Origin of the sequence: Ligaoa zhengdingensis (assembly GCF_014384885.1) — a bacterium.
Lineage (GTDB): Bacteria > Bacillota > Clostridia > Oscillospirales > Ruminococcaceae > Ligaoa > Ligaoa zhengdingensis.
In genome coordinates this window covers 113828-229170 of sequence record NZ_JACRST010000001.1, presented here as the reverse complement: position 1 = coordinate 229170, position 115343 = coordinate 113828, and the positions used below count along the sequence as shown (strand labels likewise).

Sequence of the window (115343 nt, the reverse complement as noted above, 5' to 3'; positions counted from 1 at the left end):
ATTGGGTATGGCTGAGCCTCGCATTTGAGAAGGCAAACGGCGTCACCGACGAGATTCTGCGGCGCGGCGCCGATCCCGAACAGCTTTACAACGAACGCGGCGCGGCCTGGCTTGCCGCAGGGGACAACCGGCGGCTGCGCCGTCCCGGGCTGATGGATCAAGCCAGGAGGATTGTGGAACGGATGGCGCGCGAAAAGGTCGATGTTTTGTCGCCCGAGAACCCGCGATATCCCGACCGCTTGCGGCATATTTACGCATCTCCATGCGTACTGTATGTCGAGGGCAGCCTGGATGGGATCGACGATCAGCTCGCCATCGCGATGGTGGGTGCGCGGCGGTGCTCCGATTACGGCAGCCGCGCGGCGGTTCAACTTGGTTCCGACCTGGCGCGGGCGGGTGCGGTGATCGTCAGCGGCCTGGCCGAGGGCATCGATTCCTTCTCCCACAGTGCGGCGGTGCGCAACGATGGGCGCACCATCGCGGTGCTGGGAAATGGTATAGATAAAACCTACCCGGCACAGAATAAAGCCTTGAGGGAGCAAATTGTGGAAAACGGCGCGGTTATCACTGAGTTCGCGCCCGGCACGCAGCCCTATCCGGGCAATTTCCCGTTGCGCAACCGCATCATCTCCGGGCTTGCACTGGGCGTCGTGGTGGTGGAAGCGGGGGAGCACAGCGGTTCGCTGATCACCGCGCATCTGGCGCTCGAACAGGGGAAGGACATTTTTGCCGTGCCCGGCAGCATCTTCAGCCCTTCCTCCAAGGGGACGTTTCGTCTGCTTCAACAGGGGGCGGCGCCCGCGAGCTGCGCTGAAGATATTTTGGAGGGCTATCTCGACCGCTTTGGGGGGATTGTGCGGTTGGAGGAACGGACGGAAGAAGACGTGCCGGAACAGGGACCGGCAGAGGGGATTTCAGCGGTGGAACAGGAGCCGGCGGGCCTCTCCGAGAGCGCCCTCGCCGTCTATCGGATGCTGGCCGGACAGCCAGTGACGATGGAAGAAATGACGCTCCATCTGCAAAAACCGGTCAACGAGGTCTTGACAGCGCTGACAGAACTTGAAATAATGGGCTTGGTCTCTGCGCTTTCGGGCGGCAGATACCGGCGGACTCCGATTCGATAGGGAGCGACCTGACGGGGTGGTTGTTATTTCTGTGCGTATTCTTTCGGTGCTCGCCCGGAGTACCTACAGGAATGACAATCCGCAAACGTTTGAAAATTAGGAAAGGCTTAAAGCAAGGTGAACAGAATGGCGACAAAAAAGACCGCACAGGCGACCGAGGCCCCAGAGCTTGCGGCGCCTGTTGAGATAGAGGCGGAGCCCGCGGCAAAGAAGAAGCCGGCCGCCAAAAAGGCGGCGGCCAAGACAAAGACGACCGCCAAAAAGACGGCGGCACAATCCAAGGCCACAAAAAAGACGGCCTCTAAAACGACCAAGGCTGCGGCGGGCAAGACGAAGGCTGCCAAGACCTCGACCCGGAGCAAAAAGGCCAAGGAAGAGGACGATCTGCCCAAGGGCGGCAACCTGGTGATCGTGGAATCGCCGGCCAAAGCAAAAACCATTATGAAATATTTGGGCCCCGGTTACGATGTTGTCGCGTCGATGGGGCACATTCGCGACCTGCCCAAAAGCAAGCTGGGCGTGGACGTGGAGCACGACTTCGAGCCGCAGTATATCCCGATCAAGGGCAAAGAGGAATTGATCCGCACCCTGAAGAAAAAGGCCAAAGCCAGCGATGCCGTTTACCTCGCGACCGACCCGGACCGCGAAGGGGAAGCGATCTCCTGGCATCTGGCTCATCTGCTCGATCTCGATCTGGCGGCACCCGACCGCGTGACCTTCAATGAGATCACCAAGAGCGGCGTGCGCTTCGGGATGGACCATCCCCGCACCATCGACCTCGATCTGGTGAACGCCCAGCAGGCGCGCCGCATCCTGGACCGCATCGTGGGCTATCAGATCAGCCCGTTTTTGTGGCGAAAGATCAAGCGCGGCCTCTCCGCAGGCAGGGTACAGAGCGTCGCGGTGCGGCTGATCGTCGATCGGGAGAATGAGATCCGCGCCTTCAAAAGCGAGGAGTATTGGTCGATCGACGCCAAGCTGCTGGGCAACGAGAGTAAAAAGCTGATCCTTGCGAAACTCTACGGCAAGGATAAAAAGATTGAAATCAAGACCGGCGAAGAGGCCGCCGCCATCGTCAAGGAGCTGGAGAACGTCCGCTACCTGGTGGAGAATGTCAAAAAGAGCGTGCGCAAAAAATCCCCCGCGCCGCCGTTCACCACCTCCACCATGCAGCAGGAGGCTTCGCGCAAGCTGGGCTTCCAGGCGCGCCGCACCATGAAGGCAGCACAGGAGCTCTACGAGGGCGTGGATGTCAGCGACCTCGGCGCGGTGGGTCTCATCACCTACATGAGAACCGACTCGCTGCGCATCTCCGAGGAGGCGCAGCAGATGGCGGAGGATTTCATCCTGGGCCGCTATGGCAAGGAATACCTGCCGCAGACCCGCCGCCAGTATAAATCCAAAAATAACGCGCAGGACGCGCATGAGGCGGTGCGTCCCACCATGCCGTCGCTCACACCCGACCAGGTGAAGGACAGCCTCACGAGCGACCAGTATAAGCTGTACCGGCTGATCTGGGAGCGCTTTATCGCCAGCCAGATGGCGACCGCGCTGTTGGACACCGTGGCGGTGGACATCCGCGCCGGGGAATACCTGTTTAAGGCGTCGGGCTACTCGGTCAAATTCGACGGCTTTACGGTGTTGTACGAAGAGGGCAAGGATGAGGAGACCGAAGAGGGCGGCGCGCTGCCGCCGGTGGAAAAGGGCGATGAACTGACCCTCAAGGAGCTTGCGCCCAACCAGCACTTCACCCAGCCTCCGGCGCGCTTCACCGAGGCGTCGCTCATCAAATCGCTGGAAGAAAACGGCATCGGCCGCCCCTCCACTTATGCGCCCACCATCACCACCATCCTGACGCGCGGCTATGTGGAGCGCGACGCCAAGGTTCTCAAACCCACGCCGCTGGGCGAGGTGACCACCCAGTTGATGGAGGAGCAGTTTAAAGATATCGTGGACGTCACCTTCACCGCGAACATGGAGCACGACCTCGACTCCGTGGAGACGGGCGACACCGATTGGGTCAAGACGCTGCACAAATTTTACGAAGGTTTTTCCGCCACACTGGAGACCGCGGAAAAGAATATGGACGGCACGCGCCTGAAGGTTCCCGACGAGGAGACCGACGTGGTGTGCGAGCTGTGCGGCCGCAAGATGGTGATTAAGTCGGGGCGGTACGGCAAGTTTTTGGCCTGTCCGGGCTTCCCCGAGTGCAAAAACACCAAGAAGATCGTGCAGGAAACCGGCGGCCTCTGCCCCAAATGCGGCAGCAAGGTGCTGGCCAAGAAGTCCAAGACGGGCAAGACCTACTTCGGCTGTGAGAATAACCCTAAGTGCGACTTTATGACCTGGGACACGCCGCTGGCGGAAAATTGCCCCGACTGCGGCGCCACCCTGTTTAAGAAGGGCGGCAAGATGGGCAGAATCTATTGTGCCAAGGAGGGCTGCGGCTACGAAAGGGGTCTGAAGGATTGATGTCGGTATCGGTTATCGGAGCGGGGCTGGCTGGCTGCGAGGCCGCTTGGCAGCTCGCGAACCGCGGCATCCCGGTGCGCCTCTATGAAATGAAGCCGCAGAAATATTCCCCCGCCCACCATTACAGCGGATTTGCAGAGCTGGTCTGTTCCAATTCACTCAAAGCGATGCGCATCGAATCCGCCGCTGGGATGCTCAAGGAGGAGATGCGCCGCCTTGGTTCGCTCATCACCGAATGCGCCGCTGAGACAGCGGTTTCGGCGGGCGGCGCGCTCGCGGTGGACCGCGAGAAGTTTTCCGACCAGGTTACCGCCCGCATCACTGCGCACCCTATGATCGAGGTCGTCCCCGGCGAGGTGACTGAGATCCCGGACGGCGAGGTGATCGTCGCCACCGGGCCGCTCACCTCGGACGGCCTGTCCGCAGCGATCAAGCGCCTGATCGGCGGCGATTACCTGAGCTTTTACGACGCCGCCGCTCCGATCGTGAGCTTTGAAAGCATCGATCAAAGCCGGGTGTTTTTCGCCGCGCGCTACGACCGGGGCGAGGCGGACTACATCAACTGCCCGATGAACCGCGAGGAGTACGAGGCGTTTCACGCCGCGCTCGTCTCAGCAGAGGCGGTGGAGCTCAAGCAGTTCGAGCAGATGTCGGTCTACGAGGGCTGTATGCCGGTGGAGGTGCTCGCCAAGCGCGGCGCCGACGCAATCCGCTACGGGCCGCTCAAGCCGGTTGGCCTGCGCGACCCGAATACCGGGCGCCGGCCCTGGGCGGTGGTGCAGCTGCGGCGGGAGAACGCAGAGGGCAGCCTTTACAACCTGGTCGGCTTTCAAACCAACCTGAAATTCCCCGAGCAAAAGCGGGTGTTCTCGATGATCCCGGGCTTGGAGAACGCGGAGTTTGTGCGCTACGGCGTGATGCACCGCAACACCTTCATCGACAGCCCGCGCCTCTTGGATGCGGCCTATCGCTTGAAGCGGGAACCGCGCATCCGCTTTGCCGGCCAGATCACCGGCGTGGAGGGGTACATCGAGTCGGCCGCCTCCGGCATTCTGGCGGGGTACAACCTGGCCAATCAGCTCCAGGGCCGCGCACCCCTGATACTGCCGCGCGAGACGATGCTCGGCGCGCTCACCGCGTACATCAGCGACCCGACGGTGACACAGTTCCAGCCGATGGGCTGCAACATGGGAATTTTGCCTCCGCTCGAGGCGCGCATCCGCGACAAGGCTGCGCGTTACCGGGCGCTGGCGGAGCGCGGGCTGGATGCCTTGGACGCGCTGCTGCGGGAACAAAGCCAATGCAATGGGATAGGAATAACGTGATACAGGAAAGAACAGGTGATCCTTTGAAAATTATTCTGGATGCGTTCGGCGGGGACAACGCCCCCGTTGAAACGATAAAAGGCGCCGCCATGGCGGTGGCGGAGTATGGAGTCAAGATGATCCTCACAGGCGATGAGCAGGAGATCCGCTGCGTCGCCGGGGAGCAGGGGGTGCCGCTCGACGGCATCGAGTTGGTACATGCGCCTCAGGTGATACCGGTTTGCGCCGAGCCCACCTCAATTATGAAAGAATATGCCGACAGCTCTCTTGCGGTCGGCCTGCGTCTGTTGGCTGAGGGGGAAGGCGACGCCTTCGTCACGGCCGGCAGCAGCGGCGCGTTGGTGGTGGGGGCCTCCCTGATGGTCAAGCGCATCAAAGGGATTAAGCGCGCGGCATTCGCGCCCACCATCCCGTGCGTCGGCGGAAGCGGCAATTATATGCTGATGGACTCGGGCGCGAACGTCGAATGCCGTCCGGAGATGCTCATGCAGTTCGGCGTGATGGGGTCCGCTTATATGAACAAGATCATGGGGATCGAGCGCCCGCGTGTGGGGCTCATCAACGTGGGCGTGGAGGAGAGCAAGGGCGGCGAGCTTCAGTTGGCCGCCTACAAACTGCTGCAGAAGGCGCCGGTCAACTTTGTCGGCAATGTCGAGCCGCGTGAACTGCCGTTTGGCGCGTGCGATGTGGCGGTGTGCGACGGCTTTTCGGGCAATATCGTCCTCAAGCTCACCGAAGGTGTGGCGTCCGCATTCACCAAACAGATCAAGGGCGTCTTTATGAAAAACCTCGGCACCAAGCTGGCCGCAGCAGCGGTTAAGGGCGGCATGAGCGAGTTTAAAAAACAGATGGATTACACCGAGCACGGGGGAGCCGCCCTGTTGGGCACGGCGCGCCCCACCATCAAGGCGCACGGCAGCTCCAATGCCAAAGCGTTTAAAAATGCGATCCGGCAGGCGAAGCTGTTCGCAGAACAGGATGTGATCGGTGAAATTGAGCTTGGGCTCGCGGAGCTCAAACAACGCGGACAGGAGCTGGAAGTATGAAAAATCTTGAACAGAAGCTACAATATACCTTCCGCAATCGCAAATATCTGGAGATTGCGCTCACCCATTCCTCCTACGCAAACGAGACCAAGCGGGGCCTAGAGTGCAACGAGCGGCAGGAGTTTTTGGGCGACGCGGTTCTTTCCATCGTCGTATCCGACTACCTGTTCCACCACTATGCCCATCTGCCCGAGGGGGAGCTCACCAAGCTGCGCGCCTCGTTGGTGTGTGAGAAATCCCTCTGCCAGTTTGCCAAGGAGATCGACCTGGGCGCCTATCTGCAATTGGGGAAGGGGGAGGAGATCACCGGCGGTCGGGAGCGTCCGTCCATCCTGGCGGATGCGTTCGAGTCGGTGATCGCCGCCATCTATTTGGACGGCGGGATGCCCGCAGCGACGGAGTTTGTGCTGCGGTTTGTGGCCAATGTGGTGGAAAACCACCGCAGCCCTTCCTTTAAGGACTATAAAACCATTTTGCAGGAGATCATTCAACAGAACCCCGAGGAGAAGATCACCTACGTGTTGGTGGACGAATCGGGGCCCGACCACAACAAGGAATTTGTGGTGGAGGTGCACCTCAACAGCAACGTGATCGGCACCGGGCGCGGCCGCTCCAAAAAGACCGCCGAGCAGATGGCGGCAAAGGAAGCGCTGGAGCTGATGGGGGAGTGAAGCACGCCAATATCGCCATCTTTGTGCCGCATGTGGGCTGCCCCAATCGGTGCAGCTTCTGCGATCAGCGGCGGATTACCGGCGTACAAGCCCCGCCGGACGGCGGCGCGGTGCGCGCGGCCTGCGAACAAGCGCTCCAACAGATGGGCGAGGAACGGGCGCGGAACGCCGAGGTCGCGTTTTTCGGCGGCAGCTTCACCGCAATCCCCAGGGAGTATATGATCGAGCTGTTGGAGGCGGCGCGCCCCTTTGTATGGGAACATGCATTTCATGGCATCCGCATTTCCACCCGGCCGGATGCGATCGACCCCGAGGTTTTGGGGCTGCTGCGCGTTTACGGCGTCACTGCCATCGAGCTGGGGGCACAGAGCATGGACGATGAGGTCCTGCGGCTCAATCGTAGGGGCCACACTGCCCGCGATGTGGAAAACGCCTCCCGCATGATCCGTGCAGGCGGTTTTTCGCTCGGGCATCAGATGATGTTTGGGCTCTATGGCGATACCGCAGAAAAGACGATTGCGACGGCGCGCCGTCTGGCCGCGCTCAAGCCGGACACCATGCGCGTCTATCCGACGGTGGTGCTTAAAAATACGATGCTTGCAGAGCTTTATGAACAAGGGCGGTATCGGCCGCTCACGGTCCCTGAAGCTGTGCGAATGTCGGCGTGGCTGCTGAATTATTTTGAGACCCACGGGGTTTCTGTCATCCGGCTGGGGCTGCACGCCTCGCGCGAATTGGAAGAGAATATGATCGCGGGCGGATATCATGCCGCGTTGGGCGAGCTCTGTGCGAACGAGCTGTTTCGGCAGAGAATTTTGCGGGAGCTGGAACAGTGCAATCCGCCGCTGGGCAAGCTGGTGGTGGAGGTTGCGCCGGGTAGGGTCTCCCAGGCGGTGGGGCAGCGCCGCTCGAACGCACTGATGCTGGAACAGCGCGGTTATCAACCCAAATTCTGCCCGAATCGATCGCTGACCGGCTACCAATGCCGGTTCAGATGGCCATTAAGCAAACAAAGGAAGTGAAACCTTGTACCTCAAAGCACTTGAAATCTACGGGTTCAAATCGTTCCCCGACCGCACGCGGCTGAACTTCAAGGGGGGGCTCACGGCGGTAGTCGGGCCGAACGGCAGCGGAAAGAGCAACATCAGCGACGCCCTGCGTTGGGTGTTGGGCGAACAGTCCACCAAAACCCTGCGCGGCGCGAGAATGGAGGATGTGATCTTCGGCGGAACCCAGCTGCGCAAGGCGATGGGGTTCGCGCAGGTCACCCTCTACATAGACAACCTCGATCGAAGCATGCCGATGGACCTGGATGAGGTTTCGATCACCCGCAAGCTCTACCGCTCTGGGGAGAGCGAATACAAGATCAACGACCAGAATGTCCGCCTCAAGGACATTGTGGAGCTGTTTATGGATACCGGCCTGGGCCGCGACGGCTATTCGATGATCGGCCAGGGCAAGATCGCTGAGATCGTCAGCGCCAAGAGCGCCAACCGGCGTGAAATCTTTGAGGAAGCGGCGGGCATCAGCAAATTCCGCTACCGCAAGAACGAGGCGGAGCGCAAGCTGGTGGCGGCGCAGGAGAACCTGCTGCGGCTCAAGGACATCCTGGTGGAGCTGGAGGGCCGTGTGGAGCCGCTGCGCGTCCAGGCGGAGAAAGCGGCCAGGTTTGTGCAGTATGCGGCCGAGCGCAGGACGCTCGAGCTGTCCATTTGGACAGCGCAGCTTGAGCAGACCCGCGGGCTGCTGCGCGTACAGGAGGACAAGGTCGCCGCTGCGCAGGCGAATCATGCCGAGGTCGAGGAGGAGCTCGCCGAGGTGGAGTGCGCGGCCGAAGAGGCCTTCGCGCAGATTTCCCAATGCACGGTCGAGATCGATGGGCTGCGTTCGGCAATCCGTGCCCTGGAGGAACAAGCGGCTGAATCGCAGTCGCAGATCGCGGTGTATGAAAACGACATTTTCCACAACAACGGATTGATGGACCGCATTTCCCAGGAAATTTCCGAGCAGGATTCCACCGGGAAAGGCATCGAGCAGCAGATCGCACAAAAACAGGAGGAATTGACCGGTCTGGAAGCGGAGATGGAGCAGACCCGCGAGGAGCTTGACAAGCTGGCAGGGCAGCACAGCGAGCTGTCCGATCGGGAGAGGCAGGCCGCGCAGGAAACAGAGAATCGCCGCTTGACTCTCGCTGCGGTGACCATGTCGCTGTCCGAGGCGAAGGTGGCCGCAGTCACCTCCCAATCAGCCCGCAACGAGACGCAAAACCGCATCGAGCTGCTGCGCCAGTCGCAGGCGGAAAAGGAACAGAAGCGCAAGGACCTCACGGTGGAGCTGAGCGACTGCCGGGAGCTGATTGAGAGCATCCAGGAAAACCTGCAAGGGCTGGAAAACACAGCCGGCGGCCTGCGCATCAAGCGGTCGGGCCGCGAGACCAAGCGCCAGGAGCTGGAGCGGGAGCTGCGCGCCGTCGAACAGAAGGCGGGCGAGAAGCAACAGAAGGCGAGGCTGCTCGAAAGCCTGGAACAGAACATGGAGGGCTTTGCGGGCAGCGTCAAATATATCATTGGGCAGCAGAAGCGCGGCGCGATTCAGGGGGTTCACTCGGCGGTTTCCAAGCTGATCGAGGTGGACGCGGCCTATACCACAGCGGTGGAGACCGCGCTGGGCGGTGCGCTGCAAAATATCGTGGTGGACAACGACGAGGTGGCCAAGCGCGCCATCGGGATGCTCAAGGAGTCGCGCAGCGGCCGGGCAACCTTTTTGCCGATTTCCACCATCCGCGGCAACCGCCTGAACGAGAACGGGCTGCAGCAGCAGCGCGGCTTTGTCGCCATTGCGTCCGACCTGGTGCGGTGCAAGCGGGAATACCGTGCGATTGTGGAAAATCTGCTCGGCCGCATTGTGGTGGCGGAGGATCTGAACGATGCGGTCGCCATCGCGCGCACATTTCACAACCGTTTCCGCGTCGTCACGCTGGACGGCCAGTTGGTGAACGTGGGCGGCTCGATGACGGGCGGATCGGTGGCCAAGAGTGCGGGCCTGCTCAGCCGCCAGCCGGAGATCGACCGCCTGCGCGCGGATGCACAGGCGATTTTACAGTCGGGTGAAGCGATGCGCGGAAAGCTCAAGTCGCTCGTCGAGGAGTCCTCGGCGCTGGAGGCACAGCTACTCGCTGTGGAAAGCGAGATCAAGGCGGCCAATGAGGACAGCATCCGCTACCAATCCGAACAAAAACGGATCGAATTGGCGCTGAGAGATCTCGATCAGAACCAGGAGGACGCACAGACCCAGCTGACCCAGTTGGAACGCCGCCTTGCCGCATTGGAACAGGAAATCGGCGGTGCGGCGGAACGGGTGGAAAGTTTGCAGGCGGAGCAGCAGGCTGCGGAAGCGGCGATCCGCGAGCAGGCGGCGCGTCAGGAACAGGTGCAGGCCGAGCGTGCGACGCTGGCGACCCAGCGCTCCGGTTTGGAGATGGAACTGGTCGCACAGACCAAGGATATCGAGGCGGCGCGCGCTTCCATCGGGGAGATGGACGCCCGCAGGGAGGGCCAGAGCCAGCGTATCAGCCAGTATCAGGCGCAGATCGCGGAGCTCCAGGCTCAAAATACGCAGATCACCGAACAGATCGAAGCCCTGCGCCGGGCGAATGGAGCCTTTGCGGAACAGGCCGCGCAGGCGCAGCAGCAGATTGCGGAGCTCCAACAGAAGCGGCAGGGCTGCGAGCAGCATTCCACCGAGGTGCGCGCGCGGGAACGCGAGATCATGGCGCGCCGGGAACAGCTTGCGCGCGACCTTGCGCGCGTGGAGGAGAAAAAGTTCAGCCTTCAGGCGGATTACGACGCGATCATCGCGCGCATGTGGGATGAATACGAGCTCACCCGCAGCGAGGCGCAGGCCGAAGCGCAGCCGGTGGAGGACATGCCCAAGGCACAGCGCGAGCTGTCCGAGGTCAAGGGCCGCATCAAGGCGTTGGGCTCGGTCAACCTCGAGGCGATCGACGAATACGAGCAGGTATCGCAGCGCTATAAATTCTTGAAAGCGCAGATCGAGGATGTCGAGAACAGCCGGGAACAGTTGGGCCAAATCATCCACGACCTCACCGCGCAGATGCGCGAGATGTTCACCAGCAGTTTCCAACAGATCAACCGCCACTTCGGCCAGATTTTTACCGAGCTGTTCGGCGGCGGCAAGGGGGAGCTCAGCCTCACCGACGAGGGCGATGTGCTGGAATCGGGCATCGAAATCCATGTGCAGCCGCCGGGCAAGCTGATCAAAAACCTCGCGTCCCTATCGGGCGGCGAGCAGGCGTTTGTGGCGATCGCGATCTATTTCGCCATCCTCAAGGTGCGCCCCGCGCCGTTCTGCCTGCTCGATGAGATTGAGGCGGCGTTGGATGATGTGAACGTCACAAAATACGCGCAGTACCTGCGCCGGCTGAGCAACAGGACCCAGTTTGTCATCATTACCCACCGCCGCGGCACCATGGAGGAAGCGGACATGCTGTACGGCGTGACCATGCAGGAGGAGGGCGTGTCCAAGCTGTTGGAGCTCTCGGTGTCCGAGCTGGAAAGCAAGCTCGGCATGACTGGGGGCAAGCAGGACGGCGGACAGTGACCGCATCTGCCGGTGAAAGCGATAGATTGATTGCATAGAGGAGCGATTGCATGGGATTTTTTCAAAAGATCAAAGAAGGGCTGACCAAGACCCGCAATTCGATGGTAAAGAGCTTTGAGGGGATGCTCAACTCCTTTACCAAGATCGACGAAGAGCTGTTTGAAGAGCTGGAAGAGATTTTAATTATGAGCGACGTCGGGGTGCACACCGCAGGAAAGATCTGTGAGCGGCTGCGTGTCAGGGTCAAGGAGACAGGAACCACCGATCCTTCCGAAGTAAAGGGCCTGCTGAAAGAAATCATCACCGAGATGATGGAGGGCGGCGAAGAGCTCGACCTCTCGACGAAGCCCTCGATCATCCTGGTGATCGGCGTCAACGGCGTGGGCAAGACGACCACGATCGGCAAGATGGCGGCGGAGCTGCGCCGCCGGGGCAAAAAGGTTCTGCTCGGCGCGGCCGACACCTTCCGCGCGGCCGCAATCGATCAGCTCGGTATCTGGGCTGAACGCGCGGGGTGCGAAATGGTGCACCACGCCGAAGGGTCCGACCCGGCGGCCGTGGTGTTCGACAGCATCACGGCGGGCAAGGCACGCGGCGCGGATGTGGTGATCTGCGACACGGCCGGGCGTCTGCACAATAAAAAGCACTTGATGGACGAGCTCGCAAAGATTTCCCGCGTCATCGAACGCGAGGCGCCCGGCTCGGCCAAGGAGGTGCTGCTGGTGCTCGACGCCACCACCGGGCAGAATGCGCTCAACCAGGCCAAGCAGTTCAAGGAGGCGGCCGGGCTTACGGGCATCGTGCTCACCAAGCTGGACGGCACCGCGCGCGGCGGCGTGGTGATTGCGGTCAAAGAGGAGCTCGGCGTGCCGATCAAATACATCGGCGTGGGGGAAAAGATCGACGATTTGCAGCCGTTTGTCGCCCGAGATTTTGTCGAAGCGCTGTTCGACGGCAACGAGCCGCTGCGCGACGAAACGGAGGCGGAGGAATGAAACTCATCATTGCAACCCAAAATAACGGCAAGATGCGCGAGTTTAAGCGCATTTTGGAACCGCTGGGGGTCACTGTGCTCTCGGCCGGGGAGGCCGGTATCCACACCGATGTGGAGGAGACGGGTGAGACGTTTGCAGAAAACGCGCGCATCAAGGCGCGTGCGGTCATGGAGCTGTCCGGCCTGCCAGCCATTGCGGACGATTCCGGTCTGTGTGTGGACGCACTGGGCGGCGCGCCCGGGGTCTACTCCGCACGTTACGCCGGGGAGAACGCCACCGACGACGACCGCATTGCAAAGCTGCTGAGCGAGTTGCAGGATGTGCCCGAGGGCCGGCGCGGCGCGCATTTTGTCAGCGCGATCTGCTGCGCGTTTCCAGACGGCTCGGAGCTCTGCGCCGAGGGAGTCTGCAACGGGGTCATCGGGCATGAGAAGCGGGGCGAAAACGGCTTCGGTTACGACCCTGTCTTTTACACCGAGCAGGGCAGCTTCTCCGAATTGACAGCGGAGCAGAAGGATGCGATCAGCCACCGTGGCAGGGCGCTGCGCGATTTTTACGAGCAGTTTAAAAACCGCTTTGCCGGTTTGACAAGCGGCGGAACACCACGATAACAGAAAAGGGGATGCAATTTTGCTGACAAGTAAACAGAGGGCGAATCTTCGCTCACAGGCGAACCAGATGGAGACCATATTACAGGTGGGCAAGGGCGGCATCGCCGATGCGCTTATCAAGCAGGTGGACGATGCGCTCACCGCGCGCGAGATGATTAAGCTGCGGGTGCTGGAGACCGCACCCGACACCGCGCGAGATACAGCCGAACAGATGGCTGGGCAGGTCGGCGCGGAGGTGGTGCAGGTGATCGGCACGCGGTTCATCCTCTACCGGCGCAACCCGAAAAAACCGATCTACGACCCGGATAAATAGGACTCAATTTAGAAAAACTGATCGGGGAGGGAGCGCTTATGCGCCGGATGCTGATTTTTGGCGGTACTTTCAATCCCATCCACCGGGGACATCTCCACCTTTACCGCCATTTTGCAGACGCGCTCGCGGTGGATCGCGTGCTCATTATCCCGACCAAGCAGCCGCCCCACAAGCAGCCGCATGAGTTGGCCAGCGGGGCCGACCGCCTGGAGATGTGCCGTTTGGCGGCGCAGGACGACCCGCGCGCCGAAGTCAGCGACCTGGAGCTGCGGCGGGCGGGGCCGAGCTATACGGTGGATACCCTGGAGGAACTTCACGCCCGGTATCCCGGTGCGGAGCTGTACCTCGCGGTTGGCTCGGACATGCTTTTGACCCTGGACAAATGGTGGCGCCGCGAACGGATCGTCCAACTGGCCGTCATCTGCGCGCTGGCGCGGCGGCCAGGCGAATACGAGCTGATGCAGCACAAAAAGGAGGAGCTCGAGCGGCGTTTCGGCGGGACATACCGGGTTGACCAAGCGGACATCCTGGAAATTTCCTCCACCGAGCTGCGGCGTAAGATCAAAGAACACACGGATTTGACCCCGTGGCTGCCGCCCGCGGTCATCGATTACATCAAAAGGAATGGGTTATATCAATGCCGATGAATGATAATCTGAAAGCGATCAAACAGTTGCTCAGCGAGCGCCTGTGCGAAAAGCGCTATCGCCACAGCCTGAATGTGGCGGATGAGGCGCGCCGCTTGGCTGAAATTTTTGGTGAGGACCCGGAAAAGGCCTATTTTGCGGGCTTGGTGCATGATATCTGTAAGGACGAGCCCAAGGAGGAACAGTTGCAAAGAATCCGCAACTCTGCTATAATTTGGGACGATAAGGCGCTGGGACAGCCATCGCTCTGGCACGCCATGGCGGGGAGCATTTTCATCCGCGAGGAATTAAACGTGCAGGATGAGGATATTATAAATGCAGTACGTTACCATACCACCGCCCGCGCCGGTATGAGCCGGTTGGAAAAGATTGTCTATCTGGCCGACCTCACTTCGGCGGATCGGGAATACAGCGATGTGGAAACCGTGCGCGCGCTGGCGCGGGCTTCGCTTGAAAAGGCGATGCTCTACGGCCTGCAATACATTATCAGCGACCTTGTTGCGCATAAATCACCCATTGTAGACGACACCGTGGAAGCGTATAATGAGTACGTCGCCTAGGAGGAATTTCTGGTGTCACGTCTTTCCCCAACCTCCAAGCGTTGGATTTTGGCCGGAGGCATCGCCGCGTTGGCGGTGGTTCCGCTGTTGGCTTGGGGGATTGCCGTAGGGCTCCGCGACCGCGAGCCGCCGCCGTCTGAGGACAGTTCTCCCTCGTCCTCGGATGTCTCCAGGGAGGAGTCACAGATCGAGCTCGAGCCGGTTTCGGACGACGCGCTCAATATCCTGGTGTGCGGCTTGGACGACGCAGCGGGGCTCACCGACGTCATCGTGGTGGTGAACTTCGACGTGCGGGCGGGGAAGATCAACGCCCTCCAGATTCCGCGCGACACCTACATCGGGGACGACTACAAGACTGGAAAGATCAATCAGGTCTACTTTACCCATCGGAATGACGACGAGCCGATCCGCGGCCTGATCGGGGTGGTCGAGGAGCAGTTGCGCCTGCCGATCGATCACTATGTCACCATCACGCTGCAGGGCTTTCGCGACATGGTGGACGCGCTGGGCGGGGTGGAGATCGACGTGCCCCAGCGCATCGAATTTTTGCCGGGCAAAGTCATCGAACCGGGAAAACAACATCTGAACGGCGAGCAGGCCGAATGGTTTGTCCGCTACCGCGCGGGCTATCCAACCGGCGATATCGGCCGCATCAACGCGCAAAAGCTGATGATCGACGCGCTGGTGCAGGCGGTGCGGGACAAGGGCCGCACCAAGATGCTGTTGCTTGCCACCCAGAATTTTGATAAAATCACGACCGACCTGCCGCTGACGCGGGCGCTTTCGCTCGCCAACGAGGCGTTCTCGGTCGAAAATCAGAATATCCAGATATTCACCGTCGAGGGAAGCGGGAAGATGCACAACGGTTTTGCTGTCTACGAGGCCAACCGTGCGCAGCTAACCGAGCTGCTCAACACCTATTTTCGCCCCTATGGACAGGCGGTGGATTACCTCCCCATCCCGAGTGTGCCCGCCCCGCCGCCTTATCAAGAGGAGACGGAGACGCCGCCCAACCCGGACGGCCTCGTGGAGGAACCGGAGAGCAGCGGGGAAGGGGGATTGGAGGAATTTCCGATTGACTAATTCCTGAGAGCGAGGAGGGATACTGTTAATGACATCACTTGAAATGACAAAAAAGATCGCGTCGGTGCTGGACGCCAAAAAGGCGCAGGATATCAAGGCCATCCGCATCGCGGATGTGACTTCGATCGCGGATTATTTCCTGATCGCTTCGGCGAACAACACCACGCTGGTCAAAGCGCTCGCGGACGAGGTGGAGGACCAGATGACCAAGCTGGGCTATGAGCCGAAGTGCGTGGAGGGCTATGTCTCCGCTTCGTGGATTGTCCTGGATTACTACGACGTGATCGTGCACATTTTTTGCGGTGAAACGAGAAGTTTCTATTCGCTGGAGCGCCTATGGTCGGACGGCCAGCCGGTCGATCTGGCGGATGTGCTGACGGCGGATTGAGAGCTTGCGGCTCTAAGATAGAATCCCGCCTCACGCGGGCGGGCAGGAGGAAGAGACAATGAAGTATAATTTTGCAGAGGTTGAAAAGAAGTGGCAGGATATCTGGGATGATAAGCAGGTTTTTGCCGCCACCAACGACTATTCCAAACCCAAGTATTACGCGCTGGTGGAGTTTCCCTATCCGTCTGGGCAGGGGCTGCACGTGGGCCATCCGCGCTCCTACACCGCGCTCGATATCGTCTCGCGCAAACGCCGCCTCGAGGGCTACAACGTGCTCTATCCCATGGGCTGGGACGCGTTCGGCCTGCCGACTGAAAACTTCGCCATCAAGAACCACATCCACCCCGAAATTGTCACCAAAAATAATGTCGCCCACTTCAAACAGCAGCTTAAATCGCTGGGCCTGAGCTTCGATTGGAGCCGTGAGATCAATACCACCGACCCCAACTACTACAAATGGACCCAGTGGATCTTCCTGCAGCTCTTCAAAAAGGGACTCGCCTACAAAAAGGAGATGGCGGTCAACTGGTGCACCAGCTGCAAGGTGGTGCTTGCAAACGAGGAGGTCGTCAATGGCGTCTGTGAGCGCTGCGGCGGTGAAGTGGTGCGCAAGGTGAAAAGCCAGTGGATGCTGGGAATCACCCAATATGCGCAGCGGCTGATCGACGATCTCGACCTGGTGAACTACATAGACAGGGTCAAGGTTTCGCAGGTCAACTGGATCGGCCGCTCCACCGGCGCAAACGTGCGGTTCGGTACCACTGCCGGGGATGAGCTGGAGGTCTACACCACCCGCCCGGATACCCTGTTTGGCGCGACCTACATGGTCATCTCGCCCGAACACCCATACATCGAAAAATGGGCGGATCGGATCACAAACATCGATGCGATCCGCACCTACCAGCAAGAGGCGGCGCGCAAATCCGAGTTTGAACGCACCGAGCTGGTCAAAGAAAAAACCGGCGTGGAGCTACAGGGGGTGCGTGGCGTCAATCCGGTCAACGGCAGAGAGATCCCCATCTTTGTAGCGGATTATGTCCTCACCACCTACGGCACCGGCGCGATTATGGCGGTGCCTGCCCACGATACCCGCGACTGGGAATTTGCGAAAAAGTTCGGCCTGCCGATCATCGAGGTGGTCAAAGGCGGAGACGTGGAGCAGGAGGCGTTCACCGACTGCGCCACCGGTGTGATGGTCAACTCCGATTTTCTCACCGGCCTCTCGGTGGAAGACGCCAAGGCCAAGATTATCGATTGGCTGACCGAGCACGGCAAGGGTGAGAAGAAGGTCAACTTCAAGCTGCGCGACTGGGTGTTCTCCCGCCAGCGCTATTGGGGCGAGCCGATTCCCATCGTCGTCTGCCCCAAGTGCGGCTATGTCCCGCTGCCTGAGGATCAGCTCCCACTGACCTTGCCGCATGTGGACAGCTACGAGCAGACCGAGACGGGTGAATCTCCGCTCGCCAAGATCGACAGCTGGGTGAACACCACCTGCCCGCATTGCGGCGGTCCTGCCAAGCGCGAGACCGACACCATGCCCCAGTGGGCGGGCTCGTCCTGGTATTTCATGCGCTACTGCGACCCGCACAATAACGAGGCGCTCGCCTCCAAGGAGGCCCTCGACTACTGGCTGCCGGTGGATTGGTACAACGGCGGTATGGAGCACACCACCCTGCACCTGCTCTATTCCCGCTTCTGGCACAAGTTCCTTTATGACATCGGCGTGGTGAGCACCCCCGAGCCGTATGCGAAGCGCACCAGTCACGGCATGATCCTGGGTGAGAACCACGAAAAGATGAGCAAGTCGCGCGGCAACGTGGTCAACCCCGACGACATCGTCAAGGAGTACGGCGCGGACACCATGCGCCTCTACGAGATGTTCATCGGCGACTTCGAGAAGAGCGCGCCGTGGAATTCCGATTCCATCAAGGGCTGCAAGCGCTTTTTGGACCGCATTTGGAATCTCCAGGATATCCTGATTGCAGGGGCCGAATACCGCCCCGAGCTGGAAACTGCGATGCACAAGACCATTCAGAAGGTCACGCGCGATATCGAGGAGCTCAAGTTCAATACCGCCATCGCGGCGATGATGGCGCTGCTCAACGACATCACCGACACCGGCGCGATCAACCACGCCGAGCTCAAGGCGCTGCTCATCCTGCTCAATCCGTTTGCGCCGCACATCACCGAGGAGATGTGGCAGGTGCTCGGCTTCGGCGGTATGCTCAACGAGCAGAAGTGGGTGTCCTACGATGAGGCCAAGTGTAAGGAGGCCACCATCGAGGTCGTGGCGCAGGTTAACGGCAAAATCAAGGCTCGTTTGCAGGTCGCGGCGGACATCACCGCTGAGGACGCCATCGCCGCAGCCAAGCAGGCCGATGCGGTAAAAGCGATGATCGAGGGCAAAACGGTCGTCAAGGAGCTCTATGTGCCCGGCAAACTCATTAACATTGTCGTGCGCTAAATTCAACTTCTGGTATCTCAGCCGAAACCACTTGACAAAAGTATACATTTTATTGTATAATCAGTTTTGTTATATTTTACGAGTTGGTTTACAGACGTAAAATAGCTAACGTAATCTCCTGGTGTGGGGAGGGAATTAGTAATGGCAGAAATTCATATCAAAGATAATGAATCTCTTGATAGCGCTCTTAGAAGATTTAAGAGATCCTGCGCAAGATCTGGTGTTCTCGCCGAGGTTCGGAAGAGAGAGCATTATGAGAAGCCGTCTGTTAGACGTAAGAAGAAGTCTGAGGCTGCTCGCAAGCGCAAATTCAAGTAATTCTTATCGTTAACAAAGTGATGAAAGCGAGCATGCAAATGCTCGCTTTTTCATTGCTGCGATAGAAACAGGTAAATATGAGGAGAAGAGAATGTCCATATTTTTCCCCACGGTAAGCGTCCACCGCGCCTATGAGATCACCCCGCGGCTGCTCGATGAGCTGGAGGTAAAGGCGCTGATTCTGGATGTCGATAACACGCTGACGACGCACGGCAACCCTGAGCCGGACGAAAAGATTTTGGTCTGGCTGGAGCAGATGAAGCGCGATGGTATTGCGCTGATGATTTTGTCCAATAATAACGGGGAGCGGGTGCGCCCGTTTGCACAGCGCCTGGGTCTGGATTTTGAATCCTCGGGCGCGAAGCCGCTGCCGCGGGGCTTTCGGCGATGCTGTGAGCGTCTGGGCTTGGCGCGGGATCAGGTTGCGGTGGTGGGCGATCAGATCTTCACCGACGTGGCCGGCGCTAACTGGTCGGGGATCAAAAGTATCCTGGTCGATCCGATCGAACCGGAGCGAGGGGTGTTGTTTGGCCTGAAGCGCCTGCTGGAGCGCCCCTTTTTGAGGGCCTACCGGAAAAAATGCGCCCGAAAAGGAGAGAACCCATGAGCATCCACTTCGGCCCGGCGGGCAACAGCCTGAGCTTTGCCGCGCAGGGCTTCAAAAAGAACACGCAGGTTCCGCAGTATTTAGAACAGTTCGGCCTCAACGCCTTTGAATACCAGTGTGGCCGCGGGGTCAAGATATCCGAGGCGTCAGCGGCGGCGTTCGGCGCAGCGGCGGCTGAAAAAGGGATTCAGCTCTCGCTGCACGCCCCTTATTTTATCTCCCTCTCCAGTGTCGAGGAGGAGAAGCGGCGCGGCAGCGTCAACTATATTTTGCAAAGCGCCCGGGCGGTGCATGCCATGGGCGGGGAGCGCATTGTGGTCCATTCCGGTTCCTGCTCCAAGATGAGCCGGGAGGAGGCGCTCGCGCTCGCGATGGATACCATGCGCGAGGCGGTGGCTGCTCTGGATGCGGAGGGCCTCGATCGGGTGCGCATCTGCCCGGAAACGATGGGCAAGGTCAACCAGCTCGGCACCCTGGAAGAGGTGCTGGAGCTGTGCACCATCGACGAGCGGATGCTCCCCTGCATCGATTTCGGACATCTCAACGCGCGCACCTTCGGCGGCCTCACAACTTTTGCCGACTTTGAACGGATTTTTGACGCAGTGGAAAACCGGCTGGGCTATTCCCGGCTGCGGGAGTTCCACGCCCATTTTTCCAAAATTGAATACACCACTCCGGGTGGGGAAAAGCGCCACCTCACCTTTGAGGATACCGAGTATGGCCCGGATTTTGAGCCGGTGGCGGAACTGATTGCGCGCAAAAACTGCGAACCCACCATCATTTGTGAATCGGCCGGAACCCAGGCCGAAGACGCAGCCAGGATGCGGGCGCTTTATCAGGCCGTATGCGAATCCGGCTGGAAGGTGGACAGCGAAAGAGAAGGAGAATGACAAGATGAAAAAACGTCTGTTGGTGATCCATGGCCCCAATATCAACCTCACAGGCCTGCGCGAAACAGGCATCTACGGCAAGGAAACCCTCGAGGACATCAACGCCGAGATCCTCAGCCATGCAGCGGCCGCAGGCTTTGAATGCGAAATCTACCAGTCCAACCACGAGGGGGACATCATCGACCGGCTGCACGCGGCGCGCACCGAGTTCGACGGCGTGGTGCTCAATGCGGGAGCCTATACCCACTACAGCTATGCGATTCGGGATGCGATCACCACCATCCTCATCCCGGTGATCGAGGTGCATTTTTCCAATATCCATGCGCGCGACGAATTCCGCCACACCTCGGTGTTAGCTCCTGTCTGCGCGGGGCAGATCTGCGGCTTCGGAAAATACAGCTATCTGCTTGCGATCGACGGGATGAAAAATCTGGTTTGAGGCGAGGGACAGAGGATGAATCGAATCGAACGGTTGATGCAGAGTCTCCCCGATGGGCTGGATGCGGCGCTGATCCTGTCGAAGGAGAACCGCCGCTATTACACCGGTTTTCCCTCCAGCGCGGGGATTCTTTTTGTGACGCGCGATCAGGCGTATTTTCTCATCGATTTTCGTTATATCGAGGCGGCGCAAAAGGCGATCCGCGGCTGCGAGGTGCTGCTGTTGGAGAATACCCGCCGCGCGCTGCACGCCCTCTGCCAAAAGCATGCGGTCAGGGCGGTGGGCGCCGAATTGAGTTATTTGACGGTAGCTGACTTTCAGCGGTACCGCGCCCTCTTGGAGCCCGCTGTATTGGAGGAGGGCGACCAGCTCGACCGGTTGATCCTGTCGCAACGGCGCATCAAAACGCCGGATGAGGTGGAACAGATTCGCCGCGCGCAGGCGTTGACCGACGAAACCTTCCGCAATATACTGAACGCCATTCAGCCCGGCCGGACCGAGCGGGAGATCGCGCTGGAGATGGAGTTTGATATGCGGCGCCGGGGGGCGGAGGCGGTCTCCTTCGACTTCATCGTGGTGGCGGGGAAAAACAGCGCGCTGCCTCACGGGGTACCCGGCGACGGGGTCATCAAGCGCGGCGATTTTGTCACGATGGATTTCGGCGCTGTGGTCGGCGGCTACCATTCCGACATGACCCGCACGGTCGCGGTCGGGGAGCCCAGTGAACGCCAGCGCCTGGTGTATGACACGGTGCTCAAGGCGCAGCTCGCAGCGCTTGAGAGCATCGCGGCGGGCAGGAGCTGCCGCGAGATCGACGCGGTTGCGCGTTCGATCATCGACGGCGCGGGTTTTGCGGGCTGCTTTGGGCATGGTTTGGGACATGCGGTCGGCATCGAAATCCACGAGGAACCGCGTTTTTCCCCGGCCTGCGACGACACGGTGGAGCCGGGCCTTGTGATGACGGTGGAGCCCGGGATCTATTTGCAGGGGGAATTCGGCTGCCGCATCGAGGATATGGTCTATGTGACTGAAGCGGGGATCGAAAACTTGACAGAGAGCCCCAAAGATTTGATCGTGTTGTAGTTTGTGCCGGGAGAATCGTTGAATTTTGGCATTTTGATGCGGAAAATCACAAATATTCGCAAAAATCACTTGCCAAATGAACGGTTTTAATATAGAATTATAACGTTAAGAGCAGTTCAGAATCTTACTATATTTTTGGAGGTAAAATACATGGTATCAGCAGGCGATTTTCGGAATGGTATTACATTTGAGATGGACGGCAACGTGGTTCAGATCGTCGAGTTTCAGCATGTAAAACCCGGCAAAGGCGCTGCTTTTGTTCGCACTAAAATCAAAAATGTGATTACCGGTTCCGTGACTGAAAAAACCTTCAGCCCCACCGAGAAGTTCCCCACCGCTTACATCGAGCGCAAAGAGATGGAGTACCTCTATGAGGACGGCGGCCTGTATTATTTCATGGATAACGAAACCTATGAGAACCTGCCCATCAACGGCGAGGTTTTGGGCGACAACTTCAAATTTGTCAAAGAGAACACCACGGTGAAGGTTCTGTCCTACAAGGGCAACGTGTTCGGTGTGGAGCCCCCGTATTTCATCGAGCTCCAGGTCACTGAAACCGATCCCGGCTTTAAGGGCAACACCGCCACCAACGCGACCAAGCCCGCGAAGCTGGAAACCGGCGCGGAGATCAGCGTGCCGCTGTTCATCAACGAGGGCGATATGATCCGCGTTGACACCCGTACCGGCGAATATATGGAGCGCGCTTGATCCCGTTGTGCAAATTTTGCATGGGTAAGCGCATAGGCGCTGGAAAAAACAGTATACTATTTTTAGGAAATGGCATCCAAATCAATGACTGGTAAGGGAGGATATTACGATGACAGTGACGGAAAGAGTTGCGTACCTGAGAGGCCTGACCGAGGGCCTGGGCATTGACGATAGCAGCAAAGAGGGCCGCGTGATCAAAGAGATGCTGGAGGTTCTGGACGATATCGCCCTGACTGTGACCGATCTCGAGGACAACATGGCGGAGCTCTCCGAGCAGGTCGATGCGATCGACGAGGATCTGGAGGGTCTGGAGGAGATCGTCTACGACGAGGACGACGATGATGAATGCGACTGCTGCTGCGACGACGATGAATTCGACGACGGCGACCTCTATGAGGTGACCTGCCCGAAGTGCGGCGACGAGGTGTATGTCACAGAGGATATCCTCGATGATGGATCGATTGAGTGCCCTAACTGCGGTGAGCTGTTGGAGTTCGATTTTGAAACCGAGGATGGTTGTGACTGCGGTTGCGGACACGACAGCGGCTGCGACTGCGACAAATAAGCCGCAGATCCGGTTGGCGTCATAATTTTGTGGATACAACAGTGCGGTGACGTTTTTGAGACGTCACCGCACTATTTGTAAGCGGAAAATTTTGTGAACAGTTTCACAACATCCATAATTCTGTTTTGAAGATCGCTGCGGAAACCATTCGCAGCGGCGCGAGGGCTTATGAGTGCAAAAATCAGAACAATTGCACAGATGGGGATGCTGTTCGCGCTGGCGATGGCGCTCTCCTTCCTGGAGGGCCTGCTGCCGGTGCTGCCTGGTCTGCCGCCCGGCTTCAAGCTGGGGCTGTCCAACATCGTCACCATGTACTGCCTGTTCTTTTGGGGGCGGCGGAAAGCGCTGCTGATGGCGGTACTCAAGAGCAGCTTTGTGTTATTGACGCGGGGCGTCACGGCGGGCCTGCTGAGCCTCACGGGCGGGCTCGTCTCAGTGGCGGTGATGGCGCTGCTTCTGCTCCCCAAAAGGTCTTCGCTATCTTATTTCACCATCAGCGTGGCAGGCGCGGTGGCGCATAACCTGGGGCAGCTAGCGGCGGCTGCTTTTTTGTTGCAAACAGCTCTGTCGCTTTACTATATGCCGGTGATTCTGGTCGCCGGCATCGGCATGGGTGCGGTGACCGGGACAGTGCTGAAAATGGTGCTGCCCTATCTCAAGCGTCTCAGTCCCGAAAAGCCCCGCCCCAAGGCGGAACCCTGACTGCTGTGCAGCTTTTTTAGAATAGAGAGGGCCGGAAAGGTTTCTTCCCGGTCTGGAATAGGAGGTAAAGAAGTTGTTAAGAAAACACTTGAACGGCATCCATGTGCCGCATCACAAGAACACCAGTGATTGCGCCACAGTGACTATGCCCGTTCCCGACAGCGTTGCAATTTCCTTGTTGCAGCACATGGGGGCGCCCGACAAGCCGCTGGTGAAGGCCGGCGACGAGGTGAAGGTCGGACAGCTCATCGCGGACAGCGACGCGTTTCTCAGCGCGCCGATCCATTCCAGCGTGTCCGGCGTGGTCAAGGGGTTTGAAGATTATATCACCCCGACCGGCCAACGCACCCAATCGATCATCATCGAGGCAGATAAGCTGCAGACGGTGAGCGAAACGGTGGCTCCGCCCCATGTGACCAACCGCCAGGAGTTTATCAGCGCGATCCAGCGCTCAGGCCTGGTGGGACTCGGTGGCGCGGGTTTCCCAGCGCACATCAAGCTCAATCCCAAAAATCTCGACGAGGTGGATACGCTGGTCGTCAATGGCGCGGAGTGTGAGCCCTACATAACAGCGGATAACCGGGAACTGCTGGAAAACGGCGAAGGGGTGCTCGAGGGCATCGACCAGGTCTGCAAATACCTCGATATCAAAGCGGTGCGCATCGGCATCGAGGACAACAAGCCCGAGGCGATCGCACACATGAAACAGTTGATCGCAGGCCGCCCCGGCTACGAAGTGAAGGCTCTGCGCGCGCGCTACCCGCAGGGCGCGGAGAAGGTCATCATCTACGAGTGCACCGGCCGTGTGGTGCCCGAGGGCAAGCTGCCTGCGGACGCGGGCGTCCTGGTGATGAACGTCTCTTCGGTGGCATTTGTGGCGCAGTACCTCAAAACCGGTATGCCGCTCATCAACAAGCGGTTGACGGTTGACGGTTCTGCGGTAAAGGAGCCCAAAAACGTGCTGGTTCCCATCGGGACCCGTATGATCGACGTGATCAATTTCTGCGGCGGGTATAAGAGCGAACCGCGCCTGCTGCTCATGGGCGGCCCGATGATGGGTACCGCAATCTATGACGACACCTACTCGGTGATCAAAAACAATAACGCGATCCTGGCCTTTGATAAAAAGGACGCGCCGGATATCCAGGAGACCGCCTGCATCCGCTGCGGCCGCTGCGTGAACGCCTGCCCCATCAACCTGATGCCGGCGGCGATCGAGCGCGCATACAAGCTCAAGGACGTAGAATCGCTGAAAGATTTGAAGGTCAATTTGTGCATGGAATGCGGGTGCTGCGCGTTTGTTTGCCCCGCAAAACGAAACCTGGTGCAGACCAACAAACTGAGTAAAAAATTGCTGCGGGAAAGCAGTAAAAAATAGAGGTGTAGAAGTTTGAGTAACAACTTGAAGATTGTCCCGTCTCCCCATTTGCGGGGCAGGGCGACCACGAGAACCATCATGCTGGACGTCATCATCGCGTTGATTCCCGCATTGATCGCGGCTACTTACATATTTGGCTTCGATGCGTTGCTGCTGTGCGTCGTCTGCGTGGTGTCCTGTGTGGTCTTTGAATATCTGTTCCGCAAGATTTTGAAGCGCTCCAATACCATCGGCGACCTTTCCGCCGTGGTCACCGGCCTGCTTTTGGCTTTCAACCTGCCCGCCACCCTGCCGCCCTGGATGGCGGTGATCGGTTCGTTTGTCGCCATTGTGATCGTCAAACAGCTGTTCGGCGGCATCGGGCAGAACTTTGCCAACCCTGCAATCGTGGGGCGCATTGTGCTGTTCATCTCCTTCTCCTCTGCGATGACCAACTGGGTCAAACCGCTCTCCTACCAGTATCACACCGCAAATGTCATGACCACCGCCACCCCGCTGGCGCTGATGCGCAGTGGGCGCTGGACCGAGTATGCCGACCTGTTGCTCGGGAACATCGGCGGCTGCTTGGGTGAGACCTGCGCGATAGCGCTGATCATCGGCGGCCTGTATCTGATTATCCGTGGGGTCATCAGTCCAGTGATTCCAGTGGTGTACCTCGCTACCGTGGCTGTGGGCGCGGCGCTGGGGGGGCAGGATGTCCTGTTCCACCTGTTGAGTGGAGGCCTATTGCTGGGTGCGATCTTTATGGCGACCGATTATGCCACTTCGCCCACCACCACTCTGGGTAAGGTGATCTTTGCCTTCGGGTGCGGCGCCATCACGATCACCATCCGCTTGTTCGGCGCTTATGCGGAGGGCGTCTCGTTTGCCATCCTGCTGATGAACATTGTCACGCCGCTCATCGACCGCTATACCAAATCCAAGCCGTTGGGAGGTGCCGCAAAATGAAAGATATCATCATGCCCATCGCGGTGCTGACCGCGATCTGCCTCATCTGCTCCGCCGCATTGGCAGCCACCTATCAGACCACCAAGCCGGTCATTGAGGCCGCCGCCGCCGCAGAGGCAACCGCGGCGCGGGCCATCGTTTATGAAGGCGCCGCCGATCTGCAGGAGTACACCGGGGAGTTGCCCGGCTCCGCCACCGAGATCTATGTGGTCAACGGGGGAGAGGGATATGTCATCACTGCCGTCACCAAGGGCTTCGGCGGCCCGATTGAGGTGATGACCGGCGTCAAGGCCGACGGCACCATCACTGGCGTCAAGATCCTTTCGATGTCCGAGACCTCCGGCCTCGGTACCCAAATCGACAACGACGACTATAAGGCGAAATACATCGGCCAAAACAATGTGGACAACGTCGATACCATCGCGGGCTCGACCATCTCCTCCTCGGCGTTCAAAACGCTGATGCAGGAGATGACGCAGATGCCGCAGCAGCTTTCGGGAGGTGCGAACTAATGGCTGAGAAAAAGATGAGCAACCTTCAGGTCCTGCTCAACGGCCTGATCCGGGAAAACCCCATCCTTGTTCTGGTGCTGGGCACCTGTCCGTTCCTGGCAACCACCACTACGGCCAGCAACGCTTTTGGTATGGGCCTTTCGGTCACTGCGGTGCTGCTCGGTTCCAACGTGGTGATCTCCCTGCTCAAAAAGGTGATTCCCAACACGGTGCGCATCCCCTGCTACATCGTCATCATCGCAAGTTTTGTCACTGTTGTCAGCTTTGTGCTGGAGGCGTATCAGCGCGACATCTTCCAGTCGCTCGGTATCTTCCTGCCGCTTATCACTGTCAACTGCATTATTTTGGGCCGTGCGGAGATGTTCGCCAACAAGAACACCGTGGCCGCGTCCGCCTGCGATGCGATCGGCATGGGGCTCGGTTTTACCGGTGCGCTGCTTGTGATGAGCTCTATTCGTGAGATCATCGGCAATGGCACCTGGATGGGCATCAACCTCACGGCTGACCTGATTGAGCCGATGGCGATTCTCAAGATGGCCCCCGGCGGCTTCTTTGTGTTCGGCTTGCTGATTGCAATTGTCAATAAATTCAGCAGCAAAAAGCCCGCCAAGAAGGTCGGCTGCGCCGGCTGCCCGATGGCGAGCGCCTGCGGACATGAGGGCGAGAAAAAGGAAGGGGAGTGCAAATAAATGGAGCTTGCAAAGAATATGCTGACCATTTTGCTCAGCGCCATTTTGGTGGATAACTTTGTCCTGTCCAAATTCCTCGGCATCTGTCCGTTCCTCGGCGTTTCCAAAAAACTGGATTCCGCCCTGGCGATGAGCGCGGCGGTCATCTTTGTCATGGTGATGGCTACGGCCGCAACCTGGCCGATCTACCATTACCTACTGCTGCCCAACTACGGCTATATGCAGACAGTGGCGTTCATTCTGATCATCGCGGCTCTGGTTCAGTTGGTCGAGGTGGTTATGAAGCGGTTTGTCCCCGCGCTGCACCGCGCGCTGGGCGTCTATCTGCCGCTCATCACCACCAACTGTGCCGTGTTGGGCGTCACTGTGCTGAACATCGATGAGGCCTACGGTTTCGGTGAGTCGCTGGTCAATGCGCTGGGCGCGGGGCTCGGCTTTATGCTGGCCATGGTGCTGTTCGCGGGCGTCCGCAGCCGCCTGGAGGCAGCCGATGTCCCTGAAAGTTATCAGGGCTTGCCGATTACCCTCACCGCCGCGGCCATCGTATCCCTGTCGTTTATGGGATTTTCCGGCATTGTGGAAGGCATTTTCAAATAATAGAGTTAGGAGATAGACGCTTATGTTTGAAGCATATGCACTGCCGGTCATCATCATCGCTCTGGCCGGATTTGTGTGCGCGGTGATCCTTGCCATCGCCGCAAAATATATGTCCGTCCCCGAGGTGGAGGGCTTTGAGGAGATCCGCGCTGAGCTGCCCGGCGCCAACTGCGGCGGCTGCGGTTTTGCGGGTTGCGACGACTACGCCAAAAAACTGGCCAGCGATCATACCACCCCGACCACCCTGTGTCCGGTGGGCGGCCCCGAATGCGCCCGCAAGATCAGCGCGATTTTGGGCGTAGAGGCTGGCGAGATGATCGAACGCGCGGCTGTGGTGGCGTGCAGCGGTTCCTCTGAATGCACCAGCTACATTATGGACTATGAAGGCATCCCCACCTGCGAGGCTTGCAATATCTTTTACCAGGGCAGAAGGGCGTGCAGCCATGCCTGCCTGGGTTTTGGCGACTGTGTGGACGCCTGCCAGTTCGGCGCGCTGCACATCTGCAACGGCGTTGCAGTGGTGGATCGCGACCTGTGCACTGCATGCGGAAAATGTGTTGCGAAGTGTCCGAACCATTTGATCAAGCTGGAGCCCAAGGCGGCGACCGTATTTGTCGCCTGCTCCAGCCACGACAAGGGCGCGCACACCCGCAAGGTCTGTTCGGCCGGATGTATCGGCTGCAAAAAATGTGAAAAGGCCTGCCCGGTTCAGGCGGTTACTGTCACTGACAACCTGGCCGAAATTGATCAGAGTAAATGTACCGGCTGCGGTGCCTGTGCTGAGGCCTGCCCGGTCCACATCATCCACCAGCTGCAACCCGCCACCGTCTGTACTTGATTGGACAAAGGGCGCAAAAACGGGCCGTCCCGAATAGGGACGGCCCGTTTTGACGTTTCATCTTTAGAAAAGGGAGAACAGCCCATAGGAAAGGATGCCCATGATGATACCACTGGCGGCGACGCCAGCCGCGATTGTGGCGACTGACGGCCAGAATTTGAGGCTCAAGGTGGCGGCGATCAGGGAGCCGGTCCAAGCGCCGGTGCCCGGCAACGGAACCGCGACAAAACAGAACAGACCCAATAGTTCCACATTGCCGATTTTGGCTGCTTTCTCTTCTCCTTTGTCCAAAATCTTCTGGAAAAAGGGGCCGATCTTGCGAAATTTCGTCAACCATCTCAAAATTTTGGTGGCAAACAAAATCAAAAAAGGGACTGGAAGGATGTTGCCAGCCACCGCAATGGCGTAGTTTGTCCAAAACGGAAGATCGAATCCAGCCCCGATGGGAATGGCGCCGCGCAGTTCTACAATGGGAAGCATGGCAACCACAAAAAGCGTCAGATATTGTCCCCAATTCAATAGGAAAGCCACCCTTCAGTCATACAAATTATTTTATTATTATACCGGATTTGTAAAATTCATACAAGTTTTTGTCTGTAAAAAAGATGTAAAAAATGCTATGGAAAAGGATCTCAATTGCAACAAAAAAGGAAAGGCCCTGCTGAAGTTTCGATCTCCAGAAGGCCTTTCCCAAGGGAATATGAAAATTGTGAGTTAAGCAGCCTGTTTTTTCTTCTGGCGGACATCGAGGAGCTTCACCAGAAGGACCACTGCAACGGCGGTGATGATGATTTCCGGAATCATGTAGCTGCCGTTGTAGGTGAGGGAGTACAGCCAGACAGGCATATCTTCCGGAGCATAACCGCCCCAGATAAGGATGCCCGAGAGGAAGCTGCACAGATAACGGATCAGGCCTACGACGACCGAACCCACGCCGATGCCGACCAGCTTATTTTTGAAGGGCTTCTCAACTGCCGCAGCCAGGCCGAGTGCGGTGAAAGCGATGACATAGTCGAGCAGAATGCAGCCGACCATGGCCGGGAAGGTTGTGCAGTAAAGCACATTTTTAAATCCCAGCAGCATCTGGATCAGGCTGTGTACAAAGCCTGTGAACAGGCCCCATTTGAGGCCGTTGCGGTGTGCCGCCAGGATGATCGGCGCCATGCTGCACAGGGTGATGGAACCGCCCTGCGGCATTTCAAAGATCGGAATGTAGCCCAGCACAGTCGCCAGGGCGATCATCAGGGCGCATTCCACCATGATTTGGGTTTTGGTTCTGTTGGTTTGCATTGTCTTCTGTCCTCCTGTGTTTTTAGTGAGATCCGCGCCGCAGGTTGTGCGGCCGCGCAAAAAGAACACAAGAAAAACACCATCCGGCGAATGCCAAATGGTGTTTAGCAATTAATACTATAATTACTACCTACGCCAGCATTACCTGGATCAGGTTCTACACCGCTTTTGGCGGTATAAGGGACCGAAACGTCAACCCGTTTCCATCTCAGCCGAGAGTACTCAGCGCCCCCGTATTCTTTTCGTCCATAAGTATACAGATAATGGCGGATTTTGTCAAGCGTTATTTTGACAGGCGTAATCGCAAAGGTCCTTGACGCAGCATTGGTCGCACTGCGGGCGGCGCGCCACACACACAGCGCGGCCATGGTGCACCAACCGGTGGCAGAAGTCGTTCGCCTCCTCCATTGGCAGGATATCGCGCAGCTGCATCTCCACCTTGTAGGGGTCCTTCCCGACGGTGAGACCCATCAGGTTGGTCAGGCGGATGCAGTGGGTGTCGCAGACTACGGCGGGCTGTCCGAATACGTCGCCCAACACCAGGTTGGCGGTTTTGCGCCCGATGCCCGGCAGCTTCAGCAGGTCGTCCATATTGTCGGGTACCTTTCCGTCGTACTGCTCCACCAGCATTTTGCCCAGGGCCACCAGGTCGCGGGCCTTGGTCTTGTAAAGGCCGCAGGATTTGATGATCTCTTCCACTTCGGTGACATCCGCATCCGCAAAGGCCTGAGCGTCGGGAAACCGCTGGAACAGGGTGGGGGTGACCATGTTGACACGCGCGTCGGTGCATTGGGCGGCCAGACGCACCGAAATGAGCAGCTGCAGCGGGTCGATGTAATCGAGAGAGCAGACCGCGTCGGGGTATTCTTGCTTGAGGCGCTCCACAATCATGCGGGCGCGGTTTTGTAACGGGGTCATGGCGGGTTCCTCCTTTGTGAAACAAATTTAGATCAGAAGATCCCGCAGGCAGCATAGCGCGATGCCTGCTCCTGCGGAGATCAAAATTAATAAAATGGGGTGCGGCTTTTTCTTCAGAGTAAAGATCAGCAGCGGGACAAACACGAGCAGCCCGATACGATTGATCGAGTTGGGCAGATCCGCGGGGCCTGCCACGTGCTCCAGCGAAATCAGATTGGAGCAGGCGATGGAGAATGCCGCCGCTGCAATGAGTCCCACCACTGCGGGCCGCAGACCGGTCAGCGCCCCGCGCACCAGACGGTTGTCCCCAAAGGCGGTGAACCACTTGGCAATCAGCAGGATGATGAGGAAGGACGGCAGCACCACGCCGACTGTGGCGCAGAGCGCCCCAAAAAAGCCGCCGGTGACCGAACCGATGTAGGTGGCGATGTTGACGGCGAACGGGCCGGGGGTACTCTCCCCAACGGCGATGAAGTCCACCAGCTCGCCCATGGTGAGCCAGCCGTTTTTTACAACCTCGTCCTGAATCATCGGGATCATGGCGTAACCGCCGCCGATGGTGAACAGGCCGATCTGGAAGAAGGTGACAAACAGGTGCAGATAGATCATTGGCCGGAATCACCGCCTTTGAAGGCCGCCAATTGGTACACGATGCCGACGGCGGCCGCGCACAGGATGATCAGGATAACGTCCACCTTGAGGAAAGCTGCCAGTAGAAAGGCGACCGCGGTTATTGTATACGAGAATACGTTTTGGGGGCATTGCTTGGAGAGCTTGATAACCGCACTGATGATCAGCACGATCACGCCAGAACGAATGCCTACAAACGCGTATTCCACCAGCTTGAGCGCCTTGAACTGCGCTAAAAACATCGAGAGAACCAGGATGACGAGAAACGACGGGAGGACAACCCCCACTGTAGCGCACAGCGCGCCCCAAAAACCGGCCACGCGGTAGCCCACAAAGGTCGCGCTGTTCACTGCGATGACGCCGGGTGTACTTTCCGCGATGGCCAACATGTCCAGGATGTCCTGATCGGTCATCCAGTGGTGGGTCTCCACCGTCTCGCGTTGGATGAGCGGGATCATGGCATAGCCTCCGCCGAAGGTGAATGCGCCGATCTTTAAAAAAGTCAGAAACAGGGTGCGGCAACGCTGCCATAGGCCGTCCGTCTCCATGCAAATCCCTCGCTTTCCCCTCATAATGGGTCGAACCAGCCTTAAAATTGTACCGCAAATGTCGCTTTTTTGCAAGGTGCTGTTTCAGGCTTACCGCCATTTTACAAATAGGTGTTGACAAAGCAGGAGATCGGAGGTATATTATTGGAAACATCCAAATTGCCAAAGGCGATGATGGGGAAAACGGCGCGCAAGTCCCGCTGCAGAGAGTCGTTGGTTTGCTGTGAAACGATGCGAGGCGCGCGTACAACTGGCCTCGGAGCTGCCGCCCGAACGGTACTGCCCAGTAGGAGCGGACGGAGGTTCCCACCGTTACAGGGGATAGCATTAAAACGGCGGGACAACTGCCGCGCGATGTGAACAAGGCGGGCGCAAAGGATGCGCCAACAAGAGTGGTACCGCGGAAGAAGAACAGCTTTCGTCTCTTTTCACAATAGGGGAGAGACGAGGGCTTTTTTATTTGCCGCCCGGCCTTTGGGGCCGCTGCACATCGGCGCGAACAAGCAAACGATGGAGGGAAAGCGACTATGAAAAATTATCAAAAGTATACCCGCAATTATTTTATGCCGCCCGAATCCTGTATCGACTGGACGCGGCGGGATTATGTCGAGAAAGCGCCGGTCTGGTGCAGTGTCGATCTGCGCGACGGAAACCAATCGCTGATTGTGCCCATGAGCCTGGAAGAAAAACTTGATTTTTTCAATCTGCTTGTTAAAATTGGATTTAAGGAGATTGAAATCGGCTTTCCAGCGGCGTCCGAAACGGAATACGAGTTCTGCCGCGCCCTGATCGAACAGGATTTGATCCCCGACGACGTGACCATTCAAGTGCTCACTCAGTCGCGCCCGCACATCATCGAGAAAACATTCGCTGCGCTGGACGGGGCAAAAAATGCCATTGTACACCTGTATAATTCCACCTCAGTGGCGCAGCGGGAGCAGGTATTCCAAAAGTCTAAGGAGGAGATCATCGAGATCGCGGTGAGCGGCGCGAAACTTTTGCAGGAGTACTCTGAGCGGGTTGGCGATCCTTACCGGTTCGAGTATTCCCCTGAGAGCTTCACCGGGACCGAGATGGAATTTGCGCTGGAAATCTGCAACGCGGTGTTGGATGTATGGCGACCGGCGCCGGATAAAAAGGTGATCATCAATCTGCCGGTGACGGTGTCCCTCTCGATGCCGCACGTCTACGCCAGCCAGATCGAATATATGCACAAGCACCTCAAATACCGCGACGCGGTGGTGCTGTCGCAGCATCCGCACAACGACCGCGGCTGCGCCATCGCGGACACCGAGATGGGAATGCTTGCTGGAGCCCAGCGGGTGGAGGGTACCCTGTTCGGCAACGGCGAGCGCACCGGTAATGTGGACATCATCACCCTGGCGCTTAATCTCTATTCGCAAGGGGTGGACCCTGAGCTCAACTTTGAAAATATCCCCGCCATTACCGAGCTGTACGAGCGGGTCACCCGAATGCCGGTATACGACCGCCAGCCCTATTCGGGCGCGTTGGTGTTTGCGGCCTTCTCCGGCTCGCACCAGGATGCGATCGCTAAGGGGATGAAGTGGCGCGAGGGGCACGACTGCCCCCACTGGACGGTGCCCTACCTGCCAATCGATCCCAAGGACATCGGGCGGGAATACGAGGGGGATGTCATCCGCATCAACAGCCAGTCGGGCAAAGGCGGCATCGGTTATCTGCTGGAGCAGCGGTACGGCTACCGCCTGCCCGCCAAGATGCGCGAGGACTTTGGCTACACCGTCAAATCGATTTCTGACCACCAGCACAAGGAGCTCACTCCCAGCGAGGTGCACCACATCTTCAAGGATTATTATGTCAACTTCTTCCAGCCGCTGGATGTCACCGAGGTGCACTTCATCCAGAAAAATGGAATCTTTGTTATGGTGACCGCCAAGATCGGCGACGAGGTGTATGAATTTACCGGCACCGGCAACGGCCGCCTGGATGCGGTGGCAAATGCGCTGAAAAATAGCCTGAAGCTGGACTTCTCGCTGCTCACCTACGAGGAGCACGCGCTCGAACGTGGCACCAACTCCCGTGCGGTGGCCTATGTCAGTATCAGCTGCGGCAGAGACAATAAAATTTGCTGGGGATCGGGCGTGCACGACGATATCATGGCGGCCTCGGTCAACGCGCTGGTCAGCGCGATCAACCGCGCTGGGCTGATTCAGCAGAGGAACGCTTAACAGCGGAGAAAGGGAGGATCTCACATGGGAATGACCATGAGCCAGAAAATATTGGCCGATAAGGCGGGCCTCGAGCGGGTTTCACCGGGCGAGTTGGTCTATGCCGGCGTGGATTTGGTGCTCGGCAACGATATCACCACGCCGGTGGCGATCCGTGAGTATAAAAACGCAGGCTGCGGTGAGGTGTTCGACCGCGACAAAATTGCGATTGTGCTCGACCACTTTACCCCCAACAAGGATATCAAGGCGGCGGAACTGTGCGTAAGCTGCCGCGACTTTGCCAGCGCCAAGGGAATCACCCACTTCTACGATGTGGGCAGTATGGGCATCGAACACGCGCTGCTGCCCGAACAGGGCCTGGTGGCTGCGGGCGAGCTGGTGGTGGGGGCGGATAGCCACACCTGTACCTATGGAGCGCTGGGAGCGTTCTCTACCGGCTTTGGCTCCACCGACATGGCGGCGGCTATGGCCACCGGCAAGTGTTGGTTCAAGGTGCCGGCCGCGCTCCGGTTTGAGCTGACCGGCGCGCCGAAAAAGTGGGTGAGCGGCAAGGATGTGATTTTACACATCATCGGCAGGATCGGGGTGGATGGCGCGCTTTACCGCTCGATGGAGTTCACCGGCGATGGGATACAGCACCTTTCGATGGACGACCGCTTCACCATCGCGAATATGGCGATCGAGGCGGGCGCAAAAAATGGCATCTTCCCCGTGGACGGCCGAACCCGCGCCTACCTGAAGGGCCGCGTCAGTCGTCCATACAAGGAGTACCAGGCCGACCCGGATGCGGCGTATGAAAAGACCTATACCATTGATCTCTCCGCGCTGGAGCCGACTGTCGCTTTCCCGCACCTGCCGGAAAATGCGCATCCGGTGAGCGAAGCGCAGGGGATCAGGATCGACCAGGTGATCATCGGTTCCTGTACCAACGGGCGCATCAGCGACCTTGCGGCTGCGGCTGAGGTGCTGCACGGCCGCCATGTCGCCAAAGGGGTTCGTGCCATTGTCATTCCGGCCACCCAGCAGATCTACCTGGAGGCGATGAAGGCGGGATATCTCGAGACCTTTATTCAGGCGGGCTGCGCGGTGTCCACCCCCACCTGCGGCCCCTGCCTCGGCGGGCATATGGGCATCATGGCGGCGGGGGAGCGCACGGTGGCCACCACCAACCGCAACTTTGTGGGCCGCATGGGACATGTGCAATCGGAAGTTTATCTGGCCTCCCCCGCGGTCGCCGCGGCGTCAGCTGTGCGCGGCAGCATCTGCGCGCCGGACACTTTGGAATAGGAGGAAACACGCATGGGAAAGGTTTTTCGATATGGCGACAACATCGACACCGATGTGATCATTCCGGCCCGGTGTCTCAATATTATGGATCAGAAGGAGCTGGCCTCCCACTGCATGGAGGACATCGACAAGGAGTTTGCGCAGCAGGTTCAACTGGGCGACATCATTGTGGCCGGGGCAAACTTTGGCTGCGGCTCCTCGCGCGAGCACGCGCCGCTGGTCATCAAGGTGAGCGGCGTATCCTGCGTGATTGCCAGCAGCTTTGCGCGCATCTTTTACCGCAACGCAATTAACATCGGCCTGCCCATTCTGGAGTGCCAAGAGGCCGCAGAGCGGATCAAGGCTGGGGATGAGGTGACGGTGGATTTTAACACTGGCGAGATCATCAACCACACCAGGGGCGAAACCTACCGAAGTCAGCCGTTCCCGCGCTTTATCCAGGAGATCATGCGGGCCGGCGGCCTGATGAACTGGATTCGGAAGGGACGCTAAAAAATCCCTACCGAATTACAAATTTTGAAAATAAGCATGGCAAAATCATGTTATCAGAGCAATAAAGAAGGACTGATTCGACCGGGCCTGGTCGAATCAGTCCTTTTGCATTTACTCCGCTGCCTGCGGCTGTGCCGTCGAAGCATCCGCATTCCGGATCGCTTTCAGGATGCCGCTTGAAACCCCGAGCGCCACCCGGTAGATGTACTGCGGGTCGCAGAGCTGCTCGTATTCCTCGGGGCTCACCATGTAGCCCATCTCGCACAGTAGCGAGGGGGTGTGGGTCATCTGCGTCACGCGGAAGGTCGCAGCGAACACCCCGCGGCTGCGCCGCCCGGTGGAGCGGCAGACCTCGCTGAGGATCGCCTCGCCCAGCGGAATCGCCAATTCCTCGTTGTAATAGATTTCGATCCCCTTGGCATTGGTGCTGTCGGTACTTTCGGCGGTGGAATTGAGGTGGAACGAGAGATAGAAGTCCGCGCGGGTGTCGCGCGCGATATCCATGCGTTGTTCGTAGCTCAGCCGTTCGTCGTTGGTCTGGGTCATATAGACGGTCGCCCCCAGCGCGCGCAGCTGCAAATAGGCCGCGTAGGCGTTCATGTAGTTGAGATTGCGTTCGTCCGGTCCGGTGAGTCCAGCCACGCCCAGTGCACCGGGGTCGTTGCCGCCGTGGCCCGCGTCCACCACAATGGTGACGCCCTCCAGCGGTTTGGCAGGATTCTGCGAGAGTTTGGGGGTGCGCTTGGCGCGCACCAGGATTTTACCGTCGCCGAATTCCACGTTGTAGCCCCACAGCCGTTTTCCACCGGCAGTTTCAAAGTGCAGGGTGGTGGTGTTCGCCGCACTATCATACTCCGCGGTGACCTTGTCAAACAGTTCGGTGGGCAGGGAACCGATCTCCTGAGCGGGCTGCCAAGCGGTGTTGTAAAAGGTGATGTCCACGGTGTTTTCGTTGTACTGAGAGATGTAATAGGGCTTGCCCTCGGCGGCCAGAACAAAGGTTTCGCCGATGCCGTCCGTCTCAAAGGCGACGCCGCCCACGGTCACGTCGATGTCCGCTTTGCCGTCCAGCACGCGCACATCCTCCTTGTGGATGTAGCCCCCACAGCTCAGCTGATAGTAGCTGGAGCTTTGGCCGACCACATAGTCGGTCGCGCCCTGCTCCACCGAGGTAATCATATTGTCGCGGAAATCGCTCGTCAGATTGACCGAGCTGGTATCGCCGCGCATATCGGTCACTTCGATGGCGAAGTTGGCGTTTTTACCCACGGCGGAGAGCTCGCCGTTCGAGGTGTAGGAGCTGTTCTGCCCGTTGTAGCTCATCGCGTAGGTCAGGGGGCCCAGGCGGGTTGTCTCATCGGCCGGGTAGTCCCCGGTAAGGGTCGCATCAGCGGTGAAGGTGGCCGGCACACCCGGCGAGGCGGCTGCGGCCTGGGTCAGGAAGATGGTGCGCCCCTCGAGCTGCACCGAAACCGACGCTCCCGACGGGGCGACGCAGGAGAGGGTGAGCTCCTCGCCCACGCGCACCCCCTGCTCCCACTGGGGATAGATGCTGCGGAGATCGCCGATGCGGGAGGGCGCGACCGCGTTGGGGTCGTAGCGGTTGATGACGACGGTCTGCACTTGGTCACCCTGCCGGAAGGTGAACGAGTTGGCGCCCAGCTTCAGGCTCACCAGTGTGCCGAAGGCGCCACCTGGGGCCTGCGCCACAGGTTCGCCGTCCAGCGTCACCGGCCCGGCAGGATCAGAGGTCCCCATGATGTAGTAGGTCTGATAGCTGGTGCTGATCTCCTGGGTCGGCCGGGTGATGTTAAACTCCTGCGGGATGCTCAATTCAAAGACAGGGTAGGAGGTGTCCTCCTCCGTCAGGCCGGGGGTGAAAGCGGCTGCAAGGTTGGTCGCCACATCGAAAAAATTGTCCTTAATTGCACCGTAACGGCTGATGACGCAGCCGTCCGCACCGATCTGATTGTTGACATAGAGCTGGAGATTGAGCTCCTGCGGGTTGTCGTAATAAGCGAGGTCAGCGAGTGGGGAAAGGACGCGCTCCGCCGCGTTGCCGGTGTACAAAGCAACCCCGTGATTTGTGGCAAACTCCGACCAACCGGTTAGTTCTTCCGCGTAGTCGCCCCCGTCCACCTGGGCGGACAGGGAGGGGACGATGAAATCCACCAGTTTTTGGTCGGCCCAGCCGGCGAGGTCCGCGCAACCGTCAAAGGCGGCGCTGCCGGGCAGACCCTGTGGGAACAACCCCAACTTCAGTGTCGGTGCCTGGGCGCTCATCGCGGTGCGCAGATCGGTGAGCAGGCCGGTGAGAAGCTGCTTTTTTTCCTCCGGCGTGGTGGTGAGCTCGAAATCTTCAGTGGGATAGTTGAAATTTTGAAGCGCGATGCCGCTGAGCGGGTAGTTCTTTGCCAGTTCCGTCGCTGCGGCCACCGTAAGCTCCCGGGTAAACGGTTCTGTTGGATTGAAATACAGCTTGCCGCCAACTGAACGCAGATGCTCGCTGTTCTTTACCGCGACGTTTTTTTTGTTGTCCGGCAGCATCCCTGTGTCGCTCACCACAAACGGATCGATCACCGCTACGACAGAGAGGTTCAGCTTTTCCGCCTGCTCGGTCAGGTAGGCGAGCGGATCAAACTCCCCCCAGCCAAACAGCGAAAATCCGCTGTGTCCCAAGACCTCGCTTTTGGCGTAATGCTTGGAACGATAGAACGCGCCGGCGTTGGAAACGGCCTCGAAAAAGATGTGGCTAAAGCCGTACTGCGCGGCGAAAGCGACAATCTCATCCAGCTCGCGTTTTTGCTCCTTATGCGAGAGACCGGGGCGCGATGGAAAGTCGCGTCCGTGTGCGGTGGAGACATAGAGGCCGTTGACCTGGCCATCGGCGGTGAAATCGAGCGGCTGCGGCGGCGCGGCCCAGGCGGATACGGGCAACGCAGACAGCAACAGCGTCATCGTTAAAAATAAGGCGCAAAGCCGTTTGGAAATCTGTTTCATCGTGTTCTCCATCTCAATTATTATAGTTCAAAGTCGCTCTGATCATAGCTGGGGATCCGGCTCGGCTTCTTGGGAATCCGCTTGAGCGGCGAATAGACAAACATGCGGCATTTATAGTACCCCGGGACGATCCCTTTCTTAGGGCACAGAATCATTTTTCCGTCCTTGGAGAGGTCCCCATGCCTGCAATAGGCGCAGGCTGGCTCGATCTGGTCGGAAAAGAGCTTTGTTTTCATATGACAGCCTCCTAATCCTTATGCGATATCGGTTTTCATTATATCAAATCAGCAGGAAAATGTCATGGATTCGACAAAAATAATATCCGCGATTCCAGAGGGAATTTTTTGCTTTTCTCTTGCAAATCAAACAAAAAAGGGGTAGTGTATTTGGTGGATTAAGAAAAATTTTGACACTGGAGGAACCGTTATGACCAAGCTGATGATCTTCGACCTGGACGGTACGCTGTTGGATACCATCCGCGATCTGGCGGAAGCGACCAACCATGTGTTGGCCGCCCACGGGTATCCGACCCACTCAACCGAGGCGTACCACTATTTTGTGGGCAACGGCGTGCGCACACTGATCTCCCGCTCGCTGCCTGAGCAGGCGCGCACCCCCGAGCGGATCGAACAGTTTAAGGAGGAGCAGGTGGCTTACTACCATGAGCATATGTACGATCATACCCGCCCATTCCCCGGTATGCAGCAGGTGCTCGCCGCGCTGCAGGGGCGCGGTATCAAGCTGGCGGTGGTCAGCAACAAGGTGGACGAGGCGGTGCAGCAGATGATACGCGACTTTTTCCCCGAAATCCGCTTTGAACATATCTGCGGCCAACGCGACGGCATCCCTCATAAGCCAGACCCGACGATGGTGAACCTGGTGATCGCGGAGGCGGGCGTCTCAAAGGCTGAGGTGCTCTACTTCGGCGATTCCGATGTGGATATGCAGACAGCGCACAACGCCGGGGTGAAAGGAATCGGCGTTTTATGGGGATACCGCACAAAAGAGGAGCTGCAAAGCGCGGGCGCTTATGCGGTTTTGGATAAAGTTGAAGATTTATTGGATCAACCGGAAAAATAAGGGTTGACTTTCCTGGGGTTCCGTTGTAAACTAAATGTCAATAACTTCATACGCCACAAAAAGCGACGATGGAGATTGCTTTTTCCAACGTGTTGTTTTCAGAGAGCCGGCGGTTGGTGCAAGCCCGGCAGCAGCCAGAAAAAGCGCATCACTCCTGAGCTGGAGCCTGAAAGAGTGCGAGTAAGGTGATCCCGTAGGACTGCGTTAAGGTCGGGAATTTGATGGAATTCTGCTGAGCGGCGCGGTGTTCATCGCGCAAATTGGGTGGTAACGCGGGTTTGTTAAGAGACAGCTCGTCCCAAGTTTGGGATGGGCTGTTTTTATTTTTATCAGCTCTGAGAAAGATTAAACTTTAGGAGGAATCACAATGGAAGCACGTTTGGTGGAAATTGCGCAGCGAATTCGCACACTCCGGGAGATTCTCGAGATTCCTGTGGAAGAAATGGCTGCTAAAACCAATGTAACGGTGGAAGAATATACCCGTATGGAGAGCGGCGAGAGCGATTTTTCCTTCACATTTCTGTATGAGTGCGCCAAGGTGTTCGGCGTGGATCTGATGGAAATCGTAACCGGCGAACAACCAAAGCTCTCGTTCTATTCGATTGTGCGCAAGGGGACCGGCCTCCCCATCAAGCGGCGTGAGGGTTTCACCTACCAGCACCTCGCCTATCTCTTTAAGGAGAAGATCGCCGAGCCGTTCTTGGTGACGGCGCCCTACCGCGAGGAGGAGCAAAACAAGCCGATCCATCTCTCGCATCACGCGGGTCAGGAATTTGATTATGTTCTGAGCGGTTCGCTCAAATGCGCCATGGAGGATCATGTCGAGGTGCTCCACGCGGGCGACGCGATCTACTACGATTCGGGCAAGGGCCACGGCATGATCGCCACCGGCGGCGAAGAGTGTGTGTTTTTGGCCGTGGTACTGAAAGACGAGGAGGAATAACCGATGGACATGGAGAACTTTTACGAGCGTTTTTGTGAGGAGAAATTTACCAAACGCGGCGTTCTGTGCGACTTCACGCTGAAATACAGTGACGACTACAATTTTGCATACGATGTAATGGACGAGATCGCCCGTCTCGAGCCCAACCGCCGCGCCATGATCTGGTGCAACCCCGCGGGGGAGGAGCACACCTATTCGTTCGGCGACCTCAAGCGGATGAGCGACAAGACCGCCAACATGCTGCGTGCGCAGGGGGTTCAAAAGGGCGACATGGTCATGCTGGTGCTCAAGCGCCACTACGAGTTCTGGTTCTCGATCCTGGCGCTGCACAAGCTGGGCGCGGTGGCGATCCCCGCGACCAACCTGTTGACCAAAAAGGATTTCGTCTACCGCTTTGAGGCGGCGGATGTGAAGGCGATCCTCTGCACAGCGGACGGCGAGGTGGCCGAGCATGTGGACGCGGCCTGCGAGGAGTACCACGGGCTCTGCTCCAAGATCATCGTGCGCGGCAAGCGCGACGGCTGGTTGAGCTTTGACGAGGCGGTTGCGGCCGCACCGGAGGAGTTTGAGCGGGTGCCCACCAAGGCGTTGGAGCCGATGCTGCTTTATTTTACGTCCGGCACCACAGGCTACCCCAAGATGGTCATCCATGACCACACCTATTCGCTCGCCCACATCATCACCGCGAAATATTGGCACAACGTCGATCCCAACGGCATCCACCTTTCCATCTCGGACACCGGCTGGGGGAAGGCGGCCTGGGGCAAGCTCTACGGCCAGTGGATCTGCGGCACCACGGTGTTTGTTTACGATTTCGATAAGTTCGTCCCGGCGGATATGCTGGCGATGATTCAGAAGTACCGCATCACCACCTTCTGCGCGCCGCCCACCATGTACCGCTTCTTTATCAAAGAGGGGATGGAGGGGTACGACCTGTCCGGCCTCAAATATGCAACAACGGCCGGCGAGGCGCTCAACCCCGAGGTCTATAACCGCTTCCTGGAGTACACCGGCCTCAAGCTGATGGAGGGCTTTGGTCAGACCGAGACCACACTTGTGCTCACCAACCTGGTCGGCACCACCCCCAAGGTGGGTTCGATGGGCAAACCCTCTCCCCTCTACGATGTGGATTTGGTGGACGAGGACGGCAATACCGTCGCGCCCGGCGTCACCGGTGAAATCGTCATCCGCACCAAGCCTGGAGTGAAGCAGCCCGGACTGTTTATGCAGTACTACCGCAACCAGCCGTTGACCGATGAGGCGTGGCACGACGGGCTTTACCACACCGGCGACACCGCTTGGCGGGACGAGGACGGCTTCTTCTGGTATGTCGGCCGTACCGACGACGTCATCAAAGCGTCCGGCTACCGCATCGGCCCCTTTGAGATCGAGAGCGTGCTGATGGAGCACCCCGCCGTGCTGGAATGCGCGGTCACCGGCGCGCCCGACCCCATCCGCGGCCAGGTGGTCAAGGCCACCATTGTGCTCACCAAAGCGTATCAGCCCTCCGACGAGCTGGTGAAGGAGCTGCAGACCTACGTCAAAAAACAAACCGCACCTTATAAATACCCCCGCATCGTGGAGTTTGTCACGGAGCTGCCCAAGACGATCAGCGGCAAAATCCGCAGGACGGAAATCCGCGACCGTGACAGCCGGAAATAAAAAATCAGAAGTTCCCTTATGAGGCGGCGCTCGCATCCGGAGACGATCCGGAGCGGACGCCGCCCCTTTGCGCTCAATCTGGCGATTTCAGCACTTTTTTCCCCGTTTTTGAATAGGATGCTAGGGGAAATGATTGCAATGGGGAGGGCGGGGGATGGACGCACGTCGCAGAAAGAGGAAGATTTGCATGGTCAAGGCGATGATTTGGATCACCGCCTTTCTGTTGGCGGTCGTGCTTATCGATATGCAGATGCGCCCTTCGGTCGAGACGATGGCGGCCTATCAGGCGCGGCTGTATGCGGTGCGCGCCATCAACGACGCGATCGCACAGGAGCTGGCGGAGGAAAACGTCACCTACGATACGCTGGTGAAGGTGAGCACCGGGGAGGACGGCCTGGTGACCGCTGTCGAAACCGATATGCTGCGCCTCAACCGAATCAAGGTGGGGGTCACTGAGGAGGTTGTGAAGGAACTGGGCGAGTTGGAGACCGCCAACTTAAAGGTGCCGCTGGGCACCCTGTTCGGCGGGCAGATGTTTTCCGGCCGCGGCCCGCTGGTGGACTTTCGAATTGTACATGCGGGCTACGTCGAGACCGAAATTCAGAACCGCTTTGATGCAGCGGGCATCAACCAGACACGCCACCAGATCATGCTCAGCGTCACCATCCATATCACGGCGCTGGTGCCAGGCTACACAGCCGATACCGACGTCACCACCAATATTTGTTTGGCTGAGACGATCATCGTGGGCATGGTACCAGACGCGTACACCAAGGTGACGGGGGACGACGACAGCACTCTCCATAAAATCAACGACTATGGGGCGAGAGCCTCCCTCGGTTCCGGCGCTGTTTCTCCGAATTAGTTCTACCGTTTCCGCCAAGAATATGGTATAATAATCAAGTATGGGCTGAAGCGCGCAGCGGAAGGCCCACAGGAGGTTTCAAAGATGGACTTTGAGCAAGCCAAGCGGCGGGTGGCCGAGCTGACCGCCGCGCTGGAATATCATAGCAATCGGTACTATGTTCTGGATGATCCCGAGATCGACGACGAGGAATACGACCGCATGATGCATGAGCTGATTGCGCTCGAGGAGCAGTACCCCGAGCTGCACGCGGAAAATTCCCCCACTTCGCGCGTGGGGGGGCAGGCGCTCAACCAGTTTGAGAGCGTGGTGCACACAGTGCAGATGGGCAGCCTACAGGATGTGTTCAGCGAGGAGGAGATCGAGGAATTCGACCGCCGGGTGCGGGAGACTGTGCCCGACCCGGTGTATGTTGTGGAACCCAAGATCGACGGACTATCGGTCTCCCTGGAGTATCGCGACGGCGTGTTTGTTCGCGGCTCCACTCGGGGCGACGGCTTGGTGGGGGAGGACGTGACCGCCAACCTGCGCACCGTCCGTTCGATCCCGCTCAAGCTTACGGATGCACCCGCATTTATCGAGGTGCGCGGCGAGGTATACATGCCGCGCAGGAGCTTCGACGAGCTGGTCAAGGCGCAGGAGGAGCGGGAGGAGAAGCCGTTTAAAAACCCGCGCAACGCCGCGGCGGGCAGCCTGCGGCAGAAGAATCCCAAGGTTACCGCCACCCGCAAGCTGGATATTTTTGTGTTCAACCTGCAACAGCTCGAGGGCCGCGCGCTGACCGGCCATAGGGAGAGCCTCGACTACATGAAGTCGCTGGGATTTCATGTGATCCCCGGTTACCAATGTTACCGGGAGATCGGCGATGTGATCGCCCGCATCCGCGAGATCGGGGAGCACCGGGATGGCTACGGATATGAGATCGACGGTGCGGTGGTCAAGGTGGACGATTTTGCCCAGCGGGAACTGCTCGGCGCCACCGCAAAATACCCCAAATGGGCGGTCGCGTTCAAATATCCGCCTGAAGAGAAGGCGTCCAAGCTGCTCTCCATCGAAATCAACGTCGGCCGCACCGGTGTGCTCACCCCAACCGCGCTGTTTGAACCGATCACGCTGGCGGGCACCACCGTCAGCCGCGCGACGCTGCACAACCAGGATTTCATCGACGAAAAGGGGATCGCTGTGGGCGATACCATCCTGGTGCGCAAGGCGGGGGAGATCATCCCCGAGGTGCGTGCGGTGGTGGAGCACGGCGGCGGCGAGGTCTACCGCATCCCGTCGGTCTGCCCGGCGTGCGGTTCCCACACGGTGCGCGAGGAGGACGCGGCCGCTGTGGTCTGCGTCAACCCCGACTGCCCGGCGCAATTGCTGCGCAATCTGATCCATTTCGCCTCGCGCGACGCGATGGACATCGAGGGATTGGGGCCGGCTGTGATAGAGGCGCTGGTAGAGCATGATTTGGTACACTCGGCGGCGGACCTTTATGATCTGAAGGCGGAGCAGATCGCTGCACTCGACCGCATGGGAGAGAAGAGCGCGGCCAATTTGATCGCTGCGCTCGAAAAATCCAAGGCCAACGATTTGAGTCGGCTGGTGTTTGCCTTCGGCATCAAAAATATCGGGCAAAAGGCGGCCAAGCTGTTGGCGCGCCGGTTCGGCAGCATGGACGGGCTGATTGGCGCGTCCCGGGAGGAGATTTCCGCGATCGACGGCATGGGAGACCTGATGGCGCAGTATGTGCGCGACTTTTTTGACCAGCCGCAGTCGCTGCACCTCATCGAGCGGTTGAAGGCGGCGGGACTCAATATGCAGGCCGAAGAAACCGAACCGGAGGATGCGCGCCTGGCGGGGCTCACTTTTGTGCTCACCGGCACCCTGTCCACCATGACGCGCAGCGAGGTCCAGGCGATCATCGAGAAGCTGGGCGGCAAGACCTCCTCCTCGATATCCAAAAAAACAAGCTATCTTCTGGCGGGCGAGGACGCGGGCAGCAAACTGACCAAGGCGCAGAGCCTGGACGTCCCGATCCTGACAGAGGCTGAATTTTTAGAGATGACAAAGTAAAGGAGAGTGAATCCGGATGAAAATAGACATTATGCACCTGGCCAAGCTGGCGCGTCTGCGTATCGATGAATCGGAGGCGGCCAAGTTTGAACAGGAGATGCAGGACATCATTGAGATGGTGGAGCAGATCCCCGAGCTCGCCGACGACTACCAGGATGTCGACCCGAACCACCCGATGGAGCTGCGCGCGGACGACATTCGGCCGTCCTTCCGCCGCGAGGAGCTGTTCGCCAACGCCCCCCAGATGCAGGCGGGCTGCGTGGTGGTACCCAAGACTGTTGAATAGGAGAGAACTGACAAATGGAGCTTTACAGCAAAACTGCAACCGATCTCGCAGGGATGCTTCGTCAGAAGCAGTGCAGCGCGGTGGAAATCGCCAACTCTGTGTTCGACAGGATGGACGCCGTCGAGGACAGGGTGAAGGCATATCTGACTGTGGAAAAGGAATCCGCTCTGGCGCAGGCCGCGCGGGTGGATGAAAAGCTGGCCGCCGGGGAGGAGCTGCCGCCGCTTGCGGGCATCCCGGTCGCCGTCAAAGACAACATCTGCACCAAAGGGGTGCGCACGACCTGCGCCTCCAAAATCCTCGAAAACTTCGTCCCGCCCTACAACGCCACGGTGGTCGAGCGGTTGAAGGAGCAGGACTTTGTGATGACCGGCAAGGTCAACCTCGATGAATTCGCCATGGGCGGCTCATGCGAAAACTCCGCGTTCCAAAAGACCGCGAACCCGCACGACCTCGCCCGTGTGCCGGGCGGCTCTTCCGGCGGTTCGGCAGCCGCGGTCGCGGCGGGCGAGGCGATCCTTTCGCTCGGATCGGACACCGGCGGGTCGATCCGTCAGCCCTCCTCCTTCTGCGGGTTGGTCGGCCTCAAGCCCACCTACGGCGCGGTTTCGCGCTACGGCCTCGTGGCGTTCGCGTCTTCCCTCGACCAGATCGGCCCGCTCGGCCGCTCGGTGGAGGATGTTGCGATGCTTTATCGCGCCATCTGTGGCCGCGACCCGATGGACGCGACCTCGGCGGCGCTGCCGCAGGCGGCTGCTTCTTGGGATTTGGAGGGCGGTGTGCGCGGCCTGCGCATCGGCCTGCCCTGGGAATATTTCGGCGAGGGTGTGGAGGAACCGGTCAAAGCGGCGGTCTATCGCGCGGTCGAGGAGCTCAAAAAAGCCGGGGCTGAGGTCAAAGAGATTTCGCTCGGCTCAGCCGATTACGCGGTCTCCGCTTACTACATCATCTCCTCCGCCGAGGCGTCGTCCAACCTGGCGCGCTTCGACGGCGTGAAATATGGCTACCGCGCGCCGAACTGCGAGGGCCTCACCGAGCTGTACGAGCGCACCCGCAGTGAGGGCTTCGGCGCGGAGGTCAAGCGCCGCATCATGCTGGGGACGTTTGTGCTCAGCTCCGGTTACTACGACGCCTACTATAAGCGCGCCAAGCGCCTGCGCCAGCGCATCATGGGCGAATATGAGGACGCCTTTGCGGACTGCGATGTCGTCATCACCCCGACCGCACCCTCCACCGCATACAAGCTGGGCGAGCGGGTGGGCGACATCCTCAAGATGTACGCGGGCGACATCTGCACCGTCACGGTGAACATCGCGGGGCTTCCGGCCCTGTCGGTGCCCTGCGGCAAGGATGAGAACAACCTGCCGATCGGTATGCAGCTGATCGGGCCGAAGTTCTCGGAGGGGCGCCTGTTCCAGACGGCGCACACCTGGGAGAAGCTCTGCGGGGGCTTCAACGCCATTCCCACACTGTAATTGGAGGTGACACCATGGATTATGAGATGATTGTCGGCCTCGAGGTCCACGCGGAGCTCAAGACCAAGACAAAGATATACTGCGGCTGTAAAAACGAGTTCGGCGCGGAGGTCAACACCAACTGCTGCCCCATCTGCACCGGTATGCCCGGCACCCTGCCCACCCTCAATGAAAAGGTGGTGGAGTACGCGATCAAGATGGGGCACGCCACCAACTGCTCGATCAACCGCATCTGTAAGCAGGACCGCAAAAACTACTTCTACCCCGACCTGCCCAAGGCGTACCAGATTTCGCAGTTCGATATCCCGCTGTGCGAGCACGGCTATCTCGACTGCATCGTCAATGAGAACGGCGACACCAAGCGCATCGGTATCACCCGCATCCACATCGAGGAGGACGCGGGCAAGCTGATTCACGACGACAGCTTCGCGGGCAGCCTGGTGGACTTCAACCGCTGCGGCGTGCCGCTCATTGAGATCGTATCTGAGCCGGACATCCGCAGCGTGGTGGAGGCCAAGGCCTACCTCGACACCATCAAATCGATTTTGCAATACATCGACGTGTCCGACTGCAAGATGCAGGAGGGCTCGATCCGCTGCGATGTCAACGTGTCGGTGCACAAGCCCGGCGAGCCGTTCGGCACCCGCGTGGAGATGAAAAACGTCAACTCGTTCTCCGGCGCCTGCCGCGCCATCGAGTACGAGGCCAACCGCCAGATCGAGATTCTCGAGCAGGGCGGCGAGATCACGCAGGAGACCCGCCGCTGGGACGATATGAAGGGCTGCAACTTCCTGCTGCGCAGCAAGGAGGACGCCCAGGACTACCGCTATTTTCCCGAGCCCGACCTGCTCACCATCGTGGTGGAACAGGAGACGGTTGACCGGCTGAAGGCGGAGCTGCCTGAGCTGCCCAACAAAAAAATCAAGCGTTACATGGAGGAATACGGCCTGCCGCATTTCGATTCCAACCTGCTGGTGGAGAACATCGCGACCGACCGTTTCTTCGAGCAATGCATCGCGCTGGGTGTCTGCCCGCCCAAGGCGATTGCCAACTGGCTGTTGGGCGATGTCACACGCATCCTGCACGAAAAGAACATCGAGATCACCGAAACCAGCCTGACCCCCGAGAAGCTCACCGATATGATTGCTCTCATCACGAAAGGAACCATCTCCAACACCGCGGGCAAAACGGTGCTTGAGGAGATCATCTTCTCGGACAAGCTGCCTGAGGATGTGGTTCAGGAGAAGGGGCTCGCGCAGGTGTCCGACACCTCGGTGCTTGAGGAGATCGCGAAATCGGTGCTTGCGGCCAACGCCAAGGCGGTGGAGGATTATAAAGGCGGCAAGACCAACGTCATCGGCTTCTTGGTTGGCCAATGTATGCGCCAGTCCAAGGGGCAGGGCAACCCCGCCGTGCTCAAAGAGATCATTCTCAAGCTCATCGCGGCGGAATAAAATAGAATATTTCAGTACCCGGCAGCGAAGCCACATTCGCCGCCGGGTATTTTTTTGCGGGTTTGTCCGTCAAAGGCGGTTCTAAAAGTGGACAAAGCTCCATATCCATTGAAGCAAGGGAGTGAAGACCAATGGATATCCAAGAGGTGATGGAGCGCTTTGAGCGCCTGTGTCAAATTTTCCCCGAGCGCATCCGGCGGGAGCTGCTGGGGTTGGAGCGGCCGGTTCAGCTTGCGGCACAGGAAATCCGCCTGCGCACCGGGCGGCCGGTGCAGGTCTGTTCCGGGGCGGACAACCTGTTTTTGTGCGGCAAGGGGAGGACCGCCCGCCGGCCCGGCCGCGACTGCCTCTGCGCCACTGCGGATGAGATTTACGAGGTGTTCCGTGCGGTGTGCGGCTATTCGGTGCACAGCCATCAGAACGAGATTGTGCAGGGGTACATCTCCTATGTGGGCGGCCACCGCGTCGGGCTGGGCGGTTCGGCCGTTTCGGCGGACGGCGCGCTCACGGGGATGCGCGACATCTCCTCGCTCAATATCCGCATCGCCAAGCAGGTGCTGGGTTGTGCGGATGACCTGCTGTTCCACTGTAACTACGGCGAAAAGGGTCTGCTGCTCGCCGGGCCGCCCGGCTCGGGCAAGACTACCCTGCTGCGCGACCTGACGCGGCAACTCGCCAGCGGCGAAAAGGGGCCGGTGCAAAAGGTGGCGCTGGTGGATGAGCGCGGCGAGCTGGCGGCGATGTGGCAGGGGGTGCCGCAGAACGACGTGGGGGTGTGCACCGATGTGCTCAGCGGGTACGGAAAACGGGACGGCATCTTGATGGCGGTTCGGGCGCTGTCACCCGATGTGATCGTCTGCGACGAGATCGGGCGCGAGGAGGATGTGGATGCGCTCAAGACCGGCGCAGTTTGTGGGGTGCGGTTGGTGGCTTCGATCCACGCGGCCACGGAAGCGGAAGTTTTACATAAGCCGTTTGTGCACGAGCTGGCGGCGCTGGGCGCGTTCGACCGCGTGGTGTTGCTCGACGGAAGGCGGCATGTGGGGAGGATTCAAAAAGTAATCGATCTGGGGGGAGAAACCGATGAAACTGGCGGGATTCATGCTGATTATCGCGTGTTGTTCGATGGTGGGGCTGTTTCAGGCGGCGCGCTTGAGGGTAAGGACGACCCGGTTGGAGGAGACGATCGGCCTGGTGGGGATGATAGCGAGTGACCTGCGCTACACCTGCGCGCCGATGGAAAACATCGTGCGGCGGCTGACCTCGGTATCCGACGCGCTCCCCTTTTTGACGGCCTGCGCGGAGTACACCCAAAAGGGGGAACCGTTTCCCAACGCGTGGCGGCAGGCGCTCAAGGAGGCGCCCTCCGGCTTGGACGAGGAGGATGTAAAAATTTTGCGCAAGCTGGGGCTCACCTTGGGGGCGGTGGATCTCGACGGCGCGCTCAGCGAGCTGGACTACGCCAAGTTTGCGCTGGGCAAGCGTTATGAGGAGGCGCGGGAACGCCAGCGCAAGCTGGGCGGCCTCTACCGCACGTTGGGGGTGCTGGCTGGCTTTGCGATTGTGATCGTCCTGTTTTGAAGCGGGGCTAAAATTTCAGAAAGAGGGGGGCTGTACGGACAACCCCCGAAAAGCAGGGAGGAAAAACAGGTGGATGTGGATTTGATCTTTAAGGTGGCGGCGATCGGCATCATCGTCGCGGTGCTTAACCAGGTGCTGATCCGGTCGGGGCGGGAGGAACAGGCGATGTTGACCACGCTGGCGGGGCTGATCGTGGTGCTGATGATTATCATCAATGAGATCAGTTATCTCTTCGACACCGCCAAGTCGGTATTCGGGTTTTAGCCATGGAGATCGGGACGATTATCGGCATCGGCATTGTCGGCGTGAGCCTGGCGGTACTGCTCAAACAGTACAAGCCCGAATACAGTCTGGCCATCTCCCTGATCGTGGGGGTGCTCATCTTTGCGGCGGCGGCCGAAGGCCTTACCCCGGTCATCGACCAGTTGGGCGTCCTGCTCGACAGCACCCAGATGCCGCGCGAATATATCGAAATTCTGATCAAGTCGCTGGGCATCTGTTTCATCACCCAAATCGCCTGCGACACCTGCAAGGACGCGGGGCAGGGGGCGATCGCCACCAAGCTGGAGATCGCGGGCAAGCTCTCCATCCTGGTGCTGAGCCTGCCGCTGTTCCAATCCCTGCTGACCATTGTGGCCGAGTTGCTCTCGGCCTGAGACTGCCTGCTTGGAAAGCAAAAGACAAAGGACGGTGAAACGGATGAGACTGCCGGGACGGCTGCTGCGCTTTGCGGCGCTGCTTGTGGGGCTGTTGTTCCTCATGACGCCCTGCTATGCGGCGGAAGCTGTACTGCCGGAGGAGCAGATTCAGCAGCAGATGGACGCCAGCGGGGCGGGGGAGCTCTACGACCGCACCCCCGAGGATGCGAAGGACCTGCTCGGTGAGATGGGGGTGGATGAGCTCGACTACCAGAAGCTGCTCACACTGTCTCCTACCGAGTTTTTTCGGGCGCTGTGGGGGCTATTGAAGGTGCAGCTGCGCAAGCCGCTGGTGATCCTCGCCTCCATCGCGGGGGTGGCGATCCTCTGCACTTTGGTGGAGGGGCTTAACGTCAGCATCGGCGAGCGCAGCCTGGACACCGTGTTCAATGCGGTCTGCGTGCTCTGCGTCTGCACCGCCGTGGTGGGGCCGATTGTGGATTGTGTACGCTCCGCCGCAAACGCTATCCAGAGCTGCTCCGATTTCATCCTGTCGTTTGTCCCCACCTTTATCAGCCTGGTGGCGGTGGGCGGACAGCCGGTGTCGGCCACCACCTACAACGCCTTTTTGCTGATGATTTCCGAGGTGCTCTCCAAAATCACCGCGAATCAGCTGGTGCCGCTGATCACCATCTACCTCGCCTTTTGCATTGTCGGCGCGCTCACCCCGTCGATGAACCTGTCCGGGGCTGCTTCGAGCGCTAAGACGGTGGTGGTGTGGGCGCTCGGCCTGCTCACAACCACCTTTGTGGGGCTGCTCGGGGTGCAGAGTCTGGTGGCGGTGGGGGCTGACAATGTCGCGATGAAGGCGGGCAAGTTCCTGGTGGGCAGCTTTGTGCCGGTGGTGGGCAAGGCGCTCTCGGATGCGCTGACCACTGCACAGGGCTGTGTGCGCCTGCTCAAAACTACGGTAGGCGCCTACGCAGTGGTGGTTTCGGCCATGACCTTTCTGCCCACGCTGTTACAAACCGTCGTCTGGTATTTCGCGGTCAACCTCGGGGCGGGCATCAGCGACGTGCTGGGCGCGTCCCAGGTGAGCAAGGTGCTCAAGGCCTGCGCCACTGCGCTCAGCCTGCTCATCGGCATCATCGCATTTGTGGCGCTGCTATTTATTGTATCCACCGCTGTTATGCTGGTGGTGGGAACGGGGGGGACGTGATGGGAGCGATCCGAGATTGGGCGCTGGCGGTATGCGTGGCAGCAGTGGCGGGCAGCATCGCCCACCTCGCTTCGCCCGCAGGGGCCACCCAGAAGATATTCCGCATCACCGTCAGCGTGTTCTTCCTTTGCTGTATGCTGTCCCCAATCCTGTCCGGCGCGCTCAGCGGCGATTTTCAGTTCGATGTGGAGCTGACCCCGCAGACGAGCTCCAATACCGATGAGATGCAGAGCACCATGGAGCAGCAGATCACCGACAGCTTTACCGCCTCGCTGCGCAGGCTGGTGGAGGATGAATTGGAGGAGCAGGGGGTACGGGCCGAGGAAATTTCGATAAACATTAATACCGGCGAGGATGGCGGCATATCTATTAGGGAGATCGTCCTTCTATTGAAGGCGGAGGATCAAAACAAACAAGCCGGTCTTATAAGCGGGATCAAAGAAAAACTGGGGATCGAGCCGGTCATCGAATACCGGCAGGAGGTGAAGACACAAGATGGTGGAAAAGTTTCGGATGGAACGGATTAAGGAAGCGTTTGTAAAATTGGTGCAGGGAGACGGCAAGATCAAGCTGATCGTCCTGCTCGGCATCTGCGGCATCGTCTTGATCCTTTTGTCGGAGATCGGGCCAAAGGCCGACGCCAAACAGGCGCAGCCTTCCAACGAGGTTTTTACCAGCGAGAGCTATGCGGCCGCGCTGGAGGATAAAATCTACACGCTGGTCACCAGCATCGAGGGGGTGGGTAAGGCGAAGGTGATGGTCACGCTGGAAAGCGGCATAGAATATGTCTACGCCAGCGCGGAAAAGAAGAATACCGACGTCACCCAGGATTTTTCTGACGAGGGGGTCAAAAAGCTCCACGAGAAGGACAACAGCGAAAGCAGCTTTATCCTGGTGGACGGCGGGAACGGCAAGGAGGCTCTGGTGAAAACACAAATAGAACCAAAGGTAAAGGGCGTGGTGGTGGTTTGCGAGGGAGCGGAGCATCCAGCGGTGCAGGAGCGCGTGATCGAAGCGGTGAAAACCGCACTGGATCTTTCATCCACCCAGGTATGTATCACCAAAATGGCGTCTGCAAAATAATGTCTCAAATTTTTTAGATTTTCATGGAGGAGGAACCACTATGAACATGATTTTAGGAAAACGGCACATCATCCTAGCGGCGTTGGTGCTCAGCTTGGGCATTGCGGTCTATCTCAATTGGGTCTATTCCACCAGCGGCGGAGATTTTGTCGCGACGGAGACGGCAGCCACAGGGGAGAGCAAGAACTACGGCGACAGCAAGTATGTGAGCCTCGACGGCGAGGAGGTCCAGGTGGTTGCCAACTCCGCTTATTTTAAAGAAGCGCGCCTCAACCGCACCAAATCGCGCGACGAGGCGGTGGACAGCATTAAGAAGATGTTCAAGGACGCCTCGCTGACCGACGAGGAGAAATCCGCTCTGGCGGTACAGGCAACCGACATCGCGCAGGCGATCGAGACTGAGGGCACGATGGAAAACCTGATTAAAGCCAAGGGATATGAGGATTGCCTGGTCTATATGGCCGACAACAAGGTGGATATCGTAGTAAAGTCCGAGGGGCTGCAAAAGGAGGATGTCGCGAAGATCAAAGACATCGTTTTGGCGCAGACCGACGTTCCGGTCGAAAATATTTCCATTACCGAAACAAAATAATCGATGGTTTTGGTTGTGTCCGCAACAATTTATGGTATAATATGAAGGAGTAATACCTTTTGAATCCGTTGAAATATGCTTCTTACGATACAAAGGAGGCCAAGGTTGTGGAACAGAAAAAGATGAGTGAAACCATCGGCAGTCTGAAAATTTCACAGGAGGTCATTGCAACCATCGCGAGCGTCGCAACAAAGGAGATCGACGGCGTTGCGGGTATGGCGGCCTGCCCCGCCAACCTGAAGAAATTTTTGGTGAAGAGCCCCAGCGCCAAGTCGATCAACATCGCGCTTAATGACGATATTGCGGTGATCGATGTCTATGTGAACCTGAAATACGGTGCAAAAATTCCCGAAGTTTCCGAGAATATTCAAAAAAGCGTGAAGGAAGCCGTGCAAAACATGACCGGCATCGTGGTATCCAAGGTGAACGTGTTTGTGTCGGGCATCACGTTTGATGACAAAGAGAATCTGTGACAGAACAAACCCTCCTGATTCGGGAGGGTATGTTTTGCTTTATTGCGGTCGGCGCGGGCGCGCGCTGACCTTAAAAAAGTGGACAGGCTGCGGCAAAAAAGCATCTGTACCTTAAAAAATGAAAATTGCGGAGGTAGAGTTATGACACGCAGGGAAGCCAGGGAACAGGCATTTGTACTCATTTTTGAAAAGTCGTTCAATCAGGGCGACAGCTTGCAGGAGATCATCGAAAAGGCGGCCGAGGGCCGGGATGTGGAGGTTGACCCGTTTGCGTTTTCGCTCGCCTCCGGTTGGATGTCCCATGCGGACGAGATTGACAGGCAGATTGAAGCGCATTCGACCAGGTGGAAGATGAACCGCATCTCCCGCGTGGCGCTTTCGATACTGCGTCTTTCTATTTTTGAGGTGCTTTTCAACGAAGAAATCCCTGACCGCGTCTCGATCAACGAGGCGGTTGAGCTCGCCAAAAAGTTCGGCAGCGAGGACGATTCGTCGTTTGTCAACGGTGTGATGGGCGCGGTGGTGCGTACCAAAGCCGCGGAACCGCAAAAATAAAATAAGGCCGGACCACTGAAACAGGAGGTGGACCAGATGGGTCTGTTTTTGGGTATCGACACGAGCAACTACACCACATCCACCGCACTTTACGACAGCTCCAACCAGACGGTGATCCACAGCCGCAAGCTGCTTCCGGTGCGGGAGGGCGAGCTGGGGCTGCGTCAAAGCGACGCGGTGTTCGCACATGTCAAACAGCTCCCCGAGGTAATCAACGGCCTCTTGGGAGATAAACAATATAAATTCGACGGGGTGGGCTATTCGGCCCGCCCGAGGGATGTTGAGGGTTCCTACATGCCCTGCTTCCTGGTGGGGGAGATGCTCGCCAGGGTGCTTGCCAACCAGTCGGGCGCACCCCTGTGCGGTTTTTCTCATCAGGCGGGTCACATCGCGGCGGCGCTCTATTCCGCCGGGCGGCTCGACCTGATGCAGAAGGAGTTTGTGGCGTTTCACTTTTCGGGTGGGACGACCGAGGGCCTGCTGGTGCGGCCCGACCGCGAACGGGTGCTCGCGATCCAGCAGATATCAGGGACGCTCGACCTCAACGCCGGCCAGGTGATCGACCGGGTGGGCGGCATGCTGGGGCTCAAGTTCCCAGCCGGCAAGGAGCTGGAACAGCTCGCGCTCACCTGCGACGAGGAGTTCCCTGTCCGTGTCAAGCTCAAGGGGCTGGACTGCTGCCTCTCCGGGGTGGAAAACCAGTGCCGCGACCTGCTCGCCAAGGGAACGCCAAAGAACGCTGTGGCGAGATATTGCCTCGACTACATCTGCGCCACTGTGAAGGCGATGAGCGAGGCGGTCATTTTGGAGTACGGCGACCTTCCGCGGGTTTATGCGGGCGGCGTCACCAGCAACGGCCTGCTGCGCGCAGAGATTTCTGAATGGCTGGGCGGCGTGTTTGCAACGCCAGAGCTGTCGTCCGACAACGCGGTCGGCGTGGCGCTGCTGGGTTATCTGCGCTGCCGGAGGCCGCTGCTATGACCAATTCAATGCTGAGCGTGTCTCAGCTCAACCGATATGTCAAGGCGTTGTTGGACGAAAATAAATTGTTGACCCGGCTGCTGGTGAAGGGAGAGATTTCAAACCTCTCCGACCACTACAGCTCGGGCCACCTCTATTTTTCGCTGAAGGACGCGGGGGCTTCGGTGCGCGCGGTGATGTTTAAGAGCTACGCCCAGCAGCTTCGCTTCCGCCTCCGCAATGGGCAGACGGTGATTGTTTCCTGTTCGGTGTCGCTCTACGAGCGGGATGGAACCTACCAGCTCTACGTCTACGATTTGCAGCCGGACGGGGCCGGGGCGCTGGCGCTCGCCTTCCAGCAGCTCAAGGAGAAGCTGGCGGGCGAGGGACTCTTTGCCCCGGAACATAAGAAACCGATTCCGCCCCTGCCGCAGACGGTCGGCGTCGTCACATCGGCGAGCGGCGCGGCTTTGCAGGACATCCTAAACATCCTCGGGCGGCGGTATCCGCTGGCACGGGTGGTGCTGGCCCCGGCGCTGGTGCAAGGGGAGGGTGCGTCAGACAGCTTGATCGCCGCGCTTTGCGCCCTCAATGAGCAAGCGGATTGCGACGTCATCATTTTGGGCCGTGGCGGCGGTTCGGCCGAGGATCTCTGGGCGTTCAACAGCGAGGCGCTGGCCCGTGCGATCTACAGTTCCGCTGTCCCGGTCATCTCCGCGGTGGGGCACGAGACCGACTTTACCATCGCGGACTTTGTAGCAGATCTGCGCGCCCCCACGCCGTCAGCGGCCGCTGAGCTGGTTTCCCCCGACCTGTCCGATCTGCGGGAGGAGTTGTCCGGCCTGCAAGTGCGGATGGAGGAGCTGCTCGAGCGGCGGTTGGCGCGGCTGTCCCAGCAGCTGGAGCTTTACCGCAGCCACAGGGCGTTGCAAAGCCCGGTCGCAGTTGTGGCTGGATACGAGCAGCGTTTGCAGCGCAACAGGCGCCGGCTGGTTTCGGCGCTGGACATCCGGTTGCGGGAGGGGGAACGCCGGCTGCAAAACGGACGCTCTGGCCTTGCAGCGGCGGGGCGCGCTGTGCTGCGCACCCGGGAACAGCAGCTCGCGGGACGGGCGCGGCTGCTCGGTAGTCTCAGCCCGCTCAATGTGCTCGCGCGGGGCTATGCGATCGCATTCGATCAAAATGAGAAGACGGTGACCGACAGTGCGGCGGTACAGCCGGGCGACCGGCTGCACATCCGGTTCGCCCGCGGGGAGCTGGCAGTAAAAGTCATCGAAGCAGCAAAGGAGAAGTCTGATGAAAAAACAACCGACGCTGGAGCAGGCGATGCAACGGCTGGATGAAATTGTAAAGCAGATGGACGACGGCGGGTTGCCGCTGGAGGACGCCCTCAAGCTGTTTGAGGAGGGAACCGGCCTGGTGCGGCTGTGCGACGGGAAGCTGCGCGATGCGAGGCTGAAGGTAGAAACCCTCTCGCAGGGGCTGGAACCTAAGCCGCAGGAAGTTTCGGAAGCGTAGGGGGAAGCGGAATTGCAGTACGAAGAAAAATATCGGGTTTACGTCGAGGATATCGAACGGGCGTTGGAACGCGCTCTGCCCGAATCAGACGCACCCTACCGGAGCGTGGTGCAGGCCATGCGTTACGGGGTGTTGGGCGCGGGTAAGCGGGTGCGGGCCATCCTGCTGCTCGAGTTTTGCAGGGCGTGCGGCGGAAGCTGGGAGCTGGCGATGCCCTTCGCCTGCGCCATTGAGATGGTGCACGCCTATTCCCTGATCCACGACGATCTGCCCTGTATGGATAACGACCCGCTGCGGCGGGGCAAGCCCTCCTGCTGGAAGGCGTTTGGCGAAACTACCGCGCTGCTGGCCGGAGACGGCCTGCTCACTAAGGCGTTTGAAACGGCCTCAGGCAGTACCGCGCCCCCGGATCGGGCGCTCGCTGCACTGCAAATACTGGCTCAAAGCGCGGGAGACACGGGGATGCTGGGCGGGCAGGTGATCGATTTGGAATATGAGAACCGCCCGATGCCGGAGGAACTTCTTGTGCGGATGTACGGTCAAAAGACCGGGGCGCTGCTGCGGGCCGCCGTAAAAATCGGCTGCGTGCTTGCGGGCGCGGATGAAAATAAAATTTTTTTTGCGGATCAATATGCGCAAAAAATTGGGTTGGCATTTCAGATTGTTGATGATATACTGGATGTTACGGGGGACGAACAGGCGTTAGGAAAGCCCATTGGCAGCGACCAGGAGAGCGGAAAAACCACCTTCGTGACGCTGTACAGCCTGGAAGAAGCCCAAAAACAGGTGGAAGCCCTCACCGATGAGGCGCGGCGGCTGTTGGACAAATTTGCATGGGAAGACGAGTTTTTATGCACACTGACCGACCGTCTGGCTGTCAGAAAGAACTGATAGGAATGGATGAAATGATATGGGTGTACTTCGACAGTTGACCGGAAATGATTACATCAACGTGGCGTTTTTGGCGTGGGTCTCGGCGCAGGTGCTCAAAACCGTATTCACATTGATTACGACCAAGAAGCTGGTGCTCGAGCGCCTGGTGGGCGCGGGCGGTATGCCCAGCTCCCATTCCGCATTGGTCTGCTCCCTGACCATCGCCTTTGCCCGGCGTTTGGGGTTTGCATCCCCGGTGTTTGCGCTCTCGCTGGCGCTGGCCGGCATTGTGATGTATGACGCCATGGGGGTGCGCCGCGCGGCGGGTGAACAGGCCAAGGTGCTCAACAAAATTGTGTTTGGCTTCAAATCCTGGAACCAGGGCAACGAGGAGGAGCACGAAGACGAGCTCGCACAGAGCGCGGCGGACATCGCGGACGGGATGCCGGACAAGGCGCTCAAGGAATTCATCGGGCATACGCCGCTCGAGGTGCTTGGCGGCGCGCTGCTGGGTATTTTAATTGCCATGCTGTATCCGGCTTGATCGTGGCGGCCGGTATCGCACCGGGAAAGGAGACGTCGCCTTGGAACGCAAAACCCTGCTTGAGGGGATACGCTCCCCGCGGGATGTGAAAAAACTCAACGACGGCCAGCTTGAACAGCTCTGTGCGGAGATACGCGAACGGCTGATCCAGACAGTTTCGCAGACAGGGGGGCATCTTGCCTCCAGCTTGGGGGTGGTGGAGCTCACCGTCGCGTTGCATAAGGTGTTCCGTTCGCCCATCGACCAGATCATGTGGGATGTGGGCCATCAGGCATACGCCCACAAGCTGCTCACCGGGCGGGAAAGGCGGTTTGACACCCTGCGGCAGGAGGACGGGATCTCCGGTTTTCCCAAGGCGCGCGAGAGCGTGCACGACGTCTTTCTGGCCGGCCACAGCAGTACCTCCCTTTCTGTGGCTTGCGGTTTGGCTCGCGCAAAAAGTCTGCGGCAGGAGGACGGCTATGTGATCGCCGTGATCGGCGACGGAGCGTTCACCAACGGCATGGTCTACGAGGCGATGAACAATGTGGCGCGCTACCGCGACCGGATCATCGTCATTCTCAACGACAACGAGATGTCAATCTCGCGCAATGTGGGCGCGTTGGCGCGGTATCTGGCCAAGATCCGTTCCAAACACGAGTATTTTAAAGCGAAAGATATGATTGAACACGGCGTGCGGTCGATCCCGCTGGTGGGGGATTCGCTCTACAAGGCGATTTACTCTTCCAAAGCAGCAGTAAAGAACATGCTTTACAACAGCAACCTGTTTGAAGATTTCGGCTTTGACTACCTCGGCCCGGTCAATGGACACGACCTTCAAAGCCTGTGTGAGGTGCTGCGGCGCGCAAAGAGCCTCAACCGGCCGGTGCTGCTGCACATTGAGACCCAAAAGGGCAAAGGGTATCCCTTTGCGGAAAAGAACCCGGGCGCCTACCACGGGGTCTCCAAATTTGACGTAAAAAACGGGTCGGAGGAAGCCCCTTCGACCGATCACTTTTCCGGCGTGTTCGGCGAGGAGCTGACCAGGCTCGCGGGGGAGGACAGCTCGATCTGCGCGATCACCGCTGCCATGAAGTACGGCACCGGCCTGTTCCCCTTCGCCGCCGGTTATCCTGAGCGCTTTTTCGACGTGGGTATCGCCGAGGAACACGGCGTCATCTTTGCCGCGGGGCTTGCCCGCAACGGGATGAAGCCGGTGTTTGCGGTGTATTCCACCTTTTTGCAGCGCGGTTACGACCAGGTGCTGCATGACACCGCGATCGAGCAGCAGCATGTTGTGTTTGGCGTGGACCGCGCCGGAATCGTGGGGGAGGACGGCGAAACCCATCAGGGACTGTTCGATGTGGCCTTTCTTTCCTCCATCCCCAATGTGGTGATCTATTCCCCGGCCACCTATCAGGAGCTGCGCCTGCATCTCCACAAGGCCCTGTATGAGCACAACGGACCGGTGGCGCTGCGCTATCCGCGCGGTAAGGAGCCGCGGCTTCCGCAGCGGTGCAGCACCGGGGAGGATTTCCTTTTGATCGATGACTATCGGGCGAAGACGCTCGTGATCTCCTACGGCAGGGAGTTTGCCCAGGCATATGAGGCGGCGGAACGGCTGAACCGCCGGGGCACGCCGGTGGCGCTGCTCAAGCTGGGCCGCATCAATCCAATCGATGAGACCTGTGTGAAGCTGGCCGCACAGTATGACGCGATCCTGTTCGCCGAGGAGGGCATTCTCCAAGGGGGCGTCGCGGAACACTTTGGCCTGCGGCTTCAGCGCCGCGGCTGGCAGGGCTGTTACCGGGTGACTGCGGTGGATGGGGTGTTTGTCCCGCAGGCAACGGTCGCATCGTCGCTGGCACGCCTGGGCCTGGATGCCGGCAGCCTGGAAAAGCGGCTGCAACAACTGGATGATATGAGGACGAGAAGCGATGCAGATAAAGAAGAGATTGGACCTTGCGGTGACCGAGCTGGGACTGACCGAGAGCCGCGAGAAGGCGAAGACCATGATTATGCTGGGGCGCGTGTATGTCAACAATCAAAAGGCGGATAAACCGGGGATGACCGTTTCCGACGCCGACCAGATTGAGCTGCGCGGCGAGACCTTGCGCTATGTCAGCCGGGGCGGCCTCAAGCTGGAAAAATCGATCCCGCGATACGGCCTCAACCTGGAGGGTGCGGTCTGCATGGATATCGGTGCGTCCACCGGTGGCTTCACCGACTGTATGCTGCAAAACGGCGCGTCCAAGGTATATTCGATCGACGTGGGGTACGGCCAGCTCGCCTGGAAGCTGCGCTGCGACGAGCGGGTGGTCAACCTGGAACGCACCAATTTCCGCTATGTCACGCAAAAGGAGGTTCCCGACCCGATCGACTTTGCGAGTGTGGATGTTTCATTCATCTCCCTCACGCTGATCCTCCCCGTGGCGATCAATCTGCTGCGGCTGGGCGGAGAGATGGTCTGCCTGGTCAAGCCGCAGTTTGAGGCTGGCAAGGGTAGGGTCGGCAAGAAAGGCGTGGTGCGTGAGCCGGAAATTCACCGGGAGGTCATCGCAAAGGTGGCTGATTTCGCCCATTCTATCGGCTTTTCGGTGCTGGGGATCGATTATTCCCCTATCAAGGGACCGGAGGGCAATATCGAATACCTGCTTTATCTTAAAAATGACGGCGCCGGTGCGCAGTTGGTGGAGGAAACGGCCATCCGGGCGGTGGTCGAGGCTTCCCATCAACAGCTGGAGTGATCACCGGCGGGAAGGATAACAGCCATGAAGGCAATTTTGATCCCCAATTTTAAAAAGGAACAGACGGAGCACTGCCTCAACGGGCTGCTGGATGTGCTGGAACGCCTCGGAATCGAAGCGTACCTGGATAGGGCCAGCCGGCCGTATGTGCGCGATGGGGCGAGGGTTCACTTCTGCGAATTTATCGACGCGATGGGGAGGATGGACCTGGTCATCGCCATCGGCGGTGACGGCACCATCATCCACAGCGCGAAACATGCGGTGAAGCACAACCTCCCCGTACTGGGGATCAACGTGGGGCGGCTGGGGTTCCTTGCCCAGTTGGAGTCGAATGAGCTGCACCAGCTTTCACGCTTGGTACAGGGCCGCTACACGGTGCGAAAGCACATGATGATCGAGGCCAAGATTCAGACGGATAGCGAACAGATGGTCTGCGTGGCGCTCAACGATATCGCCATCACCAAAGGGGATCTCTCCCGAATCATCGATGTGGACGTCACCTGTAACGGCAAGCTGGTCAGCGAGTACCACGCGGACGGCGTGATCTTCTCCACACCGGTGGGTTCCACCGCGTACGCGATGTCGGCGGGCGGCCCGGTTGTCGACCCCAGCATCGCTTCGATTGGGATGACCCCGATCTGCCCCCATTCGCTGTTTTCACGCACGGTGCTCTTTTCACCGGAAAAGGAGCTGGTGGTGCGTGCAAAGTACATAAACAACCACAACGACCTGTATCTGTCGGCGGACGGCGAGCGCCCGATCAAGATTCGGCGCGACAGCCAGATTGTGATTCGCAAATCCGACCTGGCCGCCCGGCTGATCGACTTCGGCGACCGCGACTTTTATGAGATTTTGAATTTAAAGATACTGGGGAGAGGTCAAAGGAATGAAATCGAAACGGCATGAAAAAATATTGGAACTGATCCTGGAGAATGTGGTGGAGACGCAGGAGGACCTGATGCGCCTGCTCAGGGAGGCCGGCTATCCCATCACGCAGGCCACCGTCTCGCGGGATATCAAGGAGCTGCGCTTGACCAAGACCCTGTCTCCGGACGGGCGCTACCGCTACACCTTCGCTGCGGCGGAGCGCGCGCCGGCTTCCGACATCACCACCCGCTTTCGCACAATCTTTGGCCAGGTTGTGGATTCGGTCGATTACGCCGGGCATATGGTGGTGGTCAAGTGCCACACCGGCATGGCGAACGCCGCCTGCGAGGCGCTCGATCAGATGAACTTTGAAAGCATTGTGGGCACGCTAGCCGGTGACAACACCTTTTTTATCCTTGCGCGCACCGAAGAGATTGCACGCAAGTTGTCACAGGAGCTTCAGACGTATCTTGCAAGGTAGGTGACGACATCATGCTGACCCAGCTTTATATTCAAAATATCGCTGTGATCGAGCGGGCCTCGATCGATTTTGGCGAAGGGTTCCACGTTTTCACCGGCGAGACCGGAGCGGGCAAATCGATCCTCATCGGCGCGATCGGTGCGGTGTTGGGATTTCGCGTCTCGCGGGATTTAATCCGCACCGGGGCCGAAAAGGCCATGGTGACCGCGTTGTTTGAACGGCTGTCCGACGAGACCTGCTCGGCGCTCTCCGCGCTCGGCTACGAGCCGGAGGAGGACGGCACGCTGCTGCTGTCGCGGGAGTTTTCCGCCGAGGGCAAAAGTAGCTGCAAGATCGGCGGCCGTCCGGCCACCGTGTCGATTCTGCGGGAGGTGGCGGATACCCTCATCAATATCCACGGGCAGCACGACAATCAGGCGCTCATTTCGCCCGAGAGGCACATCCGCTTCATCGACAGCTACGCGGGGGACGGTGAGCTGCTCGCGCAGTACCGCCAGGAGTATGCCAAGCTCTGCTCGATCAAGCAGGAGCTGGAAAAGCTCAACATGGATGAGGTGGAAAAGGCTTACCGCATCGATCTGCTCACCTATCAGATCGACGAGATCTCCTCAGCCAACCTGAAGGCCGGCGAGGAGGAGGAGCTGCTCGAACAGAAGAAACAGATCAGTAACTCCGCCAAGATCATCGAGGCGGTGGGGCAGGCAGACCTAGCGTTCTCCGGCGACGACGAGAACGAGGGCCTGGTGGCGATGCTGGACAGCGCGCGCGACGCGCTCTCTACCGCCGGCCGGTATTATGCGGACCTCGAGGGGATGGCGTCCCGCGTCGATGAAATGTATTATGAACTGCGCGAGTACGCCAGCGACCTGCGCCGCTGCGCGTCCGAGATGGACTTCAATGAAGGAGATCTCGATGCGATTGAGGCGCGGCTGGATACCATCTACAAGCTCAAGCGCAAATATGGCGCGAGCGTGGAGGCGGTGTTGGACTACCTCGGAAAATCTACCCAGGAGCTGCAATCGATCAACCGCTCCGAAGAGATGCAGGCGAAGCTGGAGGCGCAGCTTGCGCAGACCGCCTACAGCGCGCAGAAGCTGGCGGAGGCCCTTTCGGAAAAGCGCCGCGAGGCCGCCAAGCGCCTCACTGAGGCGGTAGGGGAGGAGCTGCGCTTTTTGGACATGCCGTTTGTCCGGCTCGAGGTCAAAAGCGAGATCGGCGCTCTGTCCGCGGACGGGATCGACGATATGGAATTTCTGATCTCGACCAACCCGGGCGAGCCGCTCAAGTCGCTCTCCAAGATCGCGTCGGGCGGCGAGCTCTCCCGCGTGATGCTCAGCCTGAAAAACGTGCTGGCCGACCGGGACCGTGTGGGTACCCTCATCTTCGATGAGGTCGATACCGGTGTGAGCGGGCGCGCCGCACAAAAGGTGGGGCTCAAGCTCAAACAGGCTTCCCATGGCAGGCAGATCATATGCGTCACCCACCTCGCGCAGGTGGCCGCCTACGCGGACCGGCACTATTTGATCGAAAAATCGGTGCGCGACGGGCGCACCTTTACCGATGTGCGTCCGCTCGACCGCAGCGGAAGGGTGTCGGAGATCGCGCGCATCATCGGCGGGAACGAGGTCACAGACACCATTTTGAGCAGCGCCGACGAGATGCTGCGCTTCGCCGAGCGGCAGGTTGACAAATAAAAACCGATGTGCTATAGTGCAATATATAATGGCAGAGAAGAGAACGAGTAGCCGCATCCCCTCCGCTTCAGAGAGCTTTTGGCCGGTGCAAAAAAGCGCGGAAGTGCGGTGAATACATCTCGGAGCCGCGGGCTGAAACAGGTAGTAGGCTTTGCCGGGGGCACCCGTTATCGTGCTTGGGTATGTTGGTACCCGATGAGGCTGCGCCCGTGAGGTCGCGGCGAATTAGAGGTGGTACAGCGTTTTATGGACGCCCTCTATCCGCATCAGGCGGGTGGAGGGCTTTTTTGCACCCTGCCGTCCGCCGGGTCCTTTCAAAGTAAAGAAAATAAAAAGGAGAAAGATGGATGACCGTATTTGAAGAACTCAAGCGCCGCGGGCTGATCGCCCAGATGACCAATGAGGACAAGATCAAGGAGATGCTTGAAAACGAGAAGGTGACCTTCTACATCGGCTTTGACGCCACTGCGGACAGCCTGCATGTCGGGCATTTTCTGCAATTGATTGTGATCCGGCATATGCAGAAGGCGGGGCATACCCCCATCCTGCTGCTGGGCACCGGCACCACCATGGTGGGCGACCCCACTGGTAAGACCGATATGCGTCCGATGCTCACCCGCGAGGCGATCAACCACAACGCCGATTGTTTTGTGCAGCAGATGTCCCAGTTTGTGGACATGGACCATGCGATCGTCGAGCACAACGGCGATTGGCTGTGCGAGCTCAACTATTTGCAGCTGCTGCGCGACGTGGGCGCCTGCTTCTCGGTCAACAAGATGCTGACTGCGGAGTGCTTTAAAACCCGTCTGGAGCGCGGCCTCTCCTTCCTGGAATTCAACTATATGATTATGCAGAGCTACGACTTTTTGCACCTGTTCCGCGCCCACAACTGCCGGATGGAGCTCGGCGGCGACGATCAGTGGAGCAACATCCTCGGCGGTGTGGATTTGGTTCGCCGCAAGGAGCAGGAGGAGGTCTGCGGCATGACCTTTACGCTGCTGACCACCAAAGAGGGCAAAAAGATGGGCAAGACCGAGAATGGCGCTATCTGGCTCAACCCCGAAAAGACCAGCCCCTACGATTTCTTCCAGTACTGGCGCAATGTGGACGACGCGGATGTCATCCATTGCCTCAAACTGCTCACATTCCTGCCGATCGAGGAGATCGAGGCGATGGAGAGCTGGCAGGGCAGCGAGCTTAACAAGGCCAAGGAGATTTTGGCCTATGAGCTCACCAAGATGGTGCACAGCGAGAAGGAGGCCGACAAGGCGCTGGAGGCAGCGCGCTCGGTGTTCGGCGCGGGCGCGGCCAGCGCGAACATGCCCACTACACAGCTTGCCGCAGCAGATTTCACCGATGGGCAGATTGCGGTGCTCGACCTGCTGGTCAAGACTGGGCTGGCTCCCTCCAAGGGCGAGGCGCGCCGTCTGATCCAACAGGGCGGCGTCAGCATCGACGACCAGAAGGTGACCGACGTGATGGCGGTTCTGCCGCTCACCAAGCTGGAGGCGGGCCATAAAGTGATCCGCAAGGGCAAAAAGGTGTTCCATAAGGTGACCCTGTAATCGAACAAAATAAAAGCGCCGGAGATCCCAGCGGATTTCCGGCGCTTTTTCTCCTCAATAGAGATTATCTTCCCCCAGCTTTTCCCGCCAGATTGCTTCGAGCACTACGAGATCCTCCCTGAATTCTTCCAGGGTTTGGGTCTCCTTCTGTTCGATCTCCTCCAAAACGGTGAAGGCAAAGCAGGCGGGCCCGTACTGCTGCCAATCCCTTTGCAGGCGGCTGTTGGGGCAACTGCCCATCCGGGACATAAAATCGAACTTGTTTTTTGACCCCTTCAGGTCGGTTTCGCAGAGCAGCAACTTCCTGCCGGTGACGGTGTTTTCGATCACATATGCGCCGCCGGTGGCAGGTTTTTCTTTATAGGCGCGGATCAATTCCTTCTTTCGATTGTCCATCAGTATCCCATCTCCTTCAAAATACGCGCCAGAACGGCAAATCGCTCGCCCAGCAGTTCTCCGTCGCTGCCCAAGGCATTACAGAACAGCTGGATATCCTCGTCGATATGTTCGTTTTCCTTACAGATGGCGACGGTCATCGCATCGCCCTGCATCCCCACCCGGTCGATCATGGGGTCGTCCTCACAGTAGAGCTTAGGAAAGCGGTATGCCTCGTCGCGGAAGTACTGCTGTGCACGGCACACCAGGATGGCTAGATCAAGCACGCGGTGGAGCGGCAGCTCCTCCGACTGGCGCGACCACTTTTCGCCGGTGTAGCGCCAGACCTTCGCAGAGATATCCACCCGGCCGCGGTCGTTCCACTGGGCGAGCCCCAACGAAAGCCCTTTGGCGTCCGACTGGTAGGAGCTGCGCCCGTCCACATTTTCATAGTTCTCCGAGACGATCACCGGTTTGTGTTTGAGATTGGTCGGTATTTTCATCGCAAGCCCTCAATCCTTTAGTAAATTAGTAATTTACTAAATAATATCAGGCTGCTGGAAAAATGTCAAGAGAAATAAAAAGGAGCTATTCGGTGGAGCCTCCATAAGACAGTACAAGCAGAAATGATAAAAAATCATGAAATGCAACTATCAGACGGGATTGGCTGAAAAAGAAAAATGCTGGATTTAGTCTAGGCGGCTAAGTCCAGCATTTTTTATTGCTACAACGCTTTGATACACTTTGCCCCAAGGCATTTTTCGTATCTATTCCGGTCGTGCAGGCCCCCAAATTAACGCAAAAATGGAGATGCATTTAACTTCGCCTCGAAAAACAATTTAGTACTTGACTTTCGGAGAAAGGGTGCTATACTATATAAAAACCGCCGGGTTACGCCTTTTCTTCATTCCGTAGGCCAAAGAAGGGATGGAGAATATGGCGTTTTATTTTTATGTAGGAGGTGTAAGGCTATGTTTCGGGAAATGCGGAGAAAGCGACAAGCTCTATGCGCAGATGAAATATCTGCTGTGCTACATAAGGGAACATCAGGAGTGCTTGCTTTATATGGAGATGGTGGCTATCCTTATGCTGTCCCTATTAGCTACGCCTATGACGGAAAAAAGCTCTATTTCCATTGTGCCCAAAGCGGACACAAGTTGGACGCTATCGGTAGAAACGCAAAGGCATCTTTTTGTGTGATTGATCAAGATCAGATTGTGCCGGAAAAATATACTTCCTATTTCCGTAGCGTAATCGTATTTGGCACCATACGAGTATTAGAAGATGATAGCGAAAAACGGACTGCTATTGAAAAACTGGCATTGAAATATGCGCCAGATGACACGGAGGGAAACCGCAAAAAAGCCATTGAACAGGGATGGAAACCGCTATGTATGTTGGAAATGAATATCGAACATATAAGCGGAAAAGAAGCAATTGAACTTATAAAAAAGAAACAAGAAAAAACAACTAAAGATAATAGATAAAATCAGCCCGCCGGGGTTTCATTTTATTGTGTAGTAGGCCTGTGTTACACAACACAGGCCTTTTTTGTTTTTAATAAGGAGGTCATTACCATGTACGAAGGTAAATCGCACACTTTATTTGCGAAATATGCAATTCCACAAATGATAGGTCTGGTATTCAATTCCGTCTATATGATCGTAGATGGCGTTTTTATCGGCAATGTACTGGGCCGTGATTCTATGGCTGCGGCGGCTGTCGCTGTTCCCTTGATTGAAATTCTGATTGCCATTTCTATGGCGGTTGCTTCAGGAGCCGGTATTATAATTTCCGGGCAACTGGCACGAAAAGAGAAAGAAAAAGCATTACAAGTGTTTGATACCGCTCTTATATGTGCAGGTGTTATTAGTGTTTTTATTGCTGTATTCGGCAATTTGTTTATCCATCCACTAACGGAACTTTTGGGGTCGACACCGCAGATTCACGACGAGGCAACAGAATATATCCGCTATATCGTTTCCTTTTCTCCGTTCCTCATATTTAGCTTCTTGTTAAGTGGTCTTGTGAGAAATGACGGTAGTCCGAAATTGGCGATGTTTGCTTTAGCCTTTGGATCTGTGTCTAACATTGTATTGGACTATGTCTTTATGTGCCCTCTGAATATGGGGATTGGTGGTGCGGCGCTTGCAACTGCCATTGGGCCGGTGTTTAGTGTGCTGATTATGCTTCCTCACTTTTTATTGAAGAAGGGGAATTTGTATTTTGCCGTTCCAAAGCTCCAGATTCCGACTGTGCGAAATATTTTTACACTTGGTTTTCCATCGTTTATTATGGAATTCACCATTGGGATTATTACCTTTGTGTATAACATCGCCATTGTAAAACACGGATACGGGGAAATTGGATTGGCGGCCTATCTACTTATTGGATATTTAATGCTCATTATTCTTACACTGTTCCTTGGAATGGCTGAGGGCCTACAACCTGTTTTCAGTTACTTCACGGGTTCTGGTGAGGTTGCTCGTTGCAATGATATGCGTCGATTTGCAACAAAGGTATTTTTGGCAATGGGCGTTGTCTGCTACATTTTGATCGTTCTTTTCTCCCAATACTTTTTCTCAATTTTCAATCCGGGAGATACAGAACTGATCACCTTTACTGCGGATAAAAGTCTGTCGTACTTCTGCGCCTTTTTCCTCGCTGGATATAATATTTTGATGATTTCGTTCTGGCAATCGACAAGATACACTGCAAAGGCTTTGGCTATTTCCTTGAGCCGGAGTGTAGTTTGCCTGCCACTTCTGGTTCTGATTTTGCCACACATTTTTGGCAGCAATATCGTCTGGTTCTGTCATTCCCTCAGCGAGACAATAACTGCCTGTGTTGCCTGTGTTCTGCTGATGAAAAGCAAAAAACAATATATTGCGAATAAATGAGGAGGATGGACATAATGAATAGAATAATCACGATTGGTTGCGAATTTGGTAGCGGTGGTAGAGAAATTGTAAGGAGATTAATAAATTAGTGCAACTGCATGACGGCAAAAGAAAAAAGCCGTCGTTATACACAGCGCCTTGCAATTGAAGACCCGAAATAGGGCAGAGGGCTGTCCTGCCCTCACAATAAATCGGGGAAGAATTGGCTGAGATATTCGGTTCCAGTAAAATCGTCTAGGATGTCCTCCATATGGATAAGCGACACCTCAAATTTGTTGAGAAGCTGAACCAGCGCATCCACTTTATCTTTTCGTGGAGTGAGGGCTGCAAAAATTTTAGTTTTGCTCGAATCTACTGCTTCAATGTTGTAAAGTTTCTGATGGTTAAACTCTGGGGCATCGGTTGTCGCACAGATTGTGCAGTATTGACACACTAGGACCAACTCCTTTACTAGATGTTGCAATGAAACATTACCATAAATTACAGATATTGTAAATGAAGCGTTTGGCATTCTTTATAAAAAATTTATACTAATAAAACATATTTTGTGACCTAAAGGAAAATAAATGCGACACCCCTCGGGCAAAAAGAGCTCGAAGGGCGTCGCGTCATCGAATTTTTCCGTTTTTGAAGTCTTCTGCAAACCAGACATGGGGCACAGCAAATGTCTGCCCGTTGAGATATTCCAAATGTTCTGCACCGCCTTGAAAGCGAAAGACCAGCTGGTAAGCGTACAGCGCCTGATATTTGTAGGAGGTTCCCCGGTTGTCGCGCGCAAAACCATACTTTGTATCCCCCAGCAATGGATGCCCCAAAAACGCAAAATGCGCCCGGATTTGATGGGTCCTGCCGGTCAGGAGATCGACTTCGATCAGAGAAAAGCGGCCATTTTCCGCCAGTATACGGTATTTTGTGAGGATGGTGCGCCCACCAGGCGAGGGGGTGTTTGTAACCGTGACGCGATTTTCGTCGCCAGCTTTTGTTAGAAACGCTTTGAGCACCCCAGATTTTTGTTTTAACTGGCCGTGGATCACCGCGAGATAGAGCTTTTGCAGCTCGCGGTCTTTGATCTTTTGATTGAGCACTCGCAGGGTGGGAGCGTTTTTGGCCGCGATCACAATGCCGCCGGTGTTCCGGTCGATCCGGTTGCACAGGGCCGGTGCAAAGGAGTGTTCCTGTTCGGGCAGATACTCCCCTTTGTCATAGAGGTAGTGCTGGATGCGATTGATCAGGGTATCCGGCCGGCCACTTTCATCCTCGTGTACCACCAGCCCGGGTTTTTTATCCACCAACAGCAGGTTTTCATCCTCATAGAGGATATCCAACGCAGTGGGGGCGCGCAGAAAGATGAGTTCAGGTGAAGGAACGTCAAAAAACTCATCGTTGAGGTAGAGTTCCAGCAGGTCGCCTTCGGCTAGCCGCGTGGAAATTTCGCAGCGCTTGCCGTTGAGTTTAATCCGTTTGAGGCGGATCGATTTGTAGAGCAGCGGCTGCGGCAGCAGAGGCACAGCCTTGGTAATAAACTTGTCCACCCGCTGCCCGCTGTCGTTGGCGTTGATTTGAAAACTGCGCATAGGCACCTCCTTGCCGCGGGATGTCGCTTCCTCGATACGGCAGAAAAAGTATAGCACGATTTGATCCCATCGGCAAGAAAGCCGGCGATCTTTCCTCGTTCTTTTCTTGTATGCTGCGCCGACGAATGGTATAATAATTGCAAAGAAGTTATAATACCGGTTATGCGCAGGCCATCCGCGCCTTTCTAACGCTTCGGCCTACAGCGCAACGATGCCATGTGCGTTGCGCTCATGGTATCGTAAGGCGTAATTTTTGTCGTATTATGGGTTGATCGATCGAAAACGCGGCGAAGCCCGGCGGCAGACATGCACATCTGACAACGAGGAGGGAACAGGATTGGCAAATGTCCATGACAAACATCGAATGCGGCTGCGGGAACGCTTCAGGGCAAACGGTCTGGATGACTTCCAACAGCACCAGGTGTTGGAGCTGCTCCTGTTTTATGCCATCCCGCGGAAGGACACCAACGAAATCGCCCATATGTTGTTGGAGGAGTTCGGTTCCCTGGCGGGGGTGATGGATGCGCCGATCGAGGAGCTGGTTAAGGTAAAGGGGATCGGAGATGGCGCCGCCACCCTCCTCAAGCTGATTCCGGGTGTCTGCCGGTTCTATTTTGACGACAAAAATACACTGGGCACCCTGCTGCAAAGCACAGAGGATATTGTAAAATTCCTGATCCCCAAGTTTGTGGGCGAGACCGAAGAGAAGGTGATGCTGCTGTGCCTGGATAACCGCAACCGGGTGGCCGGCTGCCCCATGATCTGCCGCGGCGATGTGGTATCGGCGAACTTCACCCCGCGCCGTGTGGTCGAGACCGCCATCAAATACCGCGCCACCAACGTGGTGCTCTCGCACAACCATCCGATGAACGACGCCCTGCCCTCCCGTGCGGACCTGGACACCACCTTTGAGTTGTATGAGACCTTGCAGCGGGTTAACATCCGCCTGCTGGATCACATCATCGTCTCCGGCAGCGACGCGATCTCTATCCGCGACTCAGGCGGCTTTGCCCGTTTATAATTGGAAACAATTGCTGACAACCCTTGACGGGGTCGCGCAAAAGAGGTATGATATATTTTAACAATTTTAATCGATAAAGCACAAAATTTGTAGGAGGATTGCGGGATGTTTTGGCAGAAAGATATCGAGACCATGCCCCGGCAGGAGCTGGAAAAGCTGCAGCTCAAGAAGCTGCAATGGGTGGTCAAGCATTGCTATGACAATGTGAAGTTTTATCACGACAGGCTTGACCAGGCCGGCGTCAATCCGGATAAAATCAAGGCATTGTCCGATTTGCAGTACATACCCTACACCACCAAGGATGATATCCGCGACCACTATCCGTACGGTTTGTTCGCGGTGCCCATGAAAAAAGTCGTGCGGATTCATGCGTCCAGCGGCACCACGGGCAAGCCCACAGTGGTGGGCTATACCCGTCAGGATTTGAAAAATTGGGCGGATATGGTCACGCGCTTTTGTGTTTCCGTCGGTGTGACCGACGAGGATGTGGCGCAGATTTCGTTTGGCTACGGTCTGTTTACCGGCGCGCTCGGGCTGCACTACGGCCTGGAGAATATGGGGGTCGCGGTGGTGCCGGCGTCGAGCGGCAATACCGAAAAGCAGATCATGCTGCTCAAGGACTTCGGCGTCACCACCATCATCAGCACACCGAGTTATGCGCTGTACATGGCGGAGGTCGCCCGGGAGATGGGTTACACCAAGGAGGACTTCAAGCTGCGCATCGGGCTGTTCGGCTCCGAGGGCTCCACTGTGGAGATGCGCGAGCAGATCGAAGCCGCCTGGGGGCTGTTCGCCACCGACAACTACGGCATGAGCGAGCTGGTCGGCCCGGGCGTATCGGGCGAGTGCCATGTGCGCGAGGGTCTGCATTTTGCGGAGGATCACTTCCTGCCCGAGATCATCGACGCCCAGAGCGGCGATGTGTTGCCCCGCGGTGAGACCGGGGAGCTGGTGGTCACCACCCTCTCCAAGGAGGCGATCCCGCTGCTCCGTTACCGCACCAAGGATATCACGCGCCTCAATTACGAGGTGTGCCCATGCGGACGTACCCATGTCCGCATGGATAAGGTCACGGGCCGCACCGACGATATGCTCAAAATCCGCGGTGTAAACGTGTTCCCGTCCCAGGTGGAAAGCGTGCTGCTGCTGTTCCCGCAGATCAGCCCCAACTACCAGCTGGTGCTGCGCCGCGAGGATTTCACCGACACGATGGAGATCCGCGTGGAGCCCACCGACGGCAGTCTGCTGGAGATCTACAGCGAGCTGGAGAAGCTGCAGCAGAGCATCCGCTTCAAGATGAGGACGGTGCTCGGCATCGATGTCAAGGTCAGCCTGGTGGAGCCCAAATCGATGGAGCGGTTCGCCGGCAAGGCGCGGCGCATTGTGGACTTGAGAAATCAAAAGGAGGACCCGAAATTTTGAAACGATTGATGCTTGGCAACGAGGCGGTTGCCAGAGGACTTTATGAAGCGGGCTGCAGGGTGGTTTCCAGCTATCCGGGCACGCCCAGCACCGAGATCACCGAGTACGTCAGCCAATATCCCGAGGTGTACGCCGAATGGGCGCCCAACGAAAAGGTCGCCACCGAGGTGGCGCTCGGCGCGTCGATTGCGGGCGCGCGCTCCTTCTGCGCGATGAAGCATGTGGGCCTCAATGTGGCGGCCGACCCGGTGTTCACTGCGAGCTACACCGGTGTGAACGGCGGCATGGTGATCGCAGTTGCGGACGACCAAGGGATGCACTCCTCTCAGAACGAGCAGGATTCGCGCCACCACGCCATCGCGGCCAAAATCCCGATGGTGGAGCCCTCCGATTCGAGCGAATGCCGCGATTATGTCAAGGCGGCCTATGAGCTTTCTGAGAGCCTGGATACCCCGGTGTTTCTGCGCCTGTGCACCCGCGTCTCCCATTCCCAGAGCATCGTGGAGGAAGGGGAGCGGATCGAGCTGCCGCTCAAGGAGTACGAAAAGAATGCGAAAAAATATGTGATGATGCCCGGCAACGCCCGCCCGCGCCACGTGGTGGTGGAGGAGCGGTGCCGCAAGGCGGCCGAGCTCGCCGAAACCACACCGCTCAACCGCATCGAGTGGTCGGAGGGCAGTGAGATCGGCGTGATCACCGCGGGCATCACCTACCAATATGCGAGGGAAGCGCTGGGCGATCGCGTCAGCTACCTCAAGCTGGGGATGGTCAACCCGCTTCCGGTGGAGTTGATCAAACGCTTTGCCGCGGGGGTCAAGACCCTCTATGTCATTGAGGAGCTGGACGATATCATCGAGACCCACTGCAAAAAACATGGAATCTCAGTGACCGGCAAGGAGATATTCCCCACCACAGGCGAGTACTCGCAGGAGCTGGTCGCCCGCAAAATTTTGGGCGAATCGGCGGCGTTCACCGAGTACAGCGAGGCGGTCCCCGTCCGCCCGCCGGTGATGTGCCCGGGCTGTCCGCACCGCGGTATGTTCTACACTTTGGGCAAGATGAAGCTGATGGTAAGCGGCGATATCGGCTGCTATACGCTGGGCGCCACCCCGCCCCTCAACGCGATCGACACCACCATCTGCATGGGCGCATCGATTTCGGCCCTGCACGGCTTCAACAAGGCGCGCGGCGCGGAGGACCGCTCGGTGGCGGTGATCGGCGACAGTACTTTTATGCACTCGGGCGTGACAGGTCTCATCAACATCACCTACAATCAGGGTTATTCCACCGTGATCGTGGCGGACAACTCGATCACCGGCATGACCGGCCATCAGCAGAACCCCACCACCGGCAAAACCCTCCGGGGCGACATCGTGGAAAAGGTCAGCATCGAGAAAATCTGCGAGGCCGCCGGGGTCAAACGCATCCGCGTGGTGGATCCGAACAACGTCAAGGAGCTGGAGGCGGTGCTCAAGGAGGAGCTCGCGGTCAAAGAGCCATCGGTTGTCATCACCCGCCGCCCCTGCGCCCTGCTCAAATATGTCAAACACAATCCCTCTTACCATGTCGATTTGGAGAAATGCCGTTCCTGTAAGGCCTGCCTGAAGGTGGGCTGCCCGGCCATCCGTATGCTGGACGGAAAGGCTGCCATCGACAATACGCTGTGTGTGGGCTGCGACCTGTGCCGGCCGCTTTGCCCGTTCGGCGCGATTGAAAAGCAGGGAGGGGACGAAGCATGAACAAGAGCACCAATATTATGATCGTCGGCGTGGGCGGACAGGGCACTTTGCTCGCCAGCCGCATCCTCGGCCATATGCTGGTGAGCCAGGGCTACGATGTCAAGGTTTCCGAGGTTCACGGCATGGCGCAGCGCGGCGGCTCGGTGGTCACCTATGTGAAATATGGGGAGAAGGTCTATTCCCCCACCATTGAGCGCGGGGAAGCGGACATCATCATTGCGTTTGAGCTGTGCGAGGCCGCGCGTTGGGTGAGTTACCTCAAAGAGGATGGCAAGCTGATCGTCAACACCCAGAAGATCGCCCCGATGCCGGTGATCACCGGTGCGGCGGCATACCCCGAGGGGATTGTGGAGAAGATCAAAGCGCTGGGGTGCCACGTCATCCCGCTGGATGCGCTGTCTCTGGCCGAACAGGCGGGAAACGCCAAAGCCACCAATGTGGTGTTGATGGGCGCGATCTCTACACTGACCGATTTTGACGAGGCCCTCTGGGAAAAGACCATCGCTCAGCTGGTGCCTGAGAAGTTCCTGGAGGTCAATCTGAAAGCATTCCGGCTCGGACGCGAGCTGAAAATGGAGGAATAAGGCCATGGCGAACAAGTATTGGAGCAGCATCGAGACCGCTCCGCTGCATGAAATCAAAGCCCTGCAATCCTACCGCCTGTCCAAGATGGTGCGGCACGCCTACGAAAATGTCCCCTTCTATAAGCGGAAGCTGGACGAACTGGGCGTCGCGCCGGACGATATCCGTTCGGTGGACGATCTCTCCAAGCTGCCGTTTACCTACAAACAGGATTTGCGCGACAACTACCCCTACGGTCTGTTCGCGGTGCCGCACGACCAGATTGTGCGCATTCACGCCTCCAGCGGCACCACTGGCAAGCAGACGGTGGTGGGATATACCCAGAATGATATCGATATGTGGAGCGAGTGCTGCGCCCGCGCCCTGACCGCTGCGGGCGAGGACGAAAAGTCCTACATCCATGTTTCCTACGGCTACGGCCTGTTCACCGGCGGCATGGGGATGCACTACGGCGCGGAAAAAATCCACGCGACGGTAATTCCGGCTTCGGTGGGGAACACCAAGCGCCAGATTCAGATCATCCAGGACTTCGGTTCGACCCTGATCTGCTGCACCCCGTCCTATGCGGTGCTGCTGGGCGAGACCATGCGGGACATGGGGATTGATACCTCCAAATTGAAGCTGCGCGCGGGCTTTTTCGGCGCGGAACCCTGGACCGAGGAGATGCGCCAAAAGATCGAATCGCTGCTCAATATCAAGGCGTACGATATCTACGGCCTTTCCGAGATCGCAGGCCCGGGCGTCTCGTTCGAGTGCCCGGAGCAGACCGGAATGCACATCAATGAGGATCACTTTATCCCGGAGATCATAAACCCGGATACCGGCGAAGTGCTGTCGGAGGGGGAACAGGGCGAGCTGGTGTTCACCTGCGTCAGCAAAGAGGCGCTGCCGCTCATCCGCTACCGCACGCGCGATATCGCCACCTTGACTCGCAAGCCATGCAGCTGCGGCAGAACCCTTATCAAGATGCTGAAACCCGCTGGCCGCACCGACGATATGCTCATCATCCGCGGCGTCAATGTGTTCCCGTCCCAGGTGGAAAGCGTGCTGCTAGAGCTCAAGATGCCGCCGCACTACCAGATCATCGTCGATCGCGTGGGTACGCTCGACACGATGGAGGTCTTGGTGGAGATGGATGAGAGCATGGAGTTCGATGCGGTGCGCCTGGTGGAAAAGACCGAGGCGAAGATCAAGGCGGCCCTCGATTCCACGTTGGGCATCTCCGCAAAGGTGCACCTAGTGTCCCCCAAGAGCATCGAACGCAGCGAGGGCAAATCCCGCCGCGTCATCGACCGGCGCAACCTGCACGGTTGATTGGCATTGGTATTGTGAGTTAAAATGTGATATAATAAAAATACAGATAAACCGGAAGCGAATACGCGGCGCTTGTTGCCGCCTCGGGAGGGCGAGACTATGACAATCAAGCAGTTATCGATCTTTGTAGAGAACAAACCGGGCAGAATGTCGGAGATCACCGAGATATTAGAGCGCAACAACATTGATATTCGCGCGCTTTCCATTGCGGACACCACCAATTTCGGCATTTTGCGCATCATTGTGGATCACCCGGATCAGGCGCAAAATGTTCTTAAGGACGCGGGCTTTACCGTTTCGCTGACCAATGTTATCGCCATCGGTGTGGACGACCGGCCGGGTGGACTGGCGCGCGTGATGCGCTATCTCTCCGATGCGGAGATCGGCGTGGAGTATATGTATGCGTTCATCAGCAAGGAGGAGAAATCCGCCTATGTGATTATCCGTGTGGAGGATAACGCGCGCGCAGAGGACGTTTTGCGCGAAAAGGATGTCCCCATCCTCTCTGCTGAGGATATCTACGAGATGTAATTTGAATCGAGACCAACTAAACGACGCGGGCCGGATTTGTTTTCCGACCCGCGTCTTTTGTATCAGAGCTCGATGAGGTAGTAAGCGGCATTGCCCAGCAGGTCGCGGCGGTCGTAGTCGAACAGCACCGCCTGGCAATTCTCTCCCTCATTGCCGAACACTTCGATATGCGCCACCTTTGCGATGTACCGGCAGTCGCAGTTGCGGTATTGCGGCAGATACCGCTCCAGGTTGCTCTCCTGCGAGAAAAAGGCGAGGATACGCTCGCGATAGACGAGAAATTGGTCCGGGTGCAGCCAATCGGGCAGCTTTTTGGGCCGTTCGTGTCGGCAGAGGTCGAATTTGAGCCGCCACATCCAAGCCTGTTCGTCGATCTGCGGTTGGCTCAGAACGAACCGGCGCAGCAGCTCGCACAGCTCCAACCGGCTGTGGCTGGTGCGGTGACAGCCGCTTTCCACCCAGAACTGCGCGAGCGATTCGTAGCAGGCGAAGGGGGAGGGAAAACATCCCGTCAGGTAGGCGATGCTGCTGATAAACTTACCGCTGTTGTAGAACAGCTCCACCATTTCCTCGATCGCGGAGAGCCGCATCATATCCTCGTGGGGAAGCCAGCGGGTGGCCAACACCTCATAGGGTGCGCAGTCCCGGTAGACGATGCCGAATTCCTCCCGGCGCGCGTGCAGGGGCGACCCTTTGAGCACCTTGAGAAATCCGAGTTGGAGCTGTTCAGGCTGGAGCGCATACACGTCGTCGAACGACCGCCCAAAGGAGCGGTAATCCTCCTGCGGCAACCCGGCGATGAGGTCGAGGTGCTGATGGATATTGCCGCCGGATTTCACTGCGCGCACCACCCGCGCCAGCCGGTCGAAGCTCACATTGCGGTTGATGGAGAGCAGCGTCTGCGGATTGGTCGATTGTACCCCGATTTCAAACTGGAACAGCCCCGGCCTCAGCGAGCGGAGGAAGGCGATCATCTCGTCGTCCAGCAGGTCGGCTGTCAACTCGAAATGGAAATTGGTGATCCCGTTGTCGTGCTCCGCCAGATAGCGCCAGATCGCCAGGGTGTGGTTGCGGTCACAGTTGAAGGTGCGATCCACAAACTTAACCTGGGGCACCCGCGCGTCCAGGAAACGCTGCAGGTCGGCGAATACCTTATCCAACGGTGCAAACCGCACTGCTTTTTCCACTGAAGAGAGGCAGTACGCGCAGCGGTAGGGGCATCCGCGCGAGGATTCATAATAGAGGATCTGGTGGCCTGCGTCCTTGCAGCCCTCGTCGTAAGGGAAGGGGAGCAATGCCAGGTCGAGCGGGTCACGGTTGGGGGTCACTTCGATTTCATCGCCGTTGCGGTAAGCGATCCCCTTGATGCCCTCAAAAGCGGGGAGAGCCTCCCCCTCGAGCCGGTCGAGAAGCTCGGTGAAGGTGAGCTCCCCTTCGCCGCGCAGGATCAGGTCTACAGCAGGGTTGTCCCGGAGAAATGTGCGGCTTTCGTAGCTCACCTCGGGGCCTCCCAGGGCGATGAGACAATCCGGCAGAATCTTTTTAAGGTCGGGGCAGAGTTGGCGGATGACCTCGATATTCCAGATATAGGCGGAGAAGAACAGGACTTCCGGTTGCATCCGGAACAATTCGTCCAAAATGTAATCCTGCGTCTGGTTGATCGTGAACTCAGCGGTGATCAGGTGATGGCGCTCCAGGTTATGCGCAAAGCGCGCGAGAGACCGGGCCGCCAGACTGGAGTGGATGAATTTGGCGTTGACCGCAGCCAACACAAAGGTTTTCATGCAAAGCCCCTCTTTTCCTAGACAATTATTTTTATTGTAACATACCATACCGCGATCGTAAACGATTGCTTTTCACGGCTGGATTGAGTATAATAATAGAGACATCGACCGACGACTGAGAGGGGTTTCCGACATGCGTGAACCGGTAAAAAGGCTCAATATCAAGAGCCTGGCGATCTGTATTCTGCTGTTGCTTTCGATCTTCCTGGTGGAGATTATCTGCGCCTATGCATTTGTCGACGACTTTTCCATCCAGTGGGGACCTGCGTCGTCGAGCTCGGACGACCCCTCCAGCTCATATGCGGATTTGGGCGTCGAACTCGATCCCCATGCGGTCAACGGTATGACCGACCCGAGCGAAAAGACTGGGGTGAAAAAGCCGTATGGCGAAATCTCTTACAAGATCAATCCGTCCCCGCAATTTAAAAATGGGAAGGCCGAAGGCAATCTATTGATTGAAAACAACGGGGATAACCAGCACTTCATGCGGGTGCGCGTTGAAACGGAGGATGGGGATATCGTCTATTACTCCGGTTTTCTTGCGCCGGATATGCATATTCCATCCGCGCCGCTCGATGTGGAGCTGGAGGATGGAACCTATCCCTGCAAAGCCTACATTGAGGCGTATGACATGGACACGCTGGAAAAACTGGGGGAAATCAAGAAGGAAATCACCTTGACAGTCGGGAAATAGCTTCCAGATCGCACAGATGAAAAGGCCGCAGTCCGGCTTGGGATCATCCCCACGCCGCGAGCAGCGGCCTTTTTCGCACAGAAAGGAGGAATGAGGGATGCCCGCTTATGTATCCCATTCGCTGTTTGGCGAGTGGGTGCGCGCAGCGCTGGCGGAACCGCAGCTGCAGCGCCTTCTGGAGCGAAACGCCGCAGCGTTTGAATGGGGCTTACAGGGACCCGACCTGCTGTTTTTTTACGGAATTTTGCCGCCACGCCTCGATCATCGCGTCAACCGCTTGGGGAGCCGTATGCACCGCGAGGCGGTGGAGCCGCTGTTTCACGCGATGCTCCAGCTTCTGGATGGAGCGTGCGGGGGACAGGAAGCTGTCGCAGCTTATCTGATGGGTTTTTGCTGCCATTACAGCCTTGATTGCACCGCGCATCCTTATATCTATTGGCTTCAGGAGCAGGTCGCGCTGGAATTGCCTCCATCGGACCGTCGGGGGCTGCATAACCAATTGGAAAGTGACATCGACAGCGACCTCTATCTGCTCAGGACGGGCGCCACGATCGACAGCTTTTCTGTGTCAACAGCGCTCCTCGCGGACACTTCGGTGCTGCGCGCCATCGCCCGGCTCTATCAGGCTTTATCCCGGCAGGTTTACGGCGCGCCGGTGACGGAAAAGCAGGTGATGCGCTGTTTTGGGAGCTGTTACCGCGTTCTGCATCTGGTGCTCAACCGGCCCGGTGCGCTGGTGGCTGCGCGCGCGTTGGATGCGGTGGGCTTCCAGCACAACCGGCTTGCGGCCCATGTGCGCCTCGCGAAGGCGCGGCGCGAGGTGCTCAACCGGGAGGAAAAGGAGTGGCGCAACTTACAGACCGGGGAGCTCTCCACCGCATCCTATCTGGTGCTGGAGGATCTGGCGCGATCATTGGCAGTCCGGCTGATCGAAGCGGTGTGGCTTCGCCTTTGCTATCCCGGGGAGGCCGCGCGGGATGCGCTGCCGCAGGCATTTACAGGGCTACCCGGTTTCGATTTTGGCAACCCAGCCCGCGGCCGGGAGCCGCACGCATAAACGGACGAAAGTATTCCACCGGATGCGCCTCGACCTCGTCAATCCGACAAAAAGGGCGGAGAAAGGTTGCTTTCCACCGGGGTTCGGTTATAATAAAAACAGGTAAGTTTTGTGTAAAATAACAGAAAGATGGTGGGCAGAAATGAAGTCACAGGATTTCGGCGAGAGAAATTTAACCATGTTGGTGGATTTCTATGAGATCACCATGGCGAACGGATATTTGGAACAGGGTGTGGGAGACCGCATCGCGGTGTTCGATATGTTCTTCCGCAAAATTCCGGATGGGGCCGGTTTTGCGCTGCTGGCAGGTTTGGAGCAGTTGATTGACTACCTGAACAACTTAAAATTCACCGCGGAGGATATCGAATATCTGCGTGGCCGCGGTATCTTCTGCGAAGAGTTCCTGCGTTACCTCGAAGATTTTCATTTTGAGTGCGACGTGTGGTCGATCCCGGAGGGCACGCCGATTTTCCCCAACGAGCCGGTGGTCATCGTGCGTGGGCCGATCATCCAGGCCCAATTGATCGAGACCATGACCCTGCTCACCATCAATCATCAGTCTCTCATCGCCACCAAGGCCAACCGCATCGTGCGCGCTGCCCAGGGGCGCGGCATCTCTGAGTTCGGCTCCCGCCGCGCCCAGAGTTTTGATGCGGCGATCCTCGGAGCGCGCGCGTCCTACATCGGCGGATGCACCGGAACCGCCTGTGTCATCAGCGACCGGCTGTTCGGCGTACCTGCGGTGGGCACGATGGCGCACAGCTGGGTACAGATGTTCGACACCGAATATGAGGCGTTCAAAAAATATGCGGAGATCTATCCCGACAACTGCGTTGTTCTGGTGGACACATACAATGTGCTCAAATCCGGCGTGCCCAATGCGATTAAGATGTTCGACGAGGTACTGACTCCCAAGGGCTTCCGGCCCAAAGGGATCCGTATCGACAGCGGCGACATCGCGTATCTTTCAAAAAAGGCGCGGATCATGTTGGATGAGGCTGGCTACCCCGATGTGACCATCTGCGCGTCCAACTCCCTGGATGAGTACATCATCCGCGACCTGCTTTTGCAGGGGGCAAAGGTCGATTCCTTCGGCGTGGGCGAAAATCTGATCACCTCCAAAAGCGATCCGGTGTTTGGCGGGGTATACAAGCTGGTAGCGATTCAGGATAAAGACGGCGGCTACATTCCCAAAATTAAGGTGAGCGAGAGCATTGAGAAGATCACCAACCCGGATTTCAAGACCCTTTACCGCTTTTATAACAAGGCAAATGGACAAGCCATTGCCGATTGCGTCGCCCTGTATGATGAAGAGATCGACGAAAACGAACCCTACACCATCTTCGACCCGGTGGCAACCTGGAAGAAAAAGACCCTTAAAAATTACACGGTGCGCAAGTTGATGGTGCCGATCTTTACAAAAGGCAAATTGGTCTATCAGTGCCCGCCGTTGCAGGAGGTTCGCGACTACTGCGAAAAACAGGTCGATCTGCTCTGGGATGAAGTCAAACGCTTCGAGTATCCGCACCGGTATTACGTCGACCTCTCCGACAAACTCTGGAAGATCAAAAACGAGATGCTTTCCCAGTACAATTTTGAATAAAAAACAGAGGCGGAGATTTTCTCCGCCTCAATTTCATTTTTGCAGGATTTTATTTTAAATCTTGCATTTTATTTGATTTTTAAATACATACAGTTGTATTTGATATAAAGACATATTGGGAGACAGTGTATTTGCCTCAAAAACAAGGCGAAAAATATAATTTTTTCATATAAAAACAATACTTTTTGTTTGATTTGTGAATAAACATTGGGACTTTGAATAGAGAGGGGAGGCCGTCAAAAACGGCTAGGAAACAGCTTCCAATATTTTTGGATTTTGGTGCACTTTTTCTTGCAAACCAAGATGGTCTGTGATATAATATTAACATTCTAAGTATAAATTATTTAGAAAGTATGTCCCAAACCATATTTATTATGAAAGATGGGGGTCTTGAACATGAAACGAGTGTTAGCTGTAATGCTCAGTGCTGTGCTGGCCGCGACGGTATTCTCCGGTTGTGGACAAAAGAATGAAGATGTCATCAAAATCGGTATCTTTGAACCTCTTTCGGGCGCGAATGCCGCTGGTGGGCAGCTCGAGGTCGAGGGGATGGAGCTGGCCAACGAATTGCGGCCCACTGTACTGGGCAAAAAGGTCGTTTTGGTAAAGGCCGACAACAAATCCGATAAAAATGAGGCCACTGCGGCCGTCGCCCGCCTGATCGAAAAGGAAAAGGTCAGCGTGATCCTCGGTTCGTGGGGTTCCTCTTATTCGATTGCAGCCGGCGACCTGGTCAAAAAGAATCAGGTTCCCGCCATCGGCTGCTCCTGCACCAACCCGCAGGTGACTCTGGGCAACGACTACTACTTCCGCGCGTGCTTTATCGACACCGATCAAGGCCGCATTGTGGCAAACTACTGCGCGAACAACTTCGGCGCGAAGAAGGTCGCCACGATCCAAGAGGTTTCCAATGACTACTCTGTGGGTCTGGTAAAGATCTTCACGGAAAACTTCAAAGCGCTCACCGGCGATGAAAATTGCATCGTGGCCACCGGCAACTACAACACCGGCGACCAGGATTTCACCGGCATTCTCACCAATATCAAGCAGGCCAACCCCGATGCGATCTTTGCGCCTGGCAACTACACCGAGTCCGCACTGATCATCAAACAGGCCCGTCAGCTCGGCATTACCGCTCCGTTCATCGGGTGCGACACTTGGGAGACCGGCCCGTTCATCGAGGTCGGCGGCGCGGATGTTGAAGGCGCGATTATGACCACCTTCTTTGACGACAAGAACCCCGTCAACGACGCTGGTAAGAAATTTGTAGAGGAGTACAATAAGAAATATCCCGAGAAGAATGGCAATATCGACTCGGTCGCGGCGCTGGGCTACGACGCCTACATGCTGGCGCTCGACGCGATTGAGCGCGCGGGCACCACCGACACCGTCGCCATCCGCGATGCTCTTGCGGCAACGGTCGATTTCCAAGGTGCGACCGGCGGCATCACGCTGAATGAAAATGGCGATGCCGACAAGGACGTTGCCATCATCAAGACCGTTCAGGACGGCAAATTTGTCTACAAAGACACTGTAAAACTCAAATAATTCCTGCCGCTTGACAGAATAAACACGCTGCGGGTAAGCGCATCTCACAACGGTGCGCTTACCCTGTTCTATATTTCACTTGAATTCGAGGTAATTGCATATGGCGATAGTTATGCAGCATCTGGTCAATGGCATTTCACTGGGCAGCCTCTATGCCCTGATTGCCATAGGCTATACCATGGTGTACGGAATCCTGCGCCTCATCAACTTTGCCCACGGCGATATCGTGATGATGGCGGCCTATTTTGCATATTTTGGCATCGCGGCGTTCCATGTGCCGTGGTACATTACGGTGGTGGTTGTAGTCGCACTCACCGCTCTGATGGGCGCGGGCATCGAGAAGGTGGCTTACCGCCCGCTGCGCGATGCGCCGAAAACATCCATTTTGATCTCCGCAATCGGTGTGTCCTACCTGTTGGAAAATCTGGCCAACTACCTGTTTTCCGGCGTTCCCAAGGCTTTCCCGGCAATCGGCGGGCTGGCGGACAACATCGTCATCGGCGGCGTGTCAGTGCAGATGGTTTCTCTGCTCACCCCTGTGATCGTGGTGCTGTTGGTGCTCGGCCTGATGTTTATCATCAACAAGACCAAGCTGGGCATGGCGATGCGCGCCGTCTCCAAGGACTATGAGATCGCTCGCGTCATGGGCATCAAGATCGATAACGTTATTTCCTATACGTTTATGATCGGTTCCGGCCTTGCGGCAATCGGCGCTATCCTGTGGGGGGCAAAATATCCGCAGGTGCAGCCGATGATGGGCGTCATGCCGGGCCTCAAGTGCTTTATCGCCGCGGTTATCGGCGGCATCGGAAATATCGGAGGCGCTATGCTCGGCGGATTCATCCTGGGTTTGGGCGAAATTCTGCTGGTGGCGATTGCGCCTGACCTGACCGGATACCGCGACGCGTTTGCCTTTATTTTCCTGATTATCGTATTGTTGGCCAAGCCCACCGGTATTCTGGGCGAGAAAGTGACGGAGAAGGTGTGATGAATATGGATAAAAAGAAACGGAATCGAATTCTTTCCGCCGTATTCGTTGTGATTCTTGTCGCAGGCGTCTTTTTCATGGATAATACGGTGGATTCCTATGTGCGCAGGGTTCTCAGCCTCTGCGCGATCTACGCGATTGTGGGCCTTTCGATGAACCTGGTCAACGGCTTCACCGGGATGTTCTCTCTGGGGCAGGCGGGCTTTATGGCGGTCGGCGCTTTCACGGTGGCGGTGTTCACTGTGCCGGTGGAGCAGCGTGCAGCGGTGTTCTATCTGGAGCCGATGAACCCCTTGATCGCGGACATCGAGTTACCCTTTGTGGCCGCACTTCTGTTGGGCGGCCTGTTGTCGGCTATCCTCGCCTTTTTAATCGGCGCCCCCGTGCTGCGCCTGAAGGGCGATTACCTCGCCATTGCGACCCTCGGTTTCTCCGAGATCATCCGCATTGTGTTCACCAACATGCAGACGGTGACCAACGGCGCCTTGGGCATCAAATACATACCCACCATCAACAGCCTTTGGTGGACGATCGGCATCATGATTATCGTTGTGGTGCTGATGGTGCTGCTCATCCATTCGAGCTATGGCCGTGCATTTAAGGCGATCCGCGAGGATGAGATCGCGGCAGAGGCGATGGGAATCAACCTGTTTAAGCATAAGGTAATCTCTTTTGTCACCAGCGGCTTTTTCGCCGGTATCGGCGGCGGCCTGATGGCAGCGCTGCTCGGTACGGTGGACCCCTTGCAGTTCCGCTTCACCCTTTCCTATGATATCCTGCTGATCATTGTACTCGGCGGTATGGGCAGCATTTCCGGGACAGTGATCGCGGCGTTCGTGGTCACGGCCGGTAAGGAGTGGCTGCGTTTTCTCGACGAAACGGTGATGATTGGCGGTTGGGAGGTTCCCATCTTCCGCCCAGGTTTCCGTATGGTCATCTTTTCGGTACTGTTGATGGTCGTGGTGCTGTTCTATCGCAGGGGCCTCATGGGCACCAATGAACTCACATGGGACTTCATCTTTGAAAAGCTGGAGAAGTTGAAGACGAAGTTCAGCAAAAAAGGCGCGCCCAAGGAGGTCTCCAAATGAGCAAGAATATTCTCAAAACGGAACATGTTGTGATGAAATTCGGCGGTGTCACCGCAGTCAACGACCTCTCAATTGAAGTCAACGAGGGGGAGATCGTCGCCTTGATTGGGCCGAATGGTGCAGGCAAGACCACCGCATTCAATGTGATCACCGGCGTCTATGTGCCCACCTCCGGTACCGTGTATTATGAGGGAAAACCCTATGTCCGCAGCACGCCCAAGCCCACCCGCGAGGAGCGCGCTGCGCTCAAGGCCGCTATCGACCGGGGAAACGGCCAGGATGAAAAGATGATTCTGGAGGCAGCGAGCCAAGGGCAGTCCGGGGAGGGCAGAGAGCTCAAGGAGCGCCAGCCCAATCTGCACATGACACCCGACCGCATCACCAAGCTGGGGATTGCGCGGACTTTCCAGAATATCCGGCTCTTTAAGGATCTCACCGTCTTTGAAAACGTATTGATTGCCAAGCATTGCCGTTCCAGAGCTGGAGTGCTCAGCGCGATGGTGCGAGCCAACCTCAAGGAGGAACGGGAGATGCGCCGTTCTGCGGAGGAGCTGCTGGAGATCGTCGGACTCAGCGGCGTCAAAGATGAGATTGCGAGCAGCCTGCCCTATGGGCAGCAGCGCCATTTGGAGATTGCACGCGCCCTGGCCACCGAGCCCAAGCTGCTCCTGCTCGATGAACCGGCGGCCGGTATGAACCCGCAGGAGACCGACGAGCTGACTGAATTTATTCGCAGTGTGAAGGACAGCTTTGGACTCACGGTGTTTATGATTGAACATCACATGGATCTGGTCATGGAGATTTCCGACCGCATCTATGTGTTGGATTTCGGCGAGACGATCGCCAAGGGGACGCCCGAGGAGATTCAGAACAACCAGCGGGTGATCGATGCGTATTTGGGGGTGCAGGAGAATGCTTAAACTCAACGATCTGCGGGTATCCTACGGCGGCATCGAGGCGGTCAAGGGCATCAGTTTGGAAGTGCCTGAAAAGAGCATCGTCACACTTATTGGAGCAAATGGCGCGGGCAAGAGCACCATCCTGCGCACCATTGTCGGCCTGGTCAAGGCGAAGTCGGGCACCGTTTCCTTTTTAGATGAAGATATCACCGGCCAGCCCTCCGACCAGATCGTGGCGAAGGGGATCACCTTGGTGCCTGAAGGGCGGCGGGTCTTCCCAAACCTTTCGGTGTATGAAAACCTTAAAATCGGTGCATATCTGCGCAAGGATGACTTCACTGAGGATATCAACTGGATTTACGACCTGTTTCCGCGCCTCAAGGAGCGTTCCTGGCAGATGGCGGGCACACTTTCGGGCGGTGAACAGCAGATGTTGGCGGTGGGCAGGGCATTGATGTCCAAACCCAAGCTGATGATGATGGATGAACCGTCGTTGGGCCTCGCGCCGCTGGTGGTGCAGGGCATCTTTGAAATTATTCAGGAGATCAACAAGCAGGGCGTCACCATCCTTTTGATTGAACAGAACGCGAACCTGGCCCTCAAGGCGGCCGATTATGGATACGTGCTGGAAACCGGCAATATCGCCTTGACCGGTACCGGCGCGGAGCTGTTGGCCAACGAGCAGGTAAAGGCGGCTTATCTTGGCAAGGCCAGAAGTAAAGCCTGATCAATCCGCCAGATGGAGTATGGGGAGTTAAAACAAGAGCCGGCCCTAAAAAGTAAGACGAGCGACCAGTCCGAAAAGGATTTGGCCGCCCGTCTGCTTTTTTGTCTCCTGGGTCGGAAACAGAGATATCGCCGGTGAAGGAATAGGAGGATAACTCCACCGGCACGACAATAATCGAAAACTGCATGGGATTTCAATTTTGGAGTATCATCCATCGACGACCGCAGTTTCCATCTGCCAGCCGTCTACATTTTCTTCGTAATCCAGATTGGACTTTACAATATTAACATCGCTGATCGAGAAGGTAGCTTCGGACAATGGCGTATCCACTTTTGCCTCGAATACCATCTTGCAGATGTCCACTTTCTTCCCGGAAAAACCTGGTGTCTCGCCGATCATGGTTGCTCCCACGAGCTGATAACCGTCAAATGGTTTGGCAAATATGCTGCTGATTTCATCGATTTCGGAGGTCAATTCTTCTTTGTACTCAAACTTACTTTCGTCAAAGTTCAGCCGAAACTGATATCCATAGAGGTCTTCTACCGACGGTGCAGCCACTGTCACGGCCACTTTTTGGCCGGCTACAACCGCCTTTGGACCTGACGATGCCGGATCACTGCCGCTGCGCAGGAATCCAAAGGCTACTGCGGCCACTGCTAGAACTGCGACTACCCCCACGATGATTGCGATAATTCTTTTCTTAGTTAGCTGTTCAGACATCTGTTGTCCCTCCGATCTTTGTTTGCCGGGGCGGCGGAAGTTGTCCGCCGCCCCGGCTGGATCAATTCTGTCTCAGGCGGAATTGATGTTACAGAGCTCTGGCAACGTAAGAGATATCATAAATATCGATCTCACCGTTGTCGTTGAAGTCAAAGAAGGTGTAGATTTCGTCCCAGTCGGCATCCTCGTCGGTGGTGCCGAACCAATCGATCATATTGGAAAGGTCGATCAGGTCGAGCTCGCCGTTGTCATCGGTGTCACCAGGGATCGCAGGCTCGCCGGAGCCATTGCCCAGGGTGGTGAAAGCTGCGACAGCGGTAGCGGTCTCAATTGTCTTGTCGTCGCCGTTCTTTACGACATACTCGGCGTTAAGAACGACATCCTGCTCCTCTTTCACAAGCGCGGCGTCAGCTTTGGCGTGCAGCATGATCGAACCGAGCTCTTTGGTCTCGTAATCGGGAGCCATGACGGTGATCTTCGCAAAGCCTTCGCCGTACTGGCGATCCACAACAGTGACGCCCTCAGCGGGGGTGAAGTTCGCAAAGTCGAACAGCTTGCCGTCGAAATTGTAGGTGAGAACAGCAGCGTTGGTGCCGGTCACTTCGTTGAAGGTGGCATCCAGCACAAAGTGCTCGTCAACTTTGACATTGTGCGCATCAGTGGTCAGGCTGATCGCGGAGGGAGTAAACTCGAGGGCCTCAACAGCCTCATTCAGAGCTTTAGTCGCATCCTTCACAGCGTTTACGCCGTCGATGTCGTAGATTCTCACGTCAACCAGAGCCTCAGCGGCAGCTTTCGCTTCCTGATAAGCAGCCCAAGTCTCAGCGGTGTACAGGCCTTCCCTGTAATCCTCGGGAGCATTCGCAATCGCCTGTCTCATCTTGTCACGGTTGGGCGCGCCGATGACCGCAAAGAAGGACATCTTTTCGACGTTACCGGTGAGACCGCTCCACAGGTGGGCGCCTTTGCTGCTGTTGAAAGTGCTTCTGTCATTGGTGCCATCCCACTGCAGGAAGGACATCTGATCTTTGTACTCGATGAGCAGATCCATCAGGTCGGCGGCGTAGTCAGCCTGCTCCTTCTGGATGTCTTCGCGCATGGCCATCTCATTGGCCTTATCTCTGTTCCAACCATCGACATTCAACTGGCCCCAGCCCTCTTTGCGGATCGCGGGGGCGTTGTCAACGTCGTAGGTGTTGGTCTCAGCGGTGTTGCCGTTGGGGGTGGAGGGCTTGCTGGGGTCGTAGTCGGGGTTCAGCATGAAATCGCTGCGGATGTCAGCCTCGGTGAAGCCGAACTCGTCCGCCACGGTCAGACCCATCTCGATCTGCTTGCGCAGGGTATCGATGGAGGGATACACAGAGGACAGACGGCCCTGCATGCCGTAACCGTCGATGTTGCCGGCCTCATAGATGGGTTTGAGCATCTTGATGGTCTGGCTCATCTTGGGCTCGTAGGGCTTGTTACTATCCTGGAAATCGTTGAAGTACAGGGTCCAGTCGGCGCCGTACATATTGGAGTATTTACGGGCGAACTCGAACGCCTTGCGGATATAAATGGACTCCGCTTCCAGTCTCGCATCCGGATCATCGTCCAGATCGGGACGACGGAAGATTTTGCCCCACTGGCCGTTCTGCTTCAGGGGGTCGTCCATGTTGCGAACCTGGCCGGTGTAGTCGTCCAGCGCTTCGTTGACAACATCCCAGGAGTAGATGACGTCGTTGTACGGAGCGTATTTCTCCATCATCTGCTGGATGTAGTTTTCCAGACGGGCCAACATGGTTTCGGGGCTAGCCCAATCGGGGTTCTCTTTGTCATAGTAGAAGCCGTTCATGAAGAAGTACATCGGCTGTTGGCCGCCGTGCCAAACCAGCACGTGCGCGCGGACGTGCTTCTGCTCGCGCTCGGGAACGGTCGCGTTGTAAGCACGGACCTGATCCAGAGTATTCATAACGCTCGGGCGCTCGACGAGGACGACATTGCGGTTCGCCTCTTCGATCGCAGCGGCCTTCTCTTCCTCGGAGAGAGCTGTATTGGCGTTGATCTCTTCAACAGCTTTCACATAAGCCTGACGGGAAAGGCTGTTTGTATTGTTGTTGCCGATCTGGCTATCCAATTTGAGGGCGTTGCTGGGGCTGTTGCTCTTATAATGGTAGAGCTGCTGCTGGTTGTTCCAGTTGCCAAAGGTGCCCATCATCCAGTAATCTTCATACTCTTCCCACAGGGAGGGAAGGGTGTAGTCCACCGCCAGAGCAGTGGTGGGGAAGCACGATACAGCGAGAACCAACGCGAGAACCAATGCTAGAATCCTTTTTTTCACAGTTTTCTCCTCCTTAAATTTAGGGTCGAAATTGTTCCAGTGCCTGACAATTGTTGTTTTGGACATCTCTCCTTTTTACCACCTCGTGCAGATGGATCATACGACATATCCGGATATCAAGTACACGCCAGCCTGCACAGAAGCGATTATATTTATTGTAGTGTGCACGGGCACGAGTTGGAGCTAAGGAATAGGTTGTATATACACGTTTAATCGGAATTGTATAACAACGCTATTTTTGAGATGATTGTCTCATATTTTGATTCGTGCCCGTGCACAAAACGGCTTAAAATTTTTATAATCAAGCTATATTTTATTTTTTTAACAATATTTAGTTTTAATAGGGAACAATTATGTGCTCGTGCACAAAAATGTGGAAGAGATTTCCTTTTAATCTTAATGATACCACTGCGAACTTGCAAAGTAAATATATATAATTCATAAAATTAATTTACATTTTTTATACGATTAATTTATAAATGCTAAAATAGTAGATAAAAAATTAAATGTAGTCAAAAAATCCTTGAATGGTCAGACATTAATGCGGTTTAATATTTATAAAAAATAGCCACAGGCTATTTTTTACGCGCATCCGGCTGGGCACGATCATTTCATTGCCCGTGGCGGACGGAGCCGTCATAGGGGGATTTTTACTTTTAGCGTCGATGGAGTTGTGCTCTGGCAATTGATCTAACTGCATATTGAATCTGGACGTTATCAATGATATGATTGACATGACAAGTTTGAACTTAGGGAGGTATCTTTGTGAACTGTCCAAACTGTGGAAAGGAAATGCAAGAAGGTTTTTTGCAGGCTGGAAATTTGCTTGCTTTCAATAAAAAGCGGCACAAACTCTCTTTAAATCCAAAGGATCCAGAAGATACCATGATTGCCCGAAAGGCATTTACAGCAACCGATTTTAGCGGATTTATTTGCAAAGAGTGCGGTCTGGTGATTTTTGATTATAAGAATCCGATTGTCCACTGGTGATACAATTTCTCATCTGGACATTTTGATGAACAATTATATGCCGGCGGCTGGAGAAGACGATCCAGCCGCCATTTTATTTATGTTGCGATGCGGCAGCTGCTTCCGGTTTTCCCAGGCAAAACATTGATGCGGGCGGGAATACACTCTTTGAGCTCAGCGACGTGCGAGATGATCCCCACCACCCGGCCGCCGTTCTTTAAAGACATTAAGGTTTGCACCGCCGAACCCAAGGATTCCTCGTCGAGCGTACCGAACCCCTCGTCGATGAACATGGTGTCGATCACCACGCCTCCCGAATAGATCTGCACGATATCCGCCAGACCGAGGGCCAAAGCAAGGGAAGTTTTGAAGCTCTCGCCGCCCGAAAGCGTGGTGATGTGGCGCGCCTTGCCGCTGAAATGGTCGAGAATTTCGAGGTTTAGTCCGGAGGAGCGGCCGAACTTTTCACGGTCGGTCCGACGGCGCAGTTCATAGCGGCCGTTGGTCATTTGGTCGAGCCGCAGATTGGCGAGAGCGATGATGTCGTCAAAATAGGCGGCCAACACATAGCTTTCAAAGGAGATGCGCTGTGCGTTGTTTCCGCTCGAGAGCCGGTACAATTCATTGACATTCTTGTACTCGTCAAAAAGCGCCTCCATGCCGTCGAACCGCTGTGCGATCGCGTTGCACGCCTGCGTGTTGATCTGTAGACGCGCAGAAAACTTTACCTTGTCGCTGCTGCGCTGCGCCAGTTCCTCGGTGAGAGCGCGATGGCGCTGTTGAAGCGCTGCGAGATCGATTGGCTGTTGCTTCCCGAGTTCCGTTTCCAACACACCCAACTCAGCCGAAATAGCCGCAGTGGCGTTTCCATAGTTTTGGACGATCTCCTCCAGCTTGGGAATCTCCTCCTGCGCATCGCGGTACTCTTCATACATTTCACGTGAAACAAAACAGTGGGACTGTAGCTCTGCATGGAATTTTATCTGTGCCGCGAGGTACTGCTCATTCAGCGGCGTCAGCTTCTCCTGCGCCAGCTCGATGGTTTTGCGAATCTCTTCAAACTCGGATTTTGCGCTGATATACTGTTGGGTCGTGGCGGCGATCTGGCCGTCGATCTGTTCGATCTGTGTTCGCAGCGAAGCAGACAGAGCCTCGATCTGGCGCGCGTTTTTCATCCCTTCGGAGAGCTGAGCTTCCAGCTCATCAATCTGCGCCTTTTTGGCATCGATCTCCGCTTTGGTGCGCTGAATCCGGCTGGTCAAGCGGGCAATCTCCTCCAAAACGAAGATTTCATCGTTGTAGCGAGGATCGGACCGCTCCTCAAATGCCTTTTCCTCCGCGATTTCCCATTCCAATTGTTTTTTCTGCTTTTGCAGCGTGGATTTTTGCGCCTGAAAACGCTCCACGGTTTTGCCGACCTCATCCATACGGTTTAAAATGTCCGCCTCGTCGAATGAGAAGACATCGTCCATGTAGTTGAGCTGCCGGAAGGTTGTCTTGAGTTCGGTTTCTAGGGAGGATATTTTGGCGGACTGTTCGTCCAGCCTGCCCTTTGTTTGATCCAGGTCATTTTGTGTGGGCATATCCTTTTCCAGGCGCGCCGGATCGGGATGGCTGACCGAGCCACAGACCGGGCAAGGGAGATGATCCTCCAGGGTGCGCGCCAGCAGACCGGCCTGTGCGCTGAGGAAGCGGTCGTACTGCTGGATATATTCATTTTTTAACGAAAGAAACGCCTGGTTTTCTTCCATCAGTTGCAGACATAATTCGGAGAGCCGCTGCGCATAGCCCAGCCTTTTTTCCGCCTCATCCAATTGGACGAGCAATTCCGACCGGGCTTTGAGCTTTTGCAGAGTCTGTTCCTTGCAAAGAGCCTGAGCCAGCTTTTGGCGCAATTCGACGAGTTCCGCCTCGCAACGCTCCCTTTTTTGCAGCGAGGAGTAGGCGGAATCGAGGGCTGCGCGCTGTTCGATCAACGCCTGCTTCGCCCCCTCGCACGCCTTGGCTTCCTCCATCGCATTTTTTGCCTTCTGCATGGCGATCGAATAGACCGGTTGTCTGCTCTGGCAGCCGCGCAGCTCCTGCCGGTATTGCCTGATCTGACTACCGAGCTGCTCCATCAACTGCTCCGACCGGCTGGCCTGTTGCGCGCCGCGGATGCGGTCCAGTCGGATTTTTTGCTGATCGACATAGCCGCTCTTCTTTTGCAGTACCGCCAGCTTTTTTCGCAGATCCTCGCGCTGTTCCAGCTTTTTGTTGATAGCCGCTGCCTGCTCGGGATTGAGACGATCGCGTTCCTCAGTGATCTGTGTGATGCTCTGCTCCAACTGCTCCAGCGCATTGCAGTCCTGTCCGATCAGACGCTTGAGCGCTTCCAACAGGGTGGGCGCATCGATGCTCGCCGCCTGCGTCATCGCATATAATTCCGCGTCGCCTGCACAGTCGATGCCGCCTGCCAGCACTTTAATTGCATCCAATTGCTTATGGATGGTGTCGTCCAGCTTGCGCGACCGTTCGCCGAGCGCCTGAGAGAAGCGGTCAAACAGTTGGGTGGAGAAGATGCGGCGGAAAATCTCCTGCTTGTCGTCGGAGGACGCCTCCAGCAGGCGTTTAAACTCCCCCTGTGCCAGCATCACGATCTGTTTAAACTGCGCAAGGGTAAGCCCCAGGATCTCGCCGATGCGCAGATTGACTTCGGCTGTCCCTGTGACCACGCTGCCATCGGGCAGGGTCAATTCCGCTTTGGCCGGCACGGTGGTCATTTGCCCCTTGGTATTGAGTTTTTGCTGCTGCGGCTGCCGAAAGATAGAAAACCGCTTTCCGCGCAGTTCAAAGTCGAAAGCGACCGCACATAGCACGCCCGCTGGGGCGAAATCGCTCTTAAAGTTTTCATTCTGCCTGCTGTCGCCGCTGGCCCTGCCGTACAAGGCGAAGCAGATAGCATCGAAAATCATGGTCTTGCCGGCACCGGTCGGCCCAGTCACCAAAAAGATGCCATTTTCTGTCAGAGAGGAAAAATCGATCGTCTCGCTGCCGGCAAATGGGCCGAAAGCGGTCATCGTCAGCTTCAGCGGCTTCATTCGACGTCACCTCCCTGCAAATCCTGAAAAATACCTGCGGCAATCTCGCGGCGCGTCTCGGTGATGGGCTCCTGTTTGACACTGTTGTAAAACATCTCAAACAGCTCCTGCGGTGTCTTGTTTTTGACAGCTGCCGCCGCGCCTGCCGCCGCGTCGTACTCCCTACGCCGCCCAGCCAGATCAAGGCCGATCAGATTGGGGTAGACCGCGCGCAGCCGGTCCATCGCGTTGGGGATGAGGCTATCATCGGATAGCTCTGCAAAGATATAATCTTCACGGTTGGCTTTGTCGTGCCCCGGTTCGGTCAGTTCCTCGAAGCTCCCGGCGACAATGCGCAGATCGCGTCTTGGGGTCAGCGGGAACTGCTTGATGCTGGTATTTCCTTTCTCGTGGAAGTCCAGCGTTGTAATCGACTTGGCGCAGCCGCTTTCCTGCACCGAATATTTGAGCGGTGAACCGCTGTACCGGATGGAGTCGCGGCCGACCTTCTGCGGGCGGTGCAGATGGCCGAGCGCGACATAGTCGAAGGCATCTAAATAGCCCGCGTCGATCAGGTCACTGCCGCCCAACTGAATTTCCGAGTCGCTGCGCTCCACCGCATCCGGGTCGCGCAGCATCGAATAAAAGCCGTGAGTCACCAGGATGTTGCGCGCATCCCGGTCGAGGGCGGGCAGGTTTTGTTCCATCACCACGCGCAGCGCGTCGTCACAGCTGTGAATTTTTCTCTCGGGAAAGTCGGCCCGCACCAGTGCAGGCTCCAGGTAGGGCAGGCAATAAAAATGTATGTCGCCGAACGTGTCCCGCAGGGTGACGCGGCGAATCTCTTTGCAGTAGACGCCCTCCAGATAGAGGCCGGACCGCTCGTACAGCCGGCTGGCAAACGCCAGACGCTGCGGGCTGTCGTGGTTGCCGCTCACTGCAACGATCGGGATACCCGCTTCAGCGGTGATGCGGTAAAACGCCTCGTCAAGCAGAGAGACCGCGTCGGTGGATGGAATCGACCGATCGTAGAGATCGCCCGCGACCAACAGCAGCTCGGCCTGCTGCGTTACCAGAAAATCGATGATCTGGTTGAGAATATACCGCTGGTCCTCCAACATAGAAACCCCGTTGACCAGCTTCCCGATGTGCCAGTCCGAGGTGTGTACTATTCTCATATCGACAAAACCCCCGTCAAAAGATGAAGATATGTTTTAAAACAATTGTACCGTATTTGTCGAGAATAGTCAAAAGAAAAATCCCAGATATCCCCAAATGGGATGTGAAAAATCACAGTCTATTTTGCCGCCTGTCCACATATAGTTAGGGTGAGGCGTGTCCCGAAACACGCCTGGAAACGGCGAGAATAACGAGGGAGGCTGGAAGATGGCAAGACGTGAAGCGAAGGGCGGCGGCTACGGCGGGCTTACCACTCAGCAGGCGAGCAAACGCCTGTTTGAGTTCGGGGAGAACGTACTGGAGTCGGGCAAGCGACACAGCGCGATGAAGATGTTCCTGGGGCAATTCAAAGATTTGATGGTGATTATCCTGTTGATCGCAACCGTTCTTTCAGTTTTCATGGGCGAAGCGGTCGAGGCGCTCACCATCGTTTTAATCGTACTGGTCAACGCAATCCTGGGCTTTCTGCAGGAATACCGCACAGAAAAGACGCTGGATGCGCTCAAAGAGATGGCTGCACCCCACGCAAAGGTGATACGCGACGGCAAAAAGACCGAGCTCCCGGCGATTGAGCTGGTGCCGGGTGACCTCATCCTGTTGGAGGCCGGGGACCGGGTGCCCGCCGATGCGCAGGTGATTGAACAGAGCGCCTTGCAAGCTGATGAAGCGATGCTCAGCGGCGAGTCTCTGCCGGTGGAGAAAAAGGCGGATCAAAATTTTGAGCATCCGTCGCGGGAACATGATACCATGGTATTCATGGGCACCAACATCGTCAAGGGACGCTGCAAAGCGATTGTCCTGGACACGGGGATGCGCACCGAGATGGGCAAGATTGCTGGACTGCTCACCGGCATTGAAGAGGAACCCACGCCATTACAACAAAAGCTGGACGGCATGAGCAAATATCTCGCGTTCGGCTGCCTCGCGATCTGCGCGATCGTCGCAGTCACAGGCATTTTGCGGGGCGAGCCGATTTTCGACATGATCCTGACCGGAATTTCGTTGGCAGTCGCTGCGATTCCGGAGGGACTCCCGGCGGTGGTGACCATTGCGCTCGCGCTTGCGGTCAAGCGGATGCTCGGTCGCAACGCTTTGATCCGAAAGCTCCATGCTGTCGAGACGATGGGGTGCGCGGGGGTCATCTGTTCGGACAAGACGGGAACCCTAACTGAAAACCGGATGACAGTGAAGGAACTTTATACAGCCCAGCGCCAGGTAAATATCACCGGCAACGGAGCGGAAAAAGCGGGCGAGCTGATCTGCAAGGGGAGCAGCGTGGGCGTAGCCGCACAGCCGGACATCCGGCTGCTGTTGGATATCGCAGTGATGTGCAACAACGCGAGCCTGGAACAGGAATCGGAGGATCTGTTCGCGCTGCACAAAAGCAAAGCGCAATGGAAGGTGGCGGGGGAACCCACTGAAGCTGCGCTACTCATCATGGCAGCCAAAGCCAACGTCACACAGAAGAGCGCCGCGGTCAGCTACACCCGCGTGGAGGAGCTTCCATTCGATTCCTCCCGCAAGTGTATGTCGGTCGTTGTGCAAGATCGAGGAGGTTCGCGCTATCTGCTGACAAAAGGAGCTCCAGATATTATTCTGGAAAAATGTTCGCAGTATCAGGACGACCGGGAACAGAAGCCGCTGCTCTCCACGGTGCGCTCCTCGGTGGAGGACGCCAACGAGCGGATGGCAAAGAAGGCGCTGCGCGTGCTGGCATTCGCTTACCGGGAGCTCGGTCCAGGTGAAGAACCGCGGGAGGAGGGGCTTACCTTCGTAGGGCTGGCCGGTATGATCGATCCGCCACGCAAAGAGGCCTATGAGGCGGTTCGCAAATGCCGCAGGGCGGGCATCCGCACGGTGATGATTACGGGCGATCACAAGCTGACCGCATCGGCGATCGCCTCCGAGCTAGGTATTCTGCGGCACAACGATCAGGTGCTCACCGGCAAGGAGATCGACCGCATGAGCGACGGGGAGTTTGAAGCGGCGGTGGGGAAGACCGCGGTGTTCGCCCGCGTCTCACCCGAACACAAGTTGCGGATTGTGCGTGCATTGAAAAAGCAAGGCAACATCGTCGCGATGACAGGCGACGGGGTGAACGACGCTCCGGCTGTTAAAGAGGCGGATATCGGTGTCGCCATGGGTGAGGGCGGAACCGATGTCACCAAGGAGGCGTCCTCGGTGATTCTGCTGGACGATAACTTCGCCACGCTGGTTGCGGCGATCGAAGAGGGGCGGGTGATCTACCGCAACATCCGTAAGTTCATCCGCTATCTCCTCTCCTGCAACATCGGCGAGGTGATTACGATGTTCGCCGGGATGTTGATGGGGATGCCGGTGATCCTGCTTCCCATCCAGATTTTGCTCATCAATCTCGCCACCGACGGCCTCCCCGCCATCGCCCTGGGCCTGGAACCGGCCGACAAGGACGTGATGGATGTGAAGCCGCGCAGCAAGAACGAAAGCATCTTCTCTGGCGGCCTGTTGTCCACCATCCTGTTCCGCGGATGTCTGATCGGTTTGACCACCGTCGCGGTGTTCAGCAACTTTATGCGGGAGTTCGGCGACTTGGATCTCGCGCGTACCGGTGCGTTTGCCACCCTGGTGATTACCCAGTTGATCCATGTGTTCGAGTGCAAGAGCGAGGAACACGGCCTGTTCGGCATCAATCCGCTGAACAACAAAAAACTGATTCTGGCGGTGCTGGTATCGGCTGGCGTGCTATGGGCAGCGATCTATCTGCCGTTCCTGAACGGTATCTTCCGTACAGTTCCACTCGGTTGGCACCATCTGGCGACCATGGCCGTCTATATCATGTTTGCCCCCATCTTGTCCTCCATCCTCATTTTGAGTAAACGCAGGCCAAAGAATTTTATCACCCAGGAGGAGACTGCCGCCGAACCGTAAAACAGCAAAAGGGGCCCGAAGGAACTTTCCTTCGGGCCTCTCACTTTATCTTGGAGAAATTATCTCCCGCTTCATAGCGCGGATTACGGCTTTATCCCCGCGGCTCACCTTGTTGGACTCGAGTATCTTTTGCAGCGCCTTTTGATAGGTGACCACGTCGAGGCGGCAGGTGCGCAGATAGGAGAGGGTGCGTGCGGGGAATGCGGTATAGCAAGAACATACGGCCCAGGCTACCGCCATTTTGGCGTAGTATCCATCGGACTGTGCAGCGTCCAAGAGGGCGAGCACCGCGTCAAGGTGCGATTCGTCAATGTAGTAAAACAACAGCATCACCACGCCGAAACGCAGATAGTATTCCCGCTGGTCGCTCAGAAAAGGCTGCAAAAAATTCCACACCTGGCCGGGATACTCGCGCGCTATCTTGAGCCCGCTGCAAAAGCTGTCGCAGACCGACCAGTTGTCGATTTTCGGCAGGAACGCTTCGATCAACGGAAATATCCTCTCCGGTGGGAGTTGAACTGTGCCGATCACCATGCCCTGCAACATGATCTCTTCAAAGGTGTTATCCGATGCCGTTTGCAGATAGGACTGCCAGTCCTCTCGCACAAGCTCCGCGGCGATCTTGCGCAGTGCGGGCAGCCGAACCCCCAGCAGGGTGGTGGGATCGATGGTGGGAATCAGGGAGCTGGCAAATCGCTGATAATCCGGCTCAGCGAGGGCGCGAAGTCGCTGGGCGATCTCGTTCTTATCCATGATGCACCAGAAGTATCTTCGTCTGATCTACTTTGTCCGCGTATCCCACCAGTGCACCAATTCGAAGGTCTGATTCTGAATGGTGCCAAATCAATTTTGCCATACAGCTTCCCCCTAATATAATGACTATCATTATTATAGCATACAGCAACACGTTCTGGAATGCGGGCCGCACGATTTGAAAAGTTTATAAAAAATAGTAGCAAGGCTACTATTTTTTACGCGCATCCGGGCACTCCGTGCCTGTGCGCTTTAGATTCTAAGGCCGCGAGCCGGTTTTTTTATAGCTTTGCTGCGAAAAGCTATAAAAAATTCAAACATTTTCCTCGCAAGGATACCATTTTTCGCCGAAAGGAGGTATAATAATACGAACAGCTTTTGACAAGGGGATTTTTCGTGGACAAGTATAGAAAGTTGATTTCCAATACGGTAATTTTTGCGATCGGCACCTTTAGCTCCAAGGTGCTTGTCTTCTTTTTGATGCCGCTTTACACCAGTGTGCTGGATCCGGAATCGTACGGCGTGGTGGATTTGATTGTGCAGACCGGCAACCTGCTCATTCCGATCGTATCGATCGGTGTCATCAATGCGGTGGTCCGCTTTGGCCTGGATGATGCGGTACGCAAAAGCGATGTCTTTTCCACAGGTATCTTTACTATTCTCGGCGGTTTTGCCCTGTTGGTGGCTTGTTATCCGCTGTTGGATATGATTCCCAGTATCGCTGGGCACACCGTATTGGTCTATGTCTTTGTACTGATGTCCTGTACACGTTCCCTTTGTTCACAGTTCGTCCGCGCCAAGGGTTATGTGCGGCTCTACGCTTTCGACGGCGTGCTCAGTACCATCGCCACGATTCTGTTCAATGTGCTCTATCTGGTCGTGTTCCGTTGGGGCATCAACGGTTATATCATGGCGATTTTCAGCGCTGACCTGCTTTCCTCGATCTTTTTGTTTTTCACCGCTAAGCTCTACCGCTATATCCGGTTTCGCGGCATCCGGAGGGATACCTCTACGGCCATGCTGCGATACTGCATCCCGCTCATCCCCAATACTGTTTTCTGGTGGATCATGAATGCGGCTGACCGCTATATTGTGACGGAAATGATGGGGGCGCAGGCCAACGGCCTGCTCGCCGTCGCCTACAAGGTGCCGACCATCGTTAATCTGGTGTCCACCATCTTTATGGACGCTTGGCAGATTTCCGCGGTGACAGAAAAGGGGACGCTTGCGCGGGAGCGTTTTTTCACCAAGGTATTTCGCACCTACCAGTCCCTTCTTTTTTCTGCCGCGTCCGGCTTGATTCTGATTTCCAAACTGCTCACCCGTCTGCTGACTTCCAACCCGTCCTATTATCCTTCTTGGCAGTTTATCCCACTCCTGGTGATGGCGACGGTGTTCTCCTGTATGGGCACCTTTTTGGGTACGGTCTATATCGCGGAGAAGAAAAGCGTATTCACTTTGGTCACAACAGCGGTGGGCGCAATCCTCAATGTAGGGCTAAATCTGCTGTTGATTCCCCAATATGGTGTGAATGGCGCGACCTTTGCGACCCTCGTCGGATATCTCTGTGTGTTCGTTCTGCGCGCGATCGATACGCGCCGCTATATCCGCATCCGGATGAATGTCACAAAGATGATCTTCAACACCGCTGTGCTGGGGGCGCAGTGCGCTGTGATGATTCTGGAGCTGCCCTATTGGATCGCATGGGAGATCGGGTTGACGCTGCTGATGATCGTCACCAATCTCGGGGGCATCGTCATGACGCTGCAAAAGTTGTTGGCCAAACGGCTCGGCGGCAAAGGGCGGACGGATGATAATTGAATCATGACAACAGAGCGGGATGGAATCCTGAAAGAGTGGGATTTCATCTCGCTTCTTTATTTAATTTTAACAATTCGTTCATTGCATTTTTGTGAATATTAAAATATAATTAGAGATGCTAATATTTAGGTAGACTAAATAAATGAGGTGAAAAAGTGCAAGACCAGACAGAAAAACTGGTGGAGGATCTGATTATCAATTTTAGCGATATGCGCCGCCAGCATATGAGTAGGCACGCCAGCCGGGAGCAGTGCCTGTGGGAAGGGGAGCGCGCGGTAATGTTCTGTGTACATTCTGCTGGTCCTGCCGGGATGCGTGCGACCGACATCGCCCAAGCGCTCAATGTAGCTGCTCCCACAATTACGCCGGTGCTCAATCGGCTACAGGCCAAAGGCTTCGTCTCACGGGGAAACGATGAGCGGGATCGCCGTATCATCATGGTCTCGTTGACGGAGCGTGGCGAAGAGGTGCTGCACCAGTGCATGGAACACCATCGCGGGGAGGTTCGCGGGTTGGTCGACTATTTGGGCGAACAGGAAGCGCAAAACCTCCTGAGAATTATGGAAAAGGTCAAGGATTATTATAGCAGAGTCTACAAACGTTAAAGGGGGAATCCTATGCGTACCATCTTGAAAGAAATGAAGCCGTTCGGTTGGACGGTGCTTGGAATTGTAATTTTCACTTTTTGCAGTGTGTTGGCGGATTTGCAGCTGCCCAATCTCCTTTCTAATATCATCAATAAAGGTATTGTGGAGGAAAACACCGCTTACATTGTGGAGATTGGCCTGTTGATGATCGCATTTGCACTGTTCAGCGCGATATGCAACATGTTCAACGGCTTTCTGTCTTCTCGCATGTCCACTGGGATTGGGCGCAATCTGCGCCGCAAGGTGTTTATAAAGGTGGAGAGCTTTTCACTGCACGAATTCGACCAATTCGGCACCGCATCGCTCATCACACGCACCACCAACGACATCAATCAGGTGCAGCAGTTTATGATGATGTTTATGCGCGTGGTGCTGCAAGCGCCGATCATGGCGGTAGGCGGCATTATCATGGCGGTGAGTAAAAATGCGGGCCTCTCCGCGATCATCTTCGCCTCTATGGCTGTTTTGATAACGGTTGTCTTCTTGATCGCCCGCAAGGCCATGCCGTTGTCTCAGACCATGCAGAAGAAGCTGGATAACGTCAACCGCGTCATGCGTGAGAAGCTCACCGGTATCCGCGTGATCCGTGCATTCAACACCGATGAGCATGAGAAAAAACGGTTCGATGCCGCTAACATCGATCTCACCAAGACCACACTCAAGATGCAGAGGATGATGACATTGCTGATGCCCACCGTCATGCTGGTAATGAACGCCACCACCATTGCAATTGTGGCAGTCGGTTCCCGCTGGGTGGCCGCAGGTTCTCTGCTCGATGGCGACGTAGTCGCGGTGATCCAGTATGTTATGCAGATTATGATGTCGCTGACCATGCTTTCGATGATCTTTGTGATGATGCCCCGCGCGACCGCTTCGGCGGAGCGCATCAACGAGGTGCTCTCGACCGAGCTTTCCATCACCGAGCCGGAAACCCCAGTCGAAATTGGCCAAAGCCGCGGATATGTCGAGTTTCGCGATGTCAGCTTCAGCTTTGACAATGCTGAGGAGGCAGCGCTCTCCCATATCTCCTTTTCTGCTAAGCCGGGTGAGACCACCGCGATCATCGGCAGCACCGGCAGCGGCAAAACTACGCTGGTCAATTTGATTCCGCGGTTGTACGACGCAACTGAGGGTCAGGTTTTGGTGGACAGAGTGGACGTGCGGGAGTACGACACCAAGACCCTGCGCGATAAGATCGGTTATGTGCCGCAAAAGGCAGTTCTGTTCAGCGGAACCATCGCAGACAACATCCGATATGGCGACGAAACCGCAGGAGACGAGGACCTCAAACGGGCGGCACAGCTCGCTCAGGCGTGGGATTTCATCGAGGAAAAACCAAAACAGTTGGGCGAACATATCGCACAGGGCGGCACCAATGTCTCAGGCGGCCAGAAACAGCGCCTTTCGATCGCCCGCGCATTGGCAAAACGCCCCGAAATCTATATTTTTGACGATAGCTTCTCCGCGCTCGACTTCAAAACCGATGCTCAGTTGCGCAAGGCCCTCAAGCCCGTAACAAAGGACGCCACTGTAATCATTGTGGCACAGCGCGTGAGCACTATCATGGATTCCGACCGTATTCTGGTGCTGGACGAGGGCCGTGTGGCCGGCGAGGGCACCCACCAGCAGCTGCTGGAAAATTGCGAGGTTTATCAGGAGATCGTGTCGTCGCAATTTTCAGAGGAAGAACTCACGAAAGGGGGCAAGGCGTAATGGCAAAGCACAGAGGTATTGAGTTTACCGACGAACGGGCCAAGGACCTGAAGGGGACCTATAAGCGCCTGTTCCGCTACATCGGCCAATACAAAGTTGGTTTTACATTGGTCGTCATCTTCGCTATTCTGGCTACTGTGGCCACTGTATTGGCGCCATTGGTGCTGGGTCTCACAACCAACGAGCTGCACCGCGGCATCGTCGATGCTGCGAACGGTGGAACGGGAGTTGATCTCGCCCTGATCGGCAAGATTCTGCTCGGGTTGGGCGCACTTTACCTGTTTTCGGCGCTGTTCAAATATCTCGAGCAATATCTGATGGCCGGGGTATCGCAAAAGACGATGTATACGCTGCGTAAAGCGGTGGATGAAAAGATCAGCCGTCTGCCGCTCAACTATTTTGATACCCGCACCTTTGGCGATGTGCTCAGCCGCGTCACCAACGATGTGGATACAGTACAGCAATCGCTGCAGCAGGGTATCACCCAGATTATCACCTCGGCGACCACCATCGTCGGCATCCTCATCATGATGATAAGCATCAGCCCTATCCTGACCGCGGTGGCTCTGTGTACCCTGCCGTTCTCCTTCCTGGTTTCGATCGGCGTGGTGCGGAAATCCCAGGGACTGTTCCGTGGGCAGCAGAAGGCCATCGGCGACATCAACGGGCATGTGGAGGAGATGTACACCGGCCACAATGTCATCAAGGTGTTCAACCGCGAGGAGCAGGTGATCGAGACCTTTGACCAGATCAACGATCGCCTCTACAATTACGGCTGGAAGGCGCAGTTTCTTTCCAGTATTATGATGCCGTTTATCAGTCTGATCGGCAACATCGGCTATGCCCTGATTGCGATCCTCGGCGGCCTCGGGGTCATCAGCGGCCGCATCTATGTGGGCAGCATTCAGTCGTTCATCCAGTATATGCGCCAATTCACCCAACCGATTGTGCAGACCTCTCAAATTATGAATCTGTTGCAGTCCACGGGCGCGGCGGCTGAGCGCATCTTCGAACTGCTCGACGAGGAGGAGGAGCTGCCCGACAAGGAACCGGCGGCGAAGCTGGAGAATGTGCAGGGCAACGTCGATTTTACCCATGTCTCGTTCGGCTATAACCAGGAGCGCACGCTCATTCACGACCTCAACATCCATGTACACAACGGGGAACAGGTGGCGATCGTCGGGCCCACCGGCGCTGGCAAGACCACCATTGTCAATTTGTTGATGCGGTTCTATGAGATCAATGGAGGAAGCATCGCCATCGACGGGGTGGATATCCGCGATCTCAGGCGCGCCGACCTTCGCGATCAGTTCGGCATGGTGTTGCAGGATACCTGGCTGTTCAAGGGTACGATCCGCGAAAATATCGAATACGGCCGGTTGGGCGCCAGCTTTGAGGAGGTACAGGCCGCCGCGAAGTCGGCCCACGCCCACAAGTTTATTATGCAGCTTCCGGGTGGTTATGACTTTGTGCTCAATGAGGATGCATCCAATATCTCGCAGGGACAGCGTCAGTTGCTCACCATCGCCCGAGCAATCCTCTCCGAGCCCAAGATTTTGATTCTGGATGAGGCGACCAGTTCGGTCGACACCCGCACCGAACAGCGCATCCAGCGCGGTATGCACAACCTGATGAAGGGCAGAACCAGCTTTGTGATCGCGCACCGCCTATCCACCATCAAGGATGCGGACATCATCATGGTGCTGAGGGACGGCGACATCGTCGAGACCGGTACCCATCAGGAATTGCTTGCACAGAACGGATTTTACGCGCAGCTCTACAACAGCCAGTTCGCTTCCAACAATATCGCCTGACCGCTGCGGCCGGGCAGAAACAAAAACACCGTTGATCGAAAGACCAACGGTGTTTTTGCGTTTAGGGTTATTGTATGATATTTATAATCAGGCCATTTCCAGCCGGATTACCGTTTGGTCGTCGCGCAGATAGACGCCGCTCGTCTCCAATGGGGCAGAAGAGGATGCGTCATAACTTTCTGCGGAGGACGTGTCCTGTGGGAGGGATTCAGCTCCCTCCTCGTTGGAAGTATCGCTGGAGGGTTCTTCATCCGGTTCGCTTTCTTTCTCCATGCCAAGCTCTTCGCGGGCCAGGCGGATTTCCTCCTCAGCCTGCGCGATGCGCTCCTCGGGGGAGAGCTCCTCGGCATCGCGCTGGTCACCGCGAACCCTCTGCGTCAGCGATTCGACACTTTGGTTGATCTGCACCGCATTGCCCAGATTCAAGTAATAGGAATAGTAATCTTCCTGCTCCTCAGCAGTGCTCAGGTCGATCGAACGGAAGCGCAAACCGGTGGTTTGCAGCTCAGTGAGAACCCGTTGGCAGGCCGCGGCAAATTCGGCTTTGTCCTTGTATGTCCCGGTAAGGGAGATGTCGATGCCGATGCGGTCGGACGCCTTTAACTCTGCGAGGGTCAAATTTCCATCCTCAGGGATCTGTTGACGCAGTTCCAACCAGGTGTGGATCGAGGCCACAGGGGAGTCTTGGAGCGCCTGATAGCAGAGGGCTTCCGCATCCGCTTGGAGATCGTTTTCCAGGTGGTAACGCACAGGGCCATACTGTTTCCAGATCGGTGGAATCGCCACCGCACCCACGCTGGCGCAGATCAGCAGGAAGCAGACAAAACCGCTGAGAAAATCATATTTGAGGGTATCTTCCCGATGAAAAAAGTAGTTGATGAGAATTTCCAGACCCAAAAAGATCAGCACGGCGGGTGCGAGCTTTAACACAGCGATGATATCGAACTGGGGACAGAACAGGCTGACGATTGCACAGATGCCGGCCGCGATCAGGGCGATGCCCATGGTCATGGTTCCCACCCGTCGGACCTTTTTGGGCGGTTGAGATACAGAACTGTGGTACGCTTCCGAATAAGTGGGGGAAGAGGGCGCTGTCGCTGCGGACTGCTGCTCCTGTTCTGCTGCGGTGTTTTCATATTCGTTAAGTCTCATGGTTGTCTCCTCCGTATTCAACAAAGTCATCCTCCTGCGCGTCCGGGGAAGCCGCCTTTTTGCGGCCGCCTGCAACCAGCCAGAAGCCGAGGATGATCACCGCAATGGCCACAATCAGGGTGGGCAAACTGCGCATCAGGTGGGCGACCCAGGGGAAATAATCCTCGAGCTCCCACAGGAAGGAGCGCAAGAAGGAATTGTAGATCATATAGATACCGAGAAAGATGCAGATGCCACCCGCAAGGGCATGACGTTTTTTCATAATACCCATCCAATCCTTGCGGAACATCCGATCCAGATCAAATAAGAAGCGGTCTTCACAGGACATACGCTCTTCATAAGTCATGCTCTTGATATTAAAAGTATCGAAGAACGAGTAAAACCACAGGACCGGCAGCAAAACCGTCAGAAAACCAAGATTCAGAAATCCGGCGAGCGCCACGATGACGGAGAAAGTCAACATAATTGACACACCCTTTTTCATCATGCCCAAATACATCTGGCCGGCGCCGGGGATAAACGCGAAGCAAAAGGTTAAAAAGCTACTTTTTCTCATTCTGGAAAACTCCCTTCAAATCAAAGCTGATGAAAAATTTGTTGACGCCGTCGGTGAACTGTTGGCTCAGTTCGGCGGTTTTTCCGGTGAAACTCTGCGGAATCCCCATAATCGCCGGGGTGTCTGTTGCCGGCAGCTTCATCTGAAATGCACCGCTCAGCCAGAGAATCATGGTGAAGCAGGCGGCGAACCCGGCCGCCACGTAACGATTTAAAAAAATTACGCGCGCCCGCTGGCGGATGCGTTTCATCACACCAGGGCGTAACGGCTCTGGAGGTTCGAGCAGACAATCTTCACACAGTAAATCGGTGTATCGCTCGGTACAGCGGTCGCAAAACGATAGATGTTCCGCGATTTCCAGCCGTTCCAGCTCCTCGGGCAGTTCGGCGATCAAATCCCGCAGGGCCTGGTCTGTGAGATGCCCGTCGGGAGTAAAGTATTCCTTCATGTCTGTTTTCCCTCCTTTCCCAGTTGCTGCTGCAACAATAGTTTTGCGCGGTAAATTTGGGTTTGCACGGTTTTTCTCGGCCGACCCAATGCCAGTGCAATTTCGTCCACATTCTTTTCCCGAAGAAAATAGAGGACGGAGACCATGTGATAAGGTTCCTTCAGCGCTTCAATTTTGTCACGGACCAATTCTATCGCTTCATTGGAAACATAGATCTGATCCGGTGTATCTGTGGCGGGAATACCCTCAAAGGTGTCGTCGCCGCTGACCACCACCCGGCGCATGTATGCGCTTTTGAGGTGATCCTTGGCCTTGTTGGTGGCGATGCGGGCCAACCAGGGCTTCATATTCTCGGGTGGACAGCTGTCCCGATGCTTGTACGCGGAAAGAAAGGTTTCCTGCGCCAGGTTCTGCGCTTCCTGATAATCATGGATCATTTGATAGCAGATGGTAAACACCAGCTTTTCATAGCGCTCGACCAATTGTGAAAACTGTTCATTTGTCATGATCCGCTTGTGCTCACCGCCTTTCATCGCTGTACATCCCATACAACGAGGCTATAATTTGATCGACTTCAAAAAACGAAAGATTTATCCCAAATATATTTTTGGCGCCGCGTCGATTGTTTTTTCATTCCTCCTGTATTCTTACAATATCGCAAAAAATGATTAAAAAATCATAAAGATTCCCAAAGAGCAACGTGATATAATGAACAATAATGCAATATATCCCAAAAACAACAGGAGGAAGAGGAATGAAAAGGAAAATCGCACTGTTACTGGCGGTTGCATTGGCGTTGCCAACAATATCTGCACCGGCTTATGCCACAGACGGCGACGGCAGGCTTACGCCGGGAGACTTAAACTTCCGCAAGGTTTGGACCCACCGCAATATGTTCAACACACAGCTCACGCTGGACGAGTTGGACTTTGACACAGCGGCGGGCACGGAGGGCATCAGCGTACAGGATGGACAACTGGTGCTGCAAAACGAAACGGAAGAGGAGACATCCGGCCGTCTGCTGATCGGTGACCATACCCCTTACGGCGCGTACGATATCGAGGTGACCGAGCAGGCCCGGGGCACTGATGTCAGCCTCGAGCTGGTCAAGGATGAAAACAACAAGGTTATCATCACACAAACCAACACCGCAGTCAACACCGAAAAGCCGGAGTTTGGCGAAATTGCGGAAAGTTTGGTCTCAGAATTGGACATGTCCGACGCCGACCTTCTCTCTAAAACTGGCGTTTACGACGACAATGCCCCCTATTTGAGCGTCACTAAGACAGAAAGCGGCATTAAGTTTGCAGGGGATACCGGCCGCGGCGAAAGCTTTGTGCCGGTCGGCGCAGCGCGCCAGGGCTATGCGTATGAGGCGACCGTTTCATCGCAGACCACCGGCTACGCCAACCTGATTGTCAAACTGCGCAAGGATGCCAAAAACGGCATCTTCTTTGTACAGAAAGCGGATAGCGGCGAATGCTCCTACGAGATTTTTAAGGACGGTTCCAGCAAGGCCAGGGGAACCTTCCTGGCGGCCTCCACGGCGCATCCCGTGAGCCCCTACACGATGCGAATTGAAATTCAGGGCGAGAACCTGGTGTTCAGCCGCATCTCCGGTGAAAATATCGACATGTCGAAGTCGGTGGACGTCAGCGATGTGTTCGATTTCTCCGATCCCGATGTTATCAAGGATTTTGAATTTGTCATCGGCGGGCGCATCGACCCCAATCAGTCGGTGGAGTTCTCCTCCGCGCAGGTGTTCGATGCCCGCACCGAGCTTGATATGTCCAATCCAGACCTGTTGGGCATCACCGGTGTTTACGATGATGTTGGCGTTCCGCTGACGGTGGATAAGACGGAAGGCGGGATCAAGTTTACCGGCGGTTCAGCGGTAGGCGAAAGCTTTGTGCCGGTCAGCGGTGCAAAACAGGGCGCAATCTACGAGGCAACCGTATCTGGGCAGACCACCGGTTATGCCAACCTGATCGTCAAACTGCGCAAGGACGCCAAAAACGGCATTTTCTTTGTGCAGCGCTCCAACAACGGCAGTGTCAGCTACGAAATTTTTAAGGACGGCACAAGTATGGCGAGCGGTACGTTTTCCCCCGCCAAAAAGCTCACCATCGGCGAGCCGTATGTCATGCGTCTGGAGATTCAGGACAAAAATATCGTTTTCAGCCGCGACAGTGCAGGAGAAACGGATTTCTCCCAGTCGGTGGATGTCAGCGGTGTGTTCGATCTCTCCGATCCTGATGTGATTAAAGATTTTGAATTTGTTATCGGCGGGCGGATTCAACCGAATCAATCGGTGGAATACTCGGCTGCCCGCGTCTATGGCGAAAAGACCGACGGCCAGGTGGATCTCGATTTGAGCGATGTCTCCAAGCTGACCCGGTACGACGATATGATCAGCAAGAACGACAAAACCGTACTGATGAGCAACAACGCTGACGGCGAGCTGGTGATGCAGTGGGATGAGACCAGCACCAGCGCCTGCGAGAGCTTTGTCGCGGTCGGCAAGGCTCGTCAGGGGTTGGTTCACGAGGTGACCATCTCCGGCCAGGACAACGGCGGTGTGAGTAATAACGCCTATGTGCTGGCGGAGTTGCGGCAGGACGCCAACAACCGCATCCTGTTTGTTTCCCGCATCAACGGGAACTGCAACTACGAGATGTACAAAACCGGTTTCAACGGCGCGCAAAACGGGGGCAGCCTGTCCCTTCCCACCGCGTCTTATCCTTACAAGCTGCGCATGGAGGTACGGGGGAAAAACGTGATCCTCTCCCGTGTGTCGATGGACGGCACGGTGGAAGGCTCCGTGACCTACGACGTGAGCAGTAAATTCGATCTCACCAATACGGCCGTAATGAACAGCCTCGAATTTGCGGTGGGCGCACGCTTTGTCAACAATGGCGCCATCCGCTTCTCTGACGCAAAGATTTGGTATCAGGAGCCGGTAGATGACCCCGACGTACATAGCGGCGAACTCAAAATGGAGGCGTATTCCGGTGGAGAACTGGTTTCCAGCCGCGTGTTGGCAAGCGGCGAATTCTCCCTGCCGTACACCATCCGCGCTGATTTCGCGGCGAAATCAGCGGTGAGCGGAATCAACGCGGGCACTGGTACGGGCTACCTCAACGTGTGGCTCGTACAGGACGGCAAGGCCACGCTCACCAATGGGGGCGGTTATGACATTGACCTCAAAATAGATTTTTCTAATCCGGATGTGTTGTCCGGCTATAAGGCTTATCTGGGTTACAACGCGCAGCCTGGCAGCAGCGCGAAGATCGGCGGGGCGAACCATTACCTCACCGGCGGTGCAGCGCAGGCTGACCCCAAACCGCTGCACAACCAAAAGGGTGAAATCTTGCGCGAAGGCAGCAAAATCTGGATCGCCATGACCACCCGGGGCTACAGTATCAATTCCAGCTACCAGGGTATCTACAGCCTGGACCTCGCCACCAACGAGCTGGAGCTGGTGGGAACGATGGCATTTAACCTCTGCCAGGGTGGCGTGCGGCGCTACGGCCCGTATCACGCTTCAGATATCATCTACGATGAGACGAGTGGCAATTGGATTGTGATGACCACCAGCCATATCAACAATCACCAGGTCTGCTCGGGACTGATTCCGGAGGATCCACGGACCGCTGGCTTCCAGTTCGTCGATGTGCAGAAGGTTAATTATCCCGGTTCGGTTGGCAATGAGGAGGACGCCTCCCTCATCTTCGATGAAGAGGTGGGTAAATGGCGGCTGGTGATGTGCCATGCGCGCGACGGCGGCTACCAGCTTCCCCTGTTCGAGGCAGACAGTTGGGACGGCGAATACACCGAGATTGCCCGCTACGCGGAAATCCCCTGCACCGGTATCCAACTGCAAAAGCTGGACGGCCAGTATTATGTGTTCTTCGGGCGCAACACCGACAACTGTGAGGCGCTCTACTACCCCGAAATGACCAAGGCAGCGACCCTGAAAATCCAGAGTTCCCCGCGTTCCTACAATGTGTGGCCGGTCATTATTCCGCTCGAGGATGAGGATACGGGCGTCATGCGGTATTACATGCTTTCGTTTGACCGCGACACACATGGAGGCCCGCACTCCTACGGCAACATCTATTTGTACGAGGCGGAGGAGGCGGTTGGACTCCCGGCGGTGGAACCTGACGCTGAGGTCGAGGAGCTCGAGCCGATCATGGATGGCAAGATCACCTCGGCGCAGCAGGTCATGCAGATTCGCAACGATCTCTCCGGCAACTACACGCTGGAAGCGGATATTGACCTCTCCGAAGTGGAGAACTGGGTGCCCATCGGCACCAAAGAAGCGCCGTTTACCGGCAGCTTCAACGGCAACGGCCATGTGATCGCAAACCTGACCTCTGAACGTCCTGACGCGCTGGATGTGGGCCTGTTCGGCGTGATCGGCGCTGGGGCGAGTGTTTCCAACCTGACGGTGCGCGGCGCTGAGGTCTCCGGCCGCATCTACACCGGCATCCTTGCTGGGCGCAACGAGGGCGTCGTCACCGATTGCACTGTCAGCGGCGATGTCACTACCTATGCGGCGGGCGGCGCTCTGATTGGCCAGAACACCGGAAAAATCAGCGACAGCCATGCGATCGGCACTGTTGCCTCTGTTGGCGGCGACAGCGTCGGCGGCTTGGTCGGTGTCAACAGCGGCAACGTTGGAACAATCGATCTCAACAACAAAGGGATCATCGATGGATGCTCCGCACAGGTTGTGGTGACAGGCTTTACCAATGTGGGCGGTCTCGTGGGTCAGAACGACTGCGCTACGGTCAGCAACAGTATGGCCAGCGGCACAGTCGAAGGCGTCTCCTATGTGGGCGGTTTTGCCGGCCATATCGGGCGCAACTACGGCAACAACTCCACCTCTCCGATGAATCAATGCTTTGCCACTGGCGATGTCACCGGCCGTGTGGATATCGGCGGCTTTGCCGGTCACAATGACGGCGCATTGACCCAGTGCTTCGCCACCGGTGCGGTTTCTGGTGAAACCAGTGTGGGCGGATTCGTTGGACGCAACAACAACAAAGCCAATGTAAAGAGCAGCTTCGCTACCGGTTCCGTCGATGGCGGTGAGATGGCCGGCTCCCTGTTTGGGCGTAACTTCGGCTCCTTCTCCGGCAGCGCGGGCGCTCAGGGGATCGTTTCAATCGGCAACAGCGTACATTCTGTTGTTGAAGTGAGCCTTCCCGACCTGAGCTCCGCAGCGACCTATCGTGCGGGCGGCGCTCTCAGCGGTTATGATTCTTCCGTTTGGTCGCTGGAGGATGGGCAGTATCCTGAGCTGGAAAGCTCCACCATCGCGAACGAATTGGCTGTTGTGGAAGCGTACAATGCCCTCCAGGCTGTTTACGACCAGAATAAAGATCGCCTGGAGAAGGATTATACAGCGGACACTTGGGCTCCGTTTGCAGAAAAATTACAGGCCGCCAAGGATGCGCTGGACAAACTGAGCAACACCGCTGCGGAATTGGAACAGGCGAAAGCCGACTTGGAAGAAGCGGCATCCGGCCTGATTGCGGCTGATCCCGATGTCCCGGATGTGGACAAGAGCTTCCTCGAGGCCTTGATTACAGCGATCGACGGCAAATATGAGCAGAATCGCTTTACTAAAGAAAGTTACGATGCGTTGATTGACGCACTGAATGCTGCGCAGTCTGTAGTGGACAGCGAATCTGCGACTCAGCAGGAGGTCTACGAGGCATATCTCGCGTTGGTGAAGGCACGCGACGGGTTGACCTTTGCTGTGGACAAGAGCCTTTTGCAGCTCGCTGTGGACCTGGCGCAGCAGACGATCGACGAATTTAGCTCCGAATTGACCGGATCTTCGGTCGAAGCTCTGGAGGCGGTGATTAAGGCGGCGAACAAGCTCCTGGAAGATGATTCCGCCACCCAAGAGCAGGTCAATGCGATGTATACCGATGTGATGACAACCATCACGTCGGTGGTTGACCGCGCGAACCGCGATTACCTCACGGCACTCATCCGTGCGGTGGAGGCGCTGGGCGACGATTACAAACCGAGTACGCTGGCCCTTCTGGAGGAGGCGTTGCTCAAAGCCCAAGAGGTGGAAGCTGATACCGACGCGACCGACGAGGACATCCAGGATGCATACGATCAGCTCGCCGATGCCGTGAACGGCTTGCAGAAGCTGGCCAATAAGGACCTGCTGGAAGCATCCCTCAATCTGGCAAACGATATCATCTCGAGCGGCAAATACGACGAGGAAACCCTGGCCGCGCTGAACGCGCTGCTGGAGAGCGCAAACAGCTTGATGGACGATCCTGAAGCCGAGCAGGAGGCTGTTGATCAAATGGCAAAAGACCTGACCATCGGTGTGTCGAAGGTCCGCCTGGCCAAGGAAATCAAGGCGGTCAAAGCCGAAATGGAAATGATCGATCTGACGGAATATACTGAGGAGAGCGTCAATACTTTGTTGGACGCGATTGAAGAGGCGGAAGCTGCGATCGAATCCGAGGATTATACCGAAGCAGATGAAACGATCCTCCAAAGCAAACTGTGGGCAGGGCTGAACGGCCTCGTCCTGAATGCGGACGATCCCGATGAAAAACCGGATGTGAAGCCCCAGCCCACGCCGAGCAAACCGTCGAAGGGCTCGGTTGCAAAGGTGGACAACAGCGAATATTGGGCTGGCGTCAAGGAAAAGATCGAATCTATCGTTGAGGGGGGTTCTGTGAACGCGGAGCTGGAAGACGGTGCGATGTTGCCTGCAAATGTGATCGACGCGCTCAAAGGCAAAAATATCAACCTTGTCATCGCTGTGAAGGGCAAGGATGTAACCCTCAATGGAACCGGCCTTCAGGGCTACAGTGCGGCGGCGGTCTATTATACAGCGGATGAGATCATCGCTATGGCGGCATCCGCACAGACAGAGCCCACGACCGGCGGCAAGATCAGTGCTGCCGTCAACCCGGAGACGGGCGGCGAAGCGCCTGCGGAGGCTGCTCCGGTGGCCCCAGAAGCGGCTGTACCGGCGGAGCCCGTTCTCCCCGAGGCTCCTGCCGTGATTGAGCCTGTGGTTCCTGCAGCGCCTGAGGCCCCCTCAGCGCAGGTTGAGCCCGAACCGGTGGCTCAGAGCAATATGCTGTTTGTCTGGATCGTTGCAGCAATCGGTGTTGCGGCGATCACCGGCGCAGTGTCGCTGGCTATCATCAAGAAAAAGCAGGACAGCAAAAAATAATACCCCATAAATTACAGCGCCCCCGCAGAACCAAAAGGTCCGCGGGGGCGC

105 protein-coding genes and 3 other annotated features (1 of these 108 cut by a window edge) are annotated in these 115343 nt (G+C 56.8%); of the genes, 84 read left to right on the top strand and 21 right to left on the bottom strand.

Features of this window, described 5'->3' with window-relative positions; genetic code table 11:
- The 29 genes from dprA to H8711_RS00970 all read left to right on the top strand — a co-directional run.
- Positions 1 to 1124, top strand: partial view of a DNA-processing protein DprA gene (gene dprA / locus H8711_RS01110; protein WP_249281686.1) — the 3' portion only. The gene continues 16 nt to the left of window position 1, outside the view; 1124 of the gene's 1140 nt are visible here — the last part of the coding sequence; its start codon lies beyond the left edge, outside the window; the stop codon is at positions 1122 to 1124.
- A gap of 126 nt (positions 1125 to 1250) precedes the next feature.
- On the top strand, positions 1251 to 3596 hold the full coding sequence (topA, locus tag H8711_RS01105) for a type I DNA topoisomerase (RefSeq protein ID WP_283245792.1): 2346 nt from the start codon (positions 1251 to 1253) through the stop codon (positions 3594 to 3596).
- The gene (gene trmFO, locus H8711_RS01100) at positions 3596 to 4921 is read left to right on the top strand and encodes a methylenetetrahydrofolate--tRNA-(uracil(54)-C(5))-methyltransferase (FADH(2)-oxidizing) TrmFO (RefSeq protein WP_249281685.1); all 1326 of its coding nucleotides are present in this window, start codon (positions 3596 to 3598) and stop codon (positions 4919 to 4921) included. The genes topA and trmFO overlap by 1 nt, the downstream gene beginning before the upstream one ends.
- Before the next feature lie 23 nt (positions 4922 to 4944).
- The gene (plsX, locus tag H8711_RS01095; protein WP_249281684.1) at positions 4945 to 5967 is read left to right on the top strand and encodes a phosphate acyltransferase PlsX; all 1023 of its coding nucleotides are present in this window, start codon (positions 4945 to 4947) and stop codon (positions 5965 to 5967) included.
- Positions 5964 to 6638, top strand: coding sequence for a ribonuclease III (rnc, locus tag H8711_RS01090; RefSeq protein ID WP_249281683.1), 675 nt, complete (start codon positions 5964 to 5966; stop codon positions 6636 to 6638). Before plsX ends, rnc begins: the two co-directional genes overlap by 4 nt.
- On the top strand, positions 6635 to 7660 hold the full coding sequence (locus tag H8711_RS14160) for a radical SAM protein (protein WP_249281682.1): 1026 nt from the start codon (positions 6635 to 6637) through the stop codon (positions 7658 to 7660). Before rnc ends, H8711_RS14160 begins: the two co-directional genes overlap by 4 nt.
- Positions 7661 to 7664: 4 nt before the next feature.
- The gene (gene smc / locus H8711_RS01080; RefSeq protein ID WP_249281681.1) at positions 7665 to 11258 is read left to right on the top strand and encodes a chromosome segregation protein SMC; all 3594 of its coding nucleotides are present in this window, start codon (positions 7665 to 7667) and stop codon (positions 11256 to 11258) included.
- 50 nt (positions 11259 to 11308) lie between these two features.
- The gene (gene ftsY, locus H8711_RS01075; protein ID WP_249281680.1) at positions 11309 to 12253 is read left to right on the top strand and encodes a signal recognition particle-docking protein FtsY; all 945 of its coding nucleotides are present in this window, start codon (positions 11309 to 11311) and stop codon (positions 12251 to 12253) included.
- Positions 12250 to 12864, top strand: a complete 615-nt coding sequence (locus H8711_RS01070; RefSeq protein WP_249281679.1) for an XTP/dITP diphosphatase — start codon at positions 12250 to 12252, stop codon at positions 12862 to 12864. Before ftsY ends, H8711_RS01070 begins: the two co-directional genes overlap by 4 nt.
- A 19-nt stretch (positions 12865 to 12883) precedes the next feature.
- The gene (locus H8711_RS01065; RefSeq protein ID WP_249281678.1) at positions 12884 to 13177 is read left to right on the top strand and encodes a YhbY family RNA-binding protein; all 294 of its coding nucleotides are present in this window, start codon (positions 12884 to 12886) and stop codon (positions 13175 to 13177) included.
- Between the two features lie 38 nt (positions 13178 to 13215).
- The gene (gene nadD / locus H8711_RS01060; RefSeq protein WP_249281677.1) at positions 13216 to 13824 is read left to right on the top strand and encodes a nicotinate (nicotinamide) nucleotide adenylyltransferase; all 609 of its coding nucleotides are present in this window, start codon (positions 13216 to 13218) and stop codon (positions 13822 to 13824) included.
- Positions 13815 to 14384 carry a bis(5'-nucleosyl)-tetraphosphatase (symmetrical) YqeK gene (yqeK, locus tag H8711_RS01055; RefSeq protein ID WP_249281676.1) on the top strand — a complete coding sequence of 190 codons (570 nt, stop codon included), beginning with the start codon at positions 13815 to 13817 and terminating at the stop codon, positions 14382 to 14384. Before nadD ends, yqeK begins: the two co-directional genes overlap by 10 nt.
- Positions 14385 to 14396: 12 nt before the next feature.
- Positions 14397 to 15467 carry an LCP family glycopolymer transferase gene (locus H8711_RS01050; protein ID WP_249281675.1) on the top strand — a complete coding sequence of 357 codons (1071 nt, stop codon included), beginning with the start codon at positions 14397 to 14399 and terminating at the stop codon, positions 15465 to 15467.
- A gap of 28 nt (positions 15468 to 15495) precedes the next feature.
- Positions 15496 to 15855 (top strand): ribosome silencing factor, encoded by a 360-nt coding sequence (gene rsfS, locus H8711_RS01045; protein WP_249281674.1) that lies wholly within the window; start codon positions 15496 to 15498, stop codon positions 15853 to 15855.
- A gap of 58 nt (positions 15856 to 15913) precedes the next feature.
- Positions 15914 to 18319: a leucine--tRNA ligase gene (gene leuS / locus H8711_RS01040; protein WP_249281673.1), complete on the top strand. Its 2406-nt coding sequence runs from the start codon at positions 15914 to 15916 to the stop codon at positions 18317 to 18319.
- A gap of 141 nt (positions 18320 to 18460) precedes the next feature.
- Entirely contained in the window at positions 18461 to 18637 is a 177-nt protein-coding gene (gene rpsU / locus H8711_RS01035) for a 30S ribosomal protein S21 (RefSeq protein ID WP_249281672.1), read from the top strand.
- A gap of 52 nt (positions 18638 to 18689) precedes the next feature.
- A complete protein-coding gene (locus H8711_RS01030) occupies positions 18690 to 19244 on the top strand; it encodes a YqeG family HAD IIIA-type phosphatase (protein ID WP_488153810.1) in 555 nt (184 codons plus the stop codon).
- Positions 19241 to 20134, top strand: coding sequence for a TIM barrel protein (locus tag H8711_RS01025; protein ID WP_249281670.1), 894 nt, complete (start codon positions 19241 to 19243; stop codon positions 20132 to 20134). The genes H8711_RS01030 and H8711_RS01025 overlap by 4 nt, the downstream gene beginning before the upstream one ends.
- 4 nt (positions 20135 to 20138) lie before the next feature.
- Positions 20139 to 20573: a type II 3-dehydroquinate dehydratase gene (aroQ, locus tag H8711_RS01020; RefSeq protein WP_249281669.1), complete on the top strand. Its 435-nt coding sequence runs from the start codon at positions 20139 to 20141 to the stop codon at positions 20571 to 20573.
- A gap of 15 nt (positions 20574 to 20588) precedes the next feature.
- Positions 20589 to 21656 (top strand): M24 family metallopeptidase, encoded by a 1068-nt coding sequence (locus H8711_RS01015; RefSeq protein ID WP_249281668.1) that lies wholly within the window; start codon positions 20589 to 20591, stop codon positions 21654 to 21656.
- A gap of 150 nt (positions 21657 to 21806) precedes the next feature.
- On the top strand, positions 21807 to 22364 hold the full coding sequence (efp, locus tag H8711_RS01010) for an elongation factor P (protein ID WP_249281667.1): 558 nt from the start codon (positions 21807 to 21809) through the stop codon (positions 22362 to 22364).
- Between the two features lie 109 nt (positions 22365 to 22473).
- Positions 22474 to 22929, top strand: a complete 456-nt coding sequence (locus H8711_RS01005; RefSeq protein ID WP_249281666.1) for a CD1247 N-terminal domain-containing protein — start codon at positions 22474 to 22476, stop codon at positions 22927 to 22929.
- Between the two features lie 168 nt (positions 22930 to 23097).
- Complete coding sequence (locus tag H8711_RS01000) at positions 23098 to 23631, top strand: Gx transporter family protein (RefSeq protein ID WP_249281665.1); 534 nt, start codon at positions 23098 to 23100, stop codon at positions 23629 to 23631.
- Between the two features lie 73 nt (positions 23632 to 23704).
- Positions 23705 to 25009, top strand: a complete 1305-nt coding sequence (rsxC, locus tag H8711_RS00995) for an electron transport complex subunit RsxC (protein ID WP_249281664.1) — start codon at positions 23705 to 23707, stop codon at positions 25007 to 25009.
- Positions 25010 to 25021: 12 nt separating this feature from the next.
- Positions 25022 to 25957: an RnfABCDGE type electron transport complex subunit D gene (locus H8711_RS00990; protein ID WP_283245791.1), complete on the top strand. Its 936-nt coding sequence runs from the start codon at positions 25022 to 25024 to the stop codon at positions 25955 to 25957.
- Positions 25954 to 26469: an RnfABCDGE type electron transport complex subunit G gene (locus tag H8711_RS00985; RefSeq protein WP_249281663.1), complete on the top strand. Its 516-nt coding sequence runs from the start codon at positions 25954 to 25956 to the stop codon at positions 26467 to 26469. Before H8711_RS00990 ends, H8711_RS00985 begins: the two co-directional genes overlap by 4 nt.
- Positions 26469 to 27158 (top strand): electron transport complex subunit RsxE, encoded by a 690-nt coding sequence (rsxE, locus tag H8711_RS00980; RefSeq protein ID WP_249281662.1) that lies wholly within the window; start codon positions 26469 to 26471, stop codon positions 27156 to 27158. Before H8711_RS00985 ends, rsxE begins: the two co-directional genes overlap by 1 nt.
- A complete protein-coding gene (locus H8711_RS00975) occupies positions 27159 to 27755 on the top strand; it encodes an electron transport complex protein RnfA (RefSeq protein ID WP_249281661.1) in 597 nt (198 codons plus the stop codon). It abuts the gene before it with no gap.
- Between the two features lie 22 nt (positions 27756 to 27777).
- Positions 27778 to 28593: an RnfABCDGE type electron transport complex subunit B gene (locus H8711_RS00970; RefSeq protein ID WP_249281660.1), complete on the top strand. Its 816-nt coding sequence runs from the start codon at positions 27778 to 27780 to the stop codon at positions 28591 to 28593.
- A gap of 63 nt (positions 28594 to 28656) precedes the next feature.
- Here the strand turns inward: H8711_RS00970 and H8711_RS00965 are convergent, their stop codons facing one another.
- From H8711_RS00965 to H8711_RS00945, 5 genes are all read right to left on the bottom strand, one after another.
- A complete protein-coding gene (locus H8711_RS00965; protein ID WP_249281659.1) occupies positions 28657 to 29112 on the bottom strand; it encodes a COG2426 family protein in 456 nt (151 codons plus the stop codon).
- A 195-nt stretch (positions 29113 to 29307) separates the two neighbouring features.
- Positions 29308 to 29883: an energy-coupled thiamine transporter ThiT gene (gene thiT / locus H8711_RS00960; protein WP_249281658.1), complete on the bottom strand. Its 576-nt coding sequence runs from the start codon at positions 29881 to 29883 to the stop codon at positions 29308 to 29310.
- A gap of 276 nt (positions 29884 to 30159) precedes the next feature.
- Positions 30160 to 30801 carry an endonuclease III gene (gene nth, locus H8711_RS00955; RefSeq protein ID WP_249281657.1) on the bottom strand — a complete coding sequence of 214 codons (642 nt, stop codon included), beginning with the start codon at positions 30799 to 30801 and terminating at the stop codon, positions 30160 to 30162.
- Positions 30802 to 30828: 27 nt separating this feature from the next.
- Positions 30829 to 31410 carry a chromate transporter gene (locus H8711_RS00950; RefSeq protein WP_249281656.1) on the bottom strand — a complete coding sequence of 194 codons (582 nt, stop codon included), beginning with the start codon at positions 31408 to 31410 and terminating at the stop codon, positions 30829 to 30831.
- Positions 31407 to 31979: a chromate transporter gene (locus tag H8711_RS00945; protein WP_249281655.1), complete on the bottom strand. Its 573-nt coding sequence runs from the start codon at positions 31977 to 31979 to the stop codon at positions 31407 to 31409. Before H8711_RS00945 ends, H8711_RS00950 begins: the two co-directional genes overlap by 4 nt.
- Before the next feature lie 162 nt (positions 31980 to 32141).
- Positions 32142 to 32408: a binding site (T-box leader), on the top strand.
- 98 nt (positions 32409 to 32506) lie between these two features.
- On the opposite strand from H8711_RS00945, the gene H8711_RS00940 reads away from it, so the two are divergent.
- From H8711_RS00940 to leuD, 3 genes are read left to right on the top strand one after another with little or no spacing between them, the layout of a single operon-like run.
- Complete coding sequence (locus H8711_RS00940; protein ID WP_249281654.1) at positions 32507 to 34186, top strand: 2-isopropylmalate synthase; 1680 nt, start codon at positions 32507 to 32509, stop codon at positions 34184 to 34186.
- Positions 34187 to 34210: 24 nt separating this feature from the next.
- Positions 34211 to 35473 (top strand): 3-isopropylmalate dehydratase large subunit, encoded by a 1263-nt coding sequence (gene leuC / locus H8711_RS00935; protein ID WP_249281653.1) that lies wholly within the window; start codon positions 34211 to 34213, stop codon positions 35471 to 35473.
- A 12-nt stretch (positions 35474 to 35485) separates the two neighbouring features.
- On the top strand, positions 35486 to 35965 hold the full coding sequence (gene leuD, locus H8711_RS00930; RefSeq protein WP_249281652.1) for a 3-isopropylmalate dehydratase small subunit: 480 nt from the start codon (positions 35486 to 35488) through the stop codon (positions 35963 to 35965).
- A 111-nt stretch (positions 35966 to 36076) separates the two neighbouring features.
- Here leuD and H8711_RS00925 read toward each other — a convergent pair whose 3' ends face one another.
- Together H8711_RS00925 and H8711_RS00920 are read right to left on the bottom strand one after the other, a co-directional pair.
- On the bottom strand, positions 36077 to 38965 hold the full coding sequence (locus H8711_RS00925; RefSeq protein ID WP_249281651.1) for an N-acetylmuramoyl-L-alanine amidase: 2889 nt from the start codon (positions 38963 to 38965) through the stop codon (positions 36077 to 36079).
- Positions 38966 to 38985: 20 nt separating this feature from the next.
- On the bottom strand, positions 38986 to 39201 hold the full coding sequence (locus tag H8711_RS00920) for a hypothetical protein (protein ID WP_249281650.1): 216 nt from the start codon (positions 39199 to 39201) through the stop codon (positions 38986 to 38988).
- Positions 39202 to 39391: 190 nt separating this feature from the next.
- On the opposite strand from H8711_RS00920, the gene H8711_RS00915 reads away from it, so the two are divergent.
- The 29 genes from H8711_RS00915 (at position 39392) to tyrS (ending at position 66163) form a co-directional block, all read left to right on the top strand.
- Positions 39392 to 40045, top strand: a complete 654-nt coding sequence (locus tag H8711_RS00915; protein ID WP_249281649.1) for an HAD family hydrolase — start codon at positions 39392 to 39394, stop codon at positions 40043 to 40045.
- 56 nt (positions 40046 to 40101) lie between these two features.
- Positions 40102 to 40349, top strand: a binding site (T-box leader).
- A 63-nt stretch (positions 40350 to 40412) separates the two neighbouring features.
- Positions 40413 to 40988 carry a helix-turn-helix domain-containing protein gene (locus H8711_RS00910; protein WP_249281648.1) on the top strand — a complete coding sequence of 192 codons (576 nt, stop codon included), beginning with the start codon at positions 40413 to 40415 and terminating at the stop codon, positions 40986 to 40988.
- A 9-nt stretch (positions 40989 to 40997) separates the two neighbouring features.
- A complete protein-coding gene (locus H8711_RS00905) occupies positions 40998 to 42650 on the top strand; it encodes an AMP-binding protein (protein ID WP_425515997.1) in 1653 nt (550 codons plus the stop codon).
- A gap of 154 nt (positions 42651 to 42804) precedes the next feature.
- On the top strand, positions 42805 to 43515 hold the full coding sequence (gene yunB / locus H8711_RS00900; protein WP_249281646.1) for a sporulation protein YunB: 711 nt from the start codon (positions 42805 to 42807) through the stop codon (positions 43513 to 43515).
- Positions 43516 to 43599: 84 nt separating this feature from the next.
- Complete coding sequence (gene ligA, locus H8711_RS00895) at positions 43600 to 45579, top strand: NAD-dependent DNA ligase LigA (RefSeq protein WP_249281645.1); 1980 nt, start codon at positions 43600 to 43602, stop codon at positions 45577 to 45579.
- 16 nt (positions 45580 to 45595) lie between these two features.
- Positions 45596 to 45865 carry an Asp-tRNA(Asn)/Glu-tRNA(Gln) amidotransferase subunit GatC gene (gatC, locus tag H8711_RS00890; protein WP_249281644.1) on the top strand — a complete coding sequence of 90 codons (270 nt, stop codon included), beginning with the start codon at positions 45596 to 45598 and terminating at the stop codon, positions 45863 to 45865.
- A 14-nt stretch (positions 45866 to 45879) separates the two neighbouring features.
- Positions 45880 to 47340, top strand: a complete 1461-nt coding sequence (gene gatA, locus H8711_RS00885; protein WP_249281643.1) for an Asp-tRNA(Asn)/Glu-tRNA(Gln) amidotransferase subunit GatA — start codon at positions 45880 to 45882, stop codon at positions 47338 to 47340.
- 14 nt (positions 47341 to 47354) lie between these two features.
- A complete protein-coding gene (gene gatB, locus H8711_RS00880) occupies positions 47355 to 48794 on the top strand; it encodes an Asp-tRNA(Asn)/Glu-tRNA(Gln) amidotransferase subunit GatB (RefSeq protein WP_249281642.1) in 1440 nt (479 codons plus the stop codon).
- Positions 48795 to 48925: 131 nt separating this feature from the next.
- Complete coding sequence (locus H8711_RS00875) at positions 48926 to 50008, top strand: stage III sporulation protein AA (protein ID WP_249281641.1); 1083 nt, start codon at positions 48926 to 48928, stop codon at positions 50006 to 50008.
- Positions 49896 to 50375, top strand: a complete 480-nt coding sequence (locus tag H8711_RS00870) for a stage III sporulation protein AB (protein ID WP_343256277.1) — start codon at positions 49896 to 49898, stop codon at positions 50373 to 50375. Before H8711_RS00875 ends, H8711_RS00870 begins: the two co-directional genes overlap by 113 nt.
- Before the next feature lie 69 nt (positions 50376 to 50444).
- Entirely contained in the window at positions 50445 to 50639 is a 195-nt protein-coding gene (gene spoIIIAC / locus H8711_RS00865; RefSeq protein ID WP_249281640.1) for a stage III sporulation protein AC, read from the top strand.
- Between the two features lie 2 nt (positions 50640 to 50641).
- Complete coding sequence (locus H8711_RS00860; protein ID WP_249281639.1) at positions 50642 to 51031, top strand: stage III sporulation AC/AD family protein; 390 nt, start codon at positions 50642 to 50644, stop codon at positions 51029 to 51031.
- 43 nt (positions 51032 to 51074) lie between these two features.
- Positions 51075 to 52232, top strand: coding sequence for a stage III sporulation protein AE (locus H8711_RS00855; protein ID WP_249281638.1), 1158 nt, complete (start codon positions 51075 to 51077; stop codon positions 52230 to 52232).
- Positions 52232 to 52759 carry a stage III sporulation protein AF gene (locus H8711_RS00850; protein ID WP_249281637.1) on the top strand — a complete coding sequence of 176 codons (528 nt, stop codon included), beginning with the start codon at positions 52232 to 52234 and terminating at the stop codon, positions 52757 to 52759. The genes H8711_RS00855 and H8711_RS00850 overlap by 1 nt, the downstream gene beginning before the upstream one ends.
- Positions 52728 to 53315 carry a stage III sporulation protein AG gene (locus H8711_RS00845; RefSeq protein ID WP_249281636.1) on the top strand — a complete coding sequence of 196 codons (588 nt, stop codon included), beginning with the start codon at positions 52728 to 52730 and terminating at the stop codon, positions 53313 to 53315. The genes H8711_RS00850 and H8711_RS00845 overlap by 32 nt, the downstream gene beginning before the upstream one ends.
- Positions 53316 to 53355: 40 nt before the next feature.
- Positions 53356 to 53907, top strand: a complete 552-nt coding sequence (locus H8711_RS00840; RefSeq protein ID WP_249281635.1) for a SpoIIIAH-like family protein — start codon at positions 53356 to 53358, stop codon at positions 53905 to 53907.
- A 59-nt stretch (positions 53908 to 53966) separates the two neighbouring features.
- Positions 53967 to 54380: an Asp23/Gls24 family envelope stress response protein gene (locus H8711_RS00835; protein WP_249281634.1), complete on the top strand. Its 414-nt coding sequence runs from the start codon at positions 53967 to 53969 to the stop codon at positions 54378 to 54380.
- Between the two features lie 141 nt (positions 54381 to 54521).
- A complete protein-coding gene (gene nusB / locus H8711_RS00830) occupies positions 54522 to 54935 on the top strand; it encodes a transcription antitermination factor NusB (RefSeq protein WP_249281633.1) in 414 nt (137 codons plus the stop codon).
- Positions 54936 to 54971: 36 nt separating this feature from the next.
- The gene (locus H8711_RS00825; RefSeq protein ID WP_249281632.1) at positions 54972 to 55916 is read left to right on the top strand and encodes a tRNA (adenosine(37)-N6)-threonylcarbamoyltransferase complex transferase subunit TsaD; all 945 of its coding nucleotides are present in this window, start codon (positions 54972 to 54974) and stop codon (positions 55914 to 55916) included.
- Entirely contained in the window at positions 55913 to 57238 is a 1326-nt protein-coding gene (gene xseA / locus H8711_RS00820; protein ID WP_249281631.1) for an exodeoxyribonuclease VII large subunit, read from the top strand. The genes H8711_RS00825 and xseA overlap by 4 nt, the downstream gene beginning before the upstream one ends.
- On the top strand, positions 57192 to 57413 hold the full coding sequence (xseB, locus tag H8711_RS00815; RefSeq protein ID WP_249281630.1) for an exodeoxyribonuclease VII small subunit: 222 nt from the start codon (positions 57192 to 57194) through the stop codon (positions 57411 to 57413). Before xseA ends, xseB begins: the two co-directional genes overlap by 47 nt.
- A 12-nt stretch (positions 57414 to 57425) precedes the next feature.
- Positions 57426 to 58304 carry a polyprenyl synthetase family protein gene (locus H8711_RS00810; protein WP_249281629.1) on the top strand — a complete coding sequence of 293 codons (879 nt, stop codon included), beginning with the start codon at positions 57426 to 57428 and terminating at the stop codon, positions 58302 to 58304.
- A 19-nt stretch (positions 58305 to 58323) separates the two neighbouring features.
- Complete coding sequence (locus H8711_RS00805) at positions 58324 to 58830, top strand: divergent PAP2 family protein (protein ID WP_249281628.1); 507 nt, start codon at positions 58324 to 58326, stop codon at positions 58828 to 58830.
- Between the two features lie 40 nt (positions 58831 to 58870).
- Positions 58871 to 60868 (top strand): 1-deoxy-D-xylulose-5-phosphate synthase, encoded by a 1998-nt coding sequence (gene dxs, locus H8711_RS00800; RefSeq protein ID WP_249281627.1) that lies wholly within the window; start codon positions 58871 to 58873, stop codon positions 60866 to 60868.
- On the top strand, positions 60753 to 61556 hold the full coding sequence (locus H8711_RS00795) for a TlyA family RNA methyltransferase (RefSeq protein ID WP_249281935.1): 804 nt from the start codon (positions 60753 to 60755) through the stop codon (positions 61554 to 61556). Before dxs ends, H8711_RS00795 begins: the two co-directional genes overlap by 116 nt.
- A gap of 24 nt (positions 61557 to 61580) precedes the next feature.
- Positions 61581 to 62462, top strand: a complete 882-nt coding sequence (locus tag H8711_RS00790; RefSeq protein ID WP_249281626.1) for an NAD(+)/NADH kinase — start codon at positions 61581 to 61583, stop codon at positions 62460 to 62462.
- Positions 62443 to 62904 carry an arginine repressor gene (gene argR / locus H8711_RS00785; RefSeq protein WP_249281625.1) on the top strand — a complete coding sequence of 154 codons (462 nt, stop codon included), beginning with the start codon at positions 62443 to 62445 and terminating at the stop codon, positions 62902 to 62904. The genes H8711_RS00790 and argR overlap by 20 nt, the downstream gene beginning before the upstream one ends.
- An 11-nt stretch (positions 62905 to 62915) precedes the next feature.
- Entirely contained in the window at positions 62916 to 64598 is a 1683-nt protein-coding gene (gene recN / locus H8711_RS00780) for a DNA repair protein RecN (RefSeq protein ID WP_249281624.1), read from the top strand.
- Between the two features lie 25 nt (positions 64599 to 64623).
- Positions 64624 to 64859, top strand: a binding site (T-box leader).
- An 86-nt stretch (positions 64860 to 64945) separates the two neighbouring features.
- Positions 64946 to 66163: a tyrosine--tRNA ligase gene (gene tyrS, locus H8711_RS00775; protein ID WP_249281623.1), complete on the top strand. Its 1218-nt coding sequence runs from the start codon at positions 64946 to 64948 to the stop codon at positions 66161 to 66163.
- 54 nt (positions 66164 to 66217) lie between these two features.
- Here the strand turns inward: tyrS and H8711_RS00770 are convergent, their stop codons facing one another.
- The gene (locus tag H8711_RS00770) at positions 66218 to 66559 is read right to left on the bottom strand and encodes a GIY-YIG nuclease family protein (RefSeq protein ID WP_249281622.1); all 342 of its coding nucleotides are present in this window, start codon (positions 66557 to 66559) and stop codon (positions 66218 to 66220) included.
- The gene (locus H8711_RS00765) at positions 66559 to 67041 is read right to left on the bottom strand and encodes a DUF6530 family protein (protein WP_249281621.1); all 483 of its coding nucleotides are present in this window, start codon (positions 67039 to 67041) and stop codon (positions 66559 to 66561) included. The genes H8711_RS00770 and H8711_RS00765 overlap by 1 nt, the downstream gene beginning before the upstream one ends.
- A gap of 468 nt (positions 67042 to 67509) precedes the next feature.
- Here H8711_RS00765 and H8711_RS00760 point away from each other — a divergent pair, with 468 nt between their 5' ends.
- Both H8711_RS00760 and H8711_RS00755 read left to right on the top strand, forming a co-directional pair.
- A complete protein-coding gene (locus H8711_RS00760) occupies positions 67510 to 68025 on the top strand; it encodes a pyridoxamine 5'-phosphate oxidase family protein (protein WP_249281620.1) in 516 nt (171 codons plus the stop codon).
- 90 nt (positions 68026 to 68115) lie between these two features.
- A complete protein-coding gene (locus tag H8711_RS00755) occupies positions 68116 to 69438 on the top strand; it encodes an MATE family efflux transporter (RefSeq protein WP_249281619.1) in 1323 nt (440 codons plus the stop codon).
- A 181-nt stretch (positions 69439 to 69619) separates the two neighbouring features.
- Here the strand turns inward: H8711_RS00755 and H8711_RS00750 are convergent, their stop codons facing one another.
- Positions 69620 to 69871 (bottom strand): DUF6514 family protein, encoded by a 252-nt coding sequence (locus H8711_RS00750; protein WP_249281618.1) that lies wholly within the window; start codon positions 69869 to 69871, stop codon positions 69620 to 69622.
- 175 nt (positions 69872 to 70046) lie between these two features.
- Positions 70047 to 71012, bottom strand: coding sequence for an RluA family pseudouridine synthase (locus tag H8711_RS00745; protein ID WP_249281617.1), 966 nt, complete (start codon positions 71010 to 71012; stop codon positions 70047 to 70049).
- A gap of 337 nt (positions 71013 to 71349) precedes the next feature.
- Here H8711_RS00745 and H8711_RS00740 point away from each other — a divergent pair, with 337 nt between their 5' ends.
- The 6 genes from H8711_RS00740 to H8711_RS00715 all read left to right on the top strand — a co-directional run bounded on the left by H8711_RS00740 (position 71350) and on the right by H8711_RS00715 (position 77621).
- Positions 71350 to 72033, top strand: coding sequence for a JAB domain-containing protein (locus tag H8711_RS00740; protein ID WP_249281616.1), 684 nt, complete (start codon positions 71350 to 71352; stop codon positions 72031 to 72033).
- 105 nt (positions 72034 to 72138) lie between these two features.
- Positions 72139 to 73455 carry a phenylacetate--CoA ligase family protein gene (locus tag H8711_RS00735; RefSeq protein WP_249281615.1) on the top strand — a complete coding sequence of 439 codons (1317 nt, stop codon included), beginning with the start codon at positions 72139 to 72141 and terminating at the stop codon, positions 73453 to 73455.
- Positions 73452 to 75194, top strand: coding sequence for an indolepyruvate ferredoxin oxidoreductase subunit alpha (gene iorA / locus H8711_RS00730; RefSeq protein WP_249281614.1), 1743 nt, complete (start codon positions 73452 to 73454; stop codon positions 75192 to 75194). Before H8711_RS00735 ends, iorA begins: the two co-directional genes overlap by 4 nt.
- Entirely contained in the window at positions 75191 to 75778 is a 588-nt protein-coding gene (locus H8711_RS00725) for an indolepyruvate oxidoreductase subunit beta (protein WP_249281613.1), read from the top strand. Before iorA ends, H8711_RS00725 begins: the two co-directional genes overlap by 4 nt.
- Positions 75779 to 75782: 4 nt before the next feature.
- Positions 75783 to 77090, top strand: a complete 1308-nt coding sequence (locus H8711_RS00720) for a phenylacetate--CoA ligase family protein (RefSeq protein WP_249281612.1) — start codon at positions 75783 to 75785, stop codon at positions 77088 to 77090.
- Positions 77091 to 77189: 99 nt separating this feature from the next.
- Entirely contained in the window at positions 77190 to 77621 is a 432-nt protein-coding gene (locus tag H8711_RS00715; RefSeq protein WP_249281611.1) for an ACT domain-containing protein, read from the top strand.
- A gap of 62 nt (positions 77622 to 77683) precedes the next feature.
- Here H8711_RS00715 and H8711_RS00710 read toward each other — a convergent pair whose 3' ends face one another.
- Entirely contained in the window at positions 77684 to 79405 is a 1722-nt protein-coding gene (locus H8711_RS00710) for a B12-binding domain-containing radical SAM protein (RefSeq protein ID WP_249281610.1), read from the bottom strand.
- A 133-nt stretch (positions 79406 to 79538) separates the two neighbouring features.
- Between H8711_RS00710 and H8711_RS00705 the strand changes: the two genes are divergently transcribed.
- From H8711_RS00705 to H8711_RS00670, 8 genes are all read left to right on the top strand, one after another.
- Positions 79539 to 80099: a hypothetical protein gene (locus H8711_RS00705; RefSeq protein ID WP_249281609.1), complete on the top strand. Its 561-nt coding sequence runs from the start codon at positions 79539 to 79541 to the stop codon at positions 80097 to 80099.
- Between the two features lie 97 nt (positions 80100 to 80196).
- The gene (locus H8711_RS00700) at positions 80197 to 81156 is read left to right on the top strand and encodes a zinc dependent phospholipase C family protein (RefSeq protein ID WP_249281608.1); all 960 of its coding nucleotides are present in this window, start codon (positions 80197 to 80199) and stop codon (positions 81154 to 81156) included.
- Between the two features lie 142 nt (positions 81157 to 81298).
- Positions 81299 to 82759, top strand: coding sequence for a nicotinate phosphoribosyltransferase (locus H8711_RS00695; RefSeq protein WP_249281607.1), 1461 nt, complete (start codon positions 81299 to 81301; stop codon positions 82757 to 82759).
- A gap of 396 nt (positions 82760 to 83155) precedes the next feature.
- Entirely contained in the window at positions 83156 to 84307 is a 1152-nt protein-coding gene (locus H8711_RS00690) for an ABC transporter substrate-binding protein (protein WP_249281606.1), read from the top strand.
- 100 nt (positions 84308 to 84407) lie between these two features.
- A complete protein-coding gene (locus tag H8711_RS00685; RefSeq protein WP_249281605.1) occupies positions 84408 to 85295 on the top strand; it encodes a branched-chain amino acid ABC transporter permease in 888 nt (295 codons plus the stop codon).
- Positions 85296 to 85300: 5 nt separating this feature from the next.
- On the top strand, positions 85301 to 86383 hold the full coding sequence (locus H8711_RS00680; protein WP_343253078.1) for a branched-chain amino acid ABC transporter permease: 1083 nt from the start codon (positions 85301 to 85303) through the stop codon (positions 86381 to 86383).
- Positions 86380 to 87303, top strand: a complete 924-nt coding sequence (locus H8711_RS00675; RefSeq protein WP_249281603.1) for an ABC transporter ATP-binding protein — start codon at positions 86380 to 86382, stop codon at positions 87301 to 87303. The genes H8711_RS00680 and H8711_RS00675 overlap by 4 nt, the downstream gene beginning before the upstream one ends.
- Positions 87296 to 88009 (top strand): ABC transporter ATP-binding protein, encoded by a 714-nt coding sequence (locus H8711_RS00670; RefSeq protein ID WP_249281602.1) that lies wholly within the window; start codon positions 87296 to 87298, stop codon positions 88007 to 88009. The genes H8711_RS00675 and H8711_RS00670 overlap by 8 nt, the downstream gene beginning before the upstream one ends.
- Before the next feature lie 207 nt (positions 88010 to 88216).
- Here the strand turns inward: H8711_RS00670 and H8711_RS00665 are convergent, their stop codons facing one another.
- Both H8711_RS00665 and H8711_RS00660 read right to left on the bottom strand, forming a co-directional pair.
- On the bottom strand, positions 88217 to 88729 hold the full coding sequence (locus tag H8711_RS00665; RefSeq protein ID WP_249281601.1) for a cohesin domain-containing protein: 513 nt from the start codon (positions 88727 to 88729) through the stop codon (positions 88217 to 88219).
- An 88-nt stretch (positions 88730 to 88817) separates the two neighbouring features.
- Positions 88818 to 91049, bottom strand: coding sequence for an endo-1,4-beta-xylanase (locus tag H8711_RS00660; protein ID WP_249281600.1), 2232 nt, complete (start codon positions 91047 to 91049; stop codon positions 88818 to 88820).
- A 765-nt stretch (positions 91050 to 91814) separates the two neighbouring features.
- Between H8711_RS00660 and H8711_RS00655 the strand changes: the two genes are divergently transcribed.
- Positions 91815 to 92039, top strand: a complete 225-nt coding sequence (locus H8711_RS00655; protein ID WP_249281599.1) for a PF20097 family protein — start codon at positions 91815 to 91817, stop codon at positions 92037 to 92039.
- Between the two features lie 77 nt (positions 92040 to 92116).
- On the opposite strand, the gene H8711_RS00650 is transcribed toward H8711_RS00655, so the two are convergent.
- Positions 92117 to 95098, bottom strand: coding sequence for an SbcC/MukB-like Walker B domain-containing protein (locus H8711_RS00650; protein WP_249281598.1), 2982 nt, complete (start codon positions 95096 to 95098; stop codon positions 92117 to 92119).
- Positions 95095 to 96255 (bottom strand): exonuclease SbcCD subunit D, encoded by a 1161-nt coding sequence (locus H8711_RS00645; protein WP_249281597.1) that lies wholly within the window; start codon positions 96253 to 96255, stop codon positions 95095 to 95097. Before H8711_RS00645 ends, H8711_RS00650 begins: the two co-directional genes overlap by 4 nt.
- A 208-nt stretch (positions 96256 to 96463) precedes the next feature.
- On the opposite strand from H8711_RS00645, the gene H8711_RS00640 reads away from it, so the two are divergent.
- The gene (locus H8711_RS00640) at positions 96464 to 99163 is read left to right on the top strand and encodes a cation-translocating P-type ATPase (RefSeq protein ID WP_249281596.1); all 2700 of its coding nucleotides are present in this window, start codon (positions 96464 to 96466) and stop codon (positions 99161 to 99163) included.
- 45 nt (positions 99164 to 99208) lie between these two features.
- Here H8711_RS00640 and H8711_RS00635 read toward each other — a convergent pair whose 3' ends face one another.
- Entirely contained in the window at positions 99209 to 99916 is a 708-nt protein-coding gene (locus H8711_RS00635; RefSeq protein WP_249281595.1) for a DNA alkylation repair protein, read from the bottom strand.
- 396 nt (positions 99917 to 100312) lie between these two features.
- Here H8711_RS00635 and H8711_RS00630 point away from each other — a divergent pair, with 396 nt between their 5' ends.
- The 4 genes from H8711_RS00630 to H8711_RS00615 all read left to right on the top strand — a co-directional run bounded on the left by H8711_RS00630 (position 100313) and on the right by H8711_RS00615 (position 105911).
- Complete coding sequence (locus H8711_RS00630) at positions 100313 to 101737, top strand: oligosaccharide flippase family protein (RefSeq protein WP_249281594.1); 1425 nt, start codon at positions 100313 to 100315, stop codon at positions 101735 to 101737.
- Positions 101738 to 101892: 155 nt separating this feature from the next.
- The gene (locus H8711_RS00625) at positions 101893 to 102342 is read left to right on the top strand and encodes a MarR family transcriptional regulator (RefSeq protein WP_249281593.1); all 450 of its coding nucleotides are present in this window, start codon (positions 101893 to 101895) and stop codon (positions 102340 to 102342) included.
- A gap of 12 nt (positions 102343 to 102354) precedes the next feature.
- Positions 102355 to 104097 carry an ABC transporter ATP-binding protein gene (locus H8711_RS00620; RefSeq protein WP_249281592.1) on the top strand — a complete coding sequence of 581 codons (1743 nt, stop codon included), beginning with the start codon at positions 102355 to 102357 and terminating at the stop codon, positions 104095 to 104097.
- Positions 104097 to 105911: an ABC transporter ATP-binding protein gene (locus tag H8711_RS00615; protein ID WP_249281591.1), complete on the top strand. Its 1815-nt coding sequence runs from the start codon at positions 104097 to 104099 to the stop codon at positions 105909 to 105911. The genes H8711_RS00620 and H8711_RS00615 overlap by 1 nt, the downstream gene beginning before the upstream one ends.
- Before the next feature lie 87 nt (positions 105912 to 105998).
- Here the strand turns inward: H8711_RS00615 and H8711_RS00610 are convergent, their stop codons facing one another.
- From H8711_RS00610 to H8711_RS00595, 4 genes are all read right to left on the bottom strand, one after another.
- Positions 105999 to 107063 carry a DUF308 domain-containing protein gene (locus H8711_RS00610; protein WP_249281590.1) on the bottom strand — a complete coding sequence of 355 codons (1065 nt, stop codon included), beginning with the start codon at positions 107061 to 107063 and terminating at the stop codon, positions 105999 to 106001.
- Positions 107053 to 107526, bottom strand: a complete 474-nt coding sequence (locus H8711_RS00605) for a hypothetical protein (protein ID WP_249281589.1) — start codon at positions 107524 to 107526, stop codon at positions 107053 to 107055. The genes H8711_RS00610 and H8711_RS00605 overlap by 11 nt, the downstream gene beginning before the upstream one ends.
- 79 nt (positions 107527 to 107605) lie before the next feature.
- The gene (locus H8711_RS00600; protein WP_249281588.1) at positions 107606 to 108067 is read right to left on the bottom strand and encodes a hypothetical protein; all 462 of its coding nucleotides are present in this window, start codon (positions 108065 to 108067) and stop codon (positions 107606 to 107608) included.
- Positions 108064 to 108600 (bottom strand): RNA polymerase sigma factor, encoded by a 537-nt coding sequence (locus H8711_RS00595; RefSeq protein ID WP_249281587.1) that lies wholly within the window; start codon positions 108598 to 108600, stop codon positions 108064 to 108066. The genes H8711_RS00600 and H8711_RS00595 overlap by 4 nt, the downstream gene beginning before the upstream one ends.
- A gap of 221 nt (positions 108601 to 108821) precedes the next feature.
- Here H8711_RS00595 and H8711_RS00590 point away from each other — a divergent pair, with 221 nt between their 5' ends.
- Positions 108822 to 115292, top strand: coding sequence for a GLUG motif-containing protein (locus H8711_RS00590; RefSeq protein WP_249281586.1), 6471 nt, complete (start codon positions 108822 to 108824; stop codon positions 115290 to 115292).
- Positions 115293 to 115343: the final 51 nt, after the last annotated feature.

Bases quoted from the DNA above. Each gene is read 5' to 3' on its own strand.
- H8711_RS00875 (WP_249281641.1), top strand. From the start codon at position 48,926: ATGGATATCCAAGAGGTGATGGAGCGCTTTGAGCGCCTGTGTCAAATT.
- H8711_RS00790 (WP_249281626.1), top strand. From the start codon at position 61,581: ATGAAGGCAATTTTGATCCCCAATTTTAAAAAGGAACAGACGGAGCAC.
- gatC (WP_249281644.1), top strand. From the start codon at position 45,596: ATGAAAATAGACATTATGCACCTGGCCAAGCTGGCGCGTCTGCGTATC.
- leuC (WP_249281653.1), top strand. From the start codon at position 34,211: ATGGGAATGACCATGAGCCAGAAAATATTGGCCGATAAGGCGGGCCTC.
- H8711_RS00710 (WP_249281610.1), bottom strand. From the start codon at position 79,405: ATGAAAACCTTTGTGTTGGCTGCGGTCAACGCCAAATTCATCCACTCC.
- H8711_RS00685 (WP_249281605.1), top strand. From the start codon at position 84,408: ATGGCGATAGTTATGCAGCATCTGGTCAATGGCATTTCACTGGGCAGC.
- H8711_RS01000 (WP_249281665.1), top strand. From the start codon at position 23,098: ATGAGTGCAAAAATCAGAACAATTGCACAGATGGGGATGCTGTTCGCG.
- H8711_RS00975 (WP_249281661.1), top strand. From the start codon at position 27,159: ATGGAGCTTGCAAAGAATATGCTGACCATTTTGCTCAGCGCCATTTTG.
- H8711_RS00720 (WP_249281612.1), top strand. From the start codon at position 75,783: ATGGCGAACAAGTATTGGAGCAGCATCGAGACCGCTCCGCTGCATGAA.
- gatB (WP_249281642.1), top strand. From the start codon at position 47,355: ATGGATTATGAGATGATTGTCGGCCTCGAGGTCCACGCGGAGCTCAAG.
- H8711_RS00845 (WP_249281636.1), top strand. From the start codon at position 52,728: ATGGTGGAAAAGTTTCGGATGGAACGGATTAAGGAAGCGTTTGTAAAA.
- rsfS (WP_249281674.1), top strand. From the start codon at position 15,496: ATGACATCACTTGAAATGACAAAAAAGATCGCGTCGGTGCTGGACGCC.
- H8711_RS00690 (WP_249281606.1), top strand. From the start codon at position 83,156: ATGAAACGAGTGTTAGCTGTAATGCTCAGTGCTGTGCTGGCCGCGACG.
- trmFO (WP_249281685.1), top strand. From the start codon at position 3,596: ATGTCGGTATCGGTTATCGGAGCGGGGCTGGCTGGCTGCGAGGCCGCT.
- H8711_RS00770 (WP_249281622.1), bottom strand. From the start codon at position 66,559: ATGGACAATCGAAAGAAGGAATTGATCCGCGCCTATAAAGAAAAACCT.
- H8711_RS00765 (WP_249281621.1), bottom strand. From the start codon at position 67,041: ATGAAAATACCGACCAATCTCAAACACAAACCGGTGATCGTCTCGGAG.
- H8711_RS00870 (WP_343256277.1), top strand. From the start codon at position 49,896: ATGCTGATTATCGCGTGTTGTTCGATGGTGGGGCTGTTTCAGGCGGCG.
- thiT (WP_249281658.1), bottom strand. From the start codon at position 29,883: ATGCAAACCAACAGAACCAAAACCCAAATCATGGTGGAATGCGCCCTG.
- H8711_RS00635 (WP_249281595.1), bottom strand. From the start codon at position 99,916: ATGGATAAGAACGAGATCGCCCAGCGACTTCGCGCCCTCGCTGAGCCG.
- H8711_RS00755 (WP_249281619.1), top strand. From the start codon at position 68,116: ATGTACGAAGGTAAATCGCACACTTTATTTGCGAAATATGCAATTCCA.
- H8711_RS00715 (WP_249281611.1), top strand. From the start codon at position 77,190: ATGACAATCAAGCAGTTATCGATCTTTGTAGAGAACAAACCGGGCAGA.
- H8711_RS00825 (WP_249281632.1), top strand. From the start codon at position 54,972: ATGGGTCTGTTTTTGGGTATCGACACGAGCAACTACACCACATCCACC.
- nth (WP_249281657.1), bottom strand. From the start codon at position 30,801: ATGACCCCGTTACAAAACCGCGCCCGCATGATTGTGGAGCGCCTCAAG.
- H8711_RS00610 (WP_249281590.1), bottom strand. From the start codon at position 107,063: ATGAGACTTAACGAATATGAAAACACCGCAGCAGAACAGGAGCAGCAG.
- H8711_RS00590 (WP_249281586.1), top strand. From the start codon at position 108,822: ATGAAAAGGAAAATCGCACTGTTACTGGCGGTTGCATTGGCGTTGCCA.
- H8711_RS00695 (WP_249281607.1), top strand. From the start codon at position 81,299: ATGAAGTCACAGGATTTCGGCGAGAGAAATTTAACCATGTTGGTGGAT.
- H8711_RS01015 (WP_249281668.1), top strand. From the start codon at position 20,589: ATGAATCGAATCGAACGGTTGATGCAGAGTCTCCCCGATGGGCTGGAT.
- H8711_RS00665 (WP_249281601.1), bottom strand. From the start codon at position 88,729: ATGTCTGAACAGCTAACTAAGAAAAGAATTATCGCAATCATCGTGGGG.
- H8711_RS00970 (WP_249281660.1), top strand. From the start codon at position 27,778: ATGTTTGAAGCATATGCACTGCCGGTCATCATCATCGCTCTGGCCGGA.
- H8711_RS00910 (WP_249281648.1), top strand. From the start codon at position 40,413: ATGGAAGCACGTTTGGTGGAAATTGCGCAGCGAATTCGCACACTCCGG.
- H8711_RS00760 (WP_249281620.1), top strand. From the start codon at position 67,510: ATGTTTCGGGAAATGCGGAGAAAGCGACAAGCTCTATGCGCAGATGAA.
- H8711_RS01025 (WP_249281670.1), top strand. From the start codon at position 19,241: ATGAGCATCCACTTCGGCCCGGCGGGCAACAGCCTGAGCTTTGCCGCG.
- H8711_RS00840 (WP_249281635.1), top strand. From the start codon at position 53,356: ATGAACATGATTTTAGGAAAACGGCACATCATCCTAGCGGCGTTGGTG.
- H8711_RS00640 (WP_249281596.1), top strand. From the start codon at position 96,464: ATGGCAAGACGTGAAGCGAAGGGCGGCGGCTACGGCGGGCTTACCACT.
- H8711_RS00925 (WP_249281651.1), bottom strand. From the start codon at position 38,965: ATGAAACAGATTTCCAAACGGCTTTGCGCCTTATTTTTAACGATGACG.
- H8711_RS00705 (WP_249281609.1), top strand. From the start codon at position 79,539: ATGCGTGAACCGGTAAAAAGGCTCAATATCAAGAGCCTGGCGATCTGT.
- argR (WP_249281625.1), top strand. From the start codon at position 62,443: ATGAAATCGAAACGGCATGAAAAAATATTGGAACTGATCCTGGAGAAT.
- efp (WP_249281667.1), top strand. From the start codon at position 21,807: ATGGTATCAGCAGGCGATTTTCGGAATGGTATTACATTTGAGATGGAC.
- yqeK (WP_249281676.1), top strand. From the start codon at position 13,815: ATGCCGATGAATGATAATCTGAAAGCGATCAAACAGTTGCTCAGCGAG.
- H8711_RS00985 (WP_249281663.1), top strand. From the start codon at position 25,954: ATGAAAGATATCATCATGCCCATCGCGGTGCTGACCGCGATCTGCCTC.
- H8711_RS00680 (WP_343253078.1), top strand. From the start codon at position 85,301: ATGGATAAAAAGAAACGGAATCGAATTCTTTCCGCCGTATTCGTTGTG.
- rsxE (WP_249281662.1), top strand. From the start codon at position 26,469: ATGGCTGAGAAAAAGATGAGCAACCTTCAGGTCCTGCTCAACGGCCTG.
- nusB (WP_249281633.1), top strand. From the start codon at position 54,522: ATGACACGCAGGGAAGCCAGGGAACAGGCATTTGTACTCATTTTTGAA.
- H8711_RS00920 (WP_249281650.1), bottom strand. From the start codon at position 39,201: ATGAAAACAAAGCTCTTTTCCGACCAGATCGAGCCAGCCTGCGCCTAT.
- H8711_RS00615 (WP_249281591.1), top strand. From the start codon at position 104,097: ATGGCAAAGCACAGAGGTATTGAGTTTACCGACGAACGGGCCAAGGAC.
- H8711_RS01070 (WP_249281679.1), top strand. From the start codon at position 12,250: ATGAAACTCATCATTGCAACCCAAAATAACGGCAAGATGCGCGAGTTT.
- H8711_RS00850 (WP_249281637.1), top strand. From the start codon at position 52,232: ATGGGAGCGATCCGAGATTGGGCGCTGGCGGTATGCGTGGCAGCAGTG.
- H8711_RS00650 (WP_249281598.1), bottom strand. From the start codon at position 95,098: ATGAAGCCGCTGAAGCTGACGATGACCGCTTTCGGCCCATTTGCCGGC.
- H8711_RS00605 (WP_249281589.1), bottom strand. From the start codon at position 107,526: ATGTTGACTTTCTCCGTCATCGTGGCGCTCGCCGGATTTCTGAATCTT.
- H8711_RS00745 (WP_249281617.1), bottom strand. From the start codon at position 71,012: ATGCGCAGTTTTCAAATCAACGCCAACGACAGCGGGCAGCGGGTGGAC.
- H8711_RS00600 (WP_249281588.1), bottom strand. From the start codon at position 108,067: ATGAAGGAATACTTTACTCCCGACGGGCATCTCACAGACCAGGCCCTG.
- xseA (WP_249281631.1), top strand. From the start codon at position 55,913: ATGACCAATTCAATGCTGAGCGTGTCTCAGCTCAACCGATATGTCAAG.
- nadD (WP_249281677.1), top strand. From the start codon at position 13,216: ATGCGCCGGATGCTGATTTTTGGCGGTACTTTCAATCCCATCCACCGG.
- H8711_RS00905 (WP_425515997.1), top strand. From the start codon at position 40,998: ATGGAGAACTTTTACGAGCGTTTTTGTGAGGAGAAATTTACCAAACGC.
- H8711_RS00855 (WP_249281638.1), top strand. From the start codon at position 51,075: ATGAGACTGCCGGGACGGCTGCTGCGCTTTGCGGCGCTGCTTGTGGGG.
- H8711_RS00675 (WP_249281603.1), top strand. From the start codon at position 86,380: ATGAGCAAGAATATTCTCAAAACGGAACATGTTGTGATGAAATTCGGC.
- H8711_RS00735 (WP_249281615.1), top strand. From the start codon at position 72,139: ATGTTTTGGCAGAAAGATATCGAGACCATGCCCCGGCAGGAGCTGGAA.
- gatA (WP_249281643.1), top strand. From the start codon at position 45,880: ATGGAGCTTTACAGCAAAACTGCAACCGATCTCGCAGGGATGCTTCGT.
- ftsY (WP_249281680.1), top strand. From the start codon at position 11,309: ATGGGATTTTTTCAAAAGATCAAAGAAGGGCTGACCAAGACCCGCAAT.
- recN (WP_249281624.1), top strand. From the start codon at position 62,916: ATGCTGACCCAGCTTTATATTCAAAATATCGCTGTGATCGAGCGGGCC.
- rpsU (WP_249281672.1), top strand. From the start codon at position 18,461: ATGGCAGAAATTCATATCAAAGATAATGAATCTCTTGATAGCGCTCTT.
- H8711_RS00725 (WP_249281613.1), top strand. From the start codon at position 75,191: ATGAACAAGAGCACCAATATTATGATCGTCGGCGTGGGCGGACAGGGC.
- leuS (WP_249281673.1), top strand. From the start codon at position 15,914: ATGAAGTATAATTTTGCAGAGGTTGAAAAGAAGTGGCAGGATATCTGG.
- H8711_RS00700 (WP_249281608.1), top strand. From the start codon at position 80,197: ATGCCCGCTTATGTATCCCATTCGCTGTTTGGCGAGTGGGTGCGCGCA.
- H8711_RS00595 (WP_249281587.1), bottom strand. From the start codon at position 108,600: ATGAAAGGCGGTGAGCACAAGCGGATCATGACAAATGAACAGTTTTCA.
- aroQ (WP_249281669.1), top strand. From the start codon at position 20,139: ATGAAAAAACGTCTGTTGGTGATCCATGGCCCCAATATCAACCTCACA.
- topA (WP_283245792.1), top strand. From the start codon at position 1,251: ATGGCGACAAAAAAGACCGCACAGGCGACCGAGGCCCCAGAGCTTGCG.
- xseB (WP_249281630.1), top strand. From the start codon at position 57,192: ATGAAAAAACAACCGACGCTGGAGCAGGCGATGCAACGGCTGGATGAA.
- H8711_RS00860 (WP_249281639.1), top strand. From the start codon at position 50,642: ATGGAGATCGGGACGATTATCGGCATCGGCATTGTCGGCGTGAGCCTG.
- H8711_RS00945 (WP_249281655.1), bottom strand. From the start codon at position 31,979: ATGGAGACGGACGGCCTATGGCAGCGTTGCCGCACCCTGTTTCTGACT.
- H8711_RS00620 (WP_249281592.1), top strand. From the start codon at position 102,355: ATGCGTACCATCTTGAAAGAAATGAAGCCGTTCGGTTGGACGGTGCTT.
- yunB (WP_249281646.1), top strand. From the start codon at position 42,805: ATGGACGCACGTCGCAGAAAGAGGAAGATTTGCATGGTCAAGGCGATG.
- leuD (WP_249281652.1), top strand. From the start codon at position 35,486: ATGGGAAAGGTTTTTCGATATGGCGACAACATCGACACCGATGTGATC.
- H8711_RS00915 (WP_249281649.1), top strand. From the start codon at position 39,392: ATGACCAAGCTGATGATCTTCGACCTGGACGGTACGCTGTTGGATACC.
- rnc (WP_249281683.1), top strand. From the start codon at position 5,964: ATGAAAAATCTTGAACAGAAGCTACAATATACCTTCCGCAATCGCAAA.
- ligA (WP_249281645.1), top strand. From the start codon at position 43,600: ATGGACTTTGAGCAAGCCAAGCGGCGGGTGGCCGAGCTGACCGCCGCG.
- H8711_RS01005 (WP_249281666.1), top strand. From the start codon at position 22,474: ATGACAGTGACGGAAAGAGTTGCGTACCTGAGAGGCCTGACCGAGGGC.
- tyrS (WP_249281623.1), top strand. From the start codon at position 64,946: ATGACCGTATTTGAAGAACTCAAGCGCCGCGGGCTGATCGCCCAGATG.
- H8711_RS00670 (WP_249281602.1), top strand. From the start codon at position 87,296: ATGCTTAAACTCAACGATCTGCGGGTATCCTACGGCGGCATCGAGGCG.
- H8711_RS00940 (WP_249281654.1), top strand. From the start codon at position 32,507: ATGAAAAATTATCAAAAGTATACCCGCAATTATTTTATGCCGCCCGAA.
- H8711_RS00805 (WP_249281628.1), top strand. From the start codon at position 58,324: ATGGGTGTACTTCGACAGTTGACCGGAAATGATTACATCAACGTGGCG.
- H8711_RS00950 (WP_249281656.1), bottom strand. From the start codon at position 31,410: ATGATCTATCTGCACCTGTTTGTCACCTTCTTCCAGATCGGCCTGTTC.
- H8711_RS00645 (WP_249281597.1), bottom strand. From the start codon at position 96,255: ATGAGAATAGTACACACCTCGGACTGGCACATCGGGAAGCTGGTCAAC.